Source organism: Planctomycetaceae bacterium, from assembly GCA_041398825.1.
GTDB lineage: Bacteria > Planctomycetota > Planctomycetia > Planctomycetales > Planctomycetaceae > F1-80-MAGs062.
The window spans coordinates 288,357-403,699 of the sequence record JAWKTX010000007.1 but is presented as its reverse complement, the minus strand read 5'-3'; the positions used below and the strand labels follow the sequence as shown (position 1 = coordinate 403,699).

The window sequence follows — 115,343 nt, the reverse complement described above, 5'->3', positions numbered from 1 at the left end:
TGACCAGATGCCGCGGAGCGGAGCGTTTTCTGAAGTCAACATCAACGCCCGCCGCCACAAGACTCCACGCCAAACCAGGATGGCGTTGGCGCATCGGGACTGATGCAACCGTCATCGAGCCAGCGATCTTTTCTCGTTCTTCGTGTCACAGGCATTGCATTTACGGGATGTGGGCTCCCTTTGCTGTCGTGAGGTACTCTGCCAGACGAGTCAGGTTGTGAGAAAATAATTCACTTGAGATGAATGCTTCACCCTTACGAATGGAACGGGCATCTGCGGGCTTATTGTCATTCATGGCCAGCCAGCGTCCCTGATCGTCGAGTTCATTGATGATTTGTTCTGCATCGCGAGTCAGCGTTTTCAGACTACTGGCCGACTTTGGTGATTTGCCTGATTGTTTCAGCTCGTTGAGCCGCTTTTCAATGCGGTCAGTGCGGGGGGCTGTTTTGAATCCGTAGTGTGTCGGCAGATTGCTGTCGTCGTAGGTGAGTTCGTAAGTGTCTCGGACAAAGTACAGTGGGCGGTTGGTCTTCAACTCGTAGAAACGAGCGATTTGCCCATCGGGTAACTTTGACCGATTCAGCCATGCGAGCCCGGATTCCACGGGTGGAAGGTACCTGCTGTCGCCGGTGAGTTCATAAAGAAACAGCAGTGTGGACATCGCGTCTTCTGATTCCCGGCCGGAAACGGCGGGCGGTTCAAACTTTCTTGCCCACATTGGATGCATGTCGAAATTGTATTGCTGAGCCCAACCGGTTTGAGGTTCGGGCAGCTGTGCCAGGATCAGAAAGTCGCCCAGCTTCAGTAATGCATCGTGGTATTTCTGATCACCATAGACCTGATGTGCCATATGCAGCGTTCGGGCAGCGGTACCGGCCAGTCCGTCATTGAGTGTGTAATAGTCCCAGTAGTCCTTGATTCTGTTTTCGGTTCGCCAGTCGTACTCCGGATACGACGCTTTTTGGACGGGTTGCTGTGTCACGGGTTCGCGCCAGCCCTGCGGGAACCCGCCATTGGCAAATTGTGCCGTCAGCATCGCATCGAGTGCGAAAACAGTCGCTTCGTGAATCACGGGGTTCCGAAACTGAAGTGCTTTGTCGGTTTGCATCAGAAGGCAAATGGCCGACTGCGTCTTATCGTCATCCAGTGTCGAGTAGTTTTTGCCTTTCGGTTTTCCCTTTCCGCTTCGAAGTCGATCTGCGTGTTTACCTTTGGGATCGAACTCAATGCTGCTGGACCAGCCTCCGGATTCCAGTTGACCATCCACCAGTGCCATCGCTGCGTCGACAGCCGCCTGAAGAAATTGCGGGTCGCCTGTCGCCTCAAATGCTTTGATGAACGCCATTCCAACCGCTGGCGTCCCAGGGGGTTGCACCCAGATTTCTGTGGGCGACGCTTTGCCTTCACCTTCGCGGTGTTTCAGGTCAAGCGAATACTTGTAGACATAGCCACCGTGGACGGCGACCTGATCGTGGAAAAAATGCGTCGCCCTCTTCATTGCCTGAAGTGCCTGCGATTCAAGGCCTGGTTTTAGATTGTCCTGACCGACAGTTTTCGCTGCTGGATTGAATTCCAGCAGCAAGAAGAAGCATGCGACCGTCACGGATCGACGGACGATTTTGATCGGATTCATTCCTCTGAGCCCTTCGCAAACACGGGTGCCGGATTTTCTGGAGGTGACACATACGGTAACATGCGGCGCACAGGAAGGAAGAGAGTTTTATGAGACTGTCCGTATTGCTGTTCGCCAGAGCGCGAGAACTGGCACGCACGTCCCGCGCAGAAGTGGAGGTTCCGGAGAGCGCGAGTGTGGCTGATATTCGGGATGCGCTGCTGCAGATACATCCGGAGCTGACCACCCTTTCGTCGTCACTGCTCTGGGCCGTGAATAACGCCTACGTCACGCTCGACCATCTGGTCGTATCGTCCGACGAAGTCGCCTGCTTTCCACCTGTGAGTGGCGGCTGAGCGGGTTCAGGACGCCGTCGTCCGAGGTGGATGAAAAGCTCTGTCGCCATCGGTTCTTCAAAATCTGCATGAAAGCTGCACGTCTATGTCTGATCCGTTTGCTCCGCCGGTTGACAACAGCCTCTCTCTTCAACGGACATGGAAGCTGAAAAGAGTCGGAATATTGTCCTGCGGCATTTTCGGGGCCACGGCCGGGGCAGCCTTCGGGCTGGTTGCGGCAGGCTTGTTTCTCATGGTTGTCGTGTTCGCTGCATTGGTTGCTCCGGCGAATTCCAGCGAAGTCATGCCAGTTGTTGGTGCTGGAATTGGCTTAATGTTTGGGGCACCAATTGGTTATGGCCTTTTGGGATTTCTGGGAGGTATCCTGAACGCCTTCGTTTACAATACAGTGGCAAATTTGTCTGGTGGTATTGAGGTGGAATTTGGCGATTGAGATTCTCAAGGGCGATTTCCATTTGTCCGGGTGGAATCCCCTGCCAGAAATACGAACGTTTGAATGATGCTTCCCGATCTGGCCCCGTTTCCGGAAAAGTGAGTCTTAACATGTCCCTGTTGCATGAACACATGCTGGCCGAAACGCGCCGTCACTTTTTTGGCCGAGCTGCCAGCGGATTGGGTTCCGCCGCGCTCGCATCTTTGATGGGGTCGGCATTTTCAGCTGGATCCATGGCTGCCAGCGGTGGCGGTATGGCATCCACTGAAGTACCCAAAGAATTGACTCACTTCGCGCCAAAAGCCAAACGCGCAGTGTGGCTGTTTATGGCAGGTGCGCCGTGCCAGCAGGATATGCTGGACTACAAGCCTGAGATGAACGACTGGTACGACAAAGATCTGCCCGAATCGGTTCGTAACGGCCAGCGACTGACAACGATGACGTCTGGTCAGTCCCGGTTTCCCATCGCTCCGTCAAAATACAAGTTTGACCAGCATGGTCAGTCCGGTGCATGGGTCAGCGAATTGCTTCCACATACGGCTTCTATGGTCGACGATCTTTGCATCATTCGTTCGATGCATACCGAGGCGATCAATCATGATCCTGCCATCACCTATATTTGTACGGGCCATCAGCTGCCAGGTCGCCCAAGCCTTGGCTCGTGGTTAAGTTACGGATTGGGATCAATCAACAAGGAGCTGCCGTCGTTTATCGTGATGACACCAACCTGGGGTGCCAAGCGTGATGCGCAGGCGCTGTACAACCGTCTTTGGGGAGCTGGTTTTCTTCCAAGCCGATATTCGGGAGTCTCTCTGCGTCGCTCGGGTGATCCGGTATTGTTCCTTTCCAATCCGGATGGAGTCAGTCAGGCTGCTCGCCGCCGGATGCTGGATCGCGTCGCACAGATGAATGAAAGGACCTACGAAGCGATCGGAGATCCGGAGACCATGGCCCGGATTGCCCAGTACGAAATGGCCTTTCGGATGCAGACCTCCATGCCGGATTTGATGGACCTGTCAGGCGAACCCCGGCATATTCTTGACATGTACGGTCCGAACGTCACCACCACAGGCACTTACGCAGCAAGTTGCCTGCTCGCACGCAGGATGCTCGAACGCGATGTGCGTTTCGTTCAGATCTTTCATCGCGGCTGGGATCAGCACGGAAACGTTGCTGGCGACCTGCCGGCTCAGTGCAAGGATATCGATCAACCCTCATGGGCTCTTGTGCAGGACCTGAAATCCCGGGGACTTCTGGAAGACACGCTGGTGATCTGGGGTGGGGAGTTTGGCCGAACGATATACAGCCAGGGCAAATTAAGCCGGGATAACTACGGTCGCGATCATCACCCGCGATGTTTTTCCATCTGGATGGCAGGCGGCGGCATCAAACCTGGAATGGTCTACGGTACCACCGACGAGTTCAGCTACAACATCGTTGACAAACCGGTTCACATCCACGACCTGAATGCCACCATTCTGAACCAACTGGGAATCGACCACGAACGACTCACCTACCGCTTCCAGGGCAGAGACTTTCGGCTCACCGACGTCCACGGGAACATCGTTCGCGACATTCTGAGCTAAACCAGAGTCGTACTTTCGACGCCATCTGTCCTGGCGGTGATCAGTCGTATGTATGAAATCGAACGAGCCTGTAAAGATCAGGATGCCGATTTCCGCCTGGCTCAGCGGCAGGAACGTGCTGCGCCGCTGCTGGTCGAACTGAAAACCTAGTTGGACGAGCAGAATTTCCTTCCGAAGAGCATCATTGGCCAGGCCGCGACGTACGCCCGCAACCAATGCACAGCCCTGAATCGCTATCTCGAAGACGGAGAGCTCAGCATCGACAACAACGCGGCTGAGCGGACCATGAAGGCGGTCGCCATCGGCAGGAAGAACTGGCTGTTCGTCGGCAGTCCGGAAGCCGGAGCCCGAGCGGCTGTCATGATGAGTCTCATCGCGAGTTGCAAAGCCAATGAAGTAGAACCGTGGGCATGTCTCAACGACGTACTCACGCAGATCCCAGCCGGAGCCTCCCCCCGAATCCCTTCTCCCCGACACCTGGCCCCAGTCACACCCCAAACATCGCTGGGAAATCCCCAGACGAAGACGCAGAGAACGACTCAGAAAATGCTACCTGTAGTTCACCTTGCGCTTATCCACGAACTCGAATTCGAAGATCTTTTCTCGAATCTGTTACTAACCTGTTTCAAGACCGTCGCCGACACCTCTTGCTACTTGTTATGTCTGCTTATTCACTTATGAATCAAGAGGACGTGTTCGTCAAGAACTTCGCCTTTATAGACGACGCGAATACAATGCGGCCCAGCCTTGCCCAGGGCATCCATCAGAAGGCCGTATGCGTACAGGTGGCTCGATTCTTCTTCTAGCTCAACTCGTTCCGAATACAAGCGGCGCAGTCCCCGACCTTCCACAATCTGTAACACACTCACGGACAGTTTTGCCGATTCCAGCGAATCGGCAGACCAAATCATTCCATCAATGTGAAACGGCTTGCCGACACTGATTCTGTTTCCGCCATCGGCGGGTGTCGTTTTCAATTGAAATGCCACAAGCCGGATGTCCGGGCTCAATGGATCGTTTGAAACTGACGACTCACGGGAAGCGATGTCAGATCGAGATTCGCACCCTGCGAGGACCACCCAAACACACAGGACTCCGACGCAAGCAATCGCAAACCTTTGATTCATGAGACTTCTGTTCGACGATTCAGGTTAGAAGGTTGCATCAGGAGTGGTCCGCGGGGATCAATTACGCCTGTCCATCAGATGCGCAAAAATCGACGCTGACTTTCTCAAGGAAGACGCCATTTCCATGACCCTGGTATACCTTAACTCGCCCAGGAATAGTGCTTGGATTATTAGTCCACCCTCCTATTGGTGGCTCAACGCACTCTACCCAGAAATCATCAACACCGACAGTGCATTGCTGAGATTTCAGGAGAGCTCCGGACACGTACACCTTTAAAGTGAAGTCGGCGTCTGCCGGACCTGCCCCGTCTACGTGTATGTCATCGTTTGCTTCAAGCAAATCATCCTCGATTGGATTGTCAATCCACCATTCGCTTCCAAATACTGGTGGCCTTTGCAACAAGAGTGCAGAAGGAGCGATGGAAACAAACTTTCGAACCATTTCGGAACTCCTTCAACTGGTCTAAAATTCCGACACTACTTCAGCGCCTGCACGAGTACCAATCGCCTGCCAGGTTTTCTGATCGATATGGGAACTAATACCTCGGACGGATCCATCGACAAGGCAAACATTGGCCGTCAGGCCGTGCGTGCTTGAGACAGGAAAAGACCCATCCGGAACGCTTCCATCGTTGGTACAAGCGCGGTGATTTGGAGGAGCCACGTGATTGTAAAGAGTGGTTGGATGGTTTCCGTCGATCCATGGGAAACCCCGATCCCCCGTACTCACCCGTCGCGTCAAAGTTTCAGGACTATCACACTTTTGTGTGAATTCCGCCGATTGACCGGAATCCCGAAACGCTGGCTTGACCGATCCGACAATTCGCAAATTGTGGCGAGACCCATCGGAGACAAGAATCTCAGCGAATCCGGCGGTATTCGACAGACCATCTGTGATTGAATCGAACCTGATCCACCCGCCCCCGCGTTGCCCACCCAATGCTGGTATCGTGAAGACTCCGCGAAACTGGCCCGATTCATGCAGGCCGGAACCGGCATTTGCGACATAATTGTTCTGTGCAATGGATCCCTTGTTGCCTGGATCAGACGGACAATTCAGGATCGCTAGTGGCGTTCTGTGGAACCGGGAATTGCTACTGTCCTGAGCGAGAGAGGCAAGATCGAATTCAGCATAAAGGCTGCTTTGTTCGAGGAACGGCAGCAACAGAACGAAGGCCGAATAGCCATTGGTATTTCCGGGTGGCACGAACTGGTAGACGTCAGCATAGGAATGCATTGCGATACCGAGTTGACGGAGATTCGAAACACATTGCGTCCGCCGCGCGCTTTCGCGAGCCTGCTGCACGGCCGGCAGGATGAGGGCCATGAGAATGGCAATCACAGTGATAGAAACAAGCAGTTCCTGGATGGAGAAGCCTCTCCTCGGGACAAGCATGTCGGAAGAGAGGGTGCATTTACGGCGGCGTGGACTGCAGCATTTCCACTTCATCACTGACTCTCACTTAGTAGTGCCTTAGTGCCTTAGGTTGGCGGATACGCAGATTTTGTCAATTGGAGTCTTCAGATTTGCGTCCATGCGGGATGCCGGCGATGTGTTTCATGACACAGGCAGCATTTCCGCCTGTGCATCGTTGATGTGCGGCTGATCTGTTTTCTCGTGCTGAGAACGCACTACCGGATATCACGCGATTCGGAGATCATTCGGCCGGTTCGCTGGATCTTTTCGCGATCCAGCATGCGCCAGGCTTCGGACATCGGCCACTGGAGTTCCGCGTACACGAGTCGACTTTCGCCGATGGGATGAATGTTCAACATGTCATCGGTGCCGACGTATGGGAAACAATGGAACGTCACCGGCAGTGGTGTCTGATGCACCTTTGGATCGGAACACCATTCGGGAATGCTGAGCGTCCAGTTGACAATCCGAGTCTCGCCGGGCTGCAGTACCAAGCCCGCTTCCTGTTCCGAGACAGCCGTCGTCAACAATTGAAAAGGAGTCCGCCTGGGGTCAACGGCATGCTCCAGTTCAAACGGTCTTGGCAGCAGAACGGGTTCTTCGCTGACATTGACCAGTGCCAGGTTCATTTCAATCGCAGGTGCCCCCGAAGCGACTCTTGTCATGCGAGAAGACAGTGTTCGAGCTGCGACGTAGACGTCCGACAGAATCTGATGCTGATGCCGCTGTCTGGCCTCCGCAATCGTTTGCCCAAGGTCGAAGCTGATCGCGTTAACGATTGCCACGCCTACAAGCACAGATGTGGTTGCCAAGAACGAAAGCAGCATCACTGCGAAGGGATTACCAGCCAGCCGCGTCGATCCGGCCTTTCGAATCGTGTGATACAAAGGGCGAGTTGAAGTCAGAATCAGCAACAGCAGGCCTGTCGCAGTGATCTGATCAAACAGGTTTCCTGGCAGAACCATCGACGTACCGGAAAGTGCTTTGATGATCAGAGCGCCCAGGCAACAGAACCCAACCACGATGAATTGAAGACCCGCACACAGACAGACGCAGCGGACCACCGGGTTGTGAGGCAGTTTGACTTTGGGGGCCGTCCACCGTGCGACACCAGCCCCGGCCATAGCGACCAGAATGATACTGGGCACGGTGAGTACAAAAACGTCTTCAAGCGAGACAGATTTGACGGTCGATGCCAGGCGGCTGAGGACCGTGTGATCTACGGGTTGTTGAAAGAAGGCCACGCCCAGGCGGATCCCGATTCCCGCCAGCAGCAGGCTCAAGATCAGAAAGGAATAGGGTGGTGCAAATTCCGAACGATGCAGGGGACTCATCGTGACAAAACTTCTGGGCATGAACACCATCCACAATACGGTCCGTGCACTTTGCGACAGTAGGACCAGCACACTGAGGATGGATCGTTCGAGGAAGTTTTGAATTTCGGGACTTGATGGGTCCGGTGGTTGGTCAAGCGGACCTGATTGATTCGCCATATCGGTTTCCATTCCGTGGTTTGGCTGGCGTTTTCATTCCCGTTTGCTTGGACAAGCGACGCTCGGTCATCCGGGTTCCTGAGTTCGAGGCGACAGACGCGACTGACCAGCTCCTGTTTAACAGGTCCGCAGATTTCCGTGAAGACCAGCTGTCCGTCTGAATGGATCGGAAACGACTTGAAATGACCCTGTTACAAATGGCCGGTGTCGCCGGTCGTTGAGTGCGGAAATGAATGAGCTGAGACCCCTTTCACTCAACGCGCCACGTCTTTGAGGAAATGGTGAGTCCACTTTTAAGTGGTCCATTGACTGCAGCAATGAATTGATTCGACCAAGGTCAGTACCAGCGTGGAAACCGGATTCCAAAAGGTACATCGTTGCAGATTCGTTCGTGATGCCTCCGACCTCGAATCCTGCAACCACTTCGGCACTGGAATCCTCGAATACCAGTGAGACAAGAAGTGTGAGTAAGACCGAAGACATTCATCATTCTCCCTTTGTCCAGCTGTGAATCGCGTCGATTTGCTCGTGCCACTCGGCTTTCAGTTCCGGGCTAGCTGCAGCCAGCGTCTTTACAGTCATTTGGCGAATCTCGTTGCGAAATTCCGTCAGTCCCGCGGTTCCAAGATTCTTGCGAGCAAGTGCAACATCTGCTGACAGGTACCAATCTCCTGCTCCTTCTCGAATTTCGCGTTCAAAAGAAGGGCACAAACTGGCGGCCAGATAAAGTGACCTGAGAGCCAGGACTGGTTCTGCCTCGCTTGTGGCTGAAGTCACGCCTGCAGGGAATGCGAGTTGAAGCACACGCCTCAGCGGTTTTCTGGGTCCTTCCTGTTGCGGGTCAGATCAATGCAGGCTTTGCAGGTAAGCGATCAGGTCGGCCAGCTGTTCGACCGTCAGATTGCCGACGATGCCTTTGGGCATCATACTGATGTCCTGTTTCACACGTTCGTCGATGTCCTGTTGAGGCAGCTCTTTGGACAGGCCGTCGGTACCTCGCACGGAAACCGTTTCCGCACTTTCCAGCACAACAAAGCCCGTGTGCACTTTGCCGTCGGCCATGACAAAGGTCCAGGTGTCGAAACCCTGAGCGATCTTCTTGCTGGGGTCGAGGATGGATTCCAGCAGTTCCTCTTTCTTGTAGCGTTTGCCGATGTCGACCAGATGCGGGCCTTTCGGCTGCTGGCCGTTGGCAAAGGTGTGACAGTTGATGCAGCTTTGGGCTTTAAACAGTTCTTTGCCCGCGTCAGGGTTGCCGCTTAGTGGCATGACTTTGGCGATCACGCTGGCCATGTCGATGTTCGCGATCTGGTTGGGATTGTTGGGATCGACTTTGGGAAGTTCGATCGCCTTTTGTGGTTCCTGCATGGCCGCGATGTCGGCTGCACTGATGCCGTCCAGATTCACAACATGGCGTTTCAGCTGTTCGTTGATGTGAGCCGCCAGAGAATCATCGCCTTCTGACAAAGCGATTTTGATAGCGTCACCGATGCGGTCTGATTCGCTCCACTTTTGGCGATCGTAGTACGGGCCGGTTGTGTCCGGTCGAGTTCCCCACCACTTGGGGCTGTCTTCGGTGAATTCACCTTCACGGTGATAAAGCCGAATCAGCGTCGTCCAGATTTCGCGACGCAGTGTTTCGTCGGCGCAGTGCTGAGTACCGGAACAGCCCATCCACCGCGTCTTTGCTGTGCATGGACTTGAGCGCCCACAGTGCGGCGGATCGGTGTGGGCCGGTGAGTGCATCGATGCACGCATCCACCGCATCAATGTCGACCAGGGCTTTAACCGCCAGGTGCGGAAGGACTCGTTCCGGATGAGCATTCCGCCAGTCATCGGCCGAAACGTCCAGAGCAGCGTCCACTTCGGGCACGTCGGTCAGAGCCAGCACGTGCTGAGCCACGGCTGTGCGTTCGTCTTCGGTCGGTGTCTTCGGCGTGCGACCGGCCAGAAGTCGTCCGAGTCCCACGATCGCGGCTGCCTGAACGCGCGGATGAGCGGCATCGGCGAGACCGTCGATCAATCGTTTCAACGGAACGTTGTCTGCATCCGATCGACGGTCGGCCAGGCACGCAGGCAGTGTTCTCGCAGAGCTTCATCTTCATACTGATGACTGATCGCCTGCAGAAACGACCGCTGGTCATCTGCCGCCGAGTCCACACCGCGGCCACTCGCACTGGCAGTGGCAGATCGTGATTGCTCATCATTTCACTCACCGCGGTTCGCAGTTCACGCCCGGACGAATCATCCCGCTGAGCGTCACGCCGCAGGATTTCTCGCTGCACATGCAGCCTCATTGCATCGGATGGATGATTCAGCAGCTGCACCAGATCAGCGTCATTCAGCGAGCCAGCATCGGGCACGGGATGCGGCACAAAGTCAATCGGAGTGATCATGGCGACAAAGCCGATGTTGGGGCCGTCGTAGTTGAACTGGCCGTTTTTCCAGCTGGTCACATACATGCGTCCGCTGGCATCCGCGTCGATGTCGGTGGGGCGTGGAAGTTTCAGGAATGTGTCCTGCTGAGCATCAAAGGTGGCTCCATTGACGGGCAGCCTGTGGCTGAAGACTTCGCTGCGGCCCCAGTCGCACGTCAGCAGAATATCATTGAACGGAGCCGGCCATCGATCGTCCTGAAAGTACATCGCTCCGCAGCCCGAACCGCCACCGTAGTCAGCCAGAGGCGGCATGATTTCTTCGCTGAAGTTCTTGTACAGAGACGGATATCCGTAGTTGGCTGTCTGCATCACATGAGACAATCGAATATCCCAGCCGCCGCCATCGTTGGTGTTGTCACGCGTGTAGACATTCATCAGCGGGTCGATGGCGATATCCACAATATTGCGCTGGCCCCAGCTGAAGATTTCCATATCGCTGCCATCGGGTCGAATGCGCACAACTCCGCCGCCGCGTTTGCTTAACGTGGTGCCATCCTTCGCCACGGCTTGATTGAAACCAAAGTCACCAACGGCAATGTAGATCCAGCCATCGATGCCCATGCGAATGCCGTTGGTCGTGGTCAGCTCCGCGTTTATTGACTTCTGCCGTGCTGATGCCTTCGATCAGAACTTCGGATTCGTCGGCCGTTCCATCACCATTGGTGTCGCGATAGACGCTCAGGAACGGCGGATGCAGCACCCACAGCGAACCGTTGTCGTAGATCAGTCCGCGAGGATGATCCATTTTCGCGAATTCGTTGATCTGATCAGCCGTGCCATCACCGTCGGTGTCGATGCATCGCAGCACTTTGCCGCGGCCGGTTTCTTTGCCCAGCGAACCCTGTTCGTCAACTCCAACAAAGACTTCACCGGTGGCTGCTGCCGTGATGCAGACTGGATAATTGACATCCGGCGGCGAGGCAAACATGCGTACGTCGAAGCCGTCCGGTGCCTGCACATCACTGATGGATGCGGGAGGCTTCGGACCTCCGTCTTTGGCCGACTTCGGCAGCTCGGGCATGTCGCCAGAATAAGCTTCGAATTCCCAGATCGATCCCCATCCGTTGGTACTGCAGCCCAGGAAAGTGGTCTTCAGATAACGAGTGTTCGGTGCATCGACAGCGTGCGATCGAATGCCGTCTTTGCTGTCGCTCTTTGATTCATCGACGATGGTCTTCCACTGCTCGCCATCCGCCGACGCTTCGATGGTATACCAATAGGTCGAGCCCTGGCGGCGTTCCCAGTGCAGCCGCAGATTCTTCACATGAACCGATTCACCCAGATCAACAGTCACCCATTCATTGGTCTGCCCGCCATCCGCACCAGCGAGGTCCAGACGACCGTCGGTCAGGTTTTTGTTTTCGTTGCCGCTTTGAGTGCTTTTGGCAGTCACCGATTTTTGAAAGGCAGCGTTGCCTTCGGTGCAGCACTTTGCAGAAGCGGCACTGGATGTTGGATCTGCAATCGGCGGCTGTGATCAGGGCTTTGATTTCTTCGTCGATCTTTTCCGTCGAAGGCGTGAAGTTGCTTTCGATGTCGCGACGGGTCGCCCACAGAACGGCTCGAGCCATCATGTCCAGATACTTTGGTTCGGCCATCGTTTCGTTGTAATGGCCCATCGTACAACCGAAGACTCGCGTGCCTTCTTCGCGATCGCCCGTTGTGCCCGCTGATGCTGTCGGTGAACTCGTTCCCTTGTCGGCAGCGACCAACGGGAGCGATTTCCAGATTCCGAGCGTGAGCTCGTATCGGCGTCAAGGGCCCTGCCCTTGTAATTATTGGTCCAGACGCAAACCTGAGGCATACCGTCGGACTGGCGATTGGCCTGAGCCAGCGGTGTGGCTGTGTCGAACACTTTCATGCTGTGGTACAGTTCGCCCTTGGGAGCCACAAACGCCGGGCCGAAATCCTGCATGATCGGATGATCTTTTTTGACGTTGTCCGCCGTGTACGAATAGTGCGGCCCGTGCCCCGGCGACTGCATTCCGACAAATTCAAACCAGCGATCATCGCCGGTGCGATAACAGTGCATCGCACAGTGAATCAGAATCGCAGGCAGCCCGTCCCGGTGAGGTTTCAGAATGCGATCAACGAATTCCAGATCCTTCACATCGCTGAAGCATTCGTTGTGGACAACAATGTCAAACCCGTCAGCCCAGTTCGGATCGTCGTACAGCGGAATCGGTGTATTCGTGGTCGTCCCGCCCTGATGCACGACCGTCCATCGCACGTTGGCTCGAGCCGAAATCCCCCGAGTCAGAATCAGCTTCTGCCGGTCATAATCATGACAGCATCCGCCGGTCACCAGCAGAGCATGAATCGGGCGATCTGCATCGGCCGGTTTTTCATCAGCGTGGCTTCTCGCTGGAGAAATGATGGTGGAGACAAGAAGGGCGAGTATCCGGAAATAGCGCATGTTTGACATGATTTCGGAAGGAAATGGGGCGGGGACAGCATTGTCAGCCTGCAAAGGGTATCGGCGAAGCCATGAGATGCAAGAATCGAGTCCCCAGGCCTCCGGCAAAGAACGGATCCGGCGAGGTACGAGTCCGGAGCAGATGAACGACGGAAGCGGAGACTCTCGGGTCACCAGGGTGACCGTGAGTTGCCTGAAGTCATTGCCGAATCGTGGGGAACATTCGCCAGAAACCTGGTCGAATGCGTTTTTTCCGGGTTGGCTATCGCGCCCGTTCACGGAGATGGTTGGCAGAACATTGCCGCAATTCATTCAGCAGTTCAACCAGATCAACATGGGTTGTCATGGGATTCATAATGACCGCTCGAAGTACGACCCGGCCATCCAGTTGGGTCTGCACGATATAGAATCGCCCGGACTTCATGAGTTCACTTCGAATCGTGTTTTGAAAACGGTCTTGTTCTTCAGCCGGCGCTGTGTTCAGGAAGGGAGGCAGATGTCGAAAGACGACAATGTTGCATTCAGGATCGTTCAGGAGTTCGAAGTCCGGAGCTGCTCGCAATAGCTCCGCGAGCTGTCCTGCAATTCCAATTGTCTGGTCGACCAGAGATTCAAACACCTGGTCGCCAAGCATCGTCCACAAACCCCAGAGTCCGAAACCGTTGGCTCTTTTTGTGCATTCCAGGGTTCGCATGCCGGTATCAAAATCGGCCATTTGTGACGATGACGTATCGAACAAATACGGAGCGATCTGTCGAAATGTTTCATATCGGACATCCCGATTCCTGAAGAGCACGGCAGCACACAGTGCCGGAACGAACAGCATCTTATGGGCGTCCCAGACCACGCTGTCTGCACGATGGATTCCTGCCAGCTTGTGGCGATGGATGTCACTCATCATCAGCGAGCCACCGTGAGCGGCATCAACGTGCAGCCAGACCTGATGTCGCTCACAAACATCAGCGATTTCATCCAGCGGATCGAAGGCGCCGATGGGTGTCGCACAGGCGCACGCACAAACAGCAATGATTCGACGGCCGCGTTCCTTCTCTCTGACCAGAACAGAATCCAGGCAGTCAGGACGCATACGACGACGTTCATCCAGATCAACGCGAACAACCTGTTGGCTTCCCAGCCCAAGAATTCCTGCTGCACGAGTCACGCTGTAATGCGCATCGCTTTGTGCGACCAGCACGGCATCCTGAGGCACACCGGACTCCCAGCAGCCAGGAATCGCGATATTGCGCGCCGTCAGCAGGGCCGTCAGATTTGCCAGCGACCCACCGTGCGTCAGCACACCGCTGCATTCGTCAGACCTCCAGCCGATCTTTTCCCCCAGCATCCGGATCAGGCTCAATTCCACGGCCGTTGCCCATGGCCCGATTTCGAAGACCCCCGTGACCTGATTCGTGACGGATGCGATGGCATCAAACAGTCCTGCCAACGGGACAGATGCGGGGACCTGATGGCCAATATAGTGCGGATGATGGAGGTTATGCCCCGAACTTAAAATCTGATCCATCACATCACCAAAACGCTGCAGAAGCGCTTCTGTCGTCAGATCATCTTTGCATGTGCGAGTGCTCTCGCTGTTTTCAGCCAACAGTGACCGACCAGCCTGAAGCAGAGCAGTGGTCGGCTCCTGCCATTTCATCACGGGCCGATCAGAGGCCATGACAGACCGAAGATGCTCGGCCAGTTTCTGTTGCCAGATCATGGACGCATCGTGAAAGACGTCAGCAGAATATGCTGCACGAATGAAGGCCGGAATCTCTGAGTTCATGGGCTGGACTTGTGAGACAAATGTCCTCGAATTCCCGTGGCGAACGCAATGACAAAGGTTGGCACGTATTCCTCGTTCCATTCCGCATGCGAAATGTCAGAGGCATTAGTCTCGCGGGCGTTTCTTTGGGATCTGGTTGTTGTTTGCTTTTCCGCCGTAGTAGGGTGCTTTGTCCCAGCGATTATCGTGGGGGTTTCTGCTTCTGGGGTCAGCGGTTTGGTTCATCCATTCCTCGAGACGGCCGGAAAGTTGGCGCCGAACGTCAGACAGGTCCGGCTGATCGATGACGTTGATGGTCTGGTCGGGGTCAATCCGAAGATCGTAAAGTTCTTCTGACGGCCGCTTTGAAAAATTCATTGTGAAGAATGGCCGGATTGCAGGTTCGTGCTGATGTTGAAGAATGAACTGCTTGGTCCACGTGAAGTCAACATCGCCGTAGTCGCCCACCGAATGATAGACCTCGGGATCTCCCGCGGGCCAAAGTTCCGGCTCGAAGTTTCGGACGAACAGGAAATCCCGGGTGCGGAGTGCGCGTACGGGATATGAGCGATCGCCGCGACGAACATTGGCGTGTCGTTCTCGCGACAGAAAAACGTAATCGCGCACCTGACGATGGGGGTCCTGCTGCATCGCGGGCAAAAGGCTGTGGCCTGTGCACTGGTCCCCGGGTTTAAGCCCTGCCAGTTCCATGAATGTGGGGGCGAAGTCATCAAAGTTGACAAAGTCCTGCGCGCGAATGCCTTCTTCAATTTTGCCAGGCCAGCTCATCACCAGCGGCACTCGCGTACCCGCATCGTAAATATGAGCAAGTCCGTGCGGCATCTGCCAGCCATTGTCGCCCGTCATGATGACCAGTGTATTTGAGAGTCGACCCGCCCGTTCGAATTGTTCCAGAATCTGCGCGCACTCCTGGTCGAACAGCTGAACTTCACACAAATAGTCACAAATGTTGTCCCGAACCAGGGGTACATCGGGCAGATATTGAGGAACACGAACATCCTTCTGATTCATTTCTGCCTTCATTTGTTCGCCGTCCTGCCACGGAATATGGGGGTTCCGGCTGCTGTACCAGTAAAAGAAGGGCTGATCAGACGGCAACGCGTTCAGGAATGCTTCTGCATTGGCATATTCTTCGCCCGCTGGATTTCTGGTACGCCCGCTTTCTTCAATGCGTCCTGGCGCCCATCCTTTTCCAGAGAAGCCAACGTGGTACCCAGCCTTTTCCAGTGCTTCGGGAAACACTTCAATCTCTGCAGGAAACCTCCCGTGCAGATTTGCGGCATCATCCAGCCGGTGGATTGTCTGACCAGTCAGAAAGGCGGCTCGTGCCGGGGCACAGGACGGACAAAGACAGAAGGCGTTATCAAACACGACTCCATTGGAAGCCAGATGATCGAAGGTGGGGGTCCGAACAACGGAGTCACCAAGCGCACTGGCATGAGGCCATGCCCAGTTGTCAGCCATCATCACCAGAACACAGGGGCGATCCTGAGACTGGTTGACATGTACGTTCGGACTTCCTGCGATTGCGGTTGGTCCATTCGTTACCAGCATGCAAAGCGCGAGCACCAGAGGTGCTTGAAGACAACGTCGCGATTCCTGTGCAACATTCATGATGATTCATTCTAAACCGGTGCCGGGAAGTGGGTCACCACATCAGGGATTGTGAACCTGTTGCAGGCACAGTGTGTGGAATTCGCTGTACCGACGAAACTCTTCATGCGACCGAAACTCAGTCGTCAGGGCCTGTGTTTTCTCCAGGAACGCCAGTGTGGACGGTGTGGCCCAGCCTCCTGGTACACGATCAATCAGTTCCCGGATGAGTTCGCGGAAGTTAGCCACCGAAGATGGATGAATTCGGTCGCCCAGGGCCTCGTAGTTCATTTCATCGCTCGCGAGAAATAACCCAGGCAGTCCATCTTTAAGAACCAGGAATGCCTCCGGACGATTCCGATGGCCAACCTTCGTCCCCTGATTCCACGATCGGTGTGAACTTCCCTGAGCCAGGAAGGGGGACGCGCGACGATGCAGAGGAGCGCTGGATGACGTGATGCCAACACTGATCATTGCTATCTGATCCCACGCCGTGAACTGGACATGCTCGTTGGCATCGATCGCTTCAAGGCCATCGCTGGTGAATCGCAGGTGATGCACCTGCTGGGAATGAACAAGGTCCGGAAGCTGGTCACAGCAAATGGCCTGAGCTTTGATATTCTGTCGCGTAAGATCGTCCGCAACCTGTGCCGCCGCCGCTTCTGAATAGGCATACGGAACAATCCCCGGCATCAGATGCGATTGCAGTCGCGCTGTTGCGCGATCCATTCCCGGCAGTTTCATGAACGCTTCTTCGAGAACAGAAGCCTCTTCGGGCTGAGAAAACACAACCAGGCGGTAGTCGGTGTCGCTGTCCTGCAGATTGTTTTCCGGATGCATTGATTCGGGCGTGTCATTTGTCATTTGGACGCTCCTGCCTTGATACGAGACGCAGCCGGAGGCAGCACAACTGCTCACAAGCCAGACCCGGTTTGATTCGAAACAACTGCCGTGTCAGATCTGAAAGCGATATCTCGGTACCCGCCAGGTGCCGCCATGACTGTTGCTAATGACGCATCTGGCCGGGCGAGTTTCGCTGTCCTCCCCATCTTTGTTCTGACCGTGCTCCAGTATGACAGGAGCGCCGCATCAGTATCAATCCACAGGGTGACTGGAGGGCCTTCTTCCCGTTTCATATCCGGCAACGCACATGCAGAAGGCGGGAGTCTTACGGAACAGAAGCGTGCCCGCAGAAGTGCAATGCGGCCTCGGTTGCCATTCTCATGACAACGTCCCGATCTGACTGCGAGGTTCGTCCGGGAATCTTCAGACTGTAAGACCGGATCCCGTGAATCCAGCGCTGGCGAATTGACGAGAGGCCGTGAATTGCCCCGACAAACGCACCGACGATGGCCGCAATGGTGTCATTGTCCTTGGTGTCATTCACGGCGGTAATGATCGCGGATTCGAAACTGTCGGCATGACACATCATCGTGTACAGAACCGCTGGCACAGTTTGCAGCGAATCCGCACGCGAGCCGAAGCCATCCAGTGAACAGGCATCCCGGAGCGGGACACCGTCCACGAAGGCTTTCCGGACACGCTGGTCGATGAAATCACACAGCGTACCACGAAAGCCATCGTACCAGAGCGGCACAGGATCCGTGTTCAGCGGGTCCGGCAGTGGATTCGTTTCCAGGTCGCCGGCAATGCGCAGGTATTCGTCAATCCACCACATGGGCGAAGGTGTTTCATGTTGCGGCATTGCAAGAACCTTCCAAAGCAGGTGAGTCATTGCGACAACAGAAGACAACGTTACCGTATTGCCATGGGTTGCCAGGCTCGACAGAACGGCGTCAGCCCAGAGTTGCTTTGAGGGCGTCTTGAGCCACGGGAGGACAATGGGCGAAAACCTCATCAATGCCCCGTTTCCGCGGCCTTCTTCGGCGGGATCGCCCACGCATTCATGCACCAGTGGCAATCCGGTTCTCATGCGGCGCTGGTGCCGAGTCAGTGAAGCCGAGGTGTTGCGGCCCATTCCGACGATGTCGTCATGCCGATCGACGAAGCAGCCTACGACGTCTTCAAAATCGAACCACCCGCGGTGCAGAATTCGATCCAGCGTCCAGTAAGTCATTTGAGTATCATCAGAGATGCGGCCGGACCGAATTCCCGGAACGGTCAGATGATCGGCAATCGTTCCGTATTTCTCATGTCGTGATTCCGGACTGAACTGCCATTCGGTGCAATGCCCCAGCGCATCGCCCACAGCGACACCGACCAGCATTCCTTCGATTCGGAAATCCGCGAGCAGACCTTTGGTGTCCACCGTGTCAGGACACATGTCGAACACACGCCCCCTGCGCAGAGCCACCTGGCCCTGATTGAACAGATCTTCCAGCATGATGCTGCCGTCCGGTTCATCGTCGAATAATGATCGAGCATATTGAGGCATCGCGTAAACGCCCGAAAGACAGATGAATTGGAGACGAAATGGGGGCCCAAAAAAATCAGGCAGAGAAAAGTGGCGTTCGGTCGGATGACGGAATCCGCGGGCCGATTTCTTTGCAGAACCGGATTCGCACAGAACGTGATCCGTGGGCAGTTTGGTATTCGGGAATCATCGCACGGCGGCTAAACGAACTGCAAGCGAGCCGTCTGAACAGCGTTCGAGCCGGGGCGAAACCCCGAACACGGGTGCCTGAGTCATTGTCTCAGCGCCCCTGACCGCGGTAGAATACGGGTCTTCGGTTCCGGAAATCGGCCATTCAGGTCGTTTACCTCCAAAAATCTGCCCTCCATGATTACCGCCATGCCCAATCCCATCGCAGAACTACAGTCATCCATGACGCGTCGAGACCTCCTGGCCAACTCCGGGCGGCCTTTGGGCGCGGCAGCTCTGGCATGGCTGGCTGGCACGTCTCCGGCGTTGAAAGCGAATACGTTCACTGATACGGCGGCTCAGCAGACTCTGCAAACCGAAGTTCAACGACATCTGCCTCATTTTGCTCCAAAGGCAAAGCGTGTTATCTACCTGTTCATGTGCGGTGGTCCATCGCACATTGACACCTGGGACTACAAACCGGAACTGCGGGCCATTCACGGAACAGAACTTCCGGACTCCATCCGCAACGGTCAGCGCATTACCACGATGACGTCGGGGCAAACATCCTTTCCCTGCGTAGCACCCATGTTCAAATTCAGCCGACACGGACAAAACGGCACATGGGTCAGTGAGATTCTTCCGCAGACGGCCAGGTTGGTGGACGACATCGCACTCGTGAAATCGGTGCACACAGAAGCCATTAACCACGACCCGGCGATTACCTACATCAACACAGGTTTCCAGCAACCCGGCAAGGCCAGTATGGGCGCGTGGATCAGCTACGGGCTAGGCAGCCCCAACAGAAATCTGCCGTCTTATATTGTGATGATTTCGCGCGGGCCGGGACAGAAGCAGGCTTTGTACAGTCGACTGTGGGGCAGTGGATTTCTTCCCTCACAGCATCAGGGTGTTGCACTTCGCGCTGGCGCGAGTCCGGTGTTGTACCTGAACAATCCGGACGGTATCGACAAGCCAACACGCCGCCGAATGCTCGACCATATCGCAGCCATCAACCAGGAAACTTATGACCAGGTGGGTGACCCGGAAACACTGGCACGTATTGCGCAGTACGAGATGGCTTTCCGGATGCAGACATCGGTGCCGGGTCTGATGGATCTCAGCACAGAATCCCAGGCATCGATGGAACTTTATGGCAAGGATGTCGAAACACCCGGATCGTTTGCCCGCAACTGCCTGATTGCCCGCCGGTTGTCGGAACAGGGCGTGCCGTTTGTTCAGCTGTTCCATCGCGGATGGGACCAGCATGGAAGTCTGCCGAGCCTGATTCGTGGTCAGTGTGATTCGATCGATCACGCAGTCTACGGGCTTATCACGGACTTGAAGCTTCGCGGGATGTTTGACGATACGCTTGTCGTCTGGGGTGGGGAATTTGGCCGCACCATCTATTCGCAGGGCCAGTTGACCGCTGACAACCACGGTCGCGACCATCATGGCCGTTGTTTTACGATGTGGATGGCGGGTGCCGGAGTCAAGCGGGGCTTTGAATTCGGGAAAACCGACGACTACTGCTACAACATCGTCGAAAACCCGGTTCACATTCGGGACATGAATGCAACAATCCTTCATCAACTGGGCATCGACCACAATCGACTGACGTTTCGTTACCAGGGTCTCGACCAGAAACTAACAGGCGCCGAACCCGCCCATGTTGTGAAGGAAATTCTGAGCTAGAATCCTGTCTCGCTCAGTCATGGAAGTCAGCCCCGGCGAAATGCGGTGCTGTCGCCATGAGGCAGATCAAAGTCTTCACCCGGAGACAAAGGATCGCGACCAGGCAACCCCCTGAACCTGATGGCAAGGCACAATGTTTGGCCTTGTGTACGGAGACTTAACCCGCTGCGGAAGCAGGCGTCCAACTATGCTGACTGTTTTTCACACCGCCGACTGGCACCTGGGTCAGTCGTTCTTTGGCTTTGATCGCGACTACGAACATCAGCAGTTTCTGGAATGGCTGTTGAAGACGCTGGATCAACATCGTCCTGATGCGCTGATTATCTCGGGTGATGTGTTCGATACCGTGAATCCCTCGGCACTGGCTCAGCGTCGCTACTACGATTTTCTGGCAACCGTTTCCACCAGTCTGCCCGCGATGCAGATTGTGATTACAGCCGGCAATCACGATTCGGCCGCGCGGCTGGAATCACCATCCTCACTTCTTGAATCGCTGAACATCCGCGTGGTCGGTACGGTCAGCCGCAATGAGAACGACGAGATCGACATCCACAAGTTCCTGGTGCCGATTGTCAGTCCGACAGGGATCACTCAGGCAATTGTCCTGGCAATCCCGTTTCTCCGGCCGTCCGATGTACCGCTGCTTCTGGAGGCTGAGGATCCGTATCTGGATGGTGTCAAAGAATTGTACCGGCGAACTACGGATGCCGCTGTCGTGATGGCGGAGCGCATCGGCGAACAGGTTGGCGGACAGATTCCGATTATCGCCATGGGACACTGCCACGTGATGGGCGGAATCGAATCACGGGACTCCGAGCGACGGATTGTCATCGGTGGATCGGAGGCTGTCAGTCCCGGCATGTTTCCTGCTGAAATCGCTTACGTTGCACTGGGGCACCTGCATAAGGCGCAGCAGTTCAGGCAGAATCGAATTCGTTACTGCGGAAGTCCGCTTCCACTGTCTTTTGCTGAATCAGGCTACCAACATAGTCTGTGCCGGGTCTGTTTCGAAGGATGCCGGGTATCCACGGTTGAAGAGATTCCCGTCCCACGGACCATTCCGCTGCTGTCTGTTCCAGCGAAAGGTGCTGTGCCGGTTGATGGTCTTGTCGACGAACTGGCGACCCTGACACTGGAGAATGACCTTCCGCCGGAGCGATACCCCTTTCTGGAATTGCGAATTCTTGATCAGGGCCCGGACCCATCGCGCCGAGTCAGGATTGAGGATGCGGTGGAAAATCTGCCGGTTCGTCTGGCATCCATCAAACTTGAGACCATGGCCAGATCGGCATCCTTTGATGAGGAAATGCTGGCCAGCGGTCTGGCGGACCTGCATTCCATTAATCCCGAAGAAATTCTGACAAACGCTTTTCGAGAGAAATATCAGGCCGACCCGGATCAGGCGCTGCTTCAGGCATTTCGCGAAATCGTCATGCAGCAGGAGACTGCTGAGGCATGAAGATTCTCCGAATATCACTCCGCAATATTGCGTCGCTTGCCGGATTGCATACGGTTGATTTTACCTGCGATCCTCTGGCAAAGGCCGGCCTGTATTCCATCAGTGGTCCAACCGGCGCTGGCAAGAGCAGTCTTCTTGATGCCTTATGCCTGGCTCTTTATGAGAAGACGCCTCGTCTGAATCGAGTCGGTCGGCTGGAGCATCTGGACAATGGCGAGAAACAGGATGACCCTCGGACATTGCTGCGGCGTGGCACGGCAGAAGGAATGGCCGAAGTTGCGTTCGTTGGAATTGACAACCAGCAATGGACGGCCCGATGGAGCGTTCGCCGAGCCCATAACAAACCTGATGGGAACCTGCAGCAGTCAGAAATGACTTTGTTCAAAGGACACATCAGTCCCGGGGGACAGGGACCCGTTGAATGCAGCGGCAAGAAAACAGAAGTCAACTCAGCCATTCAGAGCAAAATCGGGCTGACCTTCGATCAGTTCACCCGAGCGGTGCTGCTGGCCCAGAACGATTTCGCCACATTCCTCAAAGCCGATGACAAAGAACGGGCTGAAATTCTTCAGGCCCTGACCGGCACGGAACAATTCGAAGCGATTTCGAAAGCCGTCTTCGAGCGAACAAAAAAAGAGAAGGCTGAGCTGGATCGAGTGCGTGAAAGAATTCGCGACCATCAACCGATGGATGACGAACAACGCGAAGCCGCACAACGGGTTTACGCAGCAGCCAAAGAGCAGCATGCCGAACTGGATCAGCAACACCGACAACTGCAAACACAGCTGGACTGGTTCAAAGAGCATCACGCCCGCGATCAACAGGTGCAAACGGCGAAAAAAGGCAAACAGATCGCCGAGCAGAAGCTGCATGAATCGACACAACGTCGGATTGACCTGAGCTTGACTCAACGTGTCCAGCGTGAGTGTCGGATGCTTCGGGCGAATCAGTTAGCCGCGAAGGAACAAATTCAGGTTGCCGAAACTTCCCACGCGAAAGCGGCACAACGTCATTCGTACCTCGTCAAAGCTCTGGAGGAATACGGCAGGAAGTTCGACGAAACAAGCCGAAACCATGACCGATTACTGCAGCAACAAACAGATCTGCGGGCCAGCCTGCTTGAGGCACGCAAGCTGGACTCACTGCTGCAACCGGCAAAACGCCGGAAGCTGTCTGCCGAGGAACAGTTTACGGAAGCGGAGACTCAACATGCGGCTGCTCAGCAAAAGCTAACGCAAGCCCATCAGATTGTTGAGAACCTTCAGGCTCGCATCGCCAGTCTGATCCAACAGCAGAGCAGTCTATCGGCATACGCCTCGTTCGCGCCGGAAATGAGCCTCTGGCTAAATCGACTTGATCAGGCCCGCGTAGCCCGCGAGGCTTTGTATCAGTCTGAACAGCAGTTGCGCCAGCTGCAGCAATCACTGGAACAGCTGCAGCGCGATCAGCAGGCGGCCAAAGACTCCGAAGCGCCACTGCGTGAAAAGTGTCAACAGACGGAACTGGATCTGGTAGCGGCAAAAGAAGCGGAAGCGGCCTTCGACCCCGATCAACTGGCAGACCATCGCCGACGCCTGATGCGAACGCAGTCAGTGCTGAACGAGTACCGTCGTTACTGGGAAGATCAACAGAGACTGCAGGGCGAACGAAACCGACTAACGACGGAAATTCAGCTGCTCGAGAAACAAAACCAGGCAGAGGAAGCCCAGCGCCTGAGATTTGCCCGGGTCGATCTTCCTCAGACCGAAATGATTCTGGAAAAGGAGCGGCGATCGATCGAACGCATGAGAGCGGCTGTCGACGACGCGGCCAAACGACTGCGATCAACACTTCAAAACAACGAACCCTGTCCCGTCTGTGGATCGCACGAGCACCCCTTCAGCACCCATGAACCTGACGTTGAATCTTCTGCAATTCGCGCTGCCGAAGAAGTGGTGTCTGAAACGGAAAAACGGCTGCGAAACTACCGGGCGAGCTGCAGTAAACTGGAAGCATCGATCGAACAGCGTTCTGGTCGCCTGAAGGAATACCACGATCAGATTCGCAGCACCACTGAAATGCTGCAGGCATTGACCTTTGAACACCTCGCCCACGATGCGATTGTTCCACTGTTGCAGGTTGAGGCATCGGATCGCGGTCCGACGATTCAAAGGCAGCTTGCGACCATCACGGACCAGATCAGAGCGGTTGAAACTCAGGACGTCGAACTTCGCAAAGCTGTTCGGCACAGTCAGCACTGTGCGAAACAATTCGCGGAAGCCGAAAAGTCGGTCAGCAACCTGAGACAGCAGTTTGCGACACTCGAAAAACAGTGCGAAGTGGCTCGCACCAGAGTCGAAAGTCAGCTGTCGGCTGTTCAGGATAACCGGCGAGTGGCTGAGAATTCGCGTCTGTCGCTGCAGCCGCTTCTGGACGTCGCAGATGAAGGTCATACAGCCTTCGAAACGGACGCCCGGTCACTTCGCATCGGTATTCATCAGCGGCTGGAAGACTGTCTGCAGACAAAAGAACAACTTCAAATAGCGGAGAAGGAACACGTCACGGCTCGGTCCAGTGTGTCTCTTCAGAGACAATCCTGTGAAAGCACAGAAGCCGTGCTTCAGAAATGCAGGGCTGAACGGGCTCTCGCGACGGCCGAAGTCGAACAATTAACGAAGCAGCGACAGCAGTTGCTCGAAGGTCGCGACGCCGATGTCGTTGAAGCGGACATTTCGAATCGCATCCAGTCGATGGCTCAAGAGCTCGAGCAATTACGTCAGAAGAAGAACGCGGCCCAGAGTGAAGAGGTGGCCGCCCGGGCCGAACTCAATTCCCGCGCGGAACAACTGCAAACGGCAGAGCAAACCCTGGAGAAGGCTGAAGAACAACTGCAGAGTTGGCTGACAGAATTCGCTGCTCAGGAGAATCGCTTACTGTCCATGTCGGAAATCGACATCATGCTGGCTCGGAGCAGCGAATGGATTCAGTCAGAACAGCAGTCTCTGGAGTCGATACAGGATATGTTCCGGTCTGCCGATGCGGGGCTGCAGGCAGCCATCCGGCAACTCAATGAACATTTACAGACTCGACCGTCGCAGGAATCTGAGCAGCAGCTTCGATCTGTTGCTGACGATCTTCGGAAACAGGTGGAGGCTGCGATCGACCAGATGGCGAGTGCCAGGAGTATCCTGGATCAGGATGACAAGCTGAGAGAGCGATGCGAATCGCTTCACCAGGAACTCAGACAACTGGAAATGCGAGTTGACCCGTGGCTGCGACTGGATGAGTTCATTGGTTCTGCAGACGGGGCGAAATTTCGCAAGATGGCCCAGCGCAGAACTCTGGAGATTCTGATTGGCTACGCGAACGCGCATCTGGAGCAACTGACCAGCCGCTATCGTCTGCAGTCGCTTGGTGCGTCACTGAATCTGGTGGTGGCTGACCGTGATATGGGTGATCAGCTGCGATCGATACTGTCGTTATCGGGTGGCGAATCGTTCCTGGTTTCGCTCGCTCTGGCGCTGGGGCTGGCATCGCTGACATCCAATCGCCTGCGAATCGAATCGTTGTTCATCGATGAAGGCTTCGGTAGTCTGGACCAGGAAACGCTGGCCATGGCCATGAATGCCCTGATGCATCTGGAATCTCAGGGGCGCAAGGTTGGTGTCATTTCCCATGTCACCGAAATGACTGATGCTATTCCGGTGCAGATCAGGGTTGTCAAAGGTCGCCATGGCGCTTCGAGGATTGTAGTGCCCGGATTCACCGAAGCCGCAACGGTTCGAGCCACCGACACCAGCGGGCGCGCATTCGTTGTGCGCACACTGTTTGACAATACGCCGGAAGGGATCGAGGAACATGCAGCGAGAATCGTGCAAATCCTGGAACAGAATCAGGCCTCCGGGAAAACGCGCACTTCGCTGAAATCGCTTCGTGCTGATCTTGGCTGCGATCACCGGACCTTTCGTTACGCGCAATCACTGTTGGGTTCGAAGGTCGCCGTCGAAGGTCGCAGCCTGAAACTGAATTCAGCATCCAGTGCAGATCCGGAGACTGTGGAATCGATCCGGGACTGAGGCCTCAGCGATTTTCAGCTCCGGATTGATTCTGACTGCATGGCAAACCCAACCGGATTGCGGTCGTCAGTTTCAGAGATCGGTGGTTAGAATTCCTGTTTGTACAATGAGAATGAGGCCAGACCTCATCTGGCAGGAGTGCAGGAGGACCCCATGGGATACGACCACGGAAATCACAGGAAAGACTATGCGAAGGCACCACGCTTTCCGTGGTCCTGTGTAATGATGTTTTCTGCCGTTGTTTGTTGTCTCGTTTCGGAAACCTGCGGGCAGGCTGTCCCTCCGTCACAATTGACCAATGCTCTGGATGCTTCCGGAGAACTCCTGACAGACAGACGAACAGCACAGGCCTTTGAATTGCTCTGCGAACACGTCCGGGAAAAGGATGTTCGAGCGGCTATCGGCCAGATGCTGCTGCTGTCCCAGCTGGAACCCGGTCTGCTGGTCCCCATTAACAGTGATGGAAAGAAGACTTCTGAGCCCCGAACATGGCAGCCGTTGTTTCGCGGGGTCTTTGACGAAATCCACAGGCTGCCGGAATCCGCGCTGAAAGCCCTTCAGAAACAGGATGAACAACTGGCTCATCTGGAACTGCAGAAAATGGTCCGGGGCAACCCTGCCAGCCTGGTCTCCATCATCCTCAGGTATCCTGTGACGGAAGCTGCTTACCAGTCTCATTTGTTGATCGCACAACAGCATCTTGATCGTGGACGCCGAAAACCCGCTGAATTCTGGCTCCGGCCACTGCTGGCCGAGGGAATCCCGTTGAAGTGGCAAAGCGCTTCGAAACGGATCCTTCAGCGAATAGCCCCTGATTCGGAGCGGATCGCTTCGACGAACGAACGAGCTGCAAATCGACCTGAAGCCACTGATTCCCTTCGAACGGTCAGGAGTAACGAGATCAGTGCAGAGTCTGCCAATGGAAAGCAGGATTCCCATGAATCAGCGCACGTTACTGCAACGGACGTTTCCACGGTGGATTTCTCAGGCACTCAGTGGCTGGCGGGTTTGCATCGTTCCTCTTTAATCCAGCGAATGACAGAGATGTATCGGTCTCATGCCGCAGATGACGGTGCTCTGCTGACATCGAACTGGATGCCGGCAATTGATGACCAGAATGTCTACGTCCGGAACCTGACCGGAGTCAGGGCCATCGCGTTGAATGCGGGTGACGTGCGGTGGTCCTGGACTGCACCGTCCCTCAACCTGGCAGAGACGATCGAGAGTGAACTGGCGACCCGGCTATCCCGGCTTAGCAGTTCTTTAAGATTAAATTCCAGTGACTTTAGCCAGACTGAGCAGACTTTGTTTGCCCATCACCTGTATCGAGATGGAATTTTCGGTCGGCTGACAGTGGACCAGAACCATGTCTACCTGATTCACAACGAGCCCGTAAAGAACACATCCAGCGGGACAAGACCCCCTGTTGCAATGCCAGGTTCCGCGAATCGAATCTCTTCGATATCGAGGCTGATTGCTCTGGAGAAAACGACTGGCCGGCGAATCTGGTCCGTGGGCGGTGAAGCCGTGGAAGAGCAATTCGGCAATGAGCTGACAGAGGCAAGGATCACTGGTCCGCCCGCATCAGATGATCGTTTTCTTTACGCACTGGCGGAACAGGCGGAGTCGATTTCTCTCACCTGTCTGGATGCTGAATCTGGTCAGGTGCGATGGAAGAAGCCGCTTTGCTTTGTCGGGCCGGAACATCAAAACGATCAGGCTCGTAACCTGACGCCATTCACACCGCTGATCGATGACGGCATCATTTATTCCGATACCGGAACGGACTGGTTAATGGCCGTTGATTCTCTGACAGAGTCAATTCTCTGGGCGACGCATCCTCCGGTCAGAACATCTGACGAGACGACCATCATTCGTAACCGGGGTCGAATATGGCAACCACCCCGGCCGCTGAAGTCCGTATGGTCAGCGCAGCCACTGCTGCTGGAGAACGATTTACTGTTCCAGACAGACCCTGAAAGCCACAGGATTCGCGCCATTGACTGCCAAACGGGTGAGGTTGTCCGGGAGTTTGACGGATCCGAATACCGGGGCGTCATCTACGCCGATGCTTCGAGGATCGTGTTCTGGGGTTCATCCGGGCTACAGGCGGTTGACTCCGTTACCGGGAACAAGATCTGGAAATGCGTTGTTGGCAACCCCGGAACACAGGAGCAGGCGAGTGGAAACGCCAATGATGAGGGCAATCCTCTGGGAGCCATCCTGAAACTCTTTTACAAGAATGCATCGCCATCGCAGGATGCATCCCCGGCTGAGATACCAGGGGAAAAGACTTTATTGAATGTTGCCGCAGGCCGCGGAACCGTTCGCGACAACGTTTTGTATGTTTCATTGACTGACGGAACAGTCGCTGCAGTGTCCATGACAGACGGATCCCTGATGAAAAGAATCTCCGCTTCGATTGAGCACCCGGGGGATCTGATCAGCAGTGGCTCCAGCATGCTGGTGTTCAATCCTGGATGGATTGCTCAGCTGGGCTCTCGTTCGACAGAACCGAACGTTATTCCGGTGGCACGAAGAGCCGAACAACTCATCAGGGAGCATCAGTTCACCGCCGCTCTCAGCCTGCTCGATGCGGTTGAGCCGTCAGTAATCTCCCATGCCGAACTTCGACAGCTGCAGGTCGACGCGCTTACGAAGCTTGCAGTAGAACTACTGTCTGAACCCCGAGAACCGAATGAGGAGAATTCGGATCGCCTGAGAAGCGTCCTGGATCGGGCGGACGCAGTGACGATGTCCCAAACCAGTCGCGCGAAGCTGCTGCAACTTCGAGTCTTGCATGCGTTACAGGTGAACGATCCCGATCACCTCATTCAGGTTGTCAGGGAGGCAATGGATTCCGTCAGTTCGGCGGGTCCGATTCCTGTTGAAGCTGATCCTTTGGATGCATTTCGATCCGTTGATATTTCCATGGATGGTGGGCAGTCATCGACAGTGACTGCTGCCGCCGGGAGAACTCCGGACCCGCTTAAACATTTTCAGGACCTGAATTACTGGCTGCTGCGTCAGGTCACGGCGCAATTCGCATCGCCCGACACACATCAGTCGCCGACTCTGCTGCGTTTTATCGAATCGCTTTCGGATGAGATGCTGGTTTTGATTGATCATCCGGCAGTCTGCGAAGAAGCGATGAAACGAAGTGACGCTCGCGCAGATGCGGGCTTGTTTGATGACAGGCTTGCCCAGCTTCTTTCCCTTGCCGCACAGTCCGATGATCTGCGTTCGAGAGTCATCCGGCGACTTCTTGAATGGCGAGACAACGCCGATGATCAGGACATTCGATACCTGCTGACCGGGTTTATAGAAGAGCAAGCTGTGAAGTTGCCTGTGTCTTCCATTGCCGATCCGGGATCGCAGCTGCATGAGATTCGCGTCGAGCGGGAAGAATGGGATCGGCTTTCGCGAGCTCAACTGTCGACGTGGCCGGACGATCAGCTCATCGGGATTCCTGTGCTTTCAAATGTCTATCGGTCTCCCGATACGCCTGTACGAGTACTGGATGTCAATGACATTTATCTCAGCCGGTACATCTGGAATTACAACAGCGTTGCAGACCGGGTTTGTGGTCATGCCGCCCCGGCCATTCCCCCGGGCACAGATGCGGTTCCCTGTCTACTGCCTCTCACGCTGGACACTTCGCGTCCCTATGGCGAATCCAGCGGAACGTTGCTCCGTTATGGAACTGTCGTGCTTGGACATTCGTTGCGAACGGTGTCTGCGGTATCTGCAATCAGCCGACGACCGCTGTGGTCGCGAAGCACCAGTGATCTTCGCTACGGTCGGGAGCCGGCCGCGATGCCTTTCGTGGACATTACCATCTATCAGCGGTCTGTTCTGGGCATCACGTCAGCCGGCTCGATCACCATCTGCGGTGGCTCCGATCGCTTTATCTGTCTTCAGGATGAAGGCCGGATTGAGATCATTGATCTCAGCACCGGCACGACGCGCTGGGCACTTCGGGGAGCCATGAAAGAGTATTACGCAACCGCAACTTCGGAAGCAGTGGTTCTTCTGAATACAAGAACGCGCGTGGTGGAATGCCGCAGGCTTTCTGATGGCACCCTGATCGAAGGAAGCCCCCTGACGTCAGATGATGCCATCTCCAGCCTGACGGCCGCAGGACGAGACCTGATTGTGCTGAGACCAGAGCGGGTGAAGAAGAACCCGCGAGTGATGGAATGGATCAATCCAGCCAATGGCTTTGTAAGCCGCCGGATCGAACTGCCCGACGTCACAAGTTTTCAGGTCCTCGACGCAGACACTTTACTGGCGTATTCACCATTGAAGTTCAGCCTGATTGACCTCTCGAATGGTCAGGTTTCCACATTTGATCTACCGGAAGAACTGAGAAATGCGGAATCCGGAGGAACTGACAATGCGATCCGAAGTTCATTGACTCCACGACCAGGACTGTTTGCCCGCGCAGATTTACTGAATGTTTATCTGACGATTATCGGCCCCAAACGTCGCGTGGACCCGATGCAACGAGTGGGGATGCGTTCGACTCCACTGGGCGATGCGTTGTTTGCATTTGATCGAACCACTGGTGAACTGCGCTGGCGGCTGGACACAGAGGACATGACAACCGCAACATTCGAAGAGGCTTCGTCGCCCGTACTGATGATCATCCAGCTTGAAGAATCCAACGCCCGCAATGCGGCCGGCTTTCTCGGGCGGCCAACCGGCTGGTTGCTGCAATGCACAGGTATTCTGAAAATTCCGGAAAGACGGTTTGCAGACAATCCATGAGTTACCGTATTCCGATGCAGTCAATGCGACTGGAAGTGCAAAAAGGCCAGATGCTGGACTTCAGCGCGTTTGGCAACAGAATTCGGTTTCGTCCCGCAGATATCAACACGGTCCCTGCCAACTGATTCTGAACGATCTGATCCATGATCGAGGACCATTTGTCAGAGTCCTGATTCACCGTTCTCTTGACGGAAACTCCCATTGCTGCCAGCCTCATTAATTGCCGCGAAGCGCGATAAACACGAGTTGTCAGATCGAGAGATCGCTTTCTTTATTCAGGGATTTGCAGGAGGTGACATCCCCGACTACCAGATGTCAGCGATGGCGATGGCCATCTACCTGAACGGTATGACGGACCGTGAAACGGCGACTCTGACACTCGAAATGCTGAACACAGGCACGCGTCTTCAGTGGCCCGATGATGGGATACCGCGGGGGGATAAGCACTCAACGGGTGGCATCGGAGACAAGACGTCGATCATCCTTGCCCCACTGCTGGCCGAATGTGGTGTGCAAATACCAATGCTGTCCGGCCGCGGTCTTGGACCAACAGGCGGAACGCTCGACAAGCTGGAAGCCATACCGGGCTTTCGCACTCATCTGACGCTGGACGAGATAACTCAGATTACGCAGGAGGTCGGCTGCGTCATCACAGGCGCCTCTGCAGAACTCGCACCGGCAGACCGCAGGCTCTACGCACTCCGAGATGTCACGGCCACAGTTCCTTCGATTCCGCTCATCACGGCGAGCATCATGAGCAAGAAACTTGCGGAATCGACCAACGCTTTGGTACTGGATGTAAAATTTGGTACGGGTGCGTTCATGAAGACTCAGGAACAGGCCTCTCAACTTGCCAGGTCACTGGTTGAAACGGGCCATCGTATGGGTGTTCGGACTACAGCTCTCCTGACGGATATGAATCAGCCTTTGGGACGCATGTGTGGTAACGCTGTTGAAGTCATGGAATGTCTCGAGGTTCTGCGGAATAAGGGTCCCCAGGATACACGGGAACTGTCGATTCGGCTTGGAATCGAGCTGCTTATCGATACAGGCATCGCTAAGGATGAAGCTGAGGCTCGCAGCAGGCTGGAAGCCCGGCTGGCCGACGGATCGGCTCTGAAAAAGTATTGCCAGATGGTCGTTGCACAGGGAGGCAACCCGGATGTCATTCTGAGTGTCGCCCCGGCGTCCGATGTTGTTAGCCAACGTGACGGCGTCGTTTCTGAGATCGATGCAGAAAAACTTGGTCTGGCCATCATCGCGATGGGTGGCGGCCGAAAGAAAATGGGCGATGCAATCGACCACTCCGTGGGACTTGAGATGCTGGTCCGAATCGGTGATCCTGTTTCAGTAGATCAACCTTTGGTACGTTTGTTTTCCACAGAACCCGGTCGTGTTCACGATCAGGTCTTATCCGCAATCACCATCACCGACGTTGCCAAACCGATTCCCCTGATTATCGAACGTATTGCACGTTAGTGGGTTGTTTCGCTGTTTCGTATCATCCTGATCAGTGGCTTCGTTTGCAGGCAAATCCGCAGGAATTCGAACCAGCCCGCAGACAGCTTATCACGAAGCACCCGCCTGTTCTGTCCCGATTCTTCAAGCAATCCACAGCAAAGCAGAGACATCATGCAGCAGCCATGTGACATTGATCAACTTCGAGCTTTAAAATGCGTTCCATGCGAAGGCGGAATCCCAAAACTCACTCCTTCGGAGATTAGTCCGCAGCTGGCGATGATCAGCGGATGGACGACCCATGCAAAGCCTGACCGCATCAGCAAATCGTGGGTTGTTAAGAACTTCGCTGCGGGGATGCGGTTCCTGAACGAGGTCGCTCAGCTGGCAGAGGAAGAAGGGCATCATCCCGATATTCACCTGGCTGGATACCGCAACCTATCGATCGAAATCTGGACACATGCGATCGGCGGACTTTCACTCAACGATTTCGTTCTGGCTGCGAAAATCGACCAGTTGCCAATCGAACTTCGCTCATAGAGCCCGCAGCGATGTTCGAGGCCTTTTGGTCAGACGGATTGCGGTGAATTCATGATTGGCGAATCGTCCGACTGCATCTCGTCGATTGGAAGACCATAATCACCCGACCATAATTGCATGACCTGATCAATCAACGTTACCTCCGGCGGACCACTGACCTCAGGTTCCTGTTCGGGAAGAGACTCACCGCTGGCTGCAGTGTCGTTGCAGAGTGGAACGGCTGCTGATTCTGGTGAAGATTCTGCACTGGGGAGGGCTGGCGCATGCGACACAGCAAACATGGTCAATTCGTGCTGCAACTCAATTGTGGGGGATAGTCCAGGCAGGCCCTTTTTTTCCCGACTGTCGGCAACAATTCTGAAGTTCATGGGCTGACTCCAGGCACCTGGCACATTGTTTGGACCGATGCTGCGAATCCACCAGCGATAAGATTGATTTGCAGCCAGCGCTGTCGCATCGGTGAAAGATGTGGATCTGCCCTTGTCGAAATGAATGACAGTTGGTTGATCGCTGCTGTTGAGGAGTTTCACGAGTAATTCGTAGCGAATCGAGTCAGAAACAGCTGTCCATGTGAATGTTGGACTGGCGCTGGACGAGTTTCCGGCAGGTGTCAACAGGGCGGGTGCGGATGAGTCGGCAAAGTCATTCGTGAAGGTCCCCGGACTGCTCCACTGAGAAGAGTTTCCAGCTGCATCGAATCCCCGCACCCAAAAGCGAAAGCTGCCAACTTCGAGCGGCAGGGCGGATTGATACGACCTGCCGCTGATGCCGGTTACGTTCAGGATACGAGACGTGCCGGACGAAATGTTGTTAACCCAAAGTTCGTAGGTTGCGAATTGATCGGCACCATCCCATTGAAACACAGGAAATGCGTCCGTAATTGTACCGGCCGGGCCGGAAACTACTGGCACAGGCACAGAGAAGTCGGTCGGCGCGCTCCATGCGCTGAACGAACCATCCTCTGACCTTGCTCGCACCCACCATCGATATTGTCCTGGGAACAGATTGACTCTGCTCTGGTATGAGATTTCGGATTCGCCAGTGACGTGCGGGATGTCTTTCACCCGTATGATTTGTTGTGTGCCGGTGCTGAGATTGTTGACCCACAGATCGTAATAGTTGACATGATCAATGGCGCGCCACGCGAATTCCGGAGTCGGATCAGTCACGATGCCAGCCGGACCGACAACCACCGGACCCTGTCGGAAGTCCATTTGAAAATCCAGGGGTTTGCTCCAGATGCCGGGCGTTCCATCGCTGGCAATCGTGCGTACCCAGGCCCGGTAATTGCCATTGGTCAGTGGAATGCCGGGTGTAAAGCTGTTTGTGGTGAGTGATGTTTGATGAATGACTCGCTGAGGTCCACCGATTCGATTCACCCACAGCTCGTATTTTGGTGTCTCGAGCGCGCTCCAGGTAAACGTCGGAGTGGAGTCGAGCGTTAGCGCATGCGGACTGAAGATCAGGGGGCGGTCGACAATTCCAACGTTTCGACTTTGACTCCAGGGCGTTGCCTTACCGTTTGCCAGGAAAGGTCGCACCCACCACGTGTAATCTCCTTTCGGCAGATCCTGAGTCGGAGTGAACGAAGTTTGTGTCAGTCCCGATACGTTCAATGCCACAGTCCTGCCTGCCTGAACCCACAACTGAAACGACGTTGCACCTGGCACCGATGTCCAAGTGAACGTCGGTCGCGGATTAAGTGTATGCGCCTCCGGTGCTGTTAGTTGCGTGCCGACATACGTGTCGACGGCGGACGACCAGCGACCGGGGTATCCATCTGCAGCTATGCCACGCACCCAGATGCGGTGATTTCCAATGCTGAGCGCTGACGTTGGGGTGAAAGAAGTGCCTGTGACATTTGTTTCCCGGATGACCTGTGTGCTTCCGGTTGTGGTATTGTCGACCCAAATGTCGTAACGTACGGCACCCGGCAGCGCGTCCCAGAAAATCGTGGGCGTCAGTGACTGAGAGAATACGTCCAGTGAATGCAGGCTGGCTTGCGAGTTCACCTGGAAACTGATCGGTGTCCAATTGGTCTTAGCCCCGTCAGGCAGCGTTGCCCGAGTCCACGCACGGTACCTGCCAATTGCTAATGGCTGTGAATGAACGTACGACGTTCCAGTCACGGGAATGTCAATGACAGTCAGCCGTCCCTGGCTAAGGTCCTCCACAAACAGGTCATACCCTGTGGCCAGGGGTATGTCATGCCATCGGAATTCAGGGAAGGTGTCTTCTATCGCTCCAGCTGGACTTTGCAGAAACGGCCGATCCATCGCCACGGTGACCTGACTGGAAACGCCGTACTGATAATCCTGAGCAGTGGTCCCCGACAACCGAATGACGCTGCCGCTAAACCCGGCGGTTGTGGAAAAGTTCACCGAACCCAGCAGTCGATTCAGGTTTCCGACTGCCCACGGAGCCGAGTCGCTGGCCCAGACGAGTGTGACCGTGCGGTTAGTTGTTGGGTCGGCATCCGAGATGGTTTCCGGGCCGTCCTGCAGCCCTACAAAACCGTCGTTGAAGAGTGACGACATCTGCAGGAATCTGACCTGACTGGAGTCGTAGTGGACACGGGCCACAAAGGTCGACGGGTCCGAAGCGGACTGAGTCACCTGCGAGTAATTGAGGTCAACGGAGAATGCCGCATTTTGCCCGGGTTCGATCCTGTTGACGGTGGGCGCCAACGATTGAACGGGACCTGTGACGGATGACATGCCGGGGACCGGCAAAGTGGCGATCAACGATGGCGTGAACGAAGAACTCGCGAATTCCGACACTTGGACACCCTGCTGAATTTTCACTTCGGCATCTTCAGTTCGCTGGCTGCCTTTGACCGTTCTGCTGAGTCGATAGACATCATGAACAATGCCATCGATGGTCTCTGTGCCAACGATGTGCCAGCCGTCGCTGGTGGCAAAGAAGTCTTCTGAACCGAACTGAACGACATCGTCCGCTCCACCGCGAACGATCAGCGTTCGATTGGTGCCGGTGTTATCCTGAATCGTCTTCAGATTCGCTTTCAGCGTGTTGCCTCCGGAGCCGTTGAGATCGACAAGTTCGATTCCAGTGATGACGTGCTGACCTGTCAGGTCGAGCACGATGCCGGACCCAGTCAGTTCCAGAATGTCTCTCGCGGACGTCGCTGTTTCTCCCCCTCCGTTGATTCTCAGAGGCAACGCTGCAGGTCCGCCTGTCGTATTCAGTGTCAGTCGGATCGTTTCTGCAGCGCCTTCGTTGCCCTGGATTGTGACAGCATCGATGGCCGCGCCTTCAATGCCGGTCAGCACGGCCGTGCCATTGCGCGCGACCTGATAAGTTGTCGCGTTGCGGGAGACTGTGATGTTCGACGTCCCGGTTACGTTCACAGATGATGGTGACGTCAATATTGTTCCGGGGCCACCGCCAAGCGACGATACTGTGACCTGAGATGTGGTTGAGGTATTCTCAAGGAGAATGCCGATTCGAAGTGCCAGGTCACCGGATACTTCACGATTGGAACCGACGGAACGTGCGGGAAGTGCGCGGGGATAGATTTGGAACTGCTGAACGGGTATTGGAAACTCCAGAACAGAGTCCATTGTCGCAGTATACCAACTCCCGGTAGCCGGAACGAAAACGTCAATCATGTCCCCGTGGCTGGCATTGCCTCGCACGTCGTGAGGAATCATGATTCTGGAAATCCTCGTTGCTCCGATTGCCGTAATTGTATGTCCGCCTGCGTCCGGCAGTTTCAGAAATAGTGGCGCGTCGATTCCCAACGTTGCCGTGGACGACTCGACAACCAGTCGCGCGGCGTAGGCGTCACGCGTGGCAGAGTCCGTCATGTTACTGGTAGCGAGCGGAAGAATGCGATCTGAATCCCCGACGACGACCGTACCAAGTGGCTGCCACGCAGCCCGATTCGTGGATGTTGCGGTATCTTTCAGGAACCAGGTTTTTGCCGGAACGATCCCCCCGGCACTTGCCAGGGTATAAGTTCCGTTTGTCGATTCCATCGCTGCCCACGGCGTTGATCCTGGTACGACATTGGGATCATGTGGCGCGGATGATTCTGCTGCGTCTCGCAGTTTCCTGTTCTGGTCTGTTGTGTCGAATTGCGTTGTATTGCTGACGTTGGCGGTCACATTGCGAAGAAACGCAGAAATGTCAGAGGGGGCAGTACGGGATGCACCGGCCCCAATTGCTCCGTTGATCAGCGAGTCGCCAGTCATGCCGGCCAGATATCGGACAATCAGCCTGCCGTCGGATGTCGGTTCCACAAGCCCATTGTCGTCGACGTCCAGGCGGTTGTTGCCGATGTCCAGCAGGACTGTGTCGATATAGTTTTCAATTTGTTCGGCGGAGGTACGCGTGGCGTTTGAGGCAAGGGCACCGTTAATGAGATCCTGACCTCGCAATCCTGCGATGAATCGCAGCAGCATTAATCCATCGCTGGTTGCATCGGCCAGTCCGTTTCCATCAACATCCAGGCCGGTGTTTTGTTCAAACGCAGCATTGTTGGCGTTTACTTCCTGCCGATTGATGATTTCCGTTCGTATTTCATTTTCGGGTGGAGTGAAGCGAACAGAAACAGAATCACCGGGAGTCGCCGTCATCGTCACAGCTGCGCTGGGATTTGTGAACCGTAGCGCTACCATCGCTTCGGTGCTGTCGACCAGCTTGTCCGTGGAGTAGGGGCGAACTCGGAAATGTGTTCCTGGCGATATGTCCAGAAGCAAACCAGGTGTCAGTGGAATGGTCGCGTTGACATTTCCGCTGCTGTCAAAAGTATCGACAACCAGGTCCTCTTCCAGGACGCCAATGCCATTCACTGTGTTGCCGGAAAACTGCAGGTCCAGTGACCGGTACAGAACTTCGTTTTCCTGCATCATTGTCGCAGACGTGTAGACGATCCCCTGAGAGCCGGTCGAAGACGGAGTGAAGGTTTGCGGCTGGTTGGCGGACAGCGGATTCCCCGGCGCCACACCCGGGTTGCTTGCCGCAGTGCCCAGTACGAATGATGGGAGGGTTATCGTGCGATCGGGAAGGTCGAAAGTGCGATCGAAGATGGTCCCGAGATCAAAACCACCTAGGTTGTGTTCATGTTCGAATAACGGGCCGACATCGATCAGAGTTTCCCCAGCAAAGTCCAGTTCGAATGATAACGCTTCAAAGACGCCCTTCAGTTGTGCATCCAATCCGATCTTGTTGGACAGCCGCGACCCCAGAACAGCCGTCGGCGTGACCGTTATCTGCTGACCGGGGACGGCCGGGATGACTTCGAGCTGGTCGCTGGGAAGATATGTAACCGGCCCACCGTTGGCCGTTCGCTGCGTGCCGTTCACGCTCACTTTCGTCCCAGGTGAAAAAGTCGCCTGAAGTTGTTTGATGTACGGACTGGTTGAGATCGTCTGGTTCACGCTGAGTGTCGGACGTATGAGATAGGACACCGTCTGGAACTCAACACCGATCGGGCCGAGGGACAAATTGGTCACACCGCCAATTCCCGTCAGCGCGCCCAGATCAATGTTCATCTCAGCGATCTGTCGTTTGAGATCCTGTTCCGAACCGTTAACAAAGTTGTTCGTCGTTGCCAGCAAAGTTCCGCGGGCGCTTTCGAGAGTGTTTGACACGAGCGCTACATCGGGAATCGTGATTGCAAGAGTACCCAGATCTTTTCCGATTTCTGCTCCGACTCCACCCGAACTTCCACCGAGTCCCACTGACAGAGTTCCCTGAAGGCCCAGCAGACTGCCGTCCGCTTCGCCGAGTTCGAATCCGATCAGCGATTTTGCTGACCCGAAGCTCGTGCCAGCCGATTTCTGGTTGCTACGGGCTTCTCTTTGGCTGTTCTCTGCCTCAGTCCTTCTGGTTTCGGCATCGTCGATCGCGGCTCGTGCGGCCGCGCGTTGCTGATCGGTCGTGGCTTCTGCGAGCTGTTTTTCAGCTCGCTCACGGTCAGCCTTTGCTTTTGTGAGCTCATCTTCCGAGTCCTTCAGGGCGTCAAACAATCCGGCGATCGCACTGGAGCCCGCCAGTTCGATTTCGCCGTCCATCACCATTGCTCCATTGATGAGGCTGGGGCGATTGATGGAGATCAGGGGAATCTTCTTGTCGAACCCGAAGTTCGTGGATCCACTCGCGCTGAAAACGAATGCCGCTTCGGCAGACAGGTCGGCGTTGAACTCCAGAACGAGGTCAGCATAGGCACCGAACCGCGGCGAAATCGCGTACAGGCTCCCTTCTTCGAACGAAAAGCTCGGAACCAGACTGTAGGAACTCCCATCGGCAGCTGTCTGAACACCGAATCCAAACTGACCGCTTTGCGAAATGTCGACGGAACCAGCGTTGGCGTAGAACCCATACTCGAGCCCGAAACGGCCATCGACATCCGCTGTCAGTTCGGCGCCGTAGCGATCACCAAGCAGTCCTTCTTCGATACCGCCTACCGTGAAACGATCGGGGTTGAAATTGAAACCCAGAAATTCAGGAGCTTTCTGCACACCGCTCAGATCACTGCGTCCGTCACCGTTACTGTCCGGCTGGCCGTCATCAAAGCCAAAACCAAACACAGCTGCATCGCCGGATCCGAACTGGCTTTGTCCAGTGATAGCGGCGTCCCAGCCGGAAGCAAGGATCTCCTGCACTTCGACGGCACCGATGTCGTGGATGCCGCTGCCGCCACTATTTTGAGCCTGAACGGGCAAGTTGCGCTGATCGGTAAATCGGGAGCTCATTCCGTTGTCAATGGTGACGCTGTCGGGCAGTGGAGCCATCGTCGGGACGGATCCCCCGTTGTCCTGCAGCGGGCCTAGTGTGAAATTTGGTGGGACGAGGATGTTTCCGCTCTGGCCGTTATTGAATCCGTCAGCAGGGCTGGTGAATGCGGAATACTGCCCCGCAATCGTTCCGTTATTGCGATTGGCAACATTGACGCCATCACTCTTGAGGATCGTGTTGCTGATTGACGCCTGTCCGCCATTCCAGATATTTGTCCCAACGCCGCCCTGACCGGCGGCGTTCTCGTAGAACGTACTGTCGAAGACGTTCAGTATCGAACTGTCCGCGTTGAAGACGCCGCCTCCGAATTCGTCTGTGCCCAGAAAAGAGTTGGCTCCGTTATACGCGAACGTCGAATTGCGAATTGTCAGAGTACTGGTTCCCGCCGATGTGGATGAGTTTCGAATCGCTCCGCCGTAGGCAAACGGCGCATTTCCGTCACGGTTGTGAGTGTCGGCGTTGTTGGACGAGAACGTCGATCGGTTGATGGTGATCGATCCGTCTTCATTGTCGATTGCTCCGCCGACCGCGATTACTCCTGTGGCGCTGACTGCATCCCCTTCTGCATGGTTGCCCTGCACGAGGGATTCATCGATTTCGAGCGAGGCTCCCTTCAATGCGATGGCGCCTGCACTCACATAGGGGATACTGGTCGCCGTTGCTTCATTCGTTGCCCGGTTGTCAACGATCCGAGTTCGTTTGATCTGGACCGACGATCCTGATGCTGCGGAAACGGCGCCGCCGGACTGATGAGCCGTGTTTTCTCCCAGGTAGCTGTCGCGAACGATCAGGAGGCTGTTGCCGGCGTTGTAGATCGCGCCGCCGAATCGTGCCTCGTTCTTCCGAAGGATCGAGTCCAATTCAATCGTGACCTGACCGGCGTTGTAAATGGCTCCGCCGTAACCACGACTTTTGATAAGGGAGTTGTAGGCGGACGAGACAGAGTTGTGCTCCATCGTGACGTTACTGAGCGTCAGATCGCCGTCGTTGTAAATGGCTCCGCCTTTCGGGACTGTGATCACTGGGTCGTAGGCATACAGATCTGTGAGAGCGACATCTTTCAGGATCGTCGTTCCAAAGTTCTGAATGCCCCCGCCTCGCACAGGAGCTGAATTATTCCTGAGCGTCAGGCCCTGCATGGTCACATGGACCTGCTGCGCTGCGACGCCTTCTGTTCCAATTTGGAACAGACTATGAAGCCCCCCAAATCCGGATATCAGTGTCTTTGACCTACCGTTGCCGATGATTGTCACGTCACTTTGAATGACAAACGGTCCGCTTTCCGGGCGATAACTGATAAACCCGTTGGCATCAAATTCTGGCGGAGCAAACACGATCGTGTCGTGTCCCGGTCGCAGGTCTGCGTAAAGTAATGCCTCGCGCAGAGTCATCTGGCCTGGGCCAATCTTTCCATCGATTCCATCTTCCGTACTATCAACAACCAGCGTGTCGCCTGTTGGAATCTCCTGCAGAGTCATGCCAAGCAGGTTGAAGGTATGAGCATCGTCAGATTTCTCAAACTCGACATGAACGCTGGTTAGCGTCCGCGCGGGATCGACACTAAAGCGAAATCCAAACAACGCCGGGTCGTTTGCATTCTGAAACTGCGAGTTGATAAACCCATCGTAGCGGTCCATGCCATTGATCAGGTTGTATTGGACAGCGTTCTGATCGACGACTCCATCGGTGACTTCATCAAACCAGTCGCGGGCCGTCGTTTGCAGGAACGTTGTACTTCCGGTTGCGTAATCCAGTGCCACAACCAGAGGGCTGCTGCCTTCTGTCGCGAAGCCGGCCAGGTCGAGCTGGAAGTACCTGCCATCAGGGACATCGATCGTGACTGAGCTTGTTCCGGATGGGTTGTCCATGCGCAACAAGTTGTTACCGTTGTTGCTGTTGCGATAAGCGAGCTGAATTTCCGGATGGTGGGTGTTGGCGGGAATCAATCCATTGTCAGGCAGTCCATTGCCGTCGGGGGACTGATTGAACGCGTAGGAATCCGTCACCAGCAACCCTCCGCTTGCGTCGACACCGTTCCCCGAGCCCAGATCGTCGACACCCGCGGATCGATTGGCGATCCCGTCGGTATTGAACCAGGGAGACAGATCCACCGGGACACTTGAGAGAAGCAGTCGTAATTCGGAAACCTCTGTTGTCCCCGCGAGTGCTGTCCCCGCAAGTTCGCTGCGTGTTCTCGTACGCCGACGCTGATTTCGAGTCCGTGAGAGGTGCTGAGACGGTTTCATTCTGGACAGAAAACGATGCAACAACATGGATAGACTCTGTATGTGGTGGCGAACGAACGGGCGAGCCATCAGTCCGGCTGCAATTGAAAATCGCAGTGACTCGGCATGAGTTAGCTCACGCAAGGTCGCCAGGATCCCTCAGGGAATCCCGCGGGTTGCCGAATTCAAACGGAAATTGTCGCGGCGCTGCGATACGTCGTGAGACGGCACACGTTAAGCTTTCAGGGTTGCTGCAGGGCGTGTTGTCTTGCCTGACCTGAAAACAGGCTCCCTGTTTTTAATTGTCGATGTGATTCGCCCAGTGTGCGCGAATCAGCTGTAGATAGCGTTCGATTGTGGACAATCCCCGGCCGCGGGCATTGGCGATTTCCTGGTTGGTATGCCCGGCAAGCTTCATCATGGCCACCTGTTGCAGTTTTTCTGGCAACAACGAAAGAAGCTCCTCGCAACACACCCCCAGCTCATCCACCATCGCTGCAGAAGGTGGTCCTTCCACAACTTCAGACAGACTGAAGCTTTTCGTTGCTCCGGCAGCGTGCAACGCAGATTCCCCTCGTTCCTGCCGCACGTTTTGTTTGCGGCGGAGATTTGCAGCTTTGCGGGACGTGATCATCACAAGGATCTGCCACAAGTCGCCGCGCGTTTCGAACTGGCGAAATCGACCTTCGCGTGCGCCCTGACAGAGCGCGTGAAGTGCACTGAGGGCCAGGTCTTCTTCATCCTGAACACGGCGAGGCAGCCCAGAGAGCTTTCTAGACGCCAACTGGCTGATTCTGTCGAAGAATCGGGTCCAGAGTGCCTGCGCAGAATCCTCGTCCCCGATCTTCAGGCCGGCGATCAGTCGAGTAACAGAATGAGACGGATCAATCGTCAGGAGATCGGTTCCGGACTGTATTTCAGAGTCAGATCAAGCGTTACGAATTGCGGTCTGACATTGCAGCGTTGCATGAGATGTGGGTCAAGCCCCCCTCCAGAAAGCCTGGTAAATTCGCTGGAATTTAAGGATGATCGTGAAGGCTGCGTTGCTGTTTGGGGGAGTATATCTATATCGCAGACAGGGAAGAGGTTGGCATGTTGTCACCACGACGGACTTCGTATCGAACCGTATTTGACGGGGCAAGAAACTGGACGCATTGTCGCTGGACGAATTGACGCAACTGGATGAACTGGCAGAGCAGTTTGAAGATGCCCTGTCGGGGCCAGTCCCGTTGTGCCTTGAAGAAGTGATAAAGCGATGGCGAGGCCGTCGTCACCAGGATGTGTTGCGTCATTTATTACACGTCGAAATAGAGTTCCGCCGCCGCCGTGAATCTATTCCGGTAAGAGAAGACTATCGACGGCGATTTCCGAATTTTACTCCGGTCGTCGACAGTGTATTCGCTGAGCTGCATCTTCCACCCGAATCGCATGTGGGGCCGTATCGGTTGCTGCGGGAATTGGGGTTCGGCGGAATGGGAGTCGTCTACGAAGCGGAACATCAAAGCCTGAAACGGCTGGTTGCTCTGAAGCTTCTCCGCGGGGATCCGGAGACACGTTGTGAACGCGAGGCCAGGTTTCGCCGCGAAATGCAGGCCCTTGGCGCGGTCTCTCATCCGAATCTGGTGCAGGCAACCGACGCTGGTGAACACAATGGGATTCAATATTTGGTGATGGAATTGCTGCAGGGGGCGGACTTGCACAAGCTGATTCAGTCCGGCGCCCGCCTCCCACTGAACACTGCCTGCGAGATCATCCGACAGGCAGCGCTTGGTCTTGCACACGCTCATTCCCGCGGACTGGTTCACCGCGACATCAAGCCTGCAAATCTGATGCTGACTGACGACGGCAACATCAGGATTCTGGATCTTGGACTTGCCCAGTTGGCTGCGGGAGAAACCACTTCAGCCGAATCGATCACGCAAATCGGCCAGGTTGTTGGCACGATCGACTATTTGTCACCTGAACAGGCCAGGAACGCCGGTGCAGTGGACCCTCGTTCGGATGTGTTTAGCCTTGGAGCCACGCTTTTCAGACTACTGACCGGTACTTCGCTGCTGGATACGGGTCAGCGTCGGTCGACCACTGAAAAGCTGGCAGCTCTGATTTGCGGCGACTTCATGGGGTTCGACAACTGTCACGTACAATTTCCAGCCGACTTCAAGTCATTCGTGCTGCGGATGGTGCATGTTGACCCGGATCAGCGTATCCAGACTGCCGGGGAAGTCGCGGACTTTCTTCAGCCCTGGTGCCATGGGGCGAACCTGCAGAATGTCGAAGTGATTCCCGGAGAGCCTGCGGCGGCCACTCAAATGAACTGTGACCAGTCTACTGCCGTGGCAGTTCGCGAAGAGAATGATCTGGTACCGAGGATCATGTTGCGGAAGCAGGATTCTGTCGCTTCGACCCGAGGTCGACCAACCAGATTCCACTGGGCCGCTGGGCTGATGGTTCTTGTATTGGCTTCCGTGGTCATTCGAGTGATGACAAATGGAGGAGAGATTCGAATTCAATGTGAAGATCCGTCCATTGAAGTTGAGATCATTCGCGATCAGAACGTGGTGGATAAGCTTTCCGTCGGGCAGCTGGCTGGTTTTACCTGGTTTCGATCTGGCGAATATGAAATTCGCATTCCACGCAATCGCAAAGATCGCCTGATTATTGAAGATGGAAAGTTTGAGCTGTTGCGAGGCAAGAAGCATCTTGTGACCATCACCGTTCATCAGCCGACATCGGAAGAGGTGGTGGCGGTTCCTGTTGAATTGGGAGTGCCGGTTCCTGCGGGCGGTGATGTTCCGTTTGATTCTGATGAGGCAAAACAACTGCAGGTGTCGTGGTCAGAATTCCTCACGTTGCCGGTTCGCCACGACAATACGATTGGCATGACGTTCATGTTGATTCCGCCCGGTACATTTCAGATGGGATGTCCACCTGCCTTCAAAGATCGCGTACTTGCTACCGTTCCTGCCGACGATAGTTTGTACGCCCTGGAACGCACTCAGCGGTTGTCGGAGTCTCCTCAGCATCGCGTTCGGCTGACTCGGCCGTTTTATCTGGGAGTCTGTGAAGTCACTCAGGCTCAATACGAAACAGTCATGGGTGTCAATCCGGCGGCGTTCTCAAAGAACGGTTCTGAGGGGCACCAACCGTTTGTTCGCGATTCCGATACCAGTGAGTTTGCCGTTGAAAACGTGTCGTGGGTTGATGCCATTCGTTTCTGCAACGCACTAAGTCGAAGGGAGGGACGGCAACCCGTGTATCGTGAAGAGTCAGTCGCCGCCGTTCCTGATCTTTCTTCCGACGGGTATCGTCTCGCGACAGAAGCAGAGTTTGAATTCGCATCGCGGGCGGGTACGAACTCCTTGTTCTTTTTTGGTAATGATATCTCGATTAATCAACTCAACCGTTTCTGCTGGTGGAGCGTCAGTTCTTCAGTTCAGGCAAGCGGACCAACAAGCAGTGGAAGATTCCCGTGCAACCCATTTGGTTTGGAAGGCGTTCATGGCAATACCTATGAATGGGTGCAGGATTGGTATTCTGAACAATACTACGAAGAGTCGCCTCTAACTGATCCTCGTGGGCCGGAATCCGGTGAGGACAAAGTACTGCGCGGCGGCGGCTGGCACGCGGCGAGTTGGGCAGCGATGGCGTCTCACGCCCGCTTTGCGCTTCGTCCGGAAGGCGCGCAGATGTGGTGCGGTCTGCGGGTTGCGATAAATATCCCGTGGAATCCGAGCAATGCGGTTTCGAGTAGCGACGGGACTGTTCATGGTGAGAGCCGTGAGCTGAGCCCGCTTCCTTTGGACGTCAACGATACCGGACAGAATTCAAACGAGGATCCGGTGGCTCTGTCAGAAATCGATGATCAGGGGGCTTCCATGGAAGCATCGCAAACTCCCGTGGCAATGCTGTTTCGAAATGATACGGACTGCACTCTACGAATAATCTGGGTCGATTTTGAAGGCCACGAAAAGACGATGGATTCTCTGCTCCCCGGACGACTAATGTCGATAGGTACAGGACACGGGCACTTGTGGCGCTTTCAGAGTGGGCTGCGTCATGTCGCATCTCTTCGCGTGCCTCCGATCATGAATCAGATGTGCATAGTCAGTAAAGATGAAGCGGGATTCACCGCCGCATCGCGAGAACTGGAACCGATGCTGGTCGATGGAACGCAGTCGTTTCTGATCAGGTCCACTCTTTTTCCCGAGACCTACATCACTTTGAGCGACAATCGCTCCGAGGAGGGGAGACAGGTCCGTCTTCAGAAGGAATCTGCTTTGCAGAGTCAGTCATTTCGATTCGTGCCGGATTCCAACGGATTCTACCAGATTGAAACTCTCTCGAAGGAACCGGCGAAGATTCGACTTTCCAATTCGCAGCCTGAGGATGGCACTCCACTGGTTGCCGACAGAGGTGCTGAAGATCACCTCAGTTTATCGCTTTTTCGAATCTATCCTGATGGCCCTGATCACGTCCGATTCGTCTCGGCCACGGCCCCGAATTTCAACATCGGAATTGATGAAGCTTCGATGCGCCTGATCCTGCGGGACCAATCCCTTGCCGGAAATACAAAGTTCCAGCTGATTTCGACCAGGTCGGAGAGTCAATGACGTCTTCTGCCATTACCATCCTCTTCAAGAGTGGAACAGGCATTCCTGCCCGTGTGGAAGACATTCAGGTTCAGGGACAGGAAAGTCTGTGCCACTTTATTTCTCAACGGGTTCCCGGCGTCGCAGGTTGGACTTAAGATGTCCGCATTTGCAAATTGCTGGGGGGTGTCCGTCCATATGACGGAGGGATCGGAGGTCTCGGAACCCGACAAACAATGATTGACGCAGGCATCAACGGGTTAAGATGACCTCGTCAACGCCTGCTGAAGAGGACAGCGATCTGCATCGACGGGCAAACCTTTGCGATAGCGTTCCAGCAGAGATCGAGATTTCTCCGCCAGCATGCGTCGTACTTCGCGACGCATCCCGGCCACTCGGGGAATCTTCATGTCGTCATAGGCTGTCGTCTGGTGACGCAGCCAGGCGATCACAGCCGCTTCAGCTCGCCGCTCGAGCGGAATACGCTGAGTCCTCGCAACGGTACCACTGCCGACGGGCGTTGCATGTTGAGTCACAGCGTGAGCCAGTTGGACAGCGATCGCATTATGAACGGTCGCAAAATCCAGAAACTCCATCACCGCACCGTGAAAATCTTCAACGTATTCATCCTGCTTCTTTTCTCGCCGGGCAGCATCCGATGCGCGACGTTTGGCATATTGCTCTGTTGATCGCTCGGATTCCAGTTGGCGTCGACACTGTTCGATCGTTTCCGCCGGCGCCCAGACACCTCGAGAAAAGACTTTGCGACCTTTCTTTTCCTGAACGGTCCACGAAGGGCCAGCCGCCTTGACGCGGCGTGTCAGTCCGGGATCTCCCGGCGGCAGACATGCCCAGTCGTCAGGCACTTTCAGTATTTGTCCATCATCTGTCCTGACTGTGCGGTTCGAAGGACCGGGCGATGTGACACGACTTTGCAGCGGCATATCCAGAGCTCGATTAAAGACAGACAGTCCAAAGTATTCGGCATCCCATGGGAATCGATCAGTGGGACCGATGGACGGCAAAAGTCGCAATCGCTTCCATCAGAGAACGCTCGGGGCACTCGGGAAGTCGCTGCAGATTCTCCGTCGCACGGCGAATCAGCTGTTCGGCTGTTGTCCGGGCAGAATCGGTTCCCTGCCGAACAATTTCCAGGGTTGCCAAACGGGTGCGAATACCCGGGCTGTCGGATGCCAGAATCTCAAGAAGTTCGGTCCGCTGTGATTCGTCGGCAAGCCGCAACGAACGAATCAGTGGCAGTGTCATGCGTCCATTCTGCAGATCATTGGCTTCATCTTTGCCCGTTGTTTCGCTGGATTCAGTTAAATCAAGAACGTCATCGGCAATTTGAAATGCAAGCCCCAGTCTCAAACCGAATTGTCGAAGCTGTGACTGCTGCGCGGCTGTCGCGCCACCGGATCGAGCTCCCAGAAGACAACTTACGGCAAACAGTTGTCCCGTCTTTCCGGCAATGACGCGGAAGTAATCTCGTTCGGAGGTCGATTGCTCCATACCAGCGGCAATCTGATTCAGTTCGCCTTCGCAGGTTCGATCGGTGGCACGTCCAATCAATCGACATGCCTCAGCATCCCCGGTGGTGGCCGCCAGGTGAAAAGCCTTCGAGAACAAATAGTCACCCAGCAGAACGCTGGTTTGGGTGTTCCAGCGACGGTGGACGGTGGAAACATGACGTCGCAGATCGGCGTCATCGATGACATCGTCATGCACCAGTGTGGCGGTGTGAATCAGCTCCACCACAGCCGCCAGTTTTTGTGATAATTCTCGGGTCTTGTCCGTTGGCTTCTGCGGCTCGCTGCACAGCCGCGAAGACAGCAGGACCAGAATCGGCCGAATACGCTTGCCCTGAAAGCGAGCGACGTGTTCGCAGACTTCTGCAACAAACTCGTTCGGGTTGCGGAACTGATTCAACAAAACCTGGTTGACTGCCGCAAGGTCATCGCCGATTGCCAGCTGCAGCTGTTCTCGCAGGGTTTCTTTTGTGAGCGTGGTAGATGCCATGTCATCGCAGAATTGAAGGATCAATGAGATTTCGGTTCGACGGGTTGGGTTCGTGTAAACTGTCCTGATCGACCACCGGATTTCTCCAGCAATCGAACCGACTGGATCTCCATCTCCCGGTCGACAGCTTTGCACATATCATACACGGTCAGGGCAGCGACAGAAGCCGCCGTCAGGGCTTCCATTTCCACTCCGGTTTTGGCCTCACACGATACCGTCGCATGAACCGTCAGACGACACTCGTCTGCGAAGGAAAAGTCGACATTCGCCTTATCGATAAACAGGGGGTGGCACAAGGGAATCAGATGAGAGGTTTGTTTTGCCGCCATGATTCCTGCCAGACGAGCTACGCCCAGTACATCGCCTTTCTTCGCGGTTCCACCACGGATGATCCGCAAAGTTTCCGGTCGCATTAACACAATCGCCTCGGCAATTGCTGTGCGATGGGTGACCTGCTTGTTTCCCACATCCACCATGCGGCTGTTGCCAGCGTCATCGAAGTGGGTCAAATCGGACATCGGCGGGTTTCTCCGTCATCGAATCGGAATCTGCAACCCGCCTCTACATAAGCCGGATTTGCTTCGACTGAGCGTCGAATTGCGGCACCAATGGTAGAGAATTAATCTGGCTGCATCGATCGATGTCCTGAGCAAAACCAAGCTTCAGAAGGTTTCGTCCGCCATTTGCTTTCCGGATCGCAGTTGCTATCAGATCCGAAGCCGCGGTGTGGGAGACACCGGACGGCGACGAATGGGGCAAGAACTCTTCGATCAGAATCGACGACTGCGAAATCGTGTCCTGCCAGTAGCTCAATGCAATGGCGGCCGAATCATTGAGCGTGCATCCGGAATCGGCGTCGATCAGACTCGAAACCATCGCTCCTGCACACAGGACATCTTCCCCGGTAATGTGACCGTTGGTTCCTGCGCAGACCAGATGGACTGGCTTTTGCTGATCCCGCAGGAAATGCACGACTGCCGTGAGATTCAGGAAACTTCCGATAATGACATGACTCGCCCGCACAGCGCGATGCAGCGCCCGGGTGCCATTCGTCGTCGTGAACCCGATCGACCTGCCGGAAACAATCTCCGGTGTGTAGTCGGCCGGGGAATTTGTCAGGTCGAAACCCTCAATCTGAACACCACCGCGTTCACCACCCAGGAGAACAGGGGTGTGAGAATCGATCCGGAACTGCAGCGCGTCTTCGACATCTTCGAAAGGAACAACACACACAGCCCCGTGCCCCAGCGCTGTTGTGATCGTGGAGGACGCTCGCAGGATATCAAGAATAACAGCAACCCCACCCTCGAGCATCGAAGGCTCGAACAACTGCGGCAGCAAATGCACTGAGATCGGGAAGCTCATGCGGTGCGTTTCGTGTTGAATCCGACGAACAAAGATATCAATAGCCGGGAGTCGGTCGGCCGGTCGAAACCGCCTGAATCCTGAGACCACTAACTGTAGGACGCTTCAGATCAATGAGGACGGGCTGCGTTGTCTGAACGGAACCAACATTGCCGGCTGCATCACGAGCCAACAGTCGAAAGTACATTGATGGCGGCGTGCCGGGGCGAACGGGCCATTGATAGTACCCGGCGTCCGATTGCCAGTCGAAGGCGGGAGTCCAGGGGCCGGTTGGCGCGGTGGAATATTCCAGCCGTACAGGAGAACCTGAGGGCATCTGCTCGGTAATCTGCCATTGCAGATCAACGATTCCACTTCCATCGGGGCGGACCGTGGGGGCAGCCATATGAATCAGGGGTGCTGTCTGATCGACGGTGACCACGATTGACGGAACGTCCCCAGGTTGCGGCGGTGGATCAACGAACCCCAGTCCATTGCGAACGCGCACCGCAAATCCAAAAGTACCCTCACCGCGAACGTCTACCTGAAACGGACTTTGAAGATCAGAGTCGTTTCCGTAAGTAAACCACTCCTGGCCGCCGTTTTCCGTGATGTAGATTTCAACGGACCCAACACCTGACGGCCCGACATCTTCGACCTGGTACATCAGGTCGAAGATGGAAGAATTCACCAGCAACGGTTGATTGCTGCCAACAGTTTGTTGAGCTGGGATTGCTGCCGCTGCAGGTGGGGTGCTCGTGACCGGAGCACTGGAATAGCCGGGTACAGGGCCTGCTACCGCAGGTTGCGTGAAACCAGGGGCAACCGGGGGCATGACCGAACCAGCATTTGTAAAACCGCCAGCGAACGGAACTGCTGCTGGTGGTCGGGTTGCCGAAGTGCCTGGTGCAATCTGTGGCGAGATACCGGCGAAAGTCGGCCCATTGCCCGTCGGGGCGAACGGGTTTGGCCCCATCGCCTGAACGGGCAAACCCGACCCAACCGCCTGATTGGATACCGTCGAACCGGTGGGAGTGTTCGGTGAAGCGGTGGGCAGGGACGTGGGGTCTTTCTGAGGAGCACCGACAGGCTTCAGAACAAGTTGCGCGGATTTGTGAGTTTGATTTCCTGCCGCATCCACCAGGGTTCCGCGGACAGAAACGACCGATCCTGCGGCAACCTGCAACGACGTCTGACCAAGCGTTGGTTGTGTGACAGGAACCGTTTTCCAGCGACCGTCCTGTCCGTCAGCATATTCCAGAGAAAGCGATTGCAAATCCGCTGCTGCATCGGGGGTCTGCCATCCCAGGACCACTTCTCCGGGAGCAACTTCGTACAGATCGAGTCGCAGTTCCGGGGCGGTTGTGTCGACTCTTACCTGGAGCTCCGGACGACTTCCGACGATCTCCGACTGTAGATTGCCCGCGGCATCGGCCATCCGGACAGCAAAAGCATAGGTTCCGTCGCGCGGGGCGGAAAACTGAAATACTTCGTCTGCAGCCGCCACCGTTTGTAATTTGTCCCACGTTGCACCCCCGTCCAGCGAACCGTAGAGAACGGCAAACCCCTGTGCGGTTTCTCCAGGCGCGGCTTCCACTTCGAAAGGGATCTCAAATCGAGAGACATTGGTTGCCACGGTTTCCTGAGCCGAAAGATCCGGAAGGGCCAGCCCTGCGAGTCCAGTGCTGGCAAGCATGCAGGCTGCCAACCGCCCGAACTTCGTGCCTACTCGACTCTGAACACGCTCGCAACAGTTGTAGCGGCATGCGATCGAGCGAAAAGCCATCGATTGAAGAAAGGCAGCAGCCGTCGTCAGGAATAGTTTTGTTTTCTTCATCCTCGCGTTCCCTCGCCCGGATGGGGGTCAACATCACCGGTATCAAATTCACCGGTGTCAGCGGCGCGTTCCGGTTACGATCAATAGGCAAATCCCTGTCGTCGATATCGGTGAGCGACCAGGGTGACTTGATCGGAATAATCGGCCTGAACGGAACGAGGTGAACAAACCGAAAATCTTCTGCGCATGTTCCCTGGATTAACAAAGCTTCGGCCAGTTCTGCCGATTTACCCAGGCCCGGCCTGACTGCCCTTTATCAGCAGTCGCCTGGATTTCCGCCTGTACCTAATAGTCCAGTTCTGCCGGTTGGGGTGGGCAGGGATTCTCTGACTTGTGGTGAAAAAGAAACGTTTCTGCGTGGGCGCATGGCAGACTTAAACCGGAGCACTCTCGTCCATGCCTCGTTCGGCATGCGCGCAAGGTTTCCTTCCGGAGTGTCCTGAATTCTTTGCTCGTCTTTATTCAGCCAGCCGCAACATCATGAATTCCATCTACCGATTGATCCCGGACTGGGCGACGATGCCGTTGAAGGTATGGGGCTCGCTGGTCTTCATTTCGGTCTTTATTTTCGCCCCGACGCTGTCCTTTGACTTCGTGAACTGGGACGACCCGGCCTATATCTGGCACAACGAACTGATCCGATCCTGGTCACCATCCAACCTGTTCGACATTGCCACTCAGACGGTCACTCGCAATTACGCGCCCATCACCGTCTTCAGTTTTCTGATGGACTTTACTGTCTGGCAAATGAACCCGTTTGGGTATCACGCCACCAGCCTTGTTCTGCACACGCTCAACGGATTGCTGGTCTTCGCGCTGGTCCGGCAGCTTACGAACGACAGCCGCATTGCGTGGCTGACGGCGGCCCTGTTCCTGGTGCATCCGGTACAAATTGAGACCGTGGCATGGATCTCTTCGAGAAAGGGGCTTCTTTCCGGGGCGTTCATGCTTGCAGCGCTTTGTTTTCGACTGAAAAAAGATCTTCAGACGGAAGACGAAGGATGTTATATCGCGATGCTGACCGCGGCACTGCTGTCCAAAGCTCTGGCTGTTGTCCTGCCTCCGATTGTGCTGCTTTATGACGTTCTTGTTCGACGGGAGAAGCTGTCTTCGGCCGTCCCGCGACAATTTATTCCCGGGCTGCTTTCGCTGCTGTTGCTGTTGTACACAATGGGAGCACAGAACAGCATTACGGGGGGAATTCGGGGTCATCTGAGTTTGAGTCTTGCGCACATCATGGCCATCGATGTGACGATTCTGACACGTTATGTTCGTATGTTGTTCTGGCCATCTGACCTGTGCGTACTTTACGACCCGCCGACCTCAGGAATTGCTCTGCCTGTCATTCTGGGTCTGGCCGGGTGGGGCGCCATCGCATTCGAAGCTTACCGCCGCCGCAACGATCGCCCGATGTTGTTCTGGATGATGGCAACATGGTTTCTGCTGTTGTTTCCGGTTCTGAATTTCTTTCGCATTACAACCCTGATGAATGACCGGTACCTGTATTTGCCGTGCATTGTTGTTTTCGGACTGGTGAGCAGTGGAATTGTACGAACACACGACTGGCTTGCAGAAGGCTCCCGACAGCTTGCCTTTCGATCATTCTCCAGCCGCGGAATTCAGGTGTTTTCCATCGTTGCGGTCATCACAGCAGCAGTCGCCACCAGAAGTCATCTGCCTGTCTGGCAAAACTCCGAGAGCCTCTGGAGGCATGCCATGCAGCACGTTCCGCAACTGGCGATCGTTCATATTCAATCGGCTTATCACCTTCATGACTCGGGCCGTGTCCGGGAAGCAATCGCCGTTCTCCGGAGCGCACAGGAAACCTGTGAGGCCGACGCACTCGATCGGGAGCGAATGGCCAGAACGATCGCGATTTGGAGTGACGAACTGACGCGTGTTGCGTCACGCGATTAACAACATGTTCACTCGCTGGAAGAAAGCGATGCCAGACACCACGGGTCATCATTCGCCTGTCGTTCGCCGGCTGGCCGAACTTGCTGTACTGTGGACGTTGTTCGGCATGATCTGGTTCATGTCCGATTCGCTCGATCTGCTGACGCGTTCCTTCTGGATGGATGAGGTGCATACGTGGTTGCTGGTCAATGATTCAGACCCGATTCACGCATTCCAGGCTCTTCGACACGGTGTCGACTTTAATCCTCCTGCGTACTATCTCGCCGCTCGGACCCTCAGATTGCTTCCGGGAAATCTGACGGAACTTCGGCTGCGACTGTTCTCTGCTGGTTTGATGCTTCTGGCGCTTAGCGGGTGCTACCTGATACTGCGACGCCGTGTCTCGTTTTTGAGTGCTGCCATCGCGATGCTGCTGGTCTCAGGCCATCCTGTTGTCATCCACCAGTGTTTCGAAGCACGGTTCTACGCGATGTGGATGGCATGCCTGGTCTGGCTTGTCTGGATCCTTGATCGATCAGACCGCCGTCTCTCTCGTGGTGAATTCATTGGCAGCCTGATTCTGGGCGTTCTTGTCTGCACGTGCCACTACTTTGGCATCATCTCCGTGCTGCTGGTAACAACATTTCAGATTCACAAAGCGAGGGGAACCAGGAATCGTGATGGTCGAATGCGACAGCTTCTTGTCCTTGTTGCGGTTTCCTTAGCTTCGGTTGGACTGTGTTTGCCTTTGCTTATGGGGCAAAGAGAGGCTTTGTCCTGTGCAACCTGGGTGTCAGCCCCCACGGTCGATACAAGCATCGCTTTCCTGCAGTCATTATTGCTGCCGTCTGTGTTGATGGGTTTGGTGTTTCTGGCTGTGTTGAGCAATCTTAAAACGGACCGGCTGTTTCCAGCGAGCCTGGATGCCGCGGGCCTCGTTCCGCTGTGCCTGATGCCAGTTGCGCTACTTGTTATGTCCTGGACGTTGCAGCCCGCTATGGTCCTTCGGTATGGCATCGCTGGTGCTTTCGGACTTGCACCCGTCTATTCAGGACTGATTTCAAGGATCAGCCCCATCCTGCGTAACGTGCTGCTGTTGACCGTCATTGGCTGGTGCGTGATGTCCTCGAAACACTGTACGGAGCAATGGACCGCGGCAGAACGCCGACATATTGCAGTAGAGCGTTTTGCAGACGAACAACCTCCGGATCGGCTGATTGTTATGGAGGATCGAATTGACTGGATGCCGCTCATTCATCGGCGGCCGGATTTGAGTGGCCGATGCCGACTGATTGACTTTGATGAATCACAGTTGCCGGTGCCGTCCTGTCTTCGAATTGTCCAGCGGGATGTCGGCAGGCAGGTTGCGCGATGGTACCCCGGGATGCAGTTGCAGCCGATCGCACAGCTGAATGAAGAAGATGAATTCGCAATGCTTCCTTATCCCGGTGGAGCGGCAGACGACATCCGCTATCCAAAAGGTTTTGAGACGCACACGTCCGATGGAATCGGCTGGCTTTTCAGGCGTTTCTCTTCAGCGCGGGCGGGTGATTCGGTCCCAATGAATAGAGCTGCAATTGAATCTGGAAAACTTTTTTGACATGTGGAAACCCTGGCCTAGGTTTGTTCAGAGTTCGGGAAGGATGCCCGCACGCGAGTGGGAGAACGACTCTCCCGAGTAAGTTGAGTTCTCATTGTGATTCTCTCTGCATGTCAGAGTGATCTATGTTGGCAGGACATTTTCTGCCGTGACGTTTCCTGCCCGGTGTTTGGGCACATCCTGAGGGGTTTTGAAATGAGCAAGTTCGCGAACAGCATCAAGAAGTTCCTGGTCTCTGAAGATGGTCCAACGGCTGTTGAGTACGCCGTAATGCTGGCATTGATCATCGTGGTCTGCCTGGCTGCAGTTTCTACCGTTGGTACAAACGCAAACGCTAAGTTCTCAACTGTTGGCACTTACCTGTCATAGTCAGCGATCCATCGGCGGTCTGTTCACAGTCCGCCGTATGAAAGCATAGCGCGGGGGCAGGGTCCTGTGCAGATCACGCGAGGTATCGTGTGACTGACCAGCACCTTGCCCTCGTGTTTTTTTGCGCGCTTTCGGGGCTTGTGAATCAGGACCGCGTTGAGGACTGCGCGGAGCGGCGTTTCGGTGGCTGTTACGCGGAGCGGTGCATTTCTGCCACGCTTTGTGCCCGGTTCGGACTGTGGTGATGGGTAGCAAAAAATCACCAAAGTTTTTGACCGCTGTTTTTCCTGACCTAAGTTTCATTTGCAGGTCACGTTCTCACGAATCGATGGGCCTCACGTTTGGCGGACGTTCCGCCGTGATTTTTTTCAGCCCGGTGCAGGGGCTTAAACTGAGAGGTTTTGAAATGAGCAAGTTCGCAAACAGCATCAAGAAGTTCCTGGTCTCTGAAGATGGCCCAACGGCTGTTGAGTACGCCGTAATGCTGGCATTGATCATCGTGGTCTGCCTGGCTGCAGTTTCTACCGTTGGTACAAACGCCAACGCCAAGTTCTCAACTGTTGGCACCTACCTGTCATAGTCAGCGATTGCTGCCGGCTTTCATGGTCGGCAGTGTTGAAACTGCACTCGCCGACGGGCATCGGGTTCGGCGGCGGTGTGCTTTACCCAGATTTGTTCCCACAGACTGAGATACCAAATGCTTCCTCTATGGGCAGACATCAATCCGGCTGATCTGATTCAGGCGACCGCGGCCATTGCGATAGCGCTGACGTTCTTCGTGTTGCATCTGCTGTCTCCAGCCGGGCGAGTTTAAGCCACGGAGGACCCGCCCTTCAGTGAGGCGTGGCTGGTACAGGTCTCTGTTCTTCTCAACTCATAACATTGCTTTCAGCAGGCAGGAGTTCTGCAATGGACTGGTCACAGATTCTATTTGATCACTGGCACGTAAAAGTTGTTTCCGCCATCCTGATTCTGGCGGCATGGATTGACGGCAAGGAGCTTCGCGTTCCGAACTGGATCACTTTTCCAATGGTTCTTTCCGGCCTGGTTTATTCGACATGTGTCGGTGGACTCGGAGGCTTGGGGGCCGGACTGATGGGGATGTGCGTCGGCCTTCTCACATTGCTGCCCCTGTATTCAGTGGGCGGAATGGGTGCCGGAGACGTGAAACTGATGGCAGGCATTGGAGCCTGGCTGGGCTGGAAGGTCACACTTCTTGCGTTCTGTGTTTCCGTCATCGTAGGTGCAGTCATGGCTGTACTGATGGTACTCTGGAGCCGCAAGGCAAAGCACCACTACAGCAACTTTCTGATGATCCTCAGCGAGTGGATGGTCATTCGCAACCCGGTCGAGCTCTCTCGAATTGCCGCTGAGCGGAAGCCAACAATGGCATTGCTGCCTTACGGGATTCCCATCTGCATTGGCTCAATCGGCTACTTCATCTATGCGGGAATGATGTAGGCCGGAGCGATTTGCCGAAGACGCTGCCACCTGAAGACGGGCGGCAGCGTAAGACAACCCAGGCAGGGTTGACGACGCAGCAGGACGCGACGTCTCATGGTTCCCCAGTCTTCTGACCCGAATAACCGAAAACTGCAGTCGAGTGAACTGCAGACTGCGAGACCAAACCGGCTCGCTGTTCAACAACCGTCTATCCGTTGAGTGAGCGTAAACCACGGGCTCACACCCATGGAGAGACATGAGATTGGCAAACCTGTCAGCATTGTTTGAAGCAGGCTTTTGTGTTCTGCCGATGATGATGCTGATAGGGCATGGTCTCGTTATCCGAACTGTTCTGTCTCTGCAGATTCTGCCATAGCCGTCGAGGCTCAGCAGCAACCTGCCGAAGACACGCAACGATGTCGGCTGGCGAGTCAGGAGTCCCTGGAATCATGAAATCACAAAGTATCATGTTGCTGGTTGTTGCCGCCGTTTTCGGCTTGTTCGCCATGTTCGGCGTCAAGCAGGCAATGAACAGCAAATCAGAGCCTGAGCGACCGCGAGTGACAGTCCTTCAGGCGGCAATGGATATTAATGTCGGGCAGGAGCTGGACGAAACAAACACCCAGATGGTGGAGATCGACCAGGCTGTCTGCCCGGAAGGTGCCGTAGGGAATTTTGAAGATATCAAGGAGCGATCATCTCGAGTGCCACTGGTGGCAGGCGACTGGATTCTGGTCAGTAAGTTGTCAGGACGCGGCGAGCGCGGAGCTGGCGGGATTATTCCTCCCGGCATGCGTGTTTCCACAATTCCTGTCGATGCAACGCAGACTCACAGCGGACTGCTTCTGCCAGGAAACCGAATTGACATCATTCTGAGTCACAATGCCTCAGATGCAACTGGTCAGCGGCATCAGGTCTCTCGGACGATCCTTCAGTACATTGAGGTATTCGCCGTCGACAATCAGGTTTACGGCATTGACAAGACAGGTGAAAAAGGAGCGGGTGCAAAGAACATATCCGTGCTGGTGACTCCGGAGCAGGCTCATATGCTGCAGCTTGCAAAGAGTATGGGACAACTTTCAACGTCACTTCGTTCGAACAGTGACATGGAAGAAGTTGCGGCAATGGAAATGTCCGATGAGGTGCTCGGACGATTCGGTGGATCGTCAGGAATTGGTACGACAGGTGTCATGGATTATCGTGACAGGTTTACCTCGGGTGACATTCCTGAGTTGCCAGATGATGAGTTTGCGAATCCGGATGAGTTTTTGAGAGCAGAATTAAGCCGGACTGCCGATCCAGGGCCGGAAGGTTCGATGCCGGTAATACAGCTCGCGGAGAACAAGCCGGTTGACATTGAGAATTCATGGTCAATTGAGATACAGGAAGGGGACACCCTTCGCACTGAGTATGTTCGATTGCCCACGCCGGCTGAAGCAGAGCCGACGGAAGAAGAGACAGATACACAGGCAAACGGGACGGGGTTCTGGAACTTCCTCAAGAAGTCGCGGATCCTGTAGGACGAGCCGAACGTATGACAGGTGAGCGTTGCTCACAACAAGCGATTGATCGAGTTCAATGGGAGAACGCGCGGAGCGCGTTATGAGTTGGGGACGCGGCGCCCGGTTCAAAGCGGGCGTCGCTCTTCAGCAATTCTTTGGGGGTGCACGGATGCCGATTAAAATCAGACTGTTTGCGGTAACGATTGCAGCTTTGCTGCTCGCCTTTCAACCCGCAATAGCCTTCCCGCAAACGCCGACTGGCACGCCCGGAGTTTACCATATTCAGCCGGGTATGAATGAGCTCGCTCTGTTTGAGCGGTTCTCCACTCTCGTCGAACACTCGGCAAATATCCGCCGGGTTCAGGACTTCGATCCCGAAGTTCTGAAAATCGACGTTGTGGATAAGAACCCGAACCAGGTGCGAGTATTCGCCATCGCCACGGGCGTCACCACCATCACGGTCATTGACGAATTCGGGCAGTCCTACGCACTGGAAGTGCTGGTTCGTGGTGACGTTCGACACCTCGAATCATTCGTCCGTCGGCTCTATCCCAACGATTCAATCAAGATTGAAGAAATCAATGGGTCCGTCCGACTCGATGGCTGGGTCACCCGTCCGGAACATGTGAGTGAAATTCAGAGCATCGCCGAACAGTTCTTTCCGAACGTGATGAACCACATGAAGGTGGCCGGCGCACAGCAGGTCGCCCTGAAGTGTACGATCATGGAGGTCCAGCGATCGAAGTTTCGACAGCTGGGAATGAACTTCGCAATGATGCGGCCCAACAACTATCTGTTGAGCACCCCCGGACCGATCACACCGATCCAGAATCTGGCCATTGGAGGCAGCGGTGCCACCGCAACCCTCTCCGGCTTCGCGGAGTCAACTATTACCTACGGCTTCACAAAGCCCAACAGCGTCTTTCAGGGCTTCATCGTGGCCATGCGGAACGAAGGATTGCTGAAACTCCACGCAACGCCAACGGTCATCGCTCACAACGGACGACCAGCGAACCTGCTGAATGGCGGTGAAACACCAGTCATCACTCCGTCAGGGCTTGGCACCACGGCTATCGAATTCAAGGAGTTCGGTGTGCAGTTGCAGGCGGTTCCTTACATCCTGGGTGAGGGTCGAGTACGGCTGGAAGTGGAAGCGGCGATTCGCGACCGCGACTTTTCGAACTCCGTGACTGTGAGCGGTGTTACGGTGCCCGCATTCATCGTTCGCAAAGCTAACACACAGGTGGAAATGAACTTCGGGGAAGCCCTGATGATCGCAGGACTCGTTTCTCAGCGAGAAGACGGGGCCGCACAGAAGATCCCATTCCTTGGTGAACTTCCGTGGATTGGGGCGGCCTTCAGCAAGAAGAACTATACCGAAGCAGAGACGGAGCTGGTCATCATGGTGACTCCGGATATCGTCTCTCCGATTCCGGCCGATCAGGTACCATCACAAGGTCCGGGAATGTTCACTGACACTCCTGTTGATCACGAATTGTTCTGGCACCACCTGCTTGAAGTGCCAAAGTATGGTGACGAATGCGAGAACGGAAACACAACCTGCATGCCTGGGTCAAGATGTCAGCAGTGCCAGCCTGGCGGCTCATCACCCGGGTGCCTGAGCGGTGACAACTGTGTGCAGACGACATCTCCTCTGATTCAGCCGCAGACAGCATCCGCCACCACAAAGACGACACTGCCTGCCTCATCGCTTCCGGCCTCCGGCAGCAACCGCGGTGTCAAAACCACCACGGCAGCCGGCTCTGGTGCGAAGGCTGGCTCCGGATTGATCACCCCTTCCCTTCGATAAACCGACTCGGTGCCCTGTTCGTGACACGTTTTGCTCTCGGCAGGAGTTGAATTCAGACGATTGTTTGACGTGCCTTTGGAAATCTGGATAGAACGAGAAGCATCATGAAAAGCGTACTGCGACTGGCGACAGTTGACCCGGATGAGCAGACACGCAACTCGCTCAAGACGATGCTGCTGGGTATTGACACTGTCTGGCTGGATGCTGAATGTTCGCGTTATGAATTCTTCATGGATGTCGTCCAGCAAACGCGCCCTGACATCGCTCTGATCAATGTGGATTCAAATCCCCAGCGAGCTGTTCAGCTTGTCGGTGAAGTCACCCGAACGATGCCGGCCTGCGCGGTTCTGGTTGTCAGTCGTTCACAGGAGGGTGGCCTGATCCTTCAGGTGATGCGCAATGGCGCTCGCGAGTTTCTGAACATGCCGTTGGTGCTGGATGATTTTATCGCGGCACTGGACCGAATTCGCGGCACCATTGGTGGCACGCCGGGAGAACAGGCGGCCAACGCGGGGCAAATCTACACGATCGCCGGAGTGGGGGGTGGTGTCGGCAGTACGGCAATTTCCGTCAACATGGCAGCTGCCCTCGCGCAGGATCCCGCCAATTCACCAGTCATCGTCGATTTGGACCTGATGCTGGGCGACGTGGACGTCTGGCTGGACATCATCCCTGAATATACCATTCGTGATGTGGCAGATAACATCTCCCGACTGGACTATGGTCTGCTCAAACGATCACTGACACGGCATGATTGCGGTGTGTACCTTTTGCCTCGGCCCGTCGAACTTGAACAAGGCGAACCGATCAAGCCCGATGACTTGCGAAGAATTCTGGCATTGCTCAAGGCAACCTTCTCTCACCTGATCATTGATGTCAGCAAATCATTCGGCAAGCTTGACCTTTCTGCCATGGAAGTCTCCCATAAGGTTCTTCTGGTGACGCAACTGGATTTGACCTGCCTGCGAAATGCCGTCCGCATCATGCAGTTTCTTGAGCAGTTCGATGGCATCAAAGAGAAGGTCGAGATTGTCGTGAACCGGATGGGCCTTGAAGATGCCGATATCAGCCTGAACAAGGCCCTGGATACCATTGGCAGAAAAGTCTTCTGGCAGCTGCCAAATGACTACGCCACGATGGTGGGAAGTCGTAACAACGGAACCCCGCTTTGCCAGTTTGCGCCGAAGTCCCGACTCACACGCAGCGTGTCTGACATGATTAAACAACTGGCTGGTTCGAACGATGGCGAACGCCGCCCCGCTGAGGACGCTCCCAAAAAGAAGGGGCTGTTCGGATTATTCGCCGGAAAATAGTTCTTAAACGACCTTCAAAAACGAAGAATCCAGAGCCGATTCCATTTCCGGGTCGGCTTTATTCTTGCGCATGAGTCTGCCAAATCGGGCAAATGCGATGGATGAAAGCAGTGCAGGATGGGATACTTCGGACCGTCGACGCGTTCGTCCGGTCACGAGTCCTTTGGAACATGATGCTTATCAACAGGCATCGCCAGGCCGCGAAACTGTGAGCGACAAGCCGGTATGGTCAACGCCTCCTCGTTGCTGGTCAATGCATCATGTTCGATCTTCTGACACCCATCTTCGCAACCGCAGGGATCGTCGCCGCCGCTGTACCATTCGTCCTGCATATGCTCAGGCGGACGCCCTCGCGGAAATTACCCTTTAGTCTGGTACGTTTCCTGAAGCCGTCCCTGCCGAAAATGACCAAACGGTCGACGATCGAACACTGGCCGTTGATGCTGCTTCGAATCCTGGCGCTTATCCTGATCGGACTGGCTTTCTCCCGACCGTTTCAAAGGGTTGCGGTTGAAGGCACACTGGACGCAACATCCGCCAGACGTGTTGCCGTGCTGGTGGATGTCAGTGCCAGTATGCGGCGGGATGGACTTCGCGAACAGGCCATCCAGCATCTGCGTGATGTTGTGGCGGGTCTGAGCGAATCTGATGTCTTCAGCCTGTCGGCATTCAGCCAGACAACACGCACGCTGATTTCGTCAGGCGAATGGAGCCAAACCGAAGTCAGTGCGCGAGCCGCGTTAATTGAAGAAGCTGTCGAGGCCATTGAGCCAGACTGGCTGGGCACTCACACCGGCGCTGCCCTGTTGAATGCAGCAGCAGAAGTTTCGCAGGAAGAGGCATCCGGCCCGCGTCTGTCAGAACGTCGCGTTGTGCTGATCACCGATTTCCAGCGAGGCAGTGGTCTGGAAGAACTTCAATCTGCCGGATGGCCCGACGCCGTGCACGTCGATCTCAAAGTTGTGCGCCCGGAAGTGCCTGGAAACGCGGGAATCAGCCTTCTGCCAGAAGATCGCGATGGCCAGCCGCGGATTCTTCTCAGCAACTCAATCGATTCCGTGGTAACCGATTTCGCGATGCAACCGTTTGATCGAGAGGGAAACCCTGTCGGGAAACCGATCAGGGCCAGTGTTGCCGCCGGTCAGCGCCACTCGGTCGTTATGCCGGTCAGCGATGACAAAGCCACCGCCGTGATTGCCGGAGTAGAACTGCTGCAGGACAAGCATCCATTCGATAATGTTGTCGATTTACCTGTGATCGAAAACCCGTTACTGAAGGTCGCCCACGTCGGTTCGGTGGACAGCAATGACCCCGCAGAAATGAAGTACTACCTTCAGCGTGCGATTGATGGTAATGAAAGTGAACCTTTTGAACTGATTGACGCGGCTCAGGCCGATGGTGTCCTGTTGCCGGTCGCCAGCGATGTTCGGTTGATTGTCGTCACGGATGTCTTGCCGAAAGGCCTTTTGCCGTCTGTCTCAGACTGCCTGAATCGTGGTGGAACAGTCCTGGTTGCATTGAAATCAACAGAAGTCGCTTCCTCTGTCAGTTCACTTCTTCCCGACTTTCCGGCGGTATCAGAATCGTCAACAAAAGACTACGCGATGCTCGGACAGATTGAATTTGACAGCTCGCTGTTCGCAGCGTTTTCAGAAGCACGATTCAGCGATTTTTCATCCATTCGATTCTGGCATCATCGCATCATTCCGCTTCCGCAGATCGAATCGCGGGAGAATGGTCCCTGGCGAGTGATTGCAAAATTCGATTCCGGCGACCCCGCGATTGTCGAAACGTCTCTGGATGGTGGCGGTCGAATTATCATTTTTACTGCCGGGTGGCATCCGGATGACAGCCAGTGGGCGTTGTCTACGCGATTCGCTCCCATGATCACCAGCCTGGTTCGACAGTCATACCCCCGCAGCACCGGTCAGATGGTGTTCTCAACCGGAGATGCCATTATTCCCGGCCATCTGACAGGATCAAACGAATGGTCGCTTCAATTGCCCGATGATTCCGTCATCACGTCTGAGAGTCTCAGGAAGCTGGCCGAATCCCGTCAGACGCAGCCCATTTCAATCCGTGAAGACGGATCCTCGCCAACTGCCACTCGGGGGTCTGACTCGGAAGAATTCCCTTACCGATTTGAAACACCGGGCCGCTACCTGCTGAGTTCTTCCGGGGACAAATCGAATGCCACTGGCAGAGATTCAACAGCGCCGGAAAGAGCCAGCGAGGTGATCTCGATGATCGTAGGCTTGCCTCTCACAGAATCACGAACCGATCCATTGCCACTCGGTCAGCTTCAGGCGCTGGGACTGGAGGCCGATGCTTCCGACGGAACGCTGCTGTCTGCGGGTGATACGGCCAACGACGAATTCGATCCGGTGGCTGCGTCGCAATTAACTTCGAGCGAACTGGAATCACGACAGAAACTGTGGCGCTGGCTGCTTCTGGCAGGGCTCGGTTGCCTGATGCTGGAAAGTCTGGTGTCCGGTGGAATTGAACGTCGTCAAAGCGTGGAGGCAACGGCATGAGTGAGTCTATGCTGGAACGAAGCTTGCGTGTAGTCGCGATGCGATTGCAAAAACTCCGAGTTCTGCGAAGCCAGTCGCTTTGCTGGGTGATGCTGCTGCTGCCCGCCATCGCGGTCTGCCTTTGGCTTCCGGCATCCACCGGAATGTTCCGGACGGAATTCATTGTGCTGCTGGCGACAACGCTGATCGGGATCTTGTTTTCCCGCGCGATCGTTCGGCAACCCTCGGCACTCGAAGCGGCTCGACTGATCGAGCAGCAAAACCCACAGCTGAACGATGCCGTTCTGACGGCCGTGCGAGTCAACGAATCCAGCGATCAGGGATCGTCTGTGCTGGCAGAAATGGTCACCAGGAATGCCGACCGGCTGGCTCGCCAGGCCGACTGGTCACGTGTCGTGCCGGTTCGCCAGATGATGAAGTGGTCGCTGGTCAGCTTTCTCTCATTTGTCTGCATGGTTTCCGGAGTTGTGGCTGCCAGCCGCTGGGGTCGACATTTCGGCTCATCCAGCCTGAACGCACCTGCCCAGCAGCTTTCAGCAGAGGAAGAACAGGGGGTGTTGCTGGCCGGGTTATCTATCGAACCGGGTGATGTGGAAATCGAACGGGGCACGGCACTCACCGTGGTTGCCCGATTTGCAGACGGGATCCCACTGCGTGCCGAACTGGAGTTTGCGTCGGCGGAAGGTGAAACCCGCACCATGAGCATGTCGGAAACCGTTGACTCCGGCGTCTTTGCTGCGCGGATGGAAGAAGTCACTGCAGATGGAACGTACGTTGTCCGATTTGCCCCGGTCTCGGCGATCAGTAATGACAGCAGCGAAGCACTGCCGGCCGCTTCCGATGAATTCAGGGTGACCGTCTTTGAACGTCCGCGTCTGGAACAGGCGGATGCTCTGATTACACCTCCGGAATACGTCAACAAAGAACCACAACTTATCGAAGACACACTGCGTGTTGTGGCAGTCGAAGGTTCGGCCGTTCAGCTCCAGCTGCATCTGAACAAACGGGTCGTTGTTGCTGAACTTCGAAACAAAGATGGGGCCGCTACCCCGCTGACACCAAATCCGGACGACCCGAAAATGGTCGAAACAGCCATCATCGCAAACGACAGCCAAACCTGGTCCGTTTATCTGGAAGATGCAGAAGGCCGGACTTCGGCAGACGAAAATCTGTTCTCCCTGCGCGTGACTCGAAATGACCGACCTGCAATCAAGATTACGTTCCCCGGGCGTGATACAGACGTATCGCCGCTTCAGGAGTTCGTTGTCGAAGCTCAGGCGACGGACGACTACGGCCTGATCGACTTTGGTGTTGAATATGGTATCACCGGCCAGGAACAGAAGTCCGTTTCCCTCCGCGATGCACAGGTTGAAGCCGGGTCAGAAGTTGAAGCCGGGTCAGCAGATTCGAATGCTTCCGGCAACAACGAAACACAGGAAACATCGATCAACAGGACCGTTTCGGGACCTGTAACTGCGAAGATGTCTCACACAATTGAACTCGAATCGCTCAGGGCGGAGCCTGACAATCTGGTCACATATTTCTTCTATGCGGATGATGTCGCGCCTGATGGGACCCTTCGTCGAACGCTGAGCGATATGATGTTTGCCGACGTCCGACGCTTTGAAGAAATCTTTCGCGAAGGTCAGCAGAACCAGCAACAACAACAGCAAGGACAGCAGAGTCCTGTCGATGCTGTGCTGAAGCTGCAGAAAGAGATCATCAGTGCCACATGGAACATGCTGCGGCGTGAAAGTGATGTCCGGCGAGCGGGCACCTGGTCAAACGACGTTGGTGTGATCAGTCAGTCTCAGGCTGCTGCCATTGAACAACTGGAGCAGGCCATGGAGCAGGCTGGCGACGATCCGAAAGTTGCAGCGCTTTCAGAAGAAGTTCGAACGCACATGCAGGATGCTCTGGAAACGCTCGAAAAAATTCGCGAAGAGAAAGAGGACACGAAAGTGTCTGACGCCCTGCTGCCTGAACAGTCCGCCTATCAATCGCTGCTGAAGCTGCGCGATTCAGAAGTCGAAGTGCGCCAACAGCAGCAACAGCAGGGTGGCGGTGGTGGTGGCGGACAACAGTCGCGGCAACAGCAATTACAACAACTGGAACTGGACAATGATCGCAATCGCTATGAATCTGAACGGCAGGCTCAGCAACAGCAGGAACAGACTACGCAGCAACGTGAACAACTGCAGATTCTGAATCGCCTGAAGGAGCTGGCGAGGCGTCAGCAAATGATGAACGAACGCATGAAGCAACTGGAATCGGAGCTGCGAGCAGCCACAACAGACAAAGAAAAGGAAGAAATCGAACGCGAACTCAAACGGCTCCGCGAAGAGCAACGTGAAATGCTGCGTGATGTGGATGAAGTGCGGGAACGCATGGATCAATCTTCGGATCAGGCACAACAGCCACAGTCTGCCGAAGTGCGAGAGCAAATCGAACAGGCTCGGGAAAATGTGCAGCGATCCTCCGAAGCAATGGATCAGGGACGACTGTCCGAAGCCATTGCCGAAGGGACGCGGGCAGAACGTGAGTTCGAGCAGGCACGTGATCAGTTCCGCGATCAGACGTCATCCCGATTCACCGATGCCTTGCGAGATCTGAGGGAACAAGCACGCGAACTGAGCGATAAACAGGAGGAACTCAGTCAGCAGCTTGCCGGGCAGTCCGGCGAATCCCCGGAAGAAAGCCCGAACGGCGGCAGACAACGCCCGTCACTTCGAACCGATCGCAATCGCGAACAACTCGAACAACAAGTCCGCGAGCAGCGCGATCGGCTGAATCAAATCGTCGACGAATCAAAACAAATTATCGAACAGGCAGAACAGGTCGAACCTTTGCTTTCGACCAGACTCTACGAAACGTTGCGCGAGATGCGCGAAATGAAGCCTCAGGAAGCACTGGAAGCCGCAGAATTCCTGACTTCTCGAGGGATGTGGCAACAGTCTCAACAAGCAGAACAGGCAGCCGGGCAGGGAATCGAGCAGCTTCGAAAGGGAATTGAGAATGCTGCCGATGCTGTGCTGGGCAGCGAAGCCGAAGCCATGCGGCGCGCTCAGGAAGAGCTGGGCGATTTGTCCCGGCAGCTTTCGCAGGAGCTTCAGGCGGCAACGGGCGATGATGGACAACAGCAGACTGGCAACCAGCAAGCTAGTGACAGCCAGTATGCCCCTGCAGACGAAGCGACGGCAGGTCAGCAGCAGGATGGCCAACAACAGGGTGGCCAACAACAGGATGGTCAGCAACAGGATGGCCAGCAACAGGATGGCCAGCAACAGGGTGGCCAGCAGCAGCGTGGTCAACAGCAGGATGGTCAGCAGCAGGGTGGTCAACAGCAGGGTGGTCAACAGCAGGATGGTCAGCAGCAGGATGGTCAGCAGCAGGACGGTCAACAACAGGGTGGCCAGCAGCAGGGTGGTCAGCAGCAGGGTGGTCAGCAGCAGGGTGGTCAGCAACAGGGTGGCCAACAACGTAGCAGTTTGATGGACGGTGGCCGCACAGAAGGATTCGGAGGAGGAGCGAACAATCGTCCTGCGCAGCCGCTCACAGGTCAGGAATTCAGCCAGTGGTCTGATCGATTGCGAGAAGTAGAAGAAATGCTGGATGACCCCGACCTGCGTGGTCGCGTCGCTCAGGTTCGCGACAGGGCCCGCGCAATTCGTGCGGAATTCAAACGTCACGGCACAGAACCACAATGGGATCTTGTGAAGTCACAACTCCTCGGCGAGATGCAGACGCTTCAGAAACGTATTGCAGAAGAGCTTGCTCGAATTGAATCTGACAAATCCATGGTGCCCATCGACCGGGAACCCGTGCCGGAAGAATTCGACGAACTGGTGCAGCGTTACTATGAACTGCTGGGCCAGCAAAGACGCCCCGGTGCAGAAAAGTAATGCACTGCCTTGCGTGAGCCGCCCGGGATGGAAACATTCACTCTTTTGCAGCGTCGCGGACATCCCAGGCAGCCCGGACGACGCGAATTTCTTCATACGAAACCTGACCATTCAGGTGTTCGAAGAGTGGCTTCAATCGATCGCTGCCGACATGAGCGATTGCCGTTTCAATCTCCTTGCATCGTGTCTCGGGAATCCATGTGGAAATATCGGCGATGCGATGGGTTCGGACATATTGTTCCAGGTATTGCCAGACCGTGCCCTGTGATCGATCTTTCTGCAGGCATACTTCTTCGACCGTCAGTCCCTGCTCAAAGAGATCAAAATATGCTTCCGAAGCGGGAGTCTCTGCCTTTTTCCTGCCGTGCGTCTGCATCGGTGTTGGTGTTGATGGACCGCCGTCAGTTGCGATGTCTGTTGCGATTCCGTTTTGATCGCACCAATTACGTATTGTGAACAGCACAACCGCCCCGAATTCATCCCGTTTTTGTTTACCGATTCCATAAATCTGCGTCAGCCCGGCCAGATCTGTTGGTCGTGCCTTTGCGAGATCCCGCAGGGTGGCGTCGCTGAAGATGATGTACGGGGGAACCTGTTTCTGCACGGCGAGTCGGGTTCGCAAACCTCGCAGTTCGTCAAACAGATTGCGATTGACGCCCTCCCACATATCCTGTGTTGCGCGGGTCGGAATGTCGTCACGCATTTTCAGCAGAGACGGGGTAAGTTCGCCCTTCAGCAGCTGTCGGCCCGTTGGTGTAATCTCCAGGCAATTGTATTCACCTGCCTGGCGAAGAAATCCCTGGGACAAGAGTTGATCGATCCAGTTTCGGATTTGCGGCTCCGATTCGTCTTTCATCAGGCCCCAGGTGCTGAGCTGATCGTGACCATTTTCAACGATTCGTTTGGCTCGGGATCCCTTCAGAACCTGGGCAGTGTATGCGCCGCCGAATCGCTGGCCCTGGCGGTACACGCAGGACAGAATTTTCTGCCCTGTTATCAGTGGATTTTCTACCGGGCGCATTTCATGCAGACAGATGTCACAAGCGCCGCAATTCGCACTGTCCAGATCCTGCCCGAAGTGGCGTACAAGTTGCTGATGTCGACAACGTGTGCTGATGCAGTAATGCTGCATCGCTTTCAATGCAGCCGTACCGGTATCCCTCACAGCCGCATCCTGAATGTCCTGCATCAGGAATTCCCAGGTGTCAACATCGTTGGCCGCGTAGAGCAGCGTACATTCCGCTTCGAGCCCGTCGCGGCCTGCTCGACCACTTTCCTGCTGATAGTTTTCCAGTGATCGCGGCATTTCCGCGTGGATGACAAATCGGACATTGCTCTTGTCAATCCCCATCCCGAAGGCGACCGTTGCGACGATAATCTGAATGCTCTCGTCAATAAAGGAATCCTGAGCAAGCCGTCGTTTTTCGTCGGGCAATCCTGCATGATACGGCAGAGTCCGAAAGCCAAGATCATTGAGTGCACTGCTGGTCGCTTCGACATTCTTACGGCTGATACAGTAGATGACACCGGATTCGTTTCGATGTCGCTTCAGCACACGCTGAATCTGTCCCATTGCGTCATAGCGCCGTTCGACTCGGTATTGCAGATTGGGGCGATCGAATGAACCCACAAGGACAGCGGGATTCAGCAGTCCAAGCTGCTCACAAATATCATTGCGAACCTGGGGCGTTGCAGTGGCTGTGTAGCCGTGGATCCCTGCGCCTGGGAACGCAGATCTGAGTTTTGCGAGTTGCCTGTACTCCGGGCGAAAATCATGGCCCCACTGACTGATACAATGAGCCTCGTCAATCGCAACAAAAGAGACGTTTGCATCCTGCAAAAACTGAATCGTCTTTTCCTGAGCCAGACGTTCGGGTGCGATGTAAAGCAGCTTCAATTCCCGACGGCGGATCTGTCCCGCGACCTGCATTTTTTCATTCTGTGACTGCATGCTGTTGATGCAGGCAGCCGGTACGCCGACGGAATTCAGCGAATCCACCTGGTCTTTCATGAGCGAGATCAGTGGCGAGACAATTAACGCCAGGCCATCCCGGCTCACAGCCGGAACCTGGTAACACAACGATTTGCCACCACCCGTTGGTAATACCACAAGAGAATCCATGTCCTTCATAACCAGGGACATGGCTTCCCGTTGCAGTGGGCGAAAATCGCGGTACCCCCAGTACTGCTGCAGGGCTGTCTGCAACGCTGTTATCTCAGATGTGTCGCTCGGCACCGATAATTCTTTATGTTGGTGTGGCACATTCATTGAGATCGAACAGCAAAGGTGCTGTCTGAGACAAGACCGCGGAAACAGCCGACAGGTGCCCCCTGTTGTGACATGCCTGGCAGTCCCGGCATCGTCTGCATACCGGAACGGAAATCGAATGGGTACGACGGCAAATCATGATCAGTTGACCAGCTGACCATTTACAGACGCCGCTGTGGAATTTTGACCACGGAGCAGCATTCTGTCGAGCGGTTCGGTAGGAACAATGAGCTTACGCTAGAAGTCGAGAGCTTCCAGAGGTTCGAGAATGATAAGGGAATGCCAGAGAATTCCGAATGCCGCTGCATCAGCTTCAAATGTTGCTGTCAGCACGAGTTCCTGTGGAGCGATGTCAGCCGCAATGGTGTAGTCTCCGCGACCGGTGTGTCGACCGACGCCGGTCGTCTCATCTGGAAAGACACTGTTGTAGTCGTCATCCCAGAAAAACCGTCGCACAGCGAGCTTGCAGTCGCCCTTTAAGTACAACAGTTTTTTGCGCAGCAGACCCGCCGCCTCCGGTTCTTCAAAGTCGTGTTTGATGATCTCCGTCAATACAGACCTGGTGTCAGGCTGACAAAAGTGCCAGTGTACCGCCGTGTCGGTTGCACAAAGCTGAATGTCGTTCGGCCAGGTGACCCCGTTTTCTGTCGCAGTTGTATCGCCGAAGATACCCGACAGGACATGCACCGGCCATCCGTCGATATCCTCAAAGGCCACGGTCCACGGCCCCAGGCTTTGCGACGAAACCAGTTCAATAGTTGCTGCCGTCAAATCATTTTGTTCCGGCAGCGGCTGTGTGATGACCACATCAAATCCCCCCCGACCGTCAGGAATTGTCTGAATCAGCAGTTCCAGCAGTCCTCGGTCCGCCATGTCCTGACAGCTTCTCTGACACTGTTGAGCGCTATGCGCTGATAATAATCCGATCTTCAGACCTTCATCCAGCAGGGCTTTTGTCAGCAGTGGCAGGCTTGTGCGGACAATATCCGGAATAGCTATACAAAGAGAAGTGACTGAATCGTGGTTGGGGTGCAGGTACCGCCCCGTTCGGCTGGTGGCTTCGGACTGGCGATTCAACCACTGTTCGAATCCGGATTTGGGGACCGCCTTTAATGCCAGTTCCGTTTCTATCTCCTGAGTCTCGGTGTTCAGGTCAATGGCGTATCGCAGGGACTCAATCTGATCACTGGCCAGATCGACGGCTTCCATGACTGGCTTCACGCCTGATTCGCGCAGACGAAAGAAGAGCTCATTTTCGCCATCACGTCTCTGAGCAAATGTGCCAAGACCTGCGGAGGCAATTGTCTTCAGAACATTTCGGAACCGCTGAGATGTCCGACCGGGTTCAAATGTAAATGAACAGGCTTTTTGAGGAGGATGATTTTTCAGATAATCACAGATCGCGAGCATTTGCGGCTTCAGGATTTGGGCGGACGGTTCGCCGACTGCCAGCACGCTGTAGTCACCGCAGTCCAGCAAGATTCCTTCGCCATCTTCCAGACTCGCAAATCCCTGTTCGTCGAATACCAGCGATTCATCGATTGGTTCGTCGAGTAGTTCGAAAAATCGATTGACAGGGAGTGGCATCGCAATCACCTGATACCCGCCGATCAGTTCCGCCGAATCCGGATTGAAAGCCAGAATGACGTCAAATGTCATACTGATTGGCCTGTCCGCTTCCAGCGTCTTCGACATTGATTCGCGGACGGAATCGGTGATCTCCATGAGCAGACAATCATCCTTCCATTCCGTATTTCCGGTCAAATGATTTCCCAGCTCCTGCATAGCGATCAGCTTTTGCCAGTTGAGCTCAAAGCGTCCTGCCGGGAGGAGTTCTACGGGTCCGGAATACTCAGCGATTTCTCGTCTGGATGGCTCCGCTGCGCCATCGGGAACAACAGTTTCGAGGTCCGGCGGCTGTGTCTGAGCGGGTTCGTCCTGAGCAGCGGCTGGATGGAGAACCGCTGATGCGAGAAAAATCAAACATGCGGTGACGGCGCATCGAGTCACATCGAACCGCCCGTCGGCCACTGGATCTGTCATTGACCGTTTCATTTGGCATCGTCCCTGTCTGGCCACGCGTATTCCGTCCAGCCCGCGTTTTTCGTTTTGTCCGTCTCAAACCTGAGGCAGGCAGCTTAACTTCCGGGCGGCCAAAAGAGAAAGCGGACCGGCGCTGTGCTACCGGTTTGTCTGCAACTCACCAGCAGGATGAAGTCAAATACGTCTCAGGCCTTGTGTGGTCACTTCTTTCAACCATGAGTTCAACTTTCAACCATGAGTTCAACGTGAGAATTTTCGAGACACAACCATCGAATAGAGTGATGTCCGCGATTACTACTCCGGAAGGTTGATCCAACGCGGTGCGTGTTGTATTGATTCGCCTTCAGACGACTTTTTGCGTTGCGATACTGGATGGCAGGAAAAATGCACCCGGAACTCAGCCGAATCAAAGAACGCGTTGCTCAGGAATCGGATCGTATCCATCAGCTGAATGGAGAGCTTCGAAAGGCCGTTATTGGTCAGGAAGACATGATCTCCCGATTGATGATCGGCTTGCTCACAGGCGGTCACGTCTTGCTCGAAGGTGTGCCGGGACTTGCAAAAACCACTGCAATTACGGCTTTGTCGAAGGCCCTGTCGATCAGCTTTCAGCGCATCCAGTTTACGCCCGATTTGCTTCCCGCGGATCTGCTGGGAACCATGATTTACGTGCCTTCAGATGGTACTTTCAAGACTCGCAAAGGTCCGATCTTTGCCAATCTGATTCTGGCGGACGAGATCAACCGGGCTCCGTCAAAGGTTCAGTCGGCCTTGCTGGAAGCCATGCAGGAAAAGCAAGTGACGATCGGTGACGAAACCTTCGTTCTGGAGAAGCCGTTTCTGGTCCTGGCAACTCAGAATCCCATTGAGCAGGAGGGCACCTATCCGCTTCCGGAGGCCCAGGTCGACCGATTCATGTTGAAAGTTCGGATGACCTATCCTCGTCCGGACGAAGAACGCAAAGTACTGGACATGGCACTGGACGATGTTTCTCGTCCCATCAATGCAGTGCTCAAACCGGAGGAGATATTCTCCATGCAGGAGGTCGTACGCATGATATACATCGACGACCAGGTGAAGGATTACATTGTGAACGTAGTGCGAGCCACTCGCGAACCGCTCGCATTCGGATTGAAGTCTGTCGCGCCTCTGATTGATTTTGGCGCGTCTCCGCGAGCTACCATTTTTCTGGGCGTGGCGGCTCGGGCCATCGCTTTCCTGAATGGTCGTGCCTACGTCACTCCGCAGGATGTTAAGGACATCGCTTACGACGTGCTGCGTCACCGAGTGATCCTGACGTACGAAGCCGAGGCCGAACAAAGGACAAGCGAAGACGTCATTCGTGAACTTCTTACGGCTGTGCCTGTGCCATAGTCGCCGTCCGTTTCTCTGGTTCCTGGCCGACTGGTTCTGATTGAATCTCACCCGAAACTATGCCCGAAGTTGCCGACATCATTCGCAAAGTCCAGCGCATTCAGATTGTGGCGAACCGTTCGGTGAACGATCTGCTGGCGGGACAATACCGTAGTGTGTTTCGTGGTCGAGGAATGGAATTTGACGAAGTCCGTGAATATCAGCCTGGCGACGAGATTCGGACGATTGACTGGAATGTTACCGCACGCGCCGGCGTTCCCTTCATCAAACGATACAGCGAAGAACGCGAACTCACTGTGCAGTTTGTTGTGGACGTTTCCGCTTCAGGAGCCTTTGGGACGGCACAGCAATCCAAGCTCGATCTGATGGTTGAGATGTCTTCATTGCTTATGTTTTCTGCCCTGAAGAACAACGATAAAGTTGGCCTGCTGCTGTTTGCGAGTGACGTGAAGCAATTCTTCCCGCCTCGCAAGGGCAGGTCGAATGTACTGCGTCTGATACGGGAAATGGTCGCAGTTGAACCAGTGGCTGAAGAAGCGAACCTTGATGCCGTGCTCCAGTTCCTGAATCGAGTGCAAAAACGTCGCTGTGTTGTTTTTCTGTTGAGCGATTTTCAGTCGGTGGCATCGCGCCAGGCCCTGGCAGTCACCAATGGGCGGCATGATCTGGTTGCTGTCACTGTTTCGGACCCGCGCGAACGCGAATTGCCGGACGTTGGCTTCATCACGTTTCAGGATGCCGAAACAGGGGAACGTGTAGAAGTCGATACACGACATGCGAAGGTCCGCGAACTGTTTCGTCAGCACGGCATTCAGAAGGATGCGCAACTCGCAACATTCTTACGCAAAGCCGGTGTGGATCAGTTGCCCGTTTCCACAACGGAACCTTACACCACGACGTTGCGACGTTTCTTCGAATCGCGGGAAAGGCGTTTTCGATGATAACGATTCAGATTGGCGTCATATACAGGGGCGTTGCGGCCATCATTTCTGGCGCGTTGAAATGGTCGCTGCTTGTGATTCTGGTTGTTGGATGTTCTGCGGAAAGCAACAAGGACGGGGCTGGTGATTCCGTTGGGGGCGTTTCCAATTCGATTGAAACATCGACAGAGCGTGGCCCGGTTTCGCTGGTTCTGAGAGTGAGCCCCGAGAAACCGCGCCTGTCAGACGAGATCCTGCTGACGTTGACAATTAAGGCTTCCAGTGCGGTAAATCTTGAAAAGCCGCCGTTCGTGTCTTCGTTTGATGATTTTATGGTTCTGGATTTTCACGAACCGCTGCCTGTCACGGCCGACGACGGAGAAATTCGATCTCAGACCTACACACTGGAGCCTTTGAGGGCAGGCAGACTGACGATTCCTCCCATGGCGGTTCGATTTCAGGATGTCGTGAAGAACGCCAACTCGGACGATATCGAAGCTCATACGGTCAGGACAGAACCGCTCGAAATTGAAGTCACAACCATGCTCGCCGGTGAAGCTCCCTCACTTCAGGATCTGCGACCGGCGGCCGATCCGGTCGAGCTTCCGGAAAACCCGTCCCGGGTTTTGATCCAGGCTATTGGCGCGATTGTATTCGGTATGGCCGCTCTGGTCTGGTGGTTTCGTCGACGGCAGACAAAAGCTGTAATGGTGCCTCAGTTGTCTCCACAACAATTGGCTCGTCGTGAATTGCAGCAATTGATTGATCAGAGACAATTGCAGATCGATGTGAAAATCTTTTACGTCGAACTGACCGCCATCGTACGCCGCTTCATCGAAGGAACAACCAGTATTCGTGCGCCGGAACAAACCACGGAAGAGTTCCTGCGCGAGATCGTGGGTAATGACATTTTCACCGCCGAAGAAAAGATTCGACTGCGAGGGTTTCTGGAATCCGCTGATCTCGTGAAGTTTGCAGGCATGACGCCGGACGACGCCGACATCGACGCCAGCATTGTCCGTGCTCGCGAGTTTATCGACCGTCAGGGTGAAGAAGATGTCCATGTGATTCGTCAGCCGACTGACGCAGTGGGAGGCTCTGATTGATGTCCTCCTTTCGGTTTCATGATCCCTTCTGGCTGCTGGCTCTGGTAGTGGTTCTGGGGGTATTTGTCAGGCAACATCGTCGCAAGCCTGTGGCTGTGTTGTATTCAGACGTGACCCTGCTGCGGACCTTGCCTGTTACACTGGCTCAGCAGGTGCGGCGGCGGCTACCCTGGTTGCAGCTGGCGGGTTTGGTGCTGATTGTGCTGGCTCTGGCTCGTCCCCAATTTGGTCTCGAAGAGTTTCGCATTCGGACCGAAGGCATTGCGATTCAGATGTGTATCGATCGCTCTGGTTCAATGCAGGCGATGGATTTTCCGATTGAGGGGGAGCAGGTAAACCGGCTGGATGCAGTCAAACACGTCTTTCAGCAGTTTGTTTCCGGAGGCGAAGGTTTTGACGGTCGCCCCGATGATTTGATCGGTCTGATTGCGTTTGGTGGATATGCCGACGCCAAATGTCCGCCAACCCTGGACCATGGCGCCTTGCTGGAAGTTTTGAAGAAGATTGAGATCCCCAGGCCCATTTTTGATAAACGGGGTCGAGTCATCAATGAACAATTGCTGCAGGAAGAGCAGGCAACGGCGATTGGCGATGCACTGGCACTGGCCGTGGATCGTCTGAAAGATACCCCTTCGAAAAGTAAGGTGATTGTGTTGCTGTCGGATGGCGAAAACACGGCGGGAGTCATACAGCCTGAGGAAGCAGCCGAAGCCGCGGCGGCCTTTGGGATCCGGATCTATGCCATCGGGATTGGTACGACAGGTACTGCGCCGTATCCGGGCGTCGATTTGTTTGGTCGTCAGGTACTGCAGTCGCGGCCAGTGCGACTGGATGAGGAAACGTTGAAAATGCTGGCGGAAAAAACGAGCGGTCAGTATTTCAATGCTCAGGACACCCAGTCACTTGTGCGGGTTTACGAGCAGATTGACCAGCTGGAAAAGACGGAAACTGAGGGCACCATTTATACGGAATACCGCGAACTCTTTCCTACTTTGCTTACCGCCGGATTCATTTGCATTCTGCTTCAGACCATTCTGGCGGCTACCTGGCTTCGAGGGTTGCCTTAGGTTGCCAGGAACGCTTGTTGGTGGCCGACGATTTGCCGACCTGCGAGCCTGTCCCGGTTTCTCAATGGACAGTTAGCCGTCTGCCACCGATTCAACGATTGATTATGTAAAACGCCGCATGGGGACACATCTGAACGAGCTACAAGTGGCTCCCCCTCAGCCTGGATCAGGCGAACAGAAAATCCTGCTCTTCAAGTTCTGTGAACAGCGTGTCCAGGAGACGCAGATTGAGTCCCGGTGCTGCGACCGCGGTGGATGCACCCTGTTGCTCGAATTGTAAATCTTGGAAGCCGTTTGTCAGTGAAAGGGTTTGGAGGTCGATGTGGTCAACTCCTGACTGGTTGAAATCGATGATCACAACCTCAACGCCCGGGTTAGCGGCTGACACGACCAGCCAGTCGTTTCCGGTTCCCATTCGATACATCAGACTGCTTAGCGAGGAAGAAATCACGGTGTCGTTTCCACCGGCCGCATCGACTTCTGCAATGCCGGTGAGGATGGTGTTGGTGAAGTCGAGAGTCCTGCTGTAGTTGGTGTCACGAATGATGGTATCACCGAGCCCGATGAATTCCTCAACCCCGTTGTCGTACCCATTGACTCCGATGATGGTACCGTTGGTTTCTGCGACGGCGATGGATAGCCCGGTACCGTTGTCGAAGGAATCGAACCCCTGATTGGTTCCGCTATACAGCCATGTCACGGCCATATCGCCAGCAGCGAGGACATCATCGCCGGTACCACCTCGGTAGACACCATCGCTGAGGTTTGAAGCGTTGACGGTGTCGTTTCCACCGGCCGCATCGACTTCTGCAATGCCGGTGAGGATGGTGTTGGTGAAGTCGAGAGTTCTGCTGTAGTTGGTGTCACGAATGATGGTATCACCGAGCCCGATGAATTCCTCAACCCCGTTGTCGTACCCATTGACTCCGATGATGGTACCCGTATTGACTCCGATGGCCCGGTCTATGCCCGCGCCGCCTTCGATGGAATCAAAACCGTTGGCTGCGCCCGAATACAGAAATGCGTCATCGCCATCGCCACCGTCAAGCACGTCGTTTCCAGTACTGCCGATGATGATATCGTTACCACTGAGGCCGATAATTGTGTCATTGCCACCATTGCCAACGATCAGATCCGAATCGGAAGTTCCTGTCAGATTCTCACTGTAGTTGCTGCCAACGATTACATTTTCATAGGTGCCTCTGAATGTTCCGTACTCCAGCAGTCGCTCAAATTGCTCGAATCCGGTGAGGCTGAAGCCAAGGGTCGAGAACACGAACGTCGAGTCTGACAGACCGTTGTCCAGATGGGTCTGATAAGCAAGAAACTCTGCTTCTACGGCCGAATTCGTCGCTTCTTCCAGCGACACCACAATTTGAACCAGATTACCTGTGCCAGCACCTCCCGTGATCAGCTGACCGCGATCTCCTGGTTCCACAGTGACGGGGCCGGAGTTTGTGACCGTGACCTGGGTCACCACAATTGTTTCGTTGCCCGCCTCATCCACAACTCGCAGAGCCACGTCCTGCTGGAATGGTGCCGTTGATCCCAAATACGCCGTCGCATCATAGACACCATTTGCATTGATATCCCATCCGTAGTTGGCAACACCCGACAAACCATCTGTGGAAGCATCTCCGCCCAGTTGGACGATGTTGCCTTCTTCGACCGTAAACGGACCACTGTGGATGGCTGTCGGTGCCGTCTTATCAATTCGCACGGTCAGTATCTGGAGCGCTTCGATGTTTTGTGCAAGATCGACTGCCTGATAAGTAATTGTGTGAATCCCTTCGTTCGACAGCAGAATGGTCTGCGTGTTACTGAACGTTATCTGCACGGGACCACCGTCGATTGAATACATCAGCCCGGAGACTCCGGAACCTCCGGTATTGTCTGTAGCCGTCAGGACAACCTCAACGTCGGTCCTGTTCCAGCCAGCGGAATTGGGCGCGACAGATGGTGTTGCAATGGTTGTCGGCGCGATGGGATCGGCTGCAGCAACGATGAGTCCTCGATTGATCAGGTTGTTGCCTTCGTTCACTTCTGTAATCAGATTGCCCGGGTCAACAATAACCTGAATGTCTCGCAGCCCAGCTCGACCACTGGTGTCAAAGTCCACACTCACTGTCTGGCTGGTGCCGACCGCAAGGCCGGGAACCGTCACTTGTCCAATCATTTGAGAACCATCAAGGAACCGTACGGTAAAGGCATCGGATGCTTCGTCGCCGTCGTTGTGAACCGTCGCGAAGATCGTCACGCTGTCGCCTTCGGTCGGTGTGTCGGACGAATACGTAATGTCGCTCGGCACGAGGTCCGGGTGATCCCCAACGAGGAACTGAATGAAGTCCCGGTTGTTGTTTTCTTCGGATTCTCCGATCAGATTGCCTTCGTCAACGACAATCTCCAGCAAATGGAAACCATCGCCAACCGGAGCGTTAAACGTGAACGACCAGGTGCCGCTTTGTCCGGCGCCCAGATCCGTCGGAGTGGTCGCGGCACTGCCAATGACCATGCCGTCGATTCGCAGTTCGGCCGTTACGCCCGTTGCTGACGCCAGTCCACGGTTTTGCACCGGTACAGATACGGTCACGCTGTCGCCGGCCCCTGGATTTGAATCTGACAGGGCAAAGTCTTCTGCGCTGATCTGCAGATCGGCAAGCGGCGTGGCCAGAACCTGCAGATTCTTCGACGCCTGATTGTTCGTTTCCAGAAGCTCCGTTACTGCAGATCCGGAATCAATCACGATACTGACGGAATGCGGTCCAACAGTGTTGAATGACGCTGGCAGGGTCACCGTAGTGGATTCACCCGCAGCCAGAGTTGCAATATGCACGGTACCGAACGCGACGCCATCCCTGAGGAACTGGACATCAAAGTGATCAGCCGCGATCTCGCCCGTATTGCTAACCGACATGCTCACATCAAACAATTGATTCACCAGTGGCGTGCTACTGGATAGTGTGATCAGATTCGCCTGCAATTCGGCAACTGGATTGTGAACTTCAATCGTCTCAACCCACGAGTTGTTTGTTTCATCCGACTCAACAATCGAGTTGTCGGCATCTACGACGACAGAAATCTGTCGCGATCCACTCGTCCCCGGATTCGCCTGAATGGACACAAACTCCACGCCACCATCCGCTGCCACAGAGGGCACCTCAACGGCGCCCAGAGGGCTGCCATTATCAAAGAATCGCACCAGAACATTTGTCGCAGCGCTGCCGCCGGTGTTCACCACCTTCGCTGTCAGAGTTACCAGATCGGTAGTTGCCGGAGTTTCATCCGAAAACTGAAGGTCCACTGCGATCAGATCCGGAATGGCTTCCAGTACAGTCACAGACAGTGCACCAGTGTTGTTGGTTTCGCTGTTTTCGATGACCAGATCGGCTTCGTCTACCCGCACGCTGACGGTATGAACTCCCGGCGACGCGAATGCGTGTGTAATCGCGACATCCGTAAAAGTCTGTGATGTTAAATTGTGAATCGCCTGACTACCGATCAGGATGGCTCCGTCGTAGAAGTCGACCGACGTTGTCCCCGTAAAGTCGTCACTACCCACGTTGTAAACTCGGGCGCTTAGTGTGACCAAACCGTTGATGATTGGCGTCGCATCAGAGGAAGCAACCAGCCCATTGTTTGTCACCAGGTCGATACCCCCCGAAGGGGCCGTGACCGTGAATGGCAGCGCCAGGATTGTGCTGGTGGTCCCATCAGAAACGGTCACCTGGGCGACATAGTCGCCAGGAGCCACAGGGGAGTCGAAAGTCAGCGAAAACGTGCCGGTACTGTCCGTGAAACCGGTTTGGGTTAGCCCAGTACCCGACACACTTACGTTCACCGTGGCACCTGCAGCGGGCCCGGCCGCATTCAGGCTGGAAAAGTAAGATGCTGTTCCGGACAGAGTCAGCGATGTTCCTGGCGCAGCGCTGCCTGCTGATAGCGAACCCGCCAGGTCGATCACGGTGTGGACGGCACTGTCCACCAGGATCGACCGGGTTGCCACATTGTCAGATTCGATGATCTCCGCAATCAGGTTGTCGGGATCAATTTCAACGCGGAAGACGTGCACTCCATCAGTCGCCAGGTCGATGTCCGCGCTGATGCTGGCCGTTCCACCTGCCGTAATCAGCGGGATCGTGTATGTCTGCAGCACACGCTCGCCTGTCACCGGTTCGACAATGGTCAGTCGCACGGGGACGTTGATGGCATCGTGCAGCGAACTGTTATGCACCGTGGCGGAAGCTGTGACTGTCTGCCCAACGCCCGGATGATCATCCGTCAACGAGATCCCGGTCGCATTCATATCCAGACCACCGCTGAGAACCAGGATCTGACGAGTGGCTGAACTGGTATTTCCGGCAACGTCAACGGCTGCCACCTCCACAGTGACCTGACCGAGTCCCTCGTCGCCCGTCAGCAGGCGGCTGTAGGAATAGCCGGGCAGACTATTGCGAGTGGCAGGTTGTCCGCCAATCCGAACAATTGTGCTATTACTCAGGGTTTCAGATGAATCGAATGTCACCGTCAGAACCGTGCCGACATCGGCGGGACTGTGATCCGGAGTGATGTTTGTAACCACAGGGTCCGTGAAATCCAGCGTCGTGATGACCGTGGTTGTGCCAACACCACCGTCGAGACTGGTCGCGGTTATCACGACATCGACTGCGCCCTCTGTTTCCGTTCCTGTAACGGTGTAGGTGAACGTATACAGCGATCCGTTTTGAGCGGAAAGGACTGCTGAATGACCATCGATGACAACCGTGGGCGTTGTGAGCAGGGGTACGTCGACTTCAAAAGTGATCGAAATCGCATCGGCCGCTTTCGCCGGATTCGGTCCGACATCCACATTGGTAAAGACGGGAGTCGTCTGACACTGTTGCCCGGAATCCGGGATACTGCCTGCATTCAGTGTCATCGAATCCAGGTCGAACGCGGCCGCCAGATAAAGTCCGTTGCCGAGATCCAGGCCGGTCTTGGTAAGGAAGTCACAAACACGGCTACCGAACTGCAGAATCTCAAACGCATCACCATTGACGGGGACAAAACCATTGACAATGGAGACCTGAAGTGTGCCGTCCAGGATAGCTGTTCCAGTCACCAACAAACGATCGCTGTCGGTACCCGGTGCTGTTCCGCCAATGTCAATCGCGACGATACCGGCCGTTTCGTTCTGAAAGTCGCCATCAATAGTCAACAGGCCGATCGTATGGCCGACCTGAACACGTCCGGATGTGTTGACGACATCGGCCCCGACAACCCCGTCACCGCTTAACGTTGTGGAAGTCAGCAAATGCAGACGATGGCTGGCTAGTCGCCCAGTCCCTCTTGCCGCTATCTGGACGCCCTGTATATCTGTCTGGGCGGCGAGCGTCCCGACATTGACGATTCCGTCCCTTTCACCCGTCAGTGAAGACGCCTGAAAGAGATTGCCGTGCGTCCAGCTTTGCAGAAGCGGCATACTCACGATGCTGCCGTTTCCGAATCCATCCGAATCAGCTGCCGAGACGGCGACTGCTCCGGTTGTGATTTCAAGCAGTGCAGGCAGGTTTACCACGCCGCCGTTCCGGGCTCTGAAGGCCACGTTACCGTGTCGCCTTGTCCCGTCAGCGACGGTGACGGAAGGAAATTCCAGGCGGCTGCCAGCACCGTCCGCGAGAATTACTGAGGCAGAATCTGTCGTTCCGCCGATTCTTTCCATTGCCGGAAAGGTCAGAACATTTCCCCCGCTCGCAAGCAGGCTTACGTTTACCGTGGTCTGCAGCGAATCAACATTCACTGTTCCGCCATCACCCCATGTCAAAGATGATGATCCGAACTGGTTGCCGTCTATCCAGTATTGCAGGCTGGACAGGTCGATCAGGCTTCCCGCATCAAACGCGGAGATGACCGTCGTTCCGTTGACGTTGTCAATGACGGACGACATGTCAATGACCCCGCCATTCCGTGCTCTGATTTCCGTTGCGCCATGACGATTGGTGCCGTCCATCGTCGTCAGTACAGGGAACTCAATACGACTGTCGGAGCCCTCAGCAAGAACCAGTGCAGATGTGTCGCCGCCCCCCTGCATGGCTGTGAGCGCCGGGAACACCAGCGTGTCTCCGGTGTTCGACACGATCCCCACACTGCTGATCGTATGAAGACTGTCGACCGCAACGAACCCGCCTAGTCCCCACGTCACAGACGAATGATTGAACTGATTTCCGTCCGTCCAGGTCTGAAGGCTCGACAGATCAATCAAACTGCCCGCATCGAATGCCGAAACCAGTGTGGTGCCGTCCAGATTGTGAACAACGGCAGACATATCGATCACGCCGCCGTTGCGGGCCCTGAGGTGAGTTGCCCCATGGCGATTGGTGCCATCCATCGTGGTCAGTACGGGAAATTCTATCCGGCTGCCAATTCCGTCGGCAAGCAGAACGGCTGTCGTATCCGACCCTGCACCCATATGTGTCAGCGCGGGGAACACCAGCGTTTCGCCGGTATTTGCGGTGACGCCGATACTGTTCATCGTCAGTAAAGAATCAACGTTTACCACTCCGCCGTTGCCCCAGGTTACGGACGATGACCGATTCTGATTCGCATCGGTCCACGTCTGCAATCGGGAAAAGTCGATGAGACTCCCCGGGTCCATTGCGCTGACCTCCGTTGTCCCTGACGGAATCGTCACAAGGTTGCTGAGGTCAATCACTCCGCCGCCCGTCGTCTTGATGGCCACGCGACCATTTCGTCCGACGCCTTTCAGCGATGTGATCCCCGTCAGCTGCAGTTTGCTGCCAGCTCCGTCGGCCAGCAGATTGGTGTCACCGTCTGTTGCCGCCGCGTAGCTTGTGGCATTGGGAAGTTCAATCACGCCTCCGTTGTTCGCGATCAGGCTTGTCACGCTGAGTGTTGTCGGCCCCGCTCCCAGAAACGTCGCACTCGGGCCCGAAACTGTCAGGGTCGCATTCGATCCGGCAAACGCGCCATGAACGACTGATGTGGCCGTCACCGTCAGTGATCCGCCGGAAAGATTAAGTGACTCACTGCTGGTCAACGAGCGAATTGTTGTGTTGGTTCCTGAATGTGTAACGGTAATGTCTCCGGCGACGTTGATTACGACATCATCGTTTGCCCCGGGAAGAGTGTCGCCGCTCCAGTTCAGCGGATTGGTCCACAGGAAGTCGCCTGCATCCCCGTCCCAGTACACGGACGGAATCAGTTCAACACCTGCAGATACAACGTTGCTGAAGTTGTCGGTGGTGTCTTCGGCCTGAACAAGAAACGTGTGTGTTCCTGCCGCGAACGTCGCCGGAGCCGTAATGCTCCAGCCATCCGTACCATCCGTGTCCGTTCCAAATAACTGATCGATGCCGGTGTCCAGCAGGCCGTTTTCATCCGTGTCGTGATAAAACCGTACGGCAGCCACATTGAGATTCGGATCACTCACCCCATCAGCTGTCAGCGTCAGATCAGCGCTCTGCAGAATTGGATCCGGCGAGGCACCCAGTGTTGCGATGACAGGAGGATCGTCGCCAATAGCACCCAGAACCAGACTACCTGCGCTGTAAGTCGGATACAGAATCTGATTGCCGGGCAGGTTGAGCCCGTTCATGGCATCGAAGTCGCCTGTTCGTGAACCAAACGTCAGAATCTCAAAATCATCACCATCAGCCGGAGCAAATCCATTCACCAGCGAGATGTTCAATGCGCCGCCCAGAGTCATTGTTCCGGATACGTTAAACTGATCGAACTGTGTGCCTGCCGTCAGTCCGCCAATCTTCAGAGAAAGCGATCCGCCGGGGAGTTGTTCGAATTCCCCGTTCAGCGTCAGCCCTCCGGTCAGGTTGCCATGCGAGCCTCCGATTCGAAGGTTGGTTCCGTTAACCAGATCGGCATCCAATGTACCCACCGCCGCAAATGTGGCTCCGGAAAGTACGTTCAGCTGACCGGCTGACACAGATCCGGATTCGGCAAAGATCGACACTCGCTGGGAAACATCATTCGCCCCGACCCCCAGTTCGACATTGCCCGAGTCCATCGCCTGAATGGTCAGGTACCAGACGGAATGTCCCTGATTTCCGGCGTTACCTTCCAACACCTGCAGCCCAGACAAATCAATGAGACTGTTCAGGCCGGTGGCGAGAATCGTGCTGTTGTTCACCGTGAGTCCGTGGTATTCCGCTACACCAGACACATCCAGCACGCTGCCTGCGGATGCGTAAAGACTGGTTCCTCGTAGAATCGTCAGGGATGACAAATCAATCCGGCCAACATCGGCCGTTGTCATACTGTTCAGAGAATTCCCCGTCACCTCGGTCAGAGATTGGAGATTGATCAGACTGTCCGTCCCCAGAGCATCCTCGCCGGATGATGAGTAATTGACCTGCAGCGTCGAGGTCTGGACGTTACTCAAATCAACAAGACCGCCGCCAAGAGCTTCTACGATGGAAAAGAAGACGGTATGGCCCTGTGACCCGGCGGCTCCGACAAACGAAGTGAGACCGGACAGATCCAGTACGCTGCCCTGACCATCCGCTCGAAGGTTTCGAGTGGACCCGAGGCCGCCGTCGTAGACTGTTGCGCTGGACATGTCCAGAACAGCACCGTTAGTGGCCTGAAATCCAGTCTTCAGGATGGTGCCGACAATAGGAGCATCAATCTGCCCGGGACCAGACGCGACAAAGTTGGCTCCCTGCCCGGCACCAGCGATTTCTGTCAGGCCCGTGAGATCTAAGCGGCTGGGTACGCCCATGCCATCGGCTCCGCTGACACTCACCCACGTCTGGTTGCTGATGGTGACGGTCGACGACAAATCGACCAGTCCGCCATTGATCGCTTCGACGGTTGAATAGAACGTTGTATGACCCTGAGTTCCCAGAACACCGGCAAATGACGTCAGTCCGGAAAGATCCAGCACGCTGCTTTCGCCATCGGCACGCAGAATGTTGGCGGCGTTGAGGCCACCGTCATACGACGTGGCGCTCGACAGATCCAGCGTCGCCCCGGCCGAGGCAATCAGTCCTGCCGTTTGAATCGTATTGACAATCGGCGCATGGATGATGCCGACATCTGCGGCCCACAGCACAGACCCACGTCCAGTTCCGGCCAGGTCCGTCATGGCGGCCAGGTCCACCCGGCTTGCTACGCCCTGACTGTCCTGACCACTGGCTCTGATGTAGGTCTGATTCCCGACACTCACAGCACCAGATAAGTCGACTCGGCCGCCGCCGTATGCATTCACGTTGGTATAGAAGACCGTATGGCCCTGAGTTCCACTTGTTCCGTTGAACGCCGCAAGTTCCGACAGATCAATGAGGCTGCCTTCGCCATTGGCTTCGATCGTTGTATGGACACCGCCGTTGGTCGCGAACACCGTGCCGGGACCGAACAGCAGTTCTCCTCCGCTTGTGGCACGCAGATTTGTTGTATTGATTGTCGCCCCTGCAGAAAAATTCAACACGGCGTCCGAGCCGATGGCTGTCGTGGTGCCCCCCGTGATGGTCGTCGCCGCCGAAATGAGGGAAGGCGCTGCCACCGTGAGATTGGTCAGATAGAGGTTGAGGCTTTCCGAACTTTGCAGACTGTTGACAAAAACATTTCCAGTGACTTCCACGGTGATATCACCAGCGACATCAATCGAAACATCGTCGGCTGCTCCCGGAAGAACGTCACCACTCCAGTTCAGTGGATTGGTCCACTGCAAGTCACCCCCATCGCCGTCCCACATGACTGCTGATAACAGCGTCCTGGTCTCCAGAGTCTGCGTTGCAATGACGGGCCCGCTGCCAGGAGCCCTTTTCAATCCTGCATGGGTTCTGCGCCGCTGCTTCCGACTTCCGGCTAACTTTGTAAGTTCACGCAGAAATGTTCGCACGGTCATTCTTCACCCTTTCGATTTCATCGCGCAGGAATATGTGAATCGCAACATTGGCAGAGACTGTCAGTGTTCAGCAACGGTGCAGCGCACAGGTGTGGTTTCACAGCAGAAGCTCAGCCCGCGCGCAGCGTGAGCCTTACCACGCATGGGCATCTGAAATTGCCCACGAGTAGCGCTTCATAAGTCATGAGCCGATTCAAATTTGCGTTTTGAAAACAATTCGGACCAACACAGACTTTTTTTTGGAAATTGTTTCGCAATGATGTTGGCTTGTGACCACGTATGAGTGCCTGTGCAGTCGAAAGACGGACAGGAGATATGAGCGACACCTGCAGGTCTGAATACGCCCTGCCTGGACAGTTACCTGCCTGGACCATTACCTGACTGAGCGAAGCTTCTTCAGACTGTGTCGTTCCAAAGCGTTTCACGAACTCAAACCAGAGGGCCCTCAAATGTCTGGTAGTGCGAGTGTTCCGGAAACCTCGGTTGACCTGGCGGAAGCTTACGTGAGCAGTGATGATTCACGGGCGGCCGATCGTCTTTATCACAGACATCGGGATGCAACGTTGAAGCTTGCTGCCAGCGGCATGTCGAATCAATTGCAGGTTCGCGTGGATCCGGAAGACGTTTATCAGTCTGTGAGTCTGATTCTTCTTCGCGGATTGAAGAAACGACAATTTCGACTGGTGCGTGCCGGAGACCTGCGGGCGCTGTTAGCAAAGCTCACGCATCGCCGGATTCAGAAGAAAGTCGAACAGAATACGGCGGAGAAACGCTCATTCTACAGAGAAACAACTCTTAGCTCGGGCAACCAGCCTTATGTCGCCGGGCGACTTGAGCATGTCACGTGCACAGAGCAATACGATGCGACACTGCTGCTGTCGCGCCTGCAGGATCCGCTGCACCGAAAAATTGTTCGAATGATAATGGACGGTATTCCGGTGGCAGAGGTAGCTGCCTCCTGTGATTGTTCGATGGCGCGAATCCGGCAGGTGCTGCGTCAAATTTCCCGGAGCAGGATCGCGGCAACTCACCATGAATCCTGACCATATTCTGGATGCTTTCGATGCTGCATGGGCTGCCGCTGAGAAAGCGTCAGGCATTCCGCCTCGGATTCAACAGTTCCGCTTGCCTCAGGATGATCCTCACGAAGCCGAACACTTCCAGAACCTCGTCGAGATTGATCTTGAGTACCGCTGGCGGCAACGCCCTGCCGAACAGGAAACTGCGTCCGACAAGTCAGCAACACCGTCCCTCCGTGACTACGTCCCGCCCGGAGCTGATTCGAAGGCCTGCAGAATTTTCTCTCCCGCGTTTGTCGCCGACGCGTACCGGGCCGCACTGCAGAATGGACAAACGGCAGCCCATTCAGACTATCTTCCATTTGCCTTTGATCAGGACCGAGCCCGTCAGCTTCTGGGCAGGGTCGATGCCGATTATGAGGCTGGTGGTCCGGAAACTGGCCGAATCGACAGGGACAGGTTCTGGCTGAGAAAGATCAACAAGAAAGGTTGGCCTTCTCTGCCGGACTATGATGTGATGGCGGTTCTGGGTCGCGGAGGCAAGGGAATCGTCTACAAGGCGCGGCAATTGTCCCTTGACCGAACGGTTGCCATCAAGACGCTTCGAGCAAACGGTGATGCCACTGCGACTGATCTTCAAAGGCTGCAGAACGAAGCAAAGATACTGGGCAGTCTGCACCATCCGAATATCGTCACTGTGTATTCCCTTGTGCAGGCGGACGATCAGTGTTTTCTGATCATGGAATATGTGAGTGGCAGCGACTTATCCAAACGGAGTCAGAATGCCCCGATATCCATACGGGATGCCGCGCTATACATGCAGGTTGTCGCTGATGCGATTCAGGTTGCTCATGAACATGGTGTTCTGCATCGCGATATTAAACCATCTAATATTCTTCTGGATGATGCAGGGGTTATTCGCGTCACGGACTTTGGGTTGTCCAGACGCCTTCAGGCGGCAGGTGCTTCAGACCCACTGACAGCCACAACAGAAGTTCTCGGGACCCCCGGATATATTTCGCCGGAACAGGCCAGAGGACGGAGTCGGGAACTCGATGAAACAGCCGATGTATATGGTATGGGTGCAACTTTGTATTCGTTGCTTGTCGGAATTCCACCCTTTACCGGACAGGATGTGATCAGCATATTGCAGCAGGTCTGTGAACGAATTCCGACGCCACCTGGAATACTGCAACCGGATATCCCGCGAGACCTTCAGACAATCTGCATGAAATGTCTCGAAAAGCGTCCTCAGGATCGATACCCCACGGCGAAAGCTGTTGCTGAGGAATTAGGCCGTTTTCTGCGCGGAGAATCAATTCAGGCTCGCCCGCAGAGCGTCTTTTATCGCGGTTTCCGGTGGTGCCAGCGCAATGTTGCACTGGCAGCGCTGCTCTGCAGTGTTGTCGTGTTGGCGATTGGCCTGATTGGTTCTTCGATTGTGCGTAGTGTTGAAAACGCAAGAGCACTGGAACGTGAGCGAGCAGCTAACGGAGAATTGCATGACAATCAAATCCGTCTGGCGCGTCTTGAGTATGATGCGAATGAGCTGGGTAACGCAAAACGCATTCTGCAACTGCTGGAACCAACGTATGACAAGCAGTATGGCCCTCCCTGGGAATGGAAGTACCTGACCGGATTGCTCGACGACAGTGAATTTCGCTGGCCCATGGCATTTGGCGATGCTGTGTGGATCGGCGCACTGGCCTATTCGCCGGATGGCCGCTTCATCGCAGCAGGCAATCGGGCGCCCAATTTTGATTCCACACAAACAGGATCAAAAGGACGCGTCACAATTCGAGATGTATCGACTGGTCAGATCATCAAAGAATTTACGGACGTGATGTCGATCATGGATTTGCTTTATATGGACGGTGGAGCGGTCCTGGTCGCTGTCGAGATGGATATGGGGATTCATGGTCGTTCCTTCGGGTATGGTCCGGCCACCGTGCGACGATGGAGCACCGACACCTGGGAAGAACTTCCACCCATCTTCACCAATCGACCTGTTGCTGAGGTCTACCCAGCTGGTGAATCGCTGTTCGCAGTAACGCTTGCCCAGTCGCCGGAAATAAAGGATCAGGACCTGCTGTTGTATAACCTCAACGACATTGGTCCTCCGTCAACGATTCGGCAGTGGCGAGCGAGCGAAGACTTTGCCGGCTTCGAGGTAGAACGAGCTGATGGCACGTTCGAAGAGTTTCCTGTGCAGCGAACGGGATCGTGGGCCCGCCAGTTTCTGCACGGCAATCGGTTTGAGGTCAGTGTCGCCAGGGTCGCCAGGGGCAGCGGAAGTACCGGAAGAGGCGGGGTGACGGTATCAGTGTATCAGAAACCGGGTCGGAAACTGGTCCGAACCATTGACGTTCGGTTTGTCGAAACAATGGCCTTTGATTGTGAAGAACGGCAGTTGGCCATCGCGACGAACCGAGGTGAAATACGGGTTTGGGACACAGAGACGTGGATGGAATTGCAACCGTTTCGGGGACACATGAACCAGGTCAGAAGTCTTGCATTTAGTCCCGATGGAAAGCGGCTGGCATCAGGTGACTGGGATGGGACCGTTCGGATCTGGGATCTTTCCAAAGCTCCCGGCAGCGTCGATACCGGGACACCAGTTCTCAACTCGGCCCTCGAATCGTTTGCATGGAACGACGAGGCGCAGCTGGTTTCACTAATTGCTGGGGAACCTTTGAAGTTTTTCCCACCGGGCTCGCAGGCCGCTGTTCGATCTCAGGAGCTTCCATTTCCCCCTAAACGCCTTAGTCCCGGAAGGCTTTCTGATTTGAATGATGATGGGACTCTGATTGCCGTCGCGTCTCGGGACGACAATACAGTGATGGACCTGCGCGATACGGTGTCCGGAGACGTTGTTGTCAGGTTGCCGGCACATGGTGTGCGCGTGTCTTTCGTGAAGTTGAATCCGAATTCAGTTGCAACAGCCGCATGGTCGTCCGGAATTTTTAATCCACCGCTTCCTGAAGACGGGGAAATCCGACTGTCGGACCTGCGTGGTAACGAACTGTTCTTCGTCCGGGCAGAAGCAACTCGAGTGCATCGGCTTGCGGTGTCCAGGGACGCTTCTATGATCGCCGCCTCCTGCGAACAGTTTACGGATGCTGGCGAGTCTCACTGTTTTGTGCGGGCATGGAATGTAGGGACGGGCAATCAGATCGATGAGTTCCCTATAAGTCACTGGGGCCTGGGTCTGGAATTCAATCCGGCAAATCACCTGCTGGCGGCAATTGCATTTGAAACGGGTGATTTGACGATTCGCGATGTGACCAAAAGGATCACGATAGCGCACAAACAAAATTCTGCACCGGAGATTCAGGATTTTTGTTTCAGTCCGGATGGGCAGCGCCTTGCAGGAGTCTCGCGAAGGCAGTTGATCCTCTGGAACTGTAAAACGCATCGGCAGGCGTTCGATTTGCCGCTCCGGGAATTTGGTGACGACATGGCCTACAACGCGCGAGTCCGATTTAGTGCTGACGGAAATACCATCATGGCGAATCAGGCGGATGGAACGATTCGGTCCTGGGGGATTGCCGGCGGGAAAGAGTGAAGCGAAGCCGTTGCATCCCGGAGGTTAAGACGGGATGCGACATCAAGCGGTCACTGGTCAGTACTCCGCTGATAGAGCGCATTTGTCCGGATGTACTCTTCCACGGCTGGTGGCGTCAGAAATCGCAGAGAGCGGTGATGGCTGGTACGGTCGCGGAGCTCGGTCGCCGACACATCCGTGCCAGGCATGCGGACGAATTCAACGGTATTCCCGATCTCAGGGCCGGTCCACTGGATGGCCTGTCTTCGATCGGGCAGGGCGTATCCGGGACGATTGCATACCACCAGTTGGGCGATTTCTGCGATACGGTCGGGTTGTCTCCAGGTGAGCAGATCCTGGAGTGAATCGGCTCCGATGATCAAATACAATTGAGCTTCCGGGAACTGGATTGATAGTTCTGCTAACGTGTCGACGGTAAAGGATGGCCCTTCACGATCGAACTCACGGCAGTCCATTGTAAATTCGGGGTATGCAGAGATTGCCAGTCTGAGCATCTCCGCCCGATCAGACTGCGGCGAGATCAACCGGCCAGGTTTGTGGGGTGGCTGTCTTGCGGGGATGAAACGAATCTGATCCAGACGGAGTTCTTCCCGACAGGACTCCGCCATCAGCAGGTGTCCATAGTGGACAGGATCAAAGGTTCCGCCAAGAATCCCCATGCGCATGTGAAGGCTCTGTTTTCGTGTTCGGTGTTCACAATTTCCATTTTGACGGCAGCAATGGCCAGCCCTGCTGCGTGCTTTAAGGCCGTTTGCGTCTCACAGACGTCAACGATAATGGTTTCGACCAGTCATGTCAGGTAAGGCCCAACGATTTCAAATCAGCAGCGAGTATGCCCCGGCAGGCGATCAGCCCAAAGCCATTGATGCCCTTGTCCGCGGCATCAGTGAAGGCAAGAAGACACAGATGCTGATGGGAGTCACGGGTTCCGGCAAGACGTTCACAATGGCGAACGTGATTCAGCAGGTCCAGAAGCCAACTCTGGTGCTGTCGCACAACAAGACGCTGGCCGCTCAGCTGTATTCAGAATTTCGCGAATTCTTCCCCAACAACGCCGTCACGTATTTCGTGAGCTACTACGACTACTACCAGCCGGAGGCCTACATCCCGCAGCGCGATATCTACATCGAAAAGGATGCGTCCATCAACGAAGAGATCGATCGACTTCGGCTGCTGGCCACCAGTGCCCTGGTTAGTCGGCAGGATGTCATTGTGGTCGCCAGTGTCAGCTGTATCTACGGCCTGGGAAGCCCCAAAGACTATCTGTCGATGATGATTCCGCTGCATGTGGGACAGCAGATTGATCGTGATGCGCTTTTGATGAAGCTGATTGATATTCAGTATGATCGAAACGACTTTGATCCCGGTCGCGCGCGATTTCGCGTGCGAGGAGATGTCGTCGAAGTCTGGCCTGCCTATGAAGAGTTTGCATATCGTGTCGAACTCTGGGGCGACGAAATCGAAAAACTCAGCATGATCGACCCTGTGTCCGGCAAGGAATCTCAGTCACTGAAAGAGATTTACATTTATCCGGCCAAACACTTTGTGCTGCCCCAGTCTCGCATTGATGCGGCGCTGGATGAAATCCGCGAAGAGCTGGAAACAACGCTCGAACAGTTCCGCAAAGAGGGCAAGTTGCTGGAAGCCCAGCGTTTGGCTGCGCGAACGCGTCACGATCTTGAGCTGATGAAGGAAACCGGTTTTTGTCCGGGGATCGAAAACTACAGCCGTGCGCTGGCCGGGCGAAAACCAGGAGAAGCGCCGTACACGCTTTACGACTTTTTTCCCGATGATTTTCTAATGTTCATCGACGAATCGCATGTCACGATTCCTCAGATTCGCGCGATGTATGCGGGTGATGCGGCTCGGAAGAAGACTCTGGTCGAACACGGATTTCGCCTTCCAATGGCGCGGGATAATCGACCGCTGAAGTTTGAAGAATGGGATCAGAAACGATCGTCAACCGTTCTGGTTTCGGCGACTCCCGCAGACTGGGAACTGGAGCAAACCGAAGGCGAAGTCGTCGAGCAGGTGATTCGGCCGACAGGGTTGGTCGATCCCGTCATTCATGTGATTCCGGCTCGTGGCCAGGTTCAGCACCTGATTATTCAATGTCAGGAACGCATTCAAAAAAAAGAACGTGTGCTGGTGACAACCTTAACAAAACGCCTCGCAGAAGATCTGACCACTTATATGAAGGAAGAGGGATTAAAGTGTGAATGGCTGCACTCAGAACTGGATGCCATTGAACGCGTGGAAATTCTGCGTGAGCTGCGTGAAGGTAAACACGATGTTGTTATTGGTGTGAATCTGCTGCGGGAAGGATTAGACCTGCCGGAAGTTTCGCTGGTTGCAATTCTGGATGCCGATAAGGAGGGGTTTCTCCGCAGCGAAACCAGCCTGATTCAAACGATTGGCCGGTCTGCCAGAAACGTCAATGCTGAGGTGATCCTTTATGCCGATTCGGTGACTCAAAGTATGCAGCGTGCCATCGATGAAACCAACCGTCGGCGTAAACTTCAGATCGCTTACAACGAAGAACACGGCATTACACCGGAAACGATTCAGAAGGCGATACGTCGCGGTATCGAAGAAGAAATCTCTGCCCGGAAGATTGAACGCGAATCTGCCGGGATGTCAGAAGAGTCACAATTTGTGACTCAGGAGTTCATCACAGAACTCGAACGCGAAATGCTGGAAGCCGCCGAATCGCTGGACTTCGAACGGGCCGCACATCTGCGTGATCGGATCACAGATCTGAAAACACAAATTGGTCAGCCGCTTCCGGAAGACGAAGGTGCTGATGCACCGGGTTTCGCATCCCGGGGAAAGAGCAGTGGACGAGGCAAAGGCAGGGGCCGCCGCGGCTCGGGGGCTCGCCGGAAACGATAATCAGATTCTTCCTGATCCAGTGCCTGCCTTCAGGTAAAGAAACGGCTGGTAGTTGTGAGTCAGGGGCTTTCATTGCCATCGCGCGGTAACGCAGGACAATCTTGTTCGTTAAAGTGTGCAGTCGTCGGGAACACTTGTTGGACTGTTTGTTCGTTTCAGGAAAGACAGACTATGGATTCTACTGCAGCACAGAGCGGATCGCATTCACCGGGACCGCAGTCCGGGGACGCATTGCATCGACGACAGTTGTTAGCATGGGCTGCCTTCGGCGCGGCGGCGATGCCTGCTGTTTCTTCGGCAAGTTTAAACCAGGATGTAGTTCCCGGGCGCCGGTTCAAAATGAAGAAGTCCATCAACCTGTGGGCGTTTCCCTATCCCGACCGAATGACTCTGCGGCAATGCCTGGAACTGGCGGCGGATGCTGGTTTCGACGGCATCGAACTGAACTACGATCTGGACAGTGAACTGTCGCCGAAGTCCGGGACAAAGGAATTCACCGCGATCCGACGAATGGCCGAAGAAATTGGTATTGCTGTCAGCGGATTGTGTTCGTTTCTGTTCTGGCCTTACCCGTTGACGAGCAACGATCCGGCAGAACGTGCTCGTGGAATGGAACTCGCGGGGCTGATGACACAGGCAGCCCATGATCTGGGTACGACGAACCTTCTGGTAGTCCCCGGCGCCGTACACATGCCATGGCGGGCGGATCATGATCCGACTCCCAATGATGTCTGTGACAGGCGGGCAAAAGAAGCGGTTGCGAAATTGCTGCCTGGCGCCGAAAAGTTGGGTGTGTCACTGAATATCGAGAATATTTTCTTCAACGGTTATCTGTTGTCTCCGTTCGAGATGGCTGCATGTGTTGATCACTTTTCCAGTGAACATGTGAAGGTGCACTTCGATACGGGTAACATTATGGAATATCAGTTCCCGGAGCACTGGATACCAATTCTCGGCGATCGCATTCGCAATGTGCACCTGAAGGAATACTCAAAGAAGGGCTCCGATCATTCGCTGGAAGCATTCCGACCTCTGCTGGACGGAACGACAAACTGGCCAGCGGTTCTGACCGCCTTCGAGTCGATTGGCTATGACGGCTATTTAACGTTTGAATATTTTCATCCGTATCTGCATCACCCCGAGGCGCTGATCTATCAAACGGGCGACTCGCTCGATCGAATGCTTGGCATCAAAGCATGATGCATGGGAGTCATCCCCGGCGCGAAATGACCTGTCAGAAGCCCGGAGCTGCTTTAGCTTAGCTGTCCGTTGAAAAATCGGGACAGGCACGCAGGACGACTGGAAACCATCGTGTTTTCAGGTCTCCTGCTCGAGCCCTTCCCGGTTGTCAACAGGCTGCTGGGTCGACGCGGGGGGGTAAGACTCATTAATCAAACATGTAGGCAAATCGTTCAAACCTGGGTTCATCGATCCCAAAGTTGCGCGGCGAAGTGATTTCGACGTTTGCCTGCAGGATTGCTTTTGCTTCCGGGGTAACAACGCAATTCCTGAAGGTGACGCCTTTAAGCGATGGATGTTGCACCATGTTTCTGGCTGATTCCGATGTTATCGTCGCCCCCTGCATTTCCAGGTTAAGCAGCCCGTTGAATCGAAAGAGCTCGGTCAGTGATTCCTCTCTGGCTTCTGCCAGAATAAGCGTTGAAACGTTGTTCGCAGCCCGAGTTGAACCGACGAGTTCCAGGAGCGAGCGTTCGCCATCGATCAGGAGTGTGTGGATTGGCTGGGTTTGCCCCAGCCGTTCAAATAATTCATGCGACAAAGTTGAACCACGGACATCCAGGGTATCGATCGGTCCACTTTGAGAAATTCGCATTGCCCCGGAGTGAGAAAGGTCCGTGTCTTGCAGCACAAGATGCGAAGGTTGAAGGGCCAAAATGGCGTCGATCACGTCATCTGTTATTGTCATGCACGACAAGTCGAGTGCATTGAGGTGTTCGAATTGCTTCAGCAGCTGAAGACCTTCACGGGTGATCGGACATCCAGCCAGAGACACATTTCGCAGCGATTCCATATTCAGATTTCTTAGGCCTGTACCGCTGATGTTGTTTCGGGAGAGATTGATCGTCCTGAGGTCCATGTGACTTAGAAATGACAGATCTTCGTCTGTTAATTCGCATTCGAGGAGCGCCAATTCAGCCAGACTGGGTTGCCGGGCGAGCCACTGCAAAGTGGAATCACTCACTGCCGTTCCGGACAGTTTTACCGATCGCAGTTTACGGAAGACGGGTAGCTGTGCGACGCCTTCCGCCGTGACCGAGCTGTGAGTCAGGTCCAGTTCAACGATAAGGGACATATCCCGGAGGTAAGGAATGACGGCATTATCCGCCCCGGGCCCGGTGAGTTTCACCGTTTGAAGCTTTGCTAAATGTCTCAGGATGTGAAAGTCTGCAGGCTCCTCGATACGGCATGCTATGGAGCGAATACGCCCTTGTTGGTGTCCTGCCTGCGGCCGTGAAGGCCCGAGCCACTGCAGATCCGGGGATAGCATCTGGTCATACCAGATTTCCGTTTTCCTGCGTTGAGCTCGCCAGGATTCCACATCGCTGGCATCCACTGCAACCCCCAAAAATCGAACCAGTCTCAAAGACGGATTCGTCAGTTGCTCAATTTCTGCTGTGCTGAACTGGTCGCAACCGGAAATATCGAGATGCTGCAGTCGGGGTAGTTTTGCGATGTGAGGAACAATGGAAGTTGAAATCCGCGAATAACATAGGTTCAACGTTTCAAGTTCTTTGAGCGTCCCTATCACAGAGGCATCTCCCTGGGCCGTCCATTCACATCCTTCCAGCGACAGGTGTCGCAGAGAGGGGAAACCGTTGAGTAGATCGAGTGAAAGTTCTTCGCCGTTCGAATAACTGAGGTCAAGGGATTCGAGCGAACCTGAGGCCAGCATCAAAATTTGCCGCCGCGTCATTGCCGACTCGCGCCAGGTGATTCTTTGAAGGCCTGACAATTCTGTGAGACGCTTAATCAAATGGTCCGTCGGGTCAACGCCTGACAGATCGACATGAGTGACCGAGTTCAGTTCAGAGATCGTATGGAACGATTTCTCGTCATCCCAACCTCGGGGCAGAGTGATACTTTCGACCACCCCGTTTTCATTCGTCGTGAACTGCAAGTCAAGGTCGGCCAGTTGATCGGTCTGGTCGACTGCCGGAAAATGATGGATGAGGAGCATAACCACAACGAGCAGAATCAGGCTTCGCACGATCTGAAAGACTGGCAGGCTTTTCATTCATAGTCTTTGTCAAAAAGAACTGTGGAGTCTGTTGGAGCTGTAAGGGAAGGAGCTCTGAACCAGACGTCCTTAGCTTATCTGTCCGTTGACAAACCGAGACAGGCACGCAGGCGGACTGGAAACCATCGTGTTTTAATGTCTCCTGCTTGAGCCGGTCCCGTTCTTCAACAGGCTGTGCTGCCGATTCGTTGCAGGATGCCGCTGACGGCAAACAACCTGTATCAGAATGGCCACATCCAGGTCTCGCAATCCGGGCTTTCGTGGGCTGAGAGAAACGAACCACCGTTTCCGGGAGACTTCGGGGTGCGGCTATTTTTGTGGTGGGGCAGGGAGCCGCTTGCCATTCGTTGTCAGCACCTGAATCTCATGGGCTCGATGCGGGCCTTCGTAGGTCCAGACAATCTTTTTCTCCGGCGTTACTTCGAAGACCTTAATTCCTTTCTGCGCGTGATAACTGCAGATGACGATGTTCCCGTTGGGTAGCCGCTGTGCTCCGCAGGGATCATCGAAGGGCATGCGGTCAAAGTCCTCGTTTCCGATCTTCCATGCCACTGTTCCGTCATGGTTGAAGATCACTGTTTTGTTGCCGTGGGTCAGGTTGACGAGCACCTGGTTGTTGTCCAGCAGGATGGCGGTGAACGGCCAGTTCTCTGCCGCGCGGCCGCCGAGTTCCTCCAGGTCTGTCGCAATGGTTCGGACGATTTTTCCCTCGGGCGTGTATTCTTTGACTTTGAACGCAAGCAGGTGCGGTACCAGATAGTTGCCATTGGCCAGTTTGCGGGCCATTCGAGTCTGCATGTGTGCGTTGTCGGTTTCCGGTTGCAGCGGCACTTCGATCGCTACCGATCCATCAGTGGTGACTTCCATCAGCCTTGGCCTGGCGCCGAGTTCTGTGATCATGGTGTTGCCGTTCGCCAGTCGAACCGCGGTTCCGATTTCCTGATTGGCGTCCGAAAGCCGGTAATGAAAGACGACTGTCTGGTCAGAAGTCAATTCCTTCACCTCTTTGGCCCAGGCAATCAGGAAGTTGCCATTCGGCAGAACAAAACCATCGCGCGCGCCGGGCTGGCCGGAATCCCAGCCGGTGGATCCATCTTCTTCAATAACGCCTGTGAATGTTGGGCCCGCGACGAAGAACGAGTGTCGAATCTCGTCAGCCCGCAAAGTGCCGGTTGATAAGAAAATCACGGCGAGACTAAACAGAGACTTGCGCAGAATCATGGACAACACACTTTACTTCAGAAGATGAAAAGTCAGGCAGATCGACCGGAGCCTGCAGACGAACGCTCACCAGGGTTCAGTAGCCGTTAAACGGACAGGAGATCTTTGATGACCTGTTGTGGTTCCACCCCTGTCAGTCGCTGATCAAGACCCTGATAGCGGAAACTGAAACGTTCGTGGTCGATGCCCAGGCAATGCAGGATAGTCGCGTTCAGATCATTAACATGGCAGGGTCGGTCCACGATGTTGTAACTGAAGTCGTCGGTTTCCCCATAGACAACTCCGCCCTGTATACCACCTCCCGCAAGCCACATACTGAAGCAGCGTGGATGATGGTCACGGCCGTAGTTGGTTTTTGTCAATGTTCCCTGTGAATAAACGGTCCGACCGAATTCTCCACCCCAGACAACTAATGTGTCTTCCAGAAGTCCTCGCTGTTTCAGGTCTTTCAGGAGTGCTGCGCAGGGTTGGTCAACATCCTGGCACTGGTGGCGAATTTCGCTGGGCAGTGATCCGTGCTGATCCCACCCGCGATGCAGTACCTGCACGACTCTGACACCACGCTCAACCATCCGTCGTGCCAGCAACGCACTGGCGGCAAAGGAACCAGGCTTCAGGACTTCGGGGCCGTACATGTCGAGCGTATCTCTGGTCTCACCAGAGAGATCAACCAGTTCAGGCACGCTGCTCTGCATTCGAAATGCCATTTCGTACTGCGCGATTCGCGTCAGTGTTTCCGGGTCCCCGAATCGCTGGAGCGTCTTCTGATTCAACTGCCCGGCTGTATCCAGCATGGCGCGACGACTTCTGGCATCCACACCCGGAGGGTTGTCGATATACAGGACGGGATCTCCGACACTTCGGAGGGCCACACCAGTGTATCTGGAGGGCAGAAAACCACTGCTCCACATGCGAGTAAACAGGGCCTGTGCAGCATTCTTTGACGACCATTGCGGAGTCAGTACAACAAAGGCCGGCAGATTGTTGCTTTCACTTCCAAGACCGTAAGAGAGCCAGGCTCCGATGCTCGGCTTGCCCGGCACTTCACTGCCTGTCGTTACAAAGGTGCAGGCGGGATCATGGTTGATCGCGTTTGTGTGGACGGTTCGAACCAGAGCAATATCGTCGACCACCGTCGCTGTGTGCGGCAATAGTTCACTCACCCACATTCCGCATTGACCATGTCGGGCGAACTGGAAGAGTGATGGTGCGACTGGAAGACGGGACTGGCCGCTGGTCATCGTGGTGATTCGCTGTCCCTGACGGATGCTGTCCGGTAAGTCCTGGTCAAAATGATCCTGCAGGGATGGTTTATAGTCCCAGGTATCCAGCTGAGACGGACCGCCATTCATATGAAGATAGATGATCGACTTCGCTTTGGGTGTGAAATGCGGAAACCCGGGAAGTGGCGGATGGACTGCAGCCGGTGCAGCGTCTTCGCTGGGTTTTGGCTGCCCTGCCAGACTGCCACGGCCGGACATCGCGAGGGCTACAGTACCCATGCGAAGCGATCCATCACCGAAAAACTGACGTCGGTTGATTCGAAGTTGTTGCAGAGAAACGGGATTCATGGCGGCCCCATTCAGAATCGGCGGGAGCAAGCGGCTGCTGCGTGGATAACGAGTGTAGTCTCTGTGCAATGCCTGTGCGAGACACCCGACTTTTCTGCGATTCTGTCCGTTGTTGACCGCCTCCGGGGTGGGCACCTTTCCGCTGGTTGCGCAACGGCGGCTGATTACTTTGGATGATGACAAAAAAACGAGACAAAGCTTACAAACGAGTCGCTCCAGGGGTTAACCTGCGCCTGTTCAGCCTGACGCAGGGCTGACAAACGAGGGCCTGGTAGATGGGTGTTCAGCTTATGTTCCGTTGTCGTTGTTTCAGTCACGGTGCCCAACCGTTTCGTGCTTTGCTTGCTGCTGCCGTTTACCTGGCGTTTGCCAGCAGTTGCCGGGCTGGAATCGTACTCTATGACGACGCCACGATGCAGCTTCCTCAGGATCAGGCATGGCTGACGTATGCAGCCAGCGGTCTTGTAACGCAAAGTGTGGTGGCTGGGACGGGGGTTCGGTTAACAACGTCGGATGCTGTGGCGGCCGGATACAGCAACCGGAATCTGTTGGGAACACTGAAGAATCCCGGATTTCCGTCACTCGACAGGAACAGTGGATTTTCGCTCGACTTTGAGCTTCAGATCCATGCGGAAAGTCATACGAGTGCGGACCGAGCGGGATTCAGCGCAATTGTACTGGCGGATGACGGGATGGGCATCGAACTCGGATTCTGGCAAGATCAGGTTTGGGCGCAGTCAGCATCGCCACTTTTCACCCATGCGGAATCCGCGAACTTCGATACGACTGCCGCCGAAGTTGCCTGGAGCCTTTCGATCCTGGGCAACACTTATGCTCTGTTTGGCGACAGTGCTCTTGTGTTGAGCGGTTCCCTGCGCAACTACAGTGCAGTAGGGATCCCGCCGTACACAGGCTCCAACTTTCTGTTTCTGGGAGACAACACCACCAGTGCGTCGGCTGACTTCACGCTGGGTTCTGTCAGTATTTCGGCCGTACCAGAACCATCGACGTTTTTCATGGCGAGCCTGGTGTGCTGCCTGCTGGGCCGCCGTCGCTCACACGGGAAATTGAGGTCACATGCTTCGACGGAACTCGTTGCATCGCCCTGAGCGAACTGCCTGTTGAAAAGCCAGCTGCGAAGCGTGGTGCCTTCGCCCCGAATTCTTTGGTGCCCCGAAATGTCTGGTGCCCGAATTCTTTGGTGGGGGTAGTGGTCCCTGGGAAAAGCAAAAACCCCGATGAGCTGGACACTCAACGGGGTTTTCAGTTGGTCTGAAACTGCGCAAGACAGGACTTGAACCTGCACGGTATTGCTACCACCAGCCCCTCAAGCTGGCGCGTCTGCCGATTTCGCCACTTGCGCGTGGGATGAGGTTGAAAGATAACAGTGTTTGCCCGGAATCTTCAAGCGGCAAGCGTCGGTCGTTCGCTGATCACTCAAAATTCGCAACCGATGTCGTCATAATGCGACGACACCGGGCAACAGCACGACACAGCGAAGGCAGCTCGGGTTCGACAGCGTTTCGTCAGGTTTTTCCGGGGTTGGGTTTGACTGAGAAAATGAGCGAATGTCTGATTCACTGCACTTTATGATGGGCCAGTACAAGGCTCTGATTCCGGTCGATCGCCAATACTGTACCCGCCACCTCTGGCTGCAGGCTCTCGGTGGCGGCATTTACCGGGTTGGGTTTACGGCGTACTCGGTGAGATTGCTTCAGGACGTCTATTTTCTGGAATGGTCCGTCGATCCTGGTACACTGGTGCCTGAAAAACTGGAGATTGGCGAAATCGAAAGTTCGAAGGCCGTTTCATCGATGTTTCCGCCGTGTGCTGGTACCGTGGTTGAATTCAATCCGGCACTTCTGAATGACCCGTCGGGCATTAATGTCGACTGTTATGGTGATGGCTGGCTCTACACTTTTCGCCCCAACGGTTCTTTAATCACGGCAGAACAGTACGTTGAGGTGCTGGAGTCGGGCTGGAACGATACGCAGCGGCGAATTAAGGGCCAGATGTCGTAGTCTTCGAATGCCATGTCAATGATGGACCGGGGTTCCGGCCATCCGGGCAATTTTCTGCGGCAACGGACTTCAGCAGAAGCTCGGCTCTGGTATCGATGAATCCAACGAACGAAAAGCGAACTCTCTGGGAACGGTTTGCATTATGGCAGCCAAAAAACTGACCGTCGTTATTTCACAGGCGCAGGGTCGCAATCCGGCTAAGCGGCAGCTGGAAGAAGACATTGCGACAGCACTGATTGCGGAGCCCGACATTGATGTGTCGCTGGTGCCGCACTTGTACGACATGCCGCAGAATCATACGGGATTCCTGTACCTGCGTTCTGTGCCGGGACACCTGGTGGTGCTCAGCTGGCTGTATGAACGGGCTTCTCGATGGACACTGGATCGTGCGGGAGTCCATGGCCAGGAAGGGACAACGCTGCTGAAAGGCGATGATGGTGAAGAAGATGACGAATCGTCAGAGTCTTCATCGCGTCCCCATGCCATCGGAAGCGTGAAGGTGCCGGATCGACGACTGTACACGGTTGATCTGCGAGCCTCGGAATCCGCGGATGACTTCGTCAGCGAAATCCGGCGGATTGCCGCCGAAAACGGGGAACCTCTGGTTCAGTTGATGTCCTGGATTCAGGGGAGCCCGGACCAGACGCAGCTGCAGCGTTATCTTGAACCAGAACGAATGCTGGAAGCGCGGCGCGCGTTGGATACCGGCGCAGCGACTCATAATGACAAGGCTGCATTGCCCGAAGACACTTCGAGGCGATGGTATCCGGTGATCGATTACAGTCGATGTACGAACTGCATGGAGTGCATCGACTTCTGTTTATTTGGTGTGTACGGCGTCGATCAGCTGGACCGTATCCTCGTCGAGGAGCAGGATAACTGCAAGAAGGGGTGCCCGGCATGTAGTCGCGTCTGTCCGGAGAACGCCATCATTTTTCCACAACACAAGACACCTGCCATCGCCGGCGCAGACGGAGAAGTGGGTGGTTTGAAAATTGATTTGACGGCATTGTTCGGCGGCGATTCCGGCGAATCTGCAATCGAAGCGGCTGTTCGGGAACGCGACACGGAACTCATTCTGGCTGGCCGGGAAGCTGTTGGCACCAGTGTTGGACTGAAGAAAGCCCATCGTGGCGAGATGGAGCAACTGGTCAACGATCTTGACGCGCTGGAATTCTGATTGACGGACGGCGCGGGATGGTTTCTCCGGACGGTTCTGAGGCGGCACACAACGTTCCAGCGGCACTGGCCTGGAAGCAGACGCGCGCGGCGCTCGCGAGGCGATTCTTTCCCGCAACGGCAATGCAGGCGACTGCCGGAGCAGGTTTAGCGCTGTTACTGGTGTGGTGGAATGGCAAGCCGGTTTCATCGAATCGATTGACTTTGCCGGCTGCCTTTCAATTTGGTACGGCAGCTTTGGTGTGTGGTAGCTGGATGCTGCACATGGCGGTCTATCATGTTCGTCTTGAACGCCAGGAACCATTCCGGCGTTCCCTCTTGTGCGCGATGGGATTTGCGACAGTGTTCGTCGGAGTCCAGTCGTATGGGTTGTGGGCGTTTGCCGCCGGTGTCAACAATTTTCGCCAGACGCAGACCAATGTTCACGGGTTTGTGTTCATGTTCACGGCGCTGCATGCCATGCATTTTCTGGTCGCTCAGTCGGTGCTGCTCTGGGTGACACTTTGTGCCTACGCCGATTGTTACGACCACGAATACAACTGGGGGGTTGTTTTTGCTGCCTGGTGCTGGCACGCGCTGGGGCTTGTGTGGCTTGCTATTCTTTGTGTTTTTGCGATCGCAACGGATTAGCTGTCCGTTGAAAAACCGCGACAGGCACACAGGACGACTGGGAACCGTCGCGTTTTCACGTCTCCAGCTCGAGCCATTCCCGTTTTTCAACAGGCTGTTCGGTCAGCGGACGATGAGAAAGTGCATGGCGAAGCGTGTTTCGCAGGGATTGGAAACCGCGGCTGTTGCTGGGAGCATTCAGGTCAATTCGCTAGTGTGGTGCGTCATTCAGAGGGGCATGCCTGGGGGTTACGGAACCAGCGACGTTTAAACCCTGGCCGATAAGTAAGGTCGTTCGTTGCCGGACTTTCAGCCACGGGGCAGCGGAAGGAATCCGGGATACTGTACAAGTCTCTGTGAGTGACATTTGTCGTCCGTTTGGTTGATTCATCAGGTGAGAAAGAAAAGGAATCATGGCTAAGAAGTCTATCGCTGACGTCGATGTGGCAGGCAAAAAGGTGTTAATGCGAGTCGATTTCAATGTGCCGCTGGATGACAACTGCCAGGTCACCGATGACCGGCGCGTTCGAATGGCGCTGCCTTCGATTCAGTCTGTGCTTGACAGGGGTGGCAGCGTTATTCTGATGAGTCACCTGGGGCGGCCTGAACCCGGAGCTGACAATTCGAAGGAAAGTCTGAAGCCGGCGGCCGACGTGCTGGCGGCTTTGCTCGAAAGGCCCGTCACTTTTGCTTCCGACACCGTTGGCGATGATGCGACGGCCAAAGTGGCTGCGATGCAGCCCGGTGACGTCGTCGTGCTGGAGAACCTTCGGTTCCAGAAAGGTGAAAAGAAGGGCGATATCGATTTCGCGAGCAAGCTGGCTGCTTTTGGTGACATCTACTGCAATGACGCCTTTGGTACGTGTCACCGCACGGATGCTTCGATGGTTGCGGTTCCAGGAGCAATGGAAGGCAAGCCGCGCGTCGTTGGATTTCTGGTTCAAAAAGAAGTGCAGTACCTTTCTGACGCGATCTCCAGTCCCGGACGGCCATTTGTCGCGATCGTAGGCGGCAAAAAAGTCTCTGACAAAATCAATGTCATCCAGAACCTGCTGAACATCTGCGACAAAGTGTTAATTGGCGGGGCTATGGCGTACACATTTTCTCTCGCCAAAGGGGGAAAGGTCGGCAAGAGCTTCATCGAAAAAGATAAAGTTGAACTTGCCGGGCAGCTGATCGCATCTGGTGGTGACAAACTGGTTCTTCCTGTGGACACGCATTGCGGGGACGACTTCAGCAGCGATTGCAATAAGCAGGTGGTGAAGGCTGGTGAAATCGACGATGCTTTCGAGGGGCTGGATATCGGACCTGAAACTGCAAAGATGTATGCGGACCTGGTTTCCACAGCAAAGACAGTGGTTTGGAACGGCCCCATGGGCGTATTCGAGCTTCCTCCTTTCGACGAAGGCACTCGCGCAGTGGCAGAGGCCATTGCGAATAGTGAGGCAACCAGCATCATCGGCGGTGGAGACAGTGCCGCCGCGATACAGCAGTTGGGGTTTGCGGATAAAGTCTCTCACGTCAGCACCGGAGGCGGCGCGAGTCTTGAAATGCTGGAAGGCCGGAAGTTTGCGGCGGTCGAACTGCTTGACGAGGTGTAGTCGGTCCTTTGCGATTCCGCAAAATGCCGGGCCGGTTGGCTCAACCGACTGGAATTCGGTTCAGTGCCCGACGGTCACCTGTGGCAGAATTTGCTGGCGAGTCCCGGCTGCGGCAGAAATTGCCGTAAGCTGGGATTGCTGCGAAAGTCCATCAAATTGTAGGATCTGCAAATCGGGCGTGAAAAAGTTGCAAAAACTGCCGTCCGAAGTGGGTTATCGGTTCGATCGGAAGGAACTCAGATCCAGCGATATTCCACGGCTTTCCTCTCAAGACAACGGAATTGACGGGGATTTGTGAAAGAGAGTCTGGGTTCGGCACGGTGTGTGCCCTTCCCGGACTCAGATTTGGTGAATTCCAGGCTGTCCCGGTGGCTGACTGGAACCAGATCATGGATTGAAATTGAACCATCGTCCATTCAAAGGCAGGGAAGCCGAAAATGAATGTGATCAGGATGTTTATTGCGGCAGCGTCGATTGTTGCCGTGGCGTCAAATCCGGCGGTTGTGGCTGCGGCCGACTCTCCTGAGATCCTGTTGCTGGACTTTACGGCGTCGTATTGCCCGCCCTGCCAGCAAATGCTTCCGATCATCCAGCGAATGGAGAAGGATGGCTATCCGATCAAGAAGATCGACATCAGCGAGAATTCACAGCTTTCACGGCAATACAAGGTCGACCTGATACCAACGTTTGTTTTGCTGGTGGAAGGCCGAGAGGTCAAACGTTTCGTTGGGCTGACTTCTGAAGAAGAGCTTCGCCGCGAGATGCGAAAAGAGCGTGACCGTGTGATGGCTGAGCGGGGTGAGTCACGCCCTCCGGAATCAGTTTCCGTTGAATCAGAGTTGCAGGAAGCGCGGGTTTCGACACCAGATGCACCCGCGATTGCATCGAAAGAAAACGATGGCCGATCACTCGGCAACCTGTTTCGGGGGATGTTTCGTCGGGACAAGGAATCGGCGTTCGAATTCCCTACAGTGCGCGCTCAGGACGCTCCGATCGATGGGCTTCCGGATGGTGTGACAAGAGCCGCTGCTGCCACGGTCAGGATCCATGTTACGAGTGAAAAGTTACAGGATGTCGGGACAGGAACCATCGTGTACAGCGTTCCCGGGCAATCTCTGGTTCTGACTTGTGCCCATCTGTTTGCAGGTCAGAGTCCATCGGCCCGGATTGAAGTGAATCTTTTTCGGGACGGTCAGGAATCTCGATATCCGGCAAAACTTATCGGTGGCAGCCACGATTCGGACCTTGCTTTCGTTCGCGTCCAGAATGCAGATATTCTGCCGTCGGTGGCGTTGTCGGCTCAGCCTGTTCCGGTGGAACCAGGTCAGCCCGCTGTGAGTTTTGGGTGTGACAATGGACGGGCTCCCACACTACTTCGAACAGAAGTTCTGAAACTGAATCCCTACACAGGACCTGCAAATTTGACTTGCCGGGTTGATCCGGTTCAGGGGCGATCCGGGGGAGGACTCTTTGATCTGGAAGGGCATCTGCTGGCCGTTTGCAGTTGTGCGGACAGGGACAACAAAGAAGGGCTCTACATGGCTCAGGCTGCCATCAATGACTTGGTCCGAACTCAGAAGATTGAATATGTGTTGCAGTCGTCTCCGGGGAGCGCGGGAGAAGATGTCGCTGAAGCATTTGCGGCAGCTCAGCAGGAAGCAATTCGTCAGGTCACGCCAGCAGGTCGTACCGAACGACCGCTTGAAGATCCGTTTGCAACGGCAATGAGTTCATCTCAGATGCGGGATGGCGACGTCTCCTCGACGTCGCCTGATGGAATGGATTCGCCAGTCAACACGCCAGTGTTTACTGAAGTTCCTGATTCCGCGGCCGACCTGGCAGGTTCAGATTTCTCAGGTGGGGCAGCTGCTGGAACGGATTCGCTGGCAGATTCGGGCCTGGCAAATCCCTTTCGAGCGAACGGTGGTCTTAGCGAATCTTTAACAAGCGTATTACCAACTTCGGCCACGACCGAAATGACTCGAGATTCGGCTGGAAACTCTTCGGCCGTTTCGGCAACATCAGCGCCCCGTGGAACACGAATTACCGTGCTGATCGATGGGTCTGGCCCTGGTGCTGCACAGCGAATGGTTGTGATTCCCAATGCTACGCCCTGGCTGTTGGAACTTCTGACGGGAGAACCGCCTTCGGAAGTATCCCGAATTCAACCTACATCTGACCGGCAGGCAAGAAAATAATGGCTCGCGAGTTCTTCACACTGGATGATCTGGTACAGCGACTTGGTCAGGATCGTCGTGTTGTAGAACGGATGGTGAGTCGCGGGCAGGTACCGGGTCGGCGCATTGGGGGTGAATGGCGATTTAACCCCACCGAAATTACACACTGGCTCGAACAGGAACTTCGAGACTTTAGTGATAACGGGCTCGCACAGCTTGAACAGGCCCAGCAATCGGAAGAGCTGCATCAGACCCTCGTATCAAGTTTGATGACACCGGAGAATTGCCAGGTGCCATTGGATGCCGGCACTAAGCCTTCTGTGCTGCAGGCACTGATCGAAGTTGCCGGCCGCACGTGGCATGTTTGGGATCCGGCTTCCATTTTGAAAGCGGTCAGGGAACGCGAAGACGTGATGTCGACGGGTTTCGACAATGGCGTGGCAATTCCGCATCCGCGTAATCCGCAACCAGAATCTCTCGGCCAATCGGTGATCGCATTCGGAAGAACGTATTCTGGTATACCGTTCGGAGCACCGAAACGAGCCCTGACCGATTTGTATTTTCTGGTTCTGGCACGTGACTCGCCGACGCATCTTCAGATTCTGGCGAGGCTCGGTCGCATGATGCAGATGCCCAACTTTCTCGATGAACTTCGGTCCGCAGAAACAGGTATTGATGCATACAACATCATCTGTGCGACTGATGAAAAGATCGGTGCATAGAGAAACTGCCTGCATTGCCGTGGTGCCGAAGCTCGGATTGCCGAAGGCTTGACACTCTTGCGAGCGGCAGAGCAAATCGGCCTGTGTTTGAGTTACGGGCGTTGTCTGATGTGTCTGGCCCTGGCCCCGACGGCATCGAGACGGCATCCAGACCGCATTCAAACAGCATCAGCGACGCCATGAACGCGTTCACTTGTGACCAGAGATCCGGGTCATGGGGTAAACGTCGCCAGTTCCCTGGCATCTTTTCCATTCCAGACCCGCACGATTCCATCTTCGCCTCCAGAAACGATCAGGGCGCCATCCGGAGTTGATGCAACACGATAGACGTAATCCGGATTTCCCTTGAATTCCCGCACAGCTCCGCCATTGCTGGCTTTGTGCAGGAAGACGCGTTTGTCACCACTGCTGCTCAGGATTTCTTCGGTCATTCCAACGAAATTCAGAGACGTTACCTGTTTGGAATAAGTGCTGATGGTGCGAGTTTGTTCGCCGGTTTCTGCGTTCCAGACTTTGATGGCGTTATCTGCACCTGCACTCGCCAGCAGCGTCAGATCAGACTTCCAGGAAACATCCATCACGTGATGGGTATGTCCTTCATATGATTGAACATGTTCGCCCGTTGCCACGTCAAAAACTTTTGCGAATTTGTCGGCGGACGCCGTTGCCAGTAGTTTCCCGTCCGGTGAAAACTCAACACCGTAGACCGTATCACTATGGGCCTCTTTGAGCTCACGGATCAACGTCTTTTCGGCAACGTTCCAGAGAGTGACCTGACCGCTTCGAGATGCTTCGCCCCCACCGGTTGCCAGAAGGCTTCCATCGGGTGAAAACGCAAGGGCAAGTACACGATCCGTGAAGACGGATGTCTGTTCATCGGGCTTTGGCCCAAGAACCGAATCCAGATTCCAGTCCGGAATTGCAGGACGCGTAAATCTTTGATGCGTTTCTGTTGTGGATGTGAGGGTATTGCCACTGGCATTCAGAGAACGAATCGAGCCAATCGTCGTGCTTTCATTGAGTGTGGTTACCGCTGGAAGAACGTCCAGAGCTTGTCCATCGACTGCATTCCAGATCCGTACAGTTCCTGCTGAATCCGTCGACGCAATCAATTGATGATCCGCGATCACCGCGGCAAATTGAGTTCCGGCAACCACAGACGTTGCTGACTTCGCGGCTTCGGCCGCTGCCGCTGCGACTTCGGCTTCTTTCTGAGCCAAATCCTGCTGCTCCTTTCGCTCGGCGACTCGCTGCTCCGCACGCTTCACCGCAGCACTGGCAAACTCAACACTTTTCTGAGCAAGTTGCTGCCTGGATTCTGCATCGGTCACAGAACTCTTTGCGGCTGATTCAGCCTTCTCTGCGTCTTCGACAGCTTTCTTAGCTGCCGCGTCGTCCGGTTTTTCTTCCAGCGCCTTTTTGGCAGCAGCGGTCGCAGCAACCAGGGGCTCCAGCTTCTTCCTGGCCTCGTCTGTTGCCGCGGTGGCTTTGGTGAGTTCTTCTTCGGCTTTTTTTTCCGCTTCTTTCTGAGCGGTGACTTCTTTTTCCGCTTCCGCGACCTTTGCCTTCAGGACGGTGTTGCGAGCTTCGCGAAGGGCTTTGATTGATTCAGCGTGCGACGCGTTTCTGGTGGCGATCAGATCCGTAGTCAACGCCGCAATTTGTTTGGGCTCTTTCAATGACCACAACAGTGTCTGACCGTCCGTAAGCACGAAAACCGCGCGATCAATGGCTACAGAAACCTGCACCTGACTCACGGGACCTGGCAGATCGAAGGCGCCGGTCTTTGTGGCATCTTCCAGCTTCCAGAGCTCCGCTTTTTTCTCCGCTGTCACCGTGATCAAAGTTGAGCCGTCTATTGCCAGATTTTGAATCGAACCCGCATCCGATTTTATCTCAGCGGTTACGGTTGGAATTCCTGTGTCAGCAGCCACGGTCAGCAACCGCAGAATCCCGTCGCTGCACAGCGCTGCCATGCGATCACCTGCATGCGGGGCGGTCATGGTCACGACAGGGGAAGTGAGGGCATCAGATCGTTGCAGCAATTCGCCGGTTGCAAGGTCGTTTGTCTGGATTCGACCATCGGCAAGAGCGATGGCAATCAATGGGCGTTCACCAGAGGTTGTCGAAGCAGCGGAGGCTGGTTGTCCGTCCGTGTCAATCCGGCGGATCACTTCACCCGTGGCAGCATTCAGCAGTGCAACTCCGGTTCCCGCGCTGGCAACGATGACAGATTCCTCATCCCCTGAAGTACAAAGCAACGTCGAATCGCTCGGAAAAGCGATCAGATTGTTGGCGGCGGCGACCTGTCGTCGCCAGAGTTTGACTTCCTGATACCCACTAGTCGCAATCAGGTCTCCGGATGGGTGAAAGGCGATGGCATGAACAAAGTCGTGGTGCGCGGGTGCGGCGTAGCCATCCGGAAGTTGAATTGCGGGGTCCGTCAGATGTGCAACATGATTGCGAATCGCCATGTCATACACAGTAACTCCTCCTGCGCGGCCGGCGGCAATCCATCTGCCGTTGGGGTCGATATCAATCGAATAAACAGCCTTCAGCTGAGCATTGATTGGCTGCCAGTGCATGATGCCGGATTTCGCGCCACTTCCCCCGGCAGCTCCCTCGATGATCCACTGTTTCAACAGGCCCAGTTCTCTGGGCGTGAGCTTCTTTGCCTGAACATCATTTGGCCACGGCGGCATCACAGGTTCTTCAGTTCTTGCAGCGACCTTGAAGAGCAGGCTTTCGTCCGGATTGCCCGGCACCACCGATGGCCCCGCGCTTCCTCCCTTCAGAATTGCCTTCGTGTCTTCCAGAATCAGTTCACTTTCGTCCAGAGCCTGGTTGTGGCAGGCGATACAGTTGGCTTCCAGTATGGGATAGATGTCGCGTTCGAATTCGACGGGACGTCCAAGCGAAACAGCCTCTGCTTCAATTGGTTTTTCTTCATCCGCATGGAGAAAAGCTGAAGAAGCCATCGCCGTCAGGCAATACAGGACGCCAAAAGCGATCGTCCTGACGGCTCGCAGCGGTACGGGGTTCGACCTCCCGGCATCCAACGGTGCTTCCTGTGTCTGCGATGAACAAGCGTTTGGGGGAGCGATATTTGAATGGGATGTCATTTCCACGTGGCCTTTTGCTTTCGGCGTTCGCATCATTCTGTCACCTTCAGTTGTATTGGAGCATCCATCGATGCCATTCGGCCATTGAAATCACCGGTCGCACGGATGACTGCATTTGCAATGTCGGTCACGGGAGCTTCGGCCGTCGCTGTGATTGTCAAAACGGCCTCCGTCTTGTCAGCAGGTACGTCAACGGTGTTCGATGTCAGACCTGTTATGCCGGGGGGCAAAACAAGTGTCACTTTTAGCGCGCCGCTGAAGTTATTCTTCCGGACAACTGTGACTTTGACTTCAATCGTTGTGCCTTTCCTGAAGGCACCGCCGTTCGGCATGGCCGCAGTGATCTTGCCCGGCGTCGGATGGACCGTGACCACTACCGGGACTGATACCGCCCGAGTGTTTATGTCCTTGGGTTTCGCAGCATCATCTGCCTTCTTAAACGCATCGTCTGCGGCCTTCTTCTTTGCGGTCGCCTCTTCAACCGTTTTCATCGCTGCCGCGACGCTGGTTTGAGCGGCGTCGGCAGCCTTCTTAAGGTCAGGGACTTTCGCTTCAGCGTTCCGTTTTTCTTCTGCCTTTTTCTCTTCGTTCTGCTTCGCACTGGCAAGAGCAGAAGACAATTCCTTTGATTTGTTGACAAGAAGCGTCAACTGCGCAGCTGCTGATTCAGCGGCCGTGGCGGCGTCCTGACTTGCCTTGAGCGCAGTATCGAACTGCGCCGCACTGGAGTTCTGATCCGTCTGAACAGCCAGCAACTTTTCTTTGGCCGTCGTCAATTGGGTAACCGCGGCCTTATGGTCGTCCAGAGCTTTCGTGAATTCGTTCTTCAGTTGCTCCTGCGCTGCCAGGTAACCGGTAACTTCTTTGGCAAGAGCGGCGATACTGGCTTCAGAGTCTGTCACCACTTTCTGAGCGGCCTGAAGAGCATGATTGGCATTGGTAGCTGCAACCTGGGTCGCGGCTAATGACGCTTCGGCTTCTCTGACAGACTCCTGAGCCCGTTCGGCCTGCCAGGGATTACGTCGATAGGGCACCGCCGCCGTGCCGCTCAGCACGATCGAACTGCTGGAAACAGGTGCGTTCTCCTTGAAGAACAATCGAACAACAGCCGAATCCGTGCCGGGTTCAACAGAAACATTCGGAGCGTCCACATTGCCGGGAATTCCGATTACAGCGATGTCGACTTTGCGATCAAAGCCTGCCCGACGATGAACTTTCACTGGAATCAGTAACTGTTGATCCTGACTGAGGTCGACAACCATGGGTTCCACTTCAAGCGTGAATGGCTGTTCGTCTTTCATCACTCCAACCACGAGTGAGTCCGACAGCCTCGCGGTTCGGGGTAGTCCATTGACAGCATCATGAACCAGGGTGGCAACACTAACAGGGTGTGTTTTTCGAGCATCATCGATGCCTGATGTTCCGATCAGCCGAATGGGTGATACCAGTTCAGCGACATCCGCCGTGGCGGTGAATACGAGATTCCCGGAAACCGCACCCGGACCCAGCAGAACATCCGGGCAAGTGACGCCAGCCGGCAGGTCCAGAGCAGAAATCGAAATGGGATCGTTGTGACCGTCCTGGCGATAGGCGTAGACCGTCAAAGCGTATGTCCCACCCTTGCGCAGACTGACTGCCCCGCTGGTCGCTGGTGCTTTGCCGTCAGCTGATGGAAAGGCGTCGAAAACGATCAATCGAAAATCAGGTGTGGGTCTGCGAAGCGAAAGTCGATAGTTCAACCTCACGTCCCCGCGAGAATCGGCATATCGATCCTTCAATCGAATGCGGTACACACCCTCTTCTGGTGCTGTTAGCTGGAACGCGGGGTCGCTGGATAGCGTCGGCAGATTAGCGCCGCCCGGATTCTGCTTACTGTCGTCCTCTGTACCCAGGCGTTGATAGGTCTCAACGCCATTCTGATCCACAATGACTCGTTCCACCATCAACAGAGGGTCCGCGATGGATCCAATTCGATCTGCATAAACTTCCGCGACGACGACGTCACCCCTGGCGGCATGGAATCGGATGTCGTCTTCGTCACCGATCGAATCAAATCGTCCGTCAACTTCCGACGGAATCGTCACCATCTGGTGTGCGGCTTTTGGGTCTTCAATAACTGGTGCGAGGTCGCTGTGAGAAAGTGTCAGCAGGTTGCCATCGATCTGATTTGTCCGCACGGCATCAAAGGATGCGGAATAAGATGCGATACCCGTCCGGGATTCAGCATCGGGGCTGGGAGCAATTTCTACCACGGACTGTTGAAGTGAGTCGGTTCCAATAAAGAATGGCGATGCCTGGCCACCTGCGAGATTCCGTCCCACAATGGTGACGGTTGATGGTTCATTGGTTTTCACAATGGCCGGGATTACCGCGTCGACCAGTGGACGAGTATCGATGGATAAGCGGTACACGTAGTCATTACTGCCAGCATAGACGATGTCGGCAACTTTGAGCACGTAATTGCCGCTTTCAACTGCCGTCAATGAAAGTGCTGCGTCCTGGGAAAAGATCCGGCGACTCTCTGCAATCCGATGGCCATTCGGATCGAACAATTGCAGCACTGGCTGCATCGGTGAATCCAGAACAGCGGCTTCAGAACGAACGACAATCGTTTGCCCGGCTTCAGCGAAAAACCGATAGAAATCTACATCTGTTCCACCGTTTGCTCTCGCATTGACGATGGTGTTGACCAGGACGGGTGTTGCCTGATCGGCGGTGTTGTTGGGTTCTGTTTCGACGATTTCGGTGAGAGAATCGATGCGAAACGCTTTCGGGTTGCTGATCCCGAACAAGCCCCGAGCCCTTGCATCAAAGAGACCGGGCGGGACGGTGACGTCTGTTGAGACGATAAATGTATTCGCGACCGGAGCGTTGTTGGCATCCCTTTTTCGGACCGCTTTGATGCCAGGATGACTGAAGACCAACTGATCAACTTCATCCAGGTCTGTCCCTGCGGTAATCGCGACCTCAATCGTCGTCCCTCGCTGCGCACCCGTGGGGAATAAAGCCGAGATCCGTGTTTGCGGTAACTGGGCGCAGAGGCAATGCAAAGGTAACAACAGCGCTGCTGCCATACATACGCTGTGAAGAAACTGTTGCTTCGTCAGCCGTCTTCTCATCAGATTGTGTCCGTTTGAATTCACCGATGAAAGATCGGTTCTGTGAGGTATTGAGGCGGGATATTCGGGTGGGTAGGGGTGCTGGTGCAATGCTCGACCACAGATCTGTCGAATGATTCGAACTAAGGACATCCGCCGTTCCTGGGCACATGCACTTTCTGGATTCCGAATTCGAATCAGCAGGAAGCGATGGACGCTGGAACGGCTGTGGAGGAATCTGTTTCTGCGGCCTGCTTTCGGTTAGTGATTGAACTGAAATTCTTTGGTGTTGATCAATGCCCAAAGAATGTCTTCATAACCAGCCTGTGGATTGTCTTCATTGCGTTTCAGGTAACTGACGGCGGTGTCCAGTTCAGAGGCATTTGGTTTGCGTCCGAAGACGTTCAGATACAGTTCCGTCATGCGTTCATCATGGGTCCGGGCGGTGTCTTTTGCCAGGGCCGCCGCTCGTCCGGAAGCGGATGCAATCTTATCCTGAATTTCCTTGCCATTCAGCAGATGCAGACTTTGGGCCAGATTGGCTTCCATACTGCGTTCGCATTCGCAGGCCGTATCGCCTTTAGGCTGGCCAAAGACCTGAAGAAAGTAGGGTCCGTTGGATGCATCAGCCAGCTGCAGCGCGCTGGTGCCGGCGGGCATGCCGTTGAAGTTCTGGCTACTGCCGGTGACCTGATGAAATGCGTCATAAAGCACTTCCGCGCTGAGACGTC

The 115,343-nt window shown here is 55.0% G+C and carries 69 protein-coding genes and 1 tRNA gene (1 of these 70 only partly in view); 38 read left to right on the top strand and 32 right to left on the bottom strand.

The window, feature by feature from the left end:
* Window positions 1–160 precede the first annotated feature (160 nt).
* On the bottom strand, window positions 161–1,633 hold the full coding sequence (locus R3C20_14960) for a pectate lyase (GenBank protein MEZ6041804.1): 1,473 nt from the start codon (window positions 1,631–1,633) through the stop codon (window positions 161–163).
* 89 nt (window positions 1,634–1,722) lie between these two features.
* Between R3C20_14960 and moaD the strand changes: the two genes are divergently transcribed.
* The 4 genes from moaD (at window position 1,723) to R3C20_14940 (ending at window position 4,668) form a co-directional block, all read left to right on the top strand.
* The gene (gene moaD / locus R3C20_14955; protein ID MEZ6041803.1) at window positions 1,723–1,968 is read left to right on the top strand and encodes a molybdopterin converting factor subunit 1; all 246 of its coding nucleotides are present in this window, start codon (window positions 1,723–1,725) and stop codon (window positions 1,966–1,968) included.
* An 85-nt stretch (window positions 1,969–2,053) separates the two neighbouring features.
* Window positions 2,054–2,401, top strand: a complete 348-nt coding sequence (locus R3C20_14950) for a hypothetical protein (GenBank protein ID MEZ6041802.1) — start codon at window positions 2,054–2,056, stop codon at window positions 2,399–2,401.
* 110 nt (window positions 2,402–2,511) lie between these two features.
* The gene (locus R3C20_14945) at window positions 2,512–3,987 is read left to right on the top strand and encodes a DUF1501 domain-containing protein (GenBank protein ID MEZ6041801.1); all 1,476 of its coding nucleotides are present in this window, start codon (window positions 2,512–2,514) and stop codon (window positions 3,985–3,987) included.
* Window positions 3,988–4,137: 150 nt separating this feature from the next.
* Complete coding sequence (locus tag R3C20_14940; GenBank protein ID MEZ6041800.1) at window positions 4,138–4,668, top strand: transposase; 531 nt, start codon at window positions 4,138–4,140, stop codon at window positions 4,666–4,668.
* Here the strand turns inward: R3C20_14940 and R3C20_14935 are convergent.
* The 13 genes from R3C20_14935 to R3C20_14875 form a co-directional block, all read right to left on the bottom strand.
* Window positions 4,659–5,114 carry a hypothetical protein gene (locus R3C20_14935; GenBank protein MEZ6041799.1) on the bottom strand — a complete coding sequence of 152 codons (456 nt, stop codon included), beginning with the start codon at window positions 5,112–5,114 and terminating at the stop codon, window positions 4,659–4,661. The two genes, R3C20_14940 and R3C20_14935, sit on opposite strands and share 10 nt — an antisense overlap.
* 61 nt (window positions 5,115–5,175) lie before the next feature.
* A complete protein-coding gene (locus R3C20_14930) occupies window positions 5,176–5,556 on the bottom strand; it encodes a hypothetical protein (GenBank protein ID MEZ6041798.1) in 381 nt (126 codons plus the stop codon).
* A gap of 21 nt (window positions 5,557–5,577) precedes the next feature.
* Window positions 5,578–6,510, bottom strand: a complete 933-nt coding sequence (locus tag R3C20_14925) for a DUF1559 domain-containing protein (GenBank protein MEZ6041797.1) — start codon at window positions 6,508–6,510, stop codon at window positions 5,578–5,580.
* Window positions 6,511–6,746: 236 nt separating this feature from the next.
* Entirely contained in the window at window positions 6,747–7,886 is a 1,140-nt protein-coding gene (locus R3C20_14920; protein ID MEZ6041796.1) for a hypothetical protein, read from the bottom strand.
* A gap of 624 nt (window positions 7,887–8,510) precedes the next feature.
* On the bottom strand, window positions 8,511–8,801 hold the full coding sequence (locus tag R3C20_14915; protein MEZ6041795.1) for a hypothetical protein: 291 nt from the start codon (window positions 8,799–8,801) through the stop codon (window positions 8,511–8,513).
* 69 nt (window positions 8,802–8,870) lie between these two features.
* Entirely contained in the window at window positions 8,871–9,698 is an 828-nt protein-coding gene (locus tag R3C20_14910; GenBank protein ID MEZ6041794.1) for a c-type cytochrome, read from the bottom strand.
* Window positions 9,699–9,856: 158 nt separating this feature from the next.
* Window positions 9,857–11,023 (bottom strand): PQQ-dependent sugar dehydrogenase, encoded by a 1,167-nt coding sequence (locus R3C20_14905; protein ID MEZ6041793.1) that lies wholly within the window; start codon window positions 11,021–11,023, stop codon window positions 9,857–9,859.
* Window positions 10,986–11,855 carry a discoidin domain-containing protein gene (locus tag R3C20_14900; GenBank protein MEZ6041792.1) on the bottom strand — a complete coding sequence of 290 codons (870 nt, stop codon included), beginning with the start codon at window positions 11,853–11,855 and terminating at the stop codon, window positions 10,986–10,988. The genes R3C20_14905 and R3C20_14900 overlap by 38 nt, the downstream gene beginning before the upstream one ends.
* Before the next feature lie 177 nt (window positions 11,856–12,032).
* Window positions 12,033–12,878, bottom strand: coding sequence for a hypothetical protein (locus R3C20_14895; GenBank protein MEZ6041791.1), 846 nt, complete (start codon window positions 12,876–12,878; stop codon window positions 12,033–12,035).
* Window positions 12,879–13,140: 262 nt separating this feature from the next.
* On the bottom strand, window positions 13,141–14,661 hold the full coding sequence (locus R3C20_14890; GenBank protein MEZ6041790.1) for a pyridoxal-dependent decarboxylase: 1,521 nt from the start codon (window positions 14,659–14,661) through the stop codon (window positions 13,141–13,143).
* 105 nt (window positions 14,662–14,766) lie between these two features.
* Window positions 14,767–16,275, bottom strand: coding sequence for a sulfatase (locus tag R3C20_14885; protein MEZ6041789.1), 1,509 nt, complete (start codon window positions 16,273–16,275; stop codon window positions 14,767–14,769).
* Window positions 16,276–16,317: 42 nt separating this feature from the next.
* A complete protein-coding gene (locus tag R3C20_14880) occupies window positions 16,318–17,118 on the bottom strand; it encodes a hypothetical protein (GenBank protein MEZ6041788.1) in 801 nt (266 codons plus the stop codon).
* Window positions 17,119–17,422: 304 nt separating this feature from the next.
* A complete protein-coding gene (locus R3C20_14875) occupies window positions 17,423–18,649 on the bottom strand; it encodes an ADP-ribosylglycohydrolase family protein (GenBank protein MEZ6041787.1) in 1,227 nt (408 codons plus the stop codon).
* A gap of 345 nt (window positions 18,650–18,994) precedes the next feature.
* Here R3C20_14875 and R3C20_14870 point away from each other — a divergent pair, with 345 nt between their 5' ends.
* The 7 genes from R3C20_14870 (at window position 18,995) to R3C20_14840 (ending at window position 32,773) form a co-directional block, all read left to right on the top strand.
* On the top strand, window positions 18,995–20,491 hold the full coding sequence (locus tag R3C20_14870; protein MEZ6041786.1) for a DUF1501 domain-containing protein: 1,497 nt from the start codon (window positions 18,995–18,997) through the stop codon (window positions 20,489–20,491).
* 187 nt (window positions 20,492–20,678) lie between these two features.
* The gene (locus R3C20_14865; GenBank protein ID MEZ6041785.1) at window positions 20,679–21,950 is read left to right on the top strand and encodes an exonuclease SbcCD subunit D C-terminal domain-containing protein; all 1,272 of its coding nucleotides are present in this window, start codon (window positions 20,679–20,681) and stop codon (window positions 21,948–21,950) included.
* Window positions 21,947–26,005: an AAA family ATPase gene (locus R3C20_14860; protein ID MEZ6041784.1), complete on the top strand. Its 4,059-nt coding sequence runs from the start codon at window positions 21,947–21,949 to the stop codon at window positions 26,003–26,005. Before R3C20_14865 ends, R3C20_14860 begins: the two co-directional genes overlap by 4 nt.
* Before the next feature lie 153 nt (window positions 26,006–26,158).
* A complete protein-coding gene (locus R3C20_14855; GenBank protein MEZ6041783.1) occupies window positions 26,159–30,775 on the top strand; it encodes a PQQ-binding-like beta-propeller repeat protein in 4,617 nt (1,538 codons plus the stop codon).
* Window positions 30,772–30,900 (top strand): hypothetical protein, encoded by a 129-nt coding sequence (locus R3C20_14850; protein ID MEZ6041782.1) that lies wholly within the window; start codon window positions 30,772–30,774, stop codon window positions 30,898–30,900. Before R3C20_14855 ends, R3C20_14850 begins: the two co-directional genes overlap by 4 nt.
* A 76-nt stretch (window positions 30,901–30,976) precedes the next feature.
* Entirely contained in the window at window positions 30,977–32,254 is a 1,278-nt protein-coding gene (locus R3C20_14845; GenBank protein MEZ6041781.1) for a thymidine phosphorylase, read from the top strand.
* Between the two features lie 153 nt (window positions 32,255–32,407).
* The gene (locus R3C20_14840; GenBank protein MEZ6041780.1) at window positions 32,408–32,773 is read left to right on the top strand and encodes a 4a-hydroxytetrahydrobiopterin dehydratase; all 366 of its coding nucleotides are present in this window, start codon (window positions 32,408–32,410) and stop codon (window positions 32,771–32,773) included.
* 29 nt (window positions 32,774–32,802) lie between these two features.
* On the opposite strand, the gene R3C20_14835 is transcribed toward R3C20_14840, so the two are convergent.
* Together R3C20_14835 and R3C20_14830 are read right to left on the bottom strand one after the other, a co-directional pair.
* Window positions 32,803–41,808, bottom strand: a complete 9,006-nt coding sequence (locus R3C20_14835) for a choice-of-anchor Q domain-containing protein (protein ID MEZ6041779.1) — start codon at window positions 41,806–41,808, stop codon at window positions 32,803–32,805.
* A gap of 250 nt (window positions 41,809–42,058) precedes the next feature.
* The gene (locus R3C20_14830; protein ID MEZ6041778.1) at window positions 42,059–42,649 is read right to left on the bottom strand and encodes an ECF-type sigma factor; all 591 of its coding nucleotides are present in this window, start codon (window positions 42,647–42,649) and stop codon (window positions 42,059–42,061) included.
* Window positions 42,650–42,914: 265 nt separating this feature from the next.
* Between R3C20_14830 and R3C20_14825 the strand changes: the two genes are divergently transcribed.
* On the top strand, window positions 42,915–46,370 hold the full coding sequence (locus R3C20_14825; protein MEZ6041777.1) for an SUMF1/EgtB/PvdO family nonheme iron enzyme: 3,456 nt from the start codon (window positions 42,915–42,917) through the stop codon (window positions 46,368–46,370).
* A complete protein-coding gene (locus R3C20_14820; GenBank protein ID MEZ6041776.1) occupies window positions 46,367–46,507 on the top strand; it encodes a hypothetical protein in 141 nt (46 codons plus the stop codon). The genes R3C20_14825 and R3C20_14820 overlap by 4 nt, the downstream gene beginning before the upstream one ends.
* Window positions 46,508–46,609: 102 nt before the next feature.
* On the opposite strand, the gene R3C20_14815 is transcribed toward R3C20_14820, so the two are convergent.
* Genes R3C20_14815 through R3C20_14795 form a run of 5 tightly spaced genes read right to left on the bottom strand, consistent with a single transcriptional unit; the run spans window position 46,610 to window position 51,549 of the window.
* On the bottom strand, window positions 46,610–47,383 hold the full coding sequence (locus tag R3C20_14815) for a DUF2293 domain-containing protein (protein ID MEZ6041775.1): 774 nt from the start codon (window positions 47,381–47,383) through the stop codon (window positions 46,610–46,612).
* Window positions 47,352–48,368, bottom strand: a complete 1,017-nt coding sequence (locus R3C20_14810) for a polyprenyl synthetase family protein (protein MEZ6041774.1) — start codon at window positions 48,366–48,368, stop codon at window positions 47,352–47,354. The genes R3C20_14815 and R3C20_14810 overlap by 32 nt, the downstream gene beginning before the upstream one ends.
* A gap of 20 nt (window positions 48,369–48,388) precedes the next feature.
* A complete protein-coding gene (gene moaC, locus R3C20_14805) occupies window positions 48,389–48,886 on the bottom strand; it encodes a cyclic pyranopterin monophosphate synthase MoaC (GenBank protein MEZ6041773.1) in 498 nt (165 codons plus the stop codon).
* Between the two features lie 43 nt (window positions 48,887–48,929).
* Entirely contained in the window at window positions 48,930–49,733 is an 804-nt protein-coding gene (locus R3C20_14800; GenBank protein MEZ6041772.1) for a 2-phosphosulfolactate phosphatase, read from the bottom strand.
* 37 nt (window positions 49,734–49,770) lie between these two features.
* Entirely contained in the window at window positions 49,771–51,549 is a 1,779-nt protein-coding gene (locus R3C20_14795) for a hypothetical protein (protein ID MEZ6041771.1), read from the bottom strand.
* Between the two features lie 480 nt (window positions 51,550–52,029).
* Between R3C20_14795 and R3C20_14790 the strand changes: the two genes are divergently transcribed.
* The 10 genes from R3C20_14790 to R3C20_14745 all read left to right on the top strand — a co-directional run bounded on the left by R3C20_14790 (window position 52,030) and on the right by R3C20_14745 (window position 67,918).
* Window positions 52,030–53,466 (top strand): hypothetical protein, encoded by a 1,437-nt coding sequence (locus tag R3C20_14790; protein ID MEZ6041770.1) that lies wholly within the window; start codon window positions 52,030–52,032, stop codon window positions 53,464–53,466.
* 28 nt (window positions 53,467–53,494) lie between these two features.
* Complete coding sequence (locus tag R3C20_14785) at window positions 53,495–55,045, top strand: glycosyltransferase family 39 protein (GenBank protein ID MEZ6041769.1); 1,551 nt, start codon at window positions 53,495–53,497, stop codon at window positions 55,043–55,045.
* A 195-nt stretch (window positions 55,046–55,240) separates the two neighbouring features.
* Window positions 55,241–55,414 carry a Flp family type IVb pilin gene (locus R3C20_14780; GenBank protein MEZ6041768.1) on the top strand — a complete coding sequence of 58 codons (174 nt, stop codon included), beginning with the start codon at window positions 55,241–55,243 and terminating at the stop codon, window positions 55,412–55,414.
* Between the two features lie 406 nt (window positions 55,415–55,820).
* Entirely contained in the window at window positions 55,821–55,994 is a 174-nt protein-coding gene (locus R3C20_14775; GenBank protein ID MEZ6041767.1) for a Flp family type IVb pilin, read from the top strand.
* A gap of 329 nt (window positions 55,995–56,323) precedes the next feature.
* Window positions 56,324–56,875, top strand: coding sequence for an A24 family peptidase (locus tag R3C20_14770; GenBank protein ID MEZ6041766.1), 552 nt, complete (start codon window positions 56,324–56,326; stop codon window positions 56,873–56,875).
* Between the two features lie 431 nt (window positions 56,876–57,306).
* Window positions 57,307–58,377: a Flp pilus assembly protein CpaB gene (cpaB, locus tag R3C20_14765; GenBank protein MEZ6041765.1), complete on the top strand. Its 1,071-nt coding sequence runs from the start codon at window positions 57,307–57,309 to the stop codon at window positions 58,375–58,377.
* A gap of 151 nt (window positions 58,378–58,528) precedes the next feature.
* On the top strand, window positions 58,529–60,169 hold the full coding sequence (locus R3C20_14760; protein MEZ6041764.1) for a pilus assembly protein N-terminal domain-containing protein: 1,641 nt from the start codon (window positions 58,529–58,531) through the stop codon (window positions 60,167–60,169).
* A gap of 104 nt (window positions 60,170–60,273) precedes the next feature.
* Entirely contained in the window at window positions 60,274–61,482 is a 1,209-nt protein-coding gene (locus R3C20_14755; GenBank protein MEZ6041763.1) for a pilus assembly protein CpaE, read from the top strand.
* A 260-nt stretch (window positions 61,483–61,742) separates the two neighbouring features.
* Window positions 61,743–64,016 (top strand): BatA domain-containing protein, encoded by a 2,274-nt coding sequence (locus tag R3C20_14750; protein ID MEZ6041762.1) that lies wholly within the window; start codon window positions 61,743–61,745, stop codon window positions 64,014–64,016.
* A complete protein-coding gene (locus tag R3C20_14745) occupies window positions 64,013–67,918 on the top strand; it encodes a hypothetical protein (GenBank protein MEZ6041761.1) in 3,906 nt (1,301 codons plus the stop codon). The genes R3C20_14750 and R3C20_14745 overlap by 4 nt, the downstream gene beginning before the upstream one ends.
* A gap of 37 nt (window positions 67,919–67,955) precedes the next feature.
* On the opposite strand, the gene recQ is transcribed toward R3C20_14745, so the two are convergent.
* Window positions 67,956–70,187, bottom strand: coding sequence for a DNA helicase RecQ (gene recQ, locus R3C20_14740; GenBank protein MEZ6041760.1), 2,232 nt, complete (start codon window positions 70,185–70,187; stop codon window positions 67,956–67,958).
* A 237-nt stretch (window positions 70,188–70,424) separates the two neighbouring features.
* Window positions 70,425–72,242 (bottom strand): hypothetical protein, encoded by a 1,818-nt coding sequence (locus R3C20_14735; protein ID MEZ6041759.1) that lies wholly within the window; start codon window positions 72,240–72,242, stop codon window positions 70,425–70,427.
* A 372-nt stretch (window positions 72,243–72,614) separates the two neighbouring features.
* Here R3C20_14735 and R3C20_14730 point away from each other — a divergent pair, with 372 nt between their 5' ends.
* The 4 genes from R3C20_14730 to R3C20_14715 are packed head-to-tail and all read left to right on the top strand — an operon-like array spanning window position 72,615 to window position 76,697.
* Window positions 72,615–73,604, top strand: coding sequence for a MoxR family ATPase (locus tag R3C20_14730; protein ID MEZ6041758.1), 990 nt, complete (start codon window positions 72,615–72,617; stop codon window positions 73,602–73,604).
* Between the two features lie 59 nt (window positions 73,605–73,663).
* A complete protein-coding gene (locus R3C20_14725; protein ID MEZ6041757.1) occupies window positions 73,664–74,545 on the top strand; it encodes a DUF58 domain-containing protein in 882 nt (293 codons plus the stop codon).
* The gene (locus R3C20_14720) at window positions 74,542–75,630 is read left to right on the top strand and encodes a BatD family protein (protein MEZ6041756.1); all 1,089 of its coding nucleotides are present in this window, start codon (window positions 74,542–74,544) and stop codon (window positions 75,628–75,630) included. Before R3C20_14725 ends, R3C20_14720 begins: the two co-directional genes overlap by 4 nt.
* A complete protein-coding gene (locus R3C20_14715; GenBank protein MEZ6041755.1) occupies window positions 75,630–76,697 on the top strand; it encodes a VWA domain-containing protein in 1,068 nt (355 codons plus the stop codon). Before R3C20_14720 ends, R3C20_14715 begins: the two co-directional genes overlap by 1 nt.
* A 166-nt stretch (window positions 76,698–76,863) precedes the next feature.
* Here R3C20_14715 and R3C20_14710 read toward each other — a convergent pair whose 3' ends face one another.
* Window positions 76,864–86,556, bottom strand: coding sequence for a CARDB domain-containing protein (locus R3C20_14710; GenBank protein ID MEZ6041754.1), 9,693 nt, complete (start codon window positions 86,554–86,556; stop codon window positions 76,864–76,866).
* Between the two features lie 449 nt (window positions 86,557–87,005).
* Here R3C20_14710 and R3C20_14705 point away from each other — a divergent pair, with 449 nt between their 5' ends.
* Both R3C20_14705 and R3C20_14700 read left to right on the top strand, forming a co-directional pair.
* The gene (locus tag R3C20_14705; GenBank protein MEZ6041753.1) at window positions 87,006–87,599 is read left to right on the top strand and encodes an ECF-type sigma factor; all 594 of its coding nucleotides are present in this window, start codon (window positions 87,006–87,008) and stop codon (window positions 87,597–87,599) included.
* A complete protein-coding gene (locus tag R3C20_14700) occupies window positions 87,589–91,140 on the top strand; it encodes a serine/threonine-protein kinase (protein ID MEZ6041752.1) in 3,552 nt (1,183 codons plus the stop codon). Before R3C20_14705 ends, R3C20_14700 begins: the two co-directional genes overlap by 11 nt.
* A 50-nt stretch (window positions 91,141–91,190) precedes the next feature.
* On the opposite strand, the gene nadD is transcribed toward R3C20_14700, so the two are convergent.
* Window positions 91,191–91,805, bottom strand: coding sequence for a nicotinate-nucleotide adenylyltransferase (gene nadD / locus R3C20_14695; GenBank protein ID MEZ6041751.1), 615 nt, complete (start codon window positions 91,803–91,805; stop codon window positions 91,191–91,193).
* Window positions 91,806–91,932: 127 nt separating this feature from the next.
* Between nadD and uvrB the strand changes: the two genes are divergently transcribed.
* A complete protein-coding gene (uvrB, locus tag R3C20_14690) occupies window positions 91,933–94,032 on the top strand; it encodes an excinuclease ABC subunit UvrB (protein ID MEZ6041750.1) in 2,100 nt (699 codons plus the stop codon).
* Between the two features lie 339 nt (window positions 94,033–94,371).
* Window positions 94,372–95,232 carry a sugar phosphate isomerase/epimerase family protein gene (locus R3C20_14685; GenBank protein MEZ6041749.1) on the top strand — a complete coding sequence of 287 codons (861 nt, stop codon included), beginning with the start codon at window positions 94,372–94,374 and terminating at the stop codon, window positions 95,230–95,232.
* A 187-nt stretch (window positions 95,233–95,419) separates the two neighbouring features.
* On the opposite strand, the gene R3C20_14680 is transcribed toward R3C20_14685, so the two are convergent.
* The 3 genes from R3C20_14680 to R3C20_14670 all read right to left on the bottom strand — a co-directional run bounded on the left by R3C20_14680 (window position 95,420) and on the right by R3C20_14670 (window position 100,083).
* Window positions 95,420–97,288, bottom strand: a complete 1,869-nt coding sequence (locus R3C20_14680) for a hypothetical protein (protein MEZ6041748.1) — start codon at window positions 97,286–97,288, stop codon at window positions 95,420–95,422.
* Between the two features lie 312 nt (window positions 97,289–97,600).
* The gene (locus R3C20_14675) at window positions 97,601–98,512 is read right to left on the bottom strand and encodes a hypothetical protein (protein ID MEZ6041747.1); all 912 of its coding nucleotides are present in this window, start codon (window positions 98,510–98,512) and stop codon (window positions 97,601–97,603) included.
* Between the two features lie 86 nt (window positions 98,513–98,598).
* The gene (locus R3C20_14670) at window positions 98,599–100,083 is read right to left on the bottom strand and encodes a DUF1501 domain-containing protein (protein ID MEZ6041746.1); all 1,485 of its coding nucleotides are present in this window, start codon (window positions 100,081–100,083) and stop codon (window positions 98,599–98,601) included.
* Between the two features lie 275 nt (window positions 100,084–100,358).
* Here R3C20_14670 and R3C20_14665 point away from each other — a divergent pair, with 275 nt between their 5' ends.
* Complete coding sequence (locus R3C20_14665) at window positions 100,359–101,192, top strand: hypothetical protein (protein MEZ6041745.1); 834 nt, start codon at window positions 100,359–100,361, stop codon at window positions 101,190–101,192.
* 170 nt (window positions 101,193–101,362) lie between these two features.
* On the opposite strand, the gene R3C20_14660 is transcribed toward R3C20_14665, so the two are convergent.
* Window positions 101,363–101,446, bottom strand: a tRNA-Leu gene (locus R3C20_14660).
* Between the two features lie 205 nt (window positions 101,447–101,651).
* On the opposite strand from R3C20_14660, the gene R3C20_14655 reads away from it, so the two are divergent.
* From R3C20_14655 to R3C20_14630, 6 genes are all read left to right on the top strand, one after another.
* On the top strand, window positions 101,652–102,104 hold the full coding sequence (locus R3C20_14655; GenBank protein MEZ6041744.1) for a glycine cleavage system protein H: 453 nt from the start codon (window positions 101,652–101,654) through the stop codon (window positions 102,102–102,104).
* A 142-nt stretch (window positions 102,105–102,246) separates the two neighbouring features.
* Window positions 102,247–103,284, top strand: a complete 1,038-nt coding sequence (locus R3C20_14650; GenBank protein MEZ6041743.1) for a ferredoxin family protein — start codon at window positions 102,247–102,249, stop codon at window positions 103,282–103,284.
* Window positions 103,285–103,301: 17 nt separating this feature from the next.
* The gene (locus tag R3C20_14645) at window positions 103,302–103,913 is read left to right on the top strand and encodes a hypothetical protein (GenBank protein ID MEZ6041742.1); all 612 of its coding nucleotides are present in this window, start codon (window positions 103,302–103,304) and stop codon (window positions 103,911–103,913) included.
* 392 nt (window positions 103,914–104,305) lie between these two features.
* Window positions 104,306–105,493, top strand: a complete 1,188-nt coding sequence (locus R3C20_14640) for a phosphoglycerate kinase (GenBank protein ID MEZ6041741.1) — start codon at window positions 104,306–104,308, stop codon at window positions 105,491–105,493.
* A 437-nt stretch (window positions 105,494–105,930) separates the two neighbouring features.
* Entirely contained in the window at window positions 105,931–107,691 is a 1,761-nt protein-coding gene (locus tag R3C20_14635; GenBank protein ID MEZ6041740.1) for a trypsin-like peptidase domain-containing protein, read from the top strand.
* Entirely contained in the window at window positions 107,691–108,392 is a 702-nt protein-coding gene (locus tag R3C20_14630) for a PTS sugar transporter subunit IIA (protein MEZ6041739.1), read from the top strand. The genes R3C20_14635 and R3C20_14630 overlap by 1 nt, the downstream gene beginning before the upstream one ends.
* Before the next feature lie 212 nt (window positions 108,393–108,604).
* On the opposite strand, the gene R3C20_14625 is transcribed toward R3C20_14630, so the two are convergent.
* The 3 genes from R3C20_14625 to R3C20_14615 form a co-directional block, all read right to left on the bottom strand.
* On the bottom strand, window positions 108,605–111,550 hold the full coding sequence (locus R3C20_14625) for a c-type cytochrome domain-containing protein (GenBank protein MEZ6041738.1): 2,946 nt from the start codon (window positions 111,548–111,550) through the stop codon (window positions 108,605–108,607).
* The gene (locus R3C20_14620; protein MEZ6041737.1) at window positions 111,547–114,633 is read right to left on the bottom strand and encodes a hypothetical protein; all 3,087 of its coding nucleotides are present in this window, start codon (window positions 114,631–114,633) and stop codon (window positions 111,547–111,549) included. The genes R3C20_14625 and R3C20_14620 overlap by 4 nt, the downstream gene beginning before the upstream one ends.
* A gap of 240 nt (window positions 114,634–114,873) precedes the next feature.
* A protein-coding gene (locus tag R3C20_14615; GenBank protein MEZ6041736.1) for a DUF1553 domain-containing protein crosses the window boundary here: on the bottom strand, window positions 114,874–115,343 show its end. Its footprint extends 2,035 nt past the window's final position; only the last 470 of its 2,505 coding nucleotides appear in the window; its start codon lies beyond the right edge, outside the window; it ends in the stop codon at window positions 114,874–114,876.

Coding starts and splice junctions, on each gene's coding strand:
- R3C20_14960 (MEZ6041804.1), bottom strand. CDS start 1,633: ATGAATCCGATCAAAATCGTCCGTCGATCCGTGACGGTCGCATGCTTC.
- moaD (MEZ6041803.1), top strand. CDS start 1,723: ATGAGACTGTCCGTATTGCTGTTCGCCAGAGCGCGAGAACTGGCACGC.
- R3C20_14950 (MEZ6041802.1), top strand. CDS start 2,054: ATGTCTGATCCGTTTGCTCCGCCGGTTGACAACAGCCTCTCTCTTCAA.
- R3C20_14945 (MEZ6041801.1), top strand. CDS start 2,512: ATGTCCCTGTTGCATGAACACATGCTGGCCGAAACGCGCCGTCACTTT.
- R3C20_14935 (MEZ6041799.1), bottom strand. CDS start 5,114: ATGAATCAAAGGTTTGCGATTGCTTGCGTCGGAGTCCTGTGTGTTTGG.
- R3C20_14930 (MEZ6041798.1), bottom strand. CDS start 5,556: ATGGTTCGAAAGTTTGTTTCCATCGCTCCTTCTGCACTCTTGTTGCAA.
- R3C20_14925 (MEZ6041797.1), bottom strand. CDS start 6,510: ATGCTTGTCCCGAGGAGAGGCTTCTCCATCCAGGAACTGCTTGTTTCT.
- R3C20_14920 (MEZ6041796.1), bottom strand. CDS start 7,886: ATGCCCAGAAGTTTTGTCACGATGAGTCCCCTGCATCGTTCGGAATTT.
- R3C20_14910 (MEZ6041794.1), bottom strand. CDS start 9,698: ATGGGCTGTTCCGGTACTCAGCACTGCGCCGACGAAACACTGCGTCGC.
- R3C20_14905 (MEZ6041793.1), bottom strand. CDS start 11,023: ATGGGCATCGATGGCTGGATCTACATTGCCGTTGGTGACTTTGGTTTC.
- R3C20_14895 (MEZ6041791.1), bottom strand. CDS start 12,878: ATGCGCTATTTCCGGATACTCGCCCTTCTTGTCTCCACCATCATTTCT.
- R3C20_14890 (MEZ6041790.1), bottom strand. CDS start 14,661: ATGAACTCAGAGATTCCGGCCTTCATTCGTGCAGCATATTCTGCTGAC.
- R3C20_14885 (MEZ6041789.1), bottom strand. CDS start 16,275: ATGAATGTTGCACAGGAATCGCGACGTTGTCTTCAAGCACCTCTGGTG.
- R3C20_14880 (MEZ6041788.1), bottom strand. CDS start 17,118: ATGACAAATGACACGCCCGAATCAATGCATCCGGAAAACAATCTGCAG.
- R3C20_14875 (MEZ6041787.1), bottom strand. CDS start 18,649: ATGCCTCAATATGCTCGATCATTATTCGACGATGAACCGGACGGCAGC.
- R3C20_14870 (MEZ6041786.1), top strand. CDS start 18,995: ATGATTACCGCCATGCCCAATCCCATCGCAGAACTACAGTCATCCATG.
- R3C20_14865 (MEZ6041785.1), top strand. CDS start 20,679: ATGCTGACTGTTTTTCACACCGCCGACTGGCACCTGGGTCAGTCGTTC.
- R3C20_14860 (MEZ6041784.1), top strand. CDS start 21,947: ATGAAGATTCTCCGAATATCACTCCGCAATATTGCGTCGCTTGCCGGA.
- R3C20_14855 (MEZ6041783.1), top strand. CDS start 26,159: ATGGGATACGACCACGGAAATCACAGGAAAGACTATGCGAAGGCACCA.
- R3C20_14850 (MEZ6041782.1), top strand. CDS start 30,772: ATGAGTTACCGTATTCCGATGCAGTCAATGCGACTGGAAGTGCAAAAA.
- R3C20_14840 (MEZ6041780.1), top strand. CDS start 32,408: ATGCAGCAGCCATGTGACATTGATCAACTTCGAGCTTTAAAATGCGTT.
- R3C20_14835 (MEZ6041779.1), bottom strand. CDS start 41,808: ATGTTGTTGCATCGTTTTCTGTCCAGAATGAAACCGTCTCAGCACCTC.
- R3C20_14820 (MEZ6041776.1), top strand. CDS start 46,367: ATGACGTCTTCTGCCATTACCATCCTCTTCAAGAGTGGAACAGGCATT.
- R3C20_14810 (MEZ6041774.1), bottom strand. CDS start 48,368: ATGGCATCTACCACGCTCACAAAAGAAACCCTGCGAGAACAGCTGCAG.
- moaC (MEZ6041773.1), bottom strand. CDS start 48,886: ATGTCCGATTTGACCCACTTCGATGACGCTGGCAACAGCCGCATGGTG.
- R3C20_14800 (MEZ6041772.1), bottom strand. CDS start 49,733: ATGAGCTTCCCGATCTCAGTGCATTTGCTGCCGCAGTTGTTCGAGCCT.
- R3C20_14795 (MEZ6041771.1), bottom strand. CDS start 51,549: ATGAAGAAAACAAAACTATTCCTGACGACGGCTGCTGCCTTTCTTCAA.
- R3C20_14790 (MEZ6041770.1), top strand. CDS start 52,030: ATGAATTCCATCTACCGATTGATCCCGGACTGGGCGACGATGCCGTTG.
- R3C20_14785 (MEZ6041769.1), top strand. CDS start 53,495: ATGCCAGACACCACGGGTCATCATTCGCCTGTCGTTCGCCGGCTGGCC.
- R3C20_14780 (MEZ6041768.1), top strand. CDS start 55,241: ATGAGCAAGTTCGCGAACAGCATCAAGAAGTTCCTGGTCTCTGAAGAT.
- R3C20_14775 (MEZ6041767.1), top strand. CDS start 55,821: ATGAGCAAGTTCGCAAACAGCATCAAGAAGTTCCTGGTCTCTGAAGAT.
- R3C20_14770 (MEZ6041766.1), top strand. CDS start 56,324: ATGGACTGGTCACAGATTCTATTTGATCACTGGCACGTAAAAGTTGTT.
- cpaB (MEZ6041765.1), top strand. CDS start 57,307: ATGAAATCACAAAGTATCATGTTGCTGGTTGTTGCCGCCGTTTTCGGC.
- R3C20_14760 (MEZ6041764.1), top strand. CDS start 58,529: ATGCCGATTAAAATCAGACTGTTTGCGGTAACGATTGCAGCTTTGCTG.
- R3C20_14755 (MEZ6041763.1), top strand. CDS start 60,274: ATGAAAAGCGTACTGCGACTGGCGACAGTTGACCCGGATGAGCAGACA.
- R3C20_14750 (MEZ6041762.1), top strand. CDS start 61,743: ATGTTCGATCTTCTGACACCCATCTTCGCAACCGCAGGGATCGTCGCC.
- R3C20_14745 (MEZ6041761.1), top strand. CDS start 64,013: ATGAGTGAGTCTATGCTGGAACGAAGCTTGCGTGTAGTCGCGATGCGA.
- recQ (MEZ6041760.1), bottom strand. CDS start 70,187: ATGAATGTGCCACACCAACATAAAGAATTATCGGTGCCGAGCGACACA.
- R3C20_14735 (MEZ6041759.1), bottom strand. CDS start 72,242: ATGAAACGGTCAATGACAGATCCAGTGGCCGACGGGCGGTTCGATGTG.
- R3C20_14730 (MEZ6041758.1), top strand. CDS start 72,615: ATGCACCCGGAACTCAGCCGAATCAAAGAACGCGTTGCTCAGGAATCG.
- R3C20_14725 (MEZ6041757.1), top strand. CDS start 73,664: ATGCCCGAAGTTGCCGACATCATTCGCAAAGTCCAGCGCATTCAGATT.
- R3C20_14720 (MEZ6041756.1), top strand. CDS start 74,542: ATGATAACGATTCAGATTGGCGTCATATACAGGGGCGTTGCGGCCATC.
- R3C20_14715 (MEZ6041755.1), top strand. CDS start 75,630: ATGTCCTCCTTTCGGTTTCATGATCCCTTCTGGCTGCTGGCTCTGGTA.
- R3C20_14710 (MEZ6041754.1), bottom strand. CDS start 86,556: ATGACCGTGCGAACATTTCTGCGTGAACTTACAAAGTTAGCCGGAAGT.
- R3C20_14705 (MEZ6041753.1), top strand. CDS start 87,006: ATGTCTGGTAGTGCGAGTGTTCCGGAAACCTCGGTTGACCTGGCGGAA.
- R3C20_14700 (MEZ6041752.1), top strand. CDS start 87,589: ATGAATCCTGACCATATTCTGGATGCTTTCGATGCTGCATGGGCTGCC.
- nadD (MEZ6041751.1), bottom strand. CDS start 91,805: ATGCGCATGGGGATTCTTGGCGGAACCTTTGATCCTGTCCACTATGGA.
- uvrB (MEZ6041750.1), top strand. CDS start 91,933: ATGTCAGGTAAGGCCCAACGATTTCAAATCAGCAGCGAGTATGCCCCG.
- R3C20_14685 (MEZ6041749.1), top strand. CDS start 94,372: ATGAAGAAGTCCATCAACCTGTGGGCGTTTCCCTATCCCGACCGAATG.
- R3C20_14680 (MEZ6041748.1), bottom strand. CDS start 97,288: ATGAAAAGCCTGCCAGTCTTTCAGATCGTGCGAAGCCTGATTCTGCTC.
- R3C20_14675 (MEZ6041747.1), bottom strand. CDS start 98,512: ATGATTCTGCGCAAGTCTCTGTTTAGTCTCGCCGTGATTTTCTTATCA.
- R3C20_14670 (MEZ6041746.1), bottom strand. CDS start 100,083: ATGAATCCCGTTTCTCTGCAACAACTTCGAATCAACCGACGTCAGTTT.
- R3C20_14665 (MEZ6041745.1), top strand. CDS start 100,359: ATGGGTGTTCAGCTTATGTTCCGTTGTCGTTGTTTCAGTCACGGTGCC.
- R3C20_14655 (MEZ6041744.1), top strand. CDS start 101,652: ATGTCTGATTCACTGCACTTTATGATGGGCCAGTACAAGGCTCTGATT.
- R3C20_14650 (MEZ6041743.1), top strand. CDS start 102,247: ATGGCAGCCAAAAAACTGACCGTCGTTATTTCACAGGCGCAGGGTCGC.
- R3C20_14645 (MEZ6041742.1), top strand. CDS start 103,302: ATGGTTTCTCCGGACGGTTCTGAGGCGGCACACAACGTTCCAGCGGCA.
- R3C20_14640 (MEZ6041741.1), top strand. CDS start 104,306: ATGGCTAAGAAGTCTATCGCTGACGTCGATGTGGCAGGCAAAAAGGTG.
- R3C20_14635 (MEZ6041740.1), top strand. CDS start 105,931: ATGAATGTGATCAGGATGTTTATTGCGGCAGCGTCGATTGTTGCCGTG.
- R3C20_14630 (MEZ6041739.1), top strand. CDS start 107,691: ATGGCTCGCGAGTTCTTCACACTGGATGATCTGGTACAGCGACTTGGT.
- R3C20_14625 (MEZ6041738.1), bottom strand. CDS start 111,550: ATGATGCGAACGCCGAAAGCAAAAGGCCACGTGGAAATGACATCCCAT.
- R3C20_14620 (MEZ6041737.1), bottom strand. CDS start 114,633: ATGAGAAGACGGCTGACGAAGCAACAGTTTCTTCACAGCGTATGTATG.